Source organism: Hyphomicrobium sp. (genome assembly GCF_019753045.1).
In the GTDB taxonomy this organism is placed as follows: Bacteria; Pseudomonadota; Alphaproteobacteria; order Rhizobiales; family Hyphomicrobiaceae; genus Hyphomicrobium_B.
In genome coordinates, this window is record NZ_JAIELN010000007.1 from 1 (window position 1) to 103935 (window position 103935).

A 103935-nucleotide genomic window follows, 5' to 3' on the forward strand; every position below is an offset into this window, starting at 1 on the left:
CTCGGCGGCGTCACCAAGACGGTCACGCTGACCTAACCGCTTACGCGCTGTAAGCGGCTCGTTCTCTCTCGCACTCGCAACACCCGATCTCTGAGCCGGCCACCCTCGTCAAGCGCGATGCTTTGCGAGGCCGCCGGCTTTTCCGTGCTCCGACGCGCGATGCGTCGCGGGCTTGCCCCTTTCTTTTTCAACGGGACAAAGCCTCATGGCCAACGTCAAAGGCGCGATGCCTCTTGCCTATCAGTATTCCGTTCCCGTCCAATCCGACGCCGGCCGCATCCCCGACGTTCAGGATCAACCGCCGCAACCCGACTACGACAACCCGTCGCTGACATCCTCGGCGCACGAGTTCATGAAGCACGACTGGCATCTCTGCCGCACGCTCTACGAGGGCACCCGCATGATGCGGCGTGCGAAAACCGAATTCCTGCCGCAGTATGAGCGCGAGACCGACAAGGAATACGAGCGCCGCCTCAACGCCACCACGCTGCTCAATATGTTTCGCCTGGCGGTGATGAACGCCGTCGGCCGGCCGTTCTCCAAGCCGATCGTCATTGCCAACACCTCGTCCCAGGTCGTCTTCGACTGGGTCAAGGACTTCGACATGGAAGGCCACGACATCAACGTCTGGGCGAGGCGGGCGATGCGCGAGGGCCTGATCGACGGCATGGTGCATTGCCTGATCGATCACGTGGCGCTCCCCGATGGCCTCAACGCCAAGGAGTTCATGGAGCTCGGCGGTGGCCGTCCCTACGCCTGCCTCGTCCCGGCGCAGATGCTGCTCGCCGCTTACACCGACTTTGTCGGCGGGCTGAAACGCTGCGTCCACGCCCGCATCCGCGAGTGGCACACGTATTTGAACGGCTTCCGCGAGGAAAAGCGCGAGCGCGTCCGCGTCCTGGAGCCCGGCTACTATCAGCTCTGGGAAGCCGGCCCCGGCGGCTGGGGCATCATCGAAGAGGGCCAGCTCCTCAAGGCCGACGGCACGCCCTGGCAATGGGTGCCGCTCGAGACCTGGTATGCCGGCACCTCCGACATCGACTACGTCGTGACGCCGCCGTTCCTCGATCTCGCCTACAAGAACGTCGAGCACTGGCAGTCGACCTCGGATCAGAGGAACATCCTGACCAAGGGCCGCTTCCCGATGCTGGCTGCGTCCGGCGTCGATCCCAACTCGGTCAAGGACGAAAGCGGCAATCTCGTCGTTGGTCCGCACACGGCATTGGTCAGCGAAGATCCGGCCGGCAAGTGGTACTATGTCGAACCCGGCGGCGCGGCGATTGCAGCCGGTGAAAAAGATCTCGAGCACCTCGAGCAGGCGATGAGCCGCTTGGCGATGGACCCGGTGCAGACCCAGCACGGCCGGGCGCAGACCGCGACGGGACAGACACTCGAAGATGCGAAAGCCCGTGCGCCGCTTGAAATCTGGGCGCGCGACTTTTCCAACTTCCTCGAGCGCGTGGTGAATAACTTTTTCATGTGGCTCGCCATTCCGGACGGCAAGGTCGACATGGAGGTCAATACCGACTTCGGCCTGGATCTCGCCAACATCCAGGAACTGACCACGCTCACCACCTTGCGCGGCATGCGCGAGCTCACCCGCTCGACGCTCTACTCCGAACTCAAACGCCGTCAGGTGCTGGGCGACGCCTTCGATCCGGATCTGGAAGAAGCGCTGCTCGAAATCGAGGCCTCGCAGATGCCGGGCTTCGGGGCGCCAGACGGCAACTTGCCGCCGGAAGGCACCGATCCGTCTCTCGGCCTTGGCGCTCAGGGCCCCGACCCGAGTGCCGTCGATCCGATGGCCTCCGGCGCCAACCCCTCGGCGCCGGCAGCAACGAAGTCGAAAGCGAAGAAGAAATAACGGTTTGCGTCTCTGCCGCCACGAGCTCTCGCGTTTTACGCGGGGGCGTTCGAGTGGAGGTGGGGGCGCAACTCTTTCCATATTGGAAATAGTTCAAAGGACCCCCGATGGCCAAAAAGTTCAAAGGCTCGATCGAGGACGATGTGAAGAGCCGCATGCGCGCCTACGCCGCCATGCACAACGGCGTCGTCAAGGCCCAGAAGGCGCTCGACGCCGTCATCAAATCCGACGCCATCGCCACCAACGGCACCGTCAAGCTCGACGCCATGAAACTTGGGGCGGCGCGCCTCGATACGGCGCGCAACAAACTGGCGATGGCGAAATTCACCGGCGAAAGGAAGTACGCGGAGGAGGGCCTCCACGATCTGGCGCTGGCGAAGAAGCACTTCGCCAAGATCGCCAAGGAGGCGGCCGAGATCGCGGCATCGCAATCGATGGACGCGGTGCAGAAGCTTTACCTTGAAACGCACGGAAACCCGCAGGCCGGCGTTCGCGGGCATCCCTATTCCGACGGCCTGCCGAAGGTAACGCCGCTCAAGAGTGCGTGGTCGCGGACCGAGCATGAGAGTGGCCACATCTCGATCGTGACGCGGAAGAAGTTCTGGCGTTGAGAAGTTTACGCGCCGCACGACGATACTGTGCGGCTGTGGCAAGCGTCGCCGCATTGGCGGCCTTATAGCGCGAGCGTTTCGTGCTCGCCTCCAGAGCTTCAGCCATGCGGATCAGATAACGTGCGGTTTTCTCCGTGTACGGCATTTCAGTTGACCGAGACATAGGGCATCCCGCCAGGAAGAACGTCCCACATGTCGCGCGGCATCAACCAGCGGGCCTTGCCGGCGGCGATGCCGAGCATGAAGAGCTTCTCCATGGTGGCGTGCAGGCTCGTCCATTGCTGGCCGTCGCGGCGATCGCAGGCATTGAGAAACGTCCAGCCACCGCCGCCGGAAGCTTGGAATTCATCTGGCAGCTCGGCAAGCATGCCGGCGATCTCGGTCTCGCGGCCGGTCGTATCAAGCACTGCTTTACTGATGACGCCTTCGACTTGCGCGCCATCCGGCTTGCTGCATTCAGCAAAGAGCTTTTCGACGTTGTCGGCAGTCAGGTTCATTTCGTTCGCCTCCCGTTACCTCTTTCATCATATCACGCCCACCCGTGGAGTTAGCCCGATGGCCGTAAGTGGTTTGTTCAAGAAACTCGCCGTTGGCGGCGGCAAGGCGACCGGCAATCTCGTCAAGACCGGCGTCGCCATGCAGGCCTACCAGAGCGTCCAGGACAAGGTGTTCGACGCCGTCGGCGCCGACAAGGAGAGCAAGGCAGCGTCGTTTCTCGGTGGCGCCGTTCCGGAATGGCTGCTGACGGCGGCGAGCGGCGCTTCGAAGTTGTCGCGCATGCGCTCGGCCCTGGTCTGGGGCGGTCTCAACGTCCTCTATGATCAACTGATGGGCTCGAGCGATGCGCAGGCCGAAGAGGCGCGTCAGAACACCGACCAATCCTTCATGCCGCAGACGCAGCGGGTCGTCGATGCGCATCAGCGGTTCGCAACCCTCATGCAGCACGCCGAGGACGAGCGGGCGATGGCGGCATCGACGCGACCGACCATCGACATGAACGGTCACTATAATCTGACCGAGCACGGCGAGCGCATCGTCGCCCTCCTGAACAAGTCGTCATCGCTCCGGACGGAAGCCGAAAAGCAGCATCAGACTGCGCTGGCCGATGCCTGGGAGTCAAAGAACCTCACCGGCATGTCGGCAAGCGAGATCTCGGTGGCGAAAATGGCTTGGCAGCGGCGGCATCGCCAGCAGATGGAGGCGCAGAACGCCAGGACAGCAGCAGCGCGGCACGTCGCCAACGTCGAAAGGATCAAGGATGCGATTGTCGGTGCCAAGAACCCGCGCCAGCAGACGCTGAGCGGCGCCTACAAGAAGAGCGCGGCACTGAACAAGGCCACCGCAGCCAAGCGCATGAACGCGCAGCTGATGAAGAAGGGCAAGAAAGCCAAGGCCCAGGACAGCGGCCGCACCACCGGCTTTGCCGGCATGCCGAACGGCGCCGATCGCAAAATGATGTGGACGGACAAAAACGGCAAGGTTTATCACCGCCAGATGACGCTACCGAATTTCGAGTCACGCGCTCGGGATAAAATGCGCTCCGAGCGCAAAGGCGGTTGACAAATAAAGTCGCAGGAGGCTAGACGATAGCCATCGCGAGAGGGGCGCCCAATCGGTCTCCATGGAGCTGATTGCCCTTTTCGTAGGTACATAATTTCGACGCGGCTTCGGCCGCATCAAGGACAACTGCCTTCAATGTTTCGACCAACCCCAATGACGCATCACCTCTGGCGCCGCTAATTGCGCGGCGACTGGGTGATGCTGTCTATCGGGGTGTAGCTCAGCATGGAAGAGCATCCGCGTCGGAAGCGGAGGGCCGTTGGTTCAAATCCAGCCGCCCCGACCAATTTCTCAACCCCCAGACTTTGAGCGCTGCGCTGTCGCGCGCCGCTGTGCGGGTGAGGTGTAACGGTTCTGCATTACGGTCTCCAAAACCGTCGGATTGGGTTCAATTCCCAGCACCCGTGCCAATTCAGTTTAGCAGAGTAGAGCAGCGGCCCAGCTCGACGCGCTCATAACGCGTAGGTCGTGGGTTCAAATCCCACCTCTGCAACCATCATCGAAAGGATCGCCTCGCATGAGCCTTGACGAAATAATCGCCCCCTTCATCGGCAAGGGCATCACCGACGCGGAGCTCGTTGATGACGAGATCCGGCTGACTTTTCTCACAGGTGAAACGCTGGAGCTGCGGGATGCCGGCCCCGCCGAGAGCGTAGGCCGCTACATCACGGCCAACGACGATATGAAGGATCTCAACGGCTACAACCTCGCGGCCATCACCCTTACGCGGGGCGATGACACGCCGGGCCCTGGCGAGGCGCACGAGATCTGCTTTCTCGAGATCCGCACCGACTGCAGCTTCGTGACGCTCGTCAAATGCAATGGCCACCTCGGTGGCTTCGGGCTCGCAGCGAACGTCCGCCACTAGCCCGGTCCACGGCCCCATTCTCAGCCGAACCTCCGCATGAAGGCCGCCGCTTCGGCGTGGTTCGGGAAATCATAGATCACCCGCACCCGCCCACCACTCACCACCGGCACCGGCCGCAACGACGACGCGACTGGCGTTGGCGCCGGAGAGGGATCGTTCGTCCGCGTCACCAGCGAGACGACCTTCGGCACTGGCGCGGCGGTCGCCGTCTCGATCTCGCCAGCGGCGCGGCGGCGCGCGATCGTCTCTTCGCACCAGAGCTCGGCGCGGCGCTGATCGTCCTTGGCGTAACTGCCGTCAGGTTGGGCGAACTTCTTTGTCGCCTTCGCAATCAGGGCGTGGTCATAGCCGAGCCGCCCGCGCTTGGCGGTCAGCTTCAGGATCATCTTCGATTGTCCTCGCATAGAGGCTCTCCTTTTACTCGAACGCATCCGCGTCATCAGCGGACGGACGAATAAGGACACGGGGCCGGGTAGCTGTCAAATCATAGCTTATTAAAACGAAGCGACGACCAGACTAAAATAAAAGCCTGCCAAATCAGTGGCATGAGGAACGTCGAAAGTTTTCTTCATAAAAACTTTCGCCGAACTGCGGCAACATTGCGATGACATCTTCAGCTTTCGAGAGGATCAGGATGAGTGACAGCACCGAACCTGTGAAAACCGTTATCGCCGTCAACATTGCGCACCGCTATGTGCTGCTCGACGACGACACCGTGCATGAGATCCGCGCTTTGCTGGACGACGAAAAGGAAGAGACCAGCGACCTCGAGGAGGCCGAAACCTGCGTCGTGTTCTGGCAGACCGGCGGCTGGTCGGAGCTACCGATCCGCGATCTCGACCTCGACCAGGTCCTGCACTAGGATCAGCTTGGGAACGGCCGCACTGCCAAAGGGCGACGGCCAATGAAGATCAAGGACTTTCTTATTCGCGGCCGAGAGCTTTATGCCGTCTGCCACGGCAACCACGGCTTTCTCGGCGGCGCGCGGCGCATCCCGATCGACCTGTCGGACCTTGATCCCGAGATGGATCATGAGGAGCTTCGCGGCAAACTGCGCTGCACTGTGTGCGGGACGAAGGACCCGCGCACGATCCTGCTGATCAAGCAGACCGACCGGCAGATGCGCCAAGGGCGGCAGCGCTAGGCGCTATTCCTTTTGCAGGATCTCCTCGACCTGCTTGCGAGAAAGCAGCGATTGCTTGCCAGCAAGGATCGCCTCGGCGTCCAAGATCACATCCCAGAGAGCGTGCATTGGACCGACGGCACTTGCTTTGGCGCGGGCACATTTTGTTGCGGTTCGAAGTTCTTCATCCGTCATCGCAGCCCTCTCAGTGCACTTGCTTGGGGTCCGCTTTGATCGGGCGCCACTGGCCGTCGACGATGCCAATCTCGCCATGGCCGACGCATATCCCGCACCTGTCGCCGGGGAGCAGCTTTACCTCTTCCTTCTCGCCGCCATCGACAGGCGCGTGCGTGAAGGAGATGGGACGGGCGAGGATGCCCGTGCCGTCGCAGTGCGGGCAAGGTTTCGACGGCATCTCGATCTCATCGCTGCCCGGTAGAGGGATCTTCATTCCAAGTTGCCTTTCCAGACATAGTCAAAGGAGGTTGCATGGCCCCGCATGCGTTCGGATCGCTTCTCGCAATCCTGTTTGTCGTCGGTATCGGCGTCTTTCTGATAGCCTGCATTCACGGCATTCACAGGCGATGAGTCAATTCCTGCGCTGGCGCTTCATCCCGGTATTCGCCTCAATCTCCGCCAGCTGCGTCGTCGTTACGTTGAGGGTAATGCTTTCGCCTTTTTCCTCTTCAGCCCGCATCCGGATTTGCATGCAGCGCTGGCAGACCTTGATGGCGTTTTTCGGCGACGTCGGCCGATAGATCAGGCGCTCGCCACAGCCATCGGCGCAATCGGTTTCAAGGTTATCGTCGAACGGCGTCACCAGGTCGGCTGGCGCGCACATCATGTAGAGGGGCTCATCTGTCTTGGCCTCGAGCTTCTCGGTCGTCGTCTCTTCGATTTTGAATTTCGGCTCCGCCATCAATTTCTCCCCTTCTGCGTCCGCGCGATCTGGTCGTTCAACAGGTCGCGCCAGTGCACAACTCCAATAGGGTCCAAAAGCAATGTCGCACCAACTCCATTCACGTCCTGAAAGCGGACCTCGCAAATGCCGGGTGTCCGTACGTTTTTCGGGTCAACTGGTTCACTCAGCTCAATGCGTGCTACGGGGACCATTTCCGGCACGTCTTCATCAAGCTGAACCGTTGGTCGAAGAGGCGGGATCTCCATTCTTTCTTGAGGAGATTGATCTCGTTCCGCTTGCAGCAGCTCGAGAAACTCCAGAAGCTGTTCACGCGGCAGAATAACGCCGCCCTCTTCGCCGTTCGAGAGCTCTACGGCGACGACGAAGTCCCCGCCCTTGGTCCGTCGCGGACCGATCACGCCGACAACCTTGACTGCGCGCATTCAGACTGACTCCATTTCGTCGCTTGGACGCTCCGACCACCCGAGAGGGCGGAGGGTATTGGTCGTGAAGATCTTAGGGTCGCCCGTCCACTGTAGCCACTCATGTTGGCCGACGGAATTTGCGGCCCAGCGACCCTCGATCCACTGGTCGCCGGTCGGCTCCATGCGATTGTTGAGGTGATTATAACCGTACGTCACGGTCTTGATCAGGATGCGCGAGCCGTCCTTCGGCGCGGTGTCCATCGGTCTCATCGCATCAACTCCCGCACCACCTTCATGACGCGCTTGCGCAGCGCTTCGTCGCTCTCGCCGTCTTCGGCGACGACGCCGTAGTGGAGCGCAATCCGCCGTAGACTCTCGCCTCTGGCCAGACTGTCATCGATGAACTTTTGCAATTTAGCCGATCGCATTTCCTAATCCTCAGCCCGCGCCGGCGGGCCGACATGGATCATGTGAATGAGTTCGCCGGGCTTCATCTCGAGCGCGTGCATGGCGATGATGACGGCACCAGCGCTACCGGAGTCTTCCGGCACGGAAACCTTCATCTCCTCGTTGCGACCGTCCGCCGTGCCGTCCTCGATCATCACATCGATTTGGTAGACCTGATTGTTCATATCGACTTCCTCTCGATCCGCTCCTTGAGCCACGCCGCGATGGCGTCTAGGCTCAGGTGGTCTTCGACGACATGGACCACGAAATCCTCGAGCGCGTCGTTCAGGTGTTCGCGGCCGAAGGGCTGCAGCCTGTAGCCGCTCTTCTCGATCAGCAGGTTGGTCAGGATCAGCGCCGTGCGCTTATTGCCGTCGATGAAGGCGTGATTGCTGGCGATTGCCTGCAACAGCGCCGCTGCCTTGCGGTGGATCGGACGGTGATAGCCGCTGTAGGGACGGCCGAGCGCCGAGAGCAGATCGCTTTCGCTTCTGAGCCCAGGCCGTCCACCACTTTCCGCCAGCGCCGTGTCGTGCGCTTCGAGGGCATCAGCGAGGGTGACTGTATAATGGCGCACGGGCCCTACCGTTTCGCCAGGCCCTTGAGGGCCGAAGAGAAGCGCTTTGCCGTCGCCTGAATGATGCGGCTCGAGTCCGCGCGGCCGCTGCTTTGCTTCAAAGCGCTACTGGCGCCTGCCTTCTGGACCACGCCCACGACGGCTTTCCCCTTGACCGCACTGCCAACCTTTTTCGATCCCACGCCCTTGCTTCCCGTCTTGCTTGTCTTTGCCATTGTCATCTCCCGGCGCTGCCTCCCTCTTGGAGCGGCTGCGCGTGCTCTTCCTCGAGGTCGATCATAACCTCGTGTCCAGACCCTTCATCGACGACCTTGAAGACGTTGGCAATCGAGTCCGGCCGGCGCATGTGCCCCCAAGCCTGTTCGGCGGCATCGACGGGATCGTCCGCGACGTCAATGTCGATTTCCCAATAGACCTTATAGCTCGGCATCGGGGTCCGGCCTTTCTGTCGTATCGGTTTCCACTTCGTAGAGCTTCCCGCGCCTGGCGATCTGCGTGCCCGGTGGCGATTTCCAACCGCTCGGAAATATTGTCTCACCGAATGTCGCGCCCTCGGCAATCTGCAGCAGCCCCGCGTCATTGGTGTCGACCGGGGTCCAGAACCTGAGGCCCTTTCGCGTGACGCCTTCGATCATGGTCGCCAAAGCTCCATTTCCGGGTCCAAAATTGCGTCGAAGTCGTGGTCGACCCGCCGCCGTCGCGCACGGCCACGGTTATTCCGATGGAATGGCGGCGGCACAGCAGGTCATGCTGGATGTCGCGCAGCGTCACCCTTGGGACGCCGTTGACGGCGAGGCCCCGCTCATTGGCCTCAGCAATGCACTGCATCAGGTCGTCATCACTCAGGTTGGCGAGGTCGACGGCCTCGTCGTAGCAGGTCTCGCCCGACACCGTGATGGTGCGACCCGACCGACGCCTTTGCGCAAACCCCATCCCTGAGCTCCGTTTTGCACCGGAAGTTAAAGTAAGCTAGATTTAAAGAGTATCACCTTCCGAGACTTTATCATAGACAGGCAGCGCGCATGGCGACACCCGCTCAACAGAATGCTTTGATCTCGCACCGCGTCGGCCTGGAGCATTTCTCCAACGGCGTCGTGAGGAAGGTCCTACGCCATCTCTCCGAGGTCGAGGCCGACGTCACCAACGCGCTCCATCGGGGCGGCGACATCCGCACCAAGGCCAAGCTGCAGAAGCAACTCCAGGTCATTCACGACCTGCAGAAGGAAGGCGAGCAGGTGCTGCGCGGCATCGCCGAGGAGGGCCTGTCGTCAGCGGTGCTGGCGGAGGCGCATTTTCTCGATGACTTCTACACCGAGGGCAAGGGCCCGTCGCAGCTCTTCGACTATCCCTCGGCTTCGACACTGGTCGCCGGCGCCCTCGCCGAGCCGCTCGCCAACAAGCATCTCGAAGCCTGGATCCGCAAACTCACCAACGACCAGATTCGCGAGGTCAACCGCCAGATCCGCATCGGCGTCACCCTCGGCGAGGGCATCGACACCGTGGTCAAAAGGCTGGGCGGCTCCATCGGCGCTTTCGGCGCCGACAGCGTCTGGGCCCGCTCTAAGCGCTCGGCCGAAACATTCGTGCGCACCGGCGTGTCCCACGTCTCCAACCAGGCGCACAAGATCTTCATCGACAATAACGCCGATGTCTTCGCTGAATGGGTTCACGTCTCGGTGCTGGACAGCCGCACCTCCGACATTTGCCAATCGCTCGCCGGCCACGTCTACGATCGCGCCGAGGACGTCGAGTGGCCACCGCTGCACCCGGCGTGCCGCTCGACAATCATCGGCGTGCCCAAGGGCACTAGCGCCAAGAGCTTGAAGTTCGACACCTTCGAGGATTGGCTGAAGCGGCAGTCGCCGGCCAAGATCCATCAGATTTTGGGCCCGGCTCGTTCGCGGCTTTATCTCGAGGGTAAAATCAAAGCCGACCGCTTCTTCAATAACAAGAACCACATGCTGACGCTGGAGGAGCTCAAGGCGCAGAACAAGGGCGTGTGGACGAGGGCCTTCGGGAACGACAACTGATGCCTACCGGGACGAAGGTGCTGTCTCTGCGCGCACACGCGGCGGGCGAGACGCCGGAAGGGAGCGACCCTTCTCCGGACTGAGTACCGGCGGACGCCTCGCGTCTCAGTAATATCAGTGGGCTTGCTGCGCTTCAACTTCGGCGCGGTGATGCTCTTGCCAGCGATGCTGGGCGATCTCGAGCTGCACCGCCGTCATGCCGGGACGCTTCTCTTCCCAGTCCTTCCAGGTGATCGACGCGTTGTCGATCGCCGAGCTCGCGGGCGTTGCCGGCTGAGCGGTGACAGGCGGCGACGATGGCGCTGACCCGACCTGCGTCAGCGAGTAGCCGACGCTGCCGATGCCGTACATCAGAACGAGAAACAGGCAGAGGCCGAGCAATGCAAACGGCAGCTTGACGAAAAACCAGGCCCAATCGTTGCCGGACATCTGGAGTTTGGGGCGAGAAGAAAAGAGCGAGCGGTCCATGCGCAAGCGAGCCCTGGGTGGAATTCTGGGTATCGCCAATGCACCGAACATTCGTCGTCTCCGCTAGTAGGGCAAAAAGTGAACGTGTCACTTTCATTCACATCGCATCGCGGGACCGGTCTTCAAGACGGGGTCAAGCGGCAAAGTTAAGCGTTGCTTAACCGCCACAGGCCAGAAAATGTCATTTTTGCGAAAATTTCCCTGTTGACGAAACCCGGGTTTTTCGGCATTTATGAGCTACACTGACGCTTTACGTGGCTTCGCCAAACCCGCCCCTTTTCCGGCGGGTTTTTTTGTGGCCCGCGCCAGGGTTCGGTACAGTCAAATAGTCCAGTCGTATCAGCAGCTTACGGCTTAGCCCAAGCACGCGATGTGTTTGGCGGTCTCCTGTGCATAACTCGAAGGCGCTAAACCATGGGCATGTACAATGTCGGTCAGGAACGGTGGGGGTCGCCTGCAATGGCCGGAGCCGCGCAAGGCTTCGCCGGAGTATCAGAGGCTGAGCCGAACGGACGAGGACCATCTCGTCGACACGATGAACCGCGTGGCCGTCCTGGAGACGGACCACGTCGAGCTGAAATCCCGGGTCGAGGACCTGGAGCAAATTCGCGAGACGGCGACGGACGCGGTCAAGTGGCTATGGAACGAGGTGCTGCGCTTCGTCCTGGGCGTCCTGTTCATCTGGCTGCTGGTCAGGTTCGGAAAGATGACGGCCGAACAAGCGGCCGAGTTCGTCAAAGCCATTTTAAGCGGTGGGTGAGCAAGCGCACGCCTGGCCAGATGTTTCTGGAACCCGTTCTCTTCGTGTGCGCGGTGTTCCTGATCTCCTGCTTCACCGTCAAGCTGATGTCGAAAGTCGAGCCGGCAATGGTGTTCCGCAACCTCGTTTTTGTCGAGGCCGGACCGCTCAAAGCCCGGCAGACGGTGCATCTGTCGTTCGACTACGACAAGCGCGCCGACTGCGCCCCGCCGCACGGTTCGGGTGACTTTTATTTTCGCATCTACTCCCGCGACCCCGATGGCAGCTATCGTCATTTCATCAGAGTCGACGTCGGCAATGCCGCGCTCGAGGCCGCCGGCCAGGATCTGCACGCCACCATCGACATCGATCTACCGGATCTCGTATCCGGCGTTTATGCGTTGGCGGTGCGTGGCGTCTTCCAGTGCGAAGGCGAGTGGACATCGCAGACCATCAACCCCGAAGCGCTGCCGTTCCGCATTGGCGTCTGAGGTCGTTGCTTTCGCGGCACGCTGACGATCCGGCGGCGTGGCACCGAAAAGTCAAGGTTGACGAGACTTTTGCACTTGGCTACCAAGAACCAACCGTTGCCGTCGCGCCGTAGGACAACGTCCCGTGCCTACGCGTTCGTTTTTGGCCCCCCTAGAAACGAAAATCCGCTGACGGCAACGGTGCTTATTTGGCTTAAGGCAGCATGGCCAAGGACGTCGATCGTTTCCGCGTGATAAGGGGTGGCGAGCCTACCCCGAAACTCCACGCCGTCAACATCAAGACCGGTCGCACGGAGCAGTGGGAAAGTTACCGCTGCCATCCGTGCTCGGACGATCTGGGGTTTTCGTTCACGCAACTGCATGAAGTGCGCATCGGCGCCTTCGTCACCACTGCCCGAGGCGAGGCCGGTAAGCTCACCGGCGGTCAGCACTGGCTCGCTTGCCCACGCTGCTTCCGGCTCGTCTTCATGCTGAGGGATGCATCGCCCGCCAACGAGGACGCCGATGGCCAACCCGCCGATCAAGAATTCCCTTCTGGCAGCGGCGATGGCCGCGAGGAAGGCTGAGAAACTCTCTGCCGGCACATTGCAGCTGGCGCATTTGAAGCCCGCCGCCAAGACCGCTGCCGAACTCGCCGGCGTCGCCAAGGATCATCGCGAGCTGCCGACAACCTACGCCCGCGATCGCTTCACGCCGCAGGAAGGGCAGGGGGCGGACGAAAATCGCTCCGTCGCCGACGTCGTCGATCGCCTCGCCAATCGCGCCCACGCCATGGACCAAGTGTCGGTCGAAACCAAATTGCCACCCGATGCCGAGCCCTTGGTCGATGAAGGCCAAGAGGCGCCGTCGAAATTCAATCCAGCCAAGGCTGGACCGAAAAGGATCAAGGCCTCGGCACTTGCCAACGCGGCGACGCCACAACACGTCGCCGACCGCATGCCGAACCTGATCAACGGTCACATCGAACGCTTGGCGCAGACCTTTGGCACGTCGCGTTTTGCCGGCGCCGTCGAAATGCTGCGCACCGACAAAATGGTCAAGGCGTCCGACTTCCGCGACATCGTCGCTAAGTTCACCGGCCAGAAGCCGCCGTCGCGCGAGGAGGGCTTGAAGAGCCTCGGCGTCACCGGCGAGCTTTTGAAAACGCAGAAGCCGAAGCGCGATATCGAGAACCGCAAGAAGTGGGACTACGTCATCGCTGTCAGAAAGCATCAGATCAAGGAACATAAGCGCGCGCTGAAGCAGCAGGCCGAGACCGAGCGCAAATCGGGCTCTTCCGGCTCGCGGGGATCTTCGTCCTCCGGCGGATCGAGCGGCAGCAACAGCGCCCGCCTTATCTTGAAGGTCGAATGATCGCGGCGCGGAATGTTTCACGCCAAACATTTTGGGAAGATCGCTTGACCAGCTATGGCGGCATGATCGGTCACTATTCGGAACGCTTTGGTCACGCCGAGCGCATTCATTCGATCGACTACACGCTGGCGCTCCGCGCCGGCGACATGCACCGCGAGAGCTGGGACAGCCCCGGCATCGTCCGCGATCGCGATGGTCGCGCCTGGATTGTCGACGACCGTGCACCGATGCGGCGCGGTTCGTGGGCGGCTTATCCCGAGCTGCACGCAAGGCCCTTTTAGTAACGGCAAAATCCGCCCCTCGCTCCCGGCAATCTTGAGGTCGCAGAACGCGACGTCAAGATGATCGCGGACGAGCGGGCCGATGCTGCCGCCAGTCACGACCCCACCCAAAACTCAAACCCGCGCCAGTGAGCGCTTTCACCCTCAGGGATCATGCCTCGAGGAGGAGAGTGGCTTTGCTGGAGCACCTCAACTCACTCGCTGGCGCGATGCCTGTCGAGAACCCCTGGGCGCGATGCCCTGGAAAGGACGACGATGTTCACCTTCCCCGCCACTGTCACGTCACTCGCAGACGTTCCTAGCGAATTTCAATCCCTCTACGAACTCACCGCCGACGGTCGCGCCGCCATTCTCACCGAAGGGCTGCGCAAAAAAATCGAAGTCGGCGAAGGCCTCCAAAACGCTCTGAAAACCGAGCGCCGCCGGGCCGACGATGGCGAGAGGGCTCTGAAAGCTTGGAAGGATCTGTCGGGCGTCGAGACGCCAGAGCAGCTCCAGACTCGTCTCACCGAGATCGAGGAGAAATTCAAGCAGCAGCTTGCCGATGTCGACAAGGCATACGCCGGCAAGGTCGACAGCGCCGAGATGATTAAGCAAGTCAATAACATCAAGGAAGAGCTGACGCGCAATCACCAGCGTGAAGTCGCCAAGCTCACTGCCGATCTGACCCAGGCCAATACCCAGGCCACGGTGTTGCAAGCCGATATCGAGAAAATGCTCAAGCAGTCCGCAGCCACAACTGCGATTGCCGAGCACAAAGGCAATGCCAACCTCTTGAAGCTCTTGGTCGAGAGCGCCTTGAAGCCCGTCAAGAACGAGTACGGCGAATACGTCGTGCGCGTCATTGACGTCGATGGCGACGAGCGCATCGACACGGATGGGAAGCCGATGACGCCGTCGGCCTACGTCGCAAAGCTTAAGCAAGACGACCGTTACGCCGGTGCCTTCGAGGGCGATGGCGCGACGGGTTCCGGGGCCCGAGGCGGAAACCTCCGTCCATCAGGCTCGAAGGTCAAGAACCCCTGGAAGAAAGACTCACCCGACTTCAACCTGACCGAACAGATGCGGATCGAGAAGACGGACAAACGTCTTGCCGATCAGCTCAAAGCGGCGGCTGGCGTTGCGTGACGTCTCCATTCCTTTTTCCCAGCAAGCAGCCATCTTGGAGACGATAAATGGTTGATGTACCGACCCGGATTAGCGACCTCTTGGTCGCCGACGCGTGGAATAGCTACACGCTGCAATTGACGACACAACTCTCGCGCTTCCGGCGCTCGGGGATCGTCGCCGACCTCTCGGCCGAGCTCGAGAACCAGATGAACGGCGTGTCTGTGCACATGCCGTTCTTCCAGGATCTCGGCGGCTCTGACGAGGTCGTGGACGACACCCAGGACCTGACGATCAGCTCGATGACGACGTCGCAAGACTTCGCCGTCAAACTGTATCGCGCCAAGGTCTTCGGTGCATCCGACCTCGCCGCCGATCTGTCGAAGACCGACCCGATGGCTGCGATCGCCACGCGCTTCGCCGACTGGTGGGTGCGCGCCGAGCAGACGATCCTGCTCTCGGTCTGCACCGGCGCCATGGGTTCCATGGCAGCAGAGTCGGGTTCGCCCAACGTCCTCGACATCACCGGCCTTTCTGGTGCAGCCGCCAACTTCGACCCGCACTCGTTCATCGACGCGCAGTCGAAACTCGGCGATCACCAGGACTTGCTCTCGGGCGTCGCCGTGCACTCGATGGTCTACACGGCCATGAAGAAGATGGACCTCATCGACTTCATCAAGCCGTCGGAAGCCGAAGACGCCATCCCGACCTATATGGGCAAGGTCCTGATCGTCGACGACGGCATGCCGTACAACTCCGGCACGGGCGTGTTCTCCACCTACATCTTCGGACCTGGCGCCATCGGCTACGTGTCGAGCAATCCTCGTCACCCGGTCGACGCATGGCGCGATCCGCTGAAGAACGGTGGCCAGGAATATATCGTCCAGCGCCGTCACATCTGCATGCATCCGCGCGGTATCCGTTGGAACCCCGCCAACGGCGTGCCGGTGAAGCAGACGCCGTCGAATGCCGAGCTGTCCGATGCCGGCAACTGGAGCCGCGTCTACGATCCGAAGAACATTCGTATCGTCCTTTTCAAGCACAAGATTGGCTAAGGAGTATAGCCAGCCTTACCTCCGCACGGGGCAAGCCGCCCTTGACTCGTGCGGACGAGGAGTTTTCTGTCCGCGCTTCCCCGCTCCCGGATCGAAATGCTCCCGCTCGAGAGCGTCTGCTGCGTTCCCCTCTGGCTCGGCAGGCGCTTTCGAACCGGATCATTTTTGGCCCAACGCTTGGCTCAGTCCCCGAGGTGATCATGAGTAAATTCGAGATGCTGACGCGGCTCGCCCGGCGCAGCGTCACCGTCGCCGAGCACAAGGCGTCTGGTGCTTTCGGTCACGTCGAACCTGGTTACAAGGACAGCTGGCTCGTCGGCGGTCTGCATCCCCACATGGCCAACCGGCGCAACTTCTCGATCCGCAAAGGCGTCAAGGTCGCGGCAGCGAGCGGCGTTGCCGCCGCCTCGATGTTGGCAGCGAGCGCGGCCGAAGCGCGCTCGAAGAAAAACGGTAACGGCGCCAAGCCGCATCGCCCCGCATCCGAAGAGCGTCTCGCCACTCAGGCCGGCGCACCGACGCCCGGCTCCCCCGAGGCGGCACCCGAATTGCCGGTCTCGGATGAGGAGCGCAACGATCCCATTCTCGCCGGCCTTGAGAACCAGGTGCGCGCCGCCACGCGCGCCATGAATATCGAAGCCAGCCGAGGCGGCTTCGGCGATAAGTCGAAGAAGGCCTCCGACGCCGTCAACGACGCCCAGAACCGCGTCATCGCCTACAAAAAGCAGAAGGAGGCCGATAAGCGCGCCGCCGATGCGCAGGCATCCGCGCAGAAGGCCAAGGACGCCCAGGACGCTTACGACAAGTCCTTTGTCGGCATGGGCGTTGCCGTCGCCAAGGAATACGGACCCTACGCCGTCGGCGCCATTCTCGGCGGCTTGATGGCAAAGGGGTTGACAAAAAAGCTGACCCAGGGCGTCGCCAAGAAGGTCGAACGCTTCGAGGCGATCTCGAAAGAGGTCGCCAAACTCAACGAGACGACAGCCGGCCGCGATATCGTCAATTCATCGAAGGGCGATAAGATGGCGGCGCTTCTGAAAGAGGCGTTTCGCACCGCCGGCGTCACCAAAGCGCCGAAAGGCACGCTCGATCCATTGTCGATGAAAGCGCGGCAGATTTTGAACCCCGGTTCGAAAGCTGCAGCGCAGCGCTCCAAGACCATCGCCGTTGGCGACCTTCTGCACCCCGAGGCGCAGACGGCGAAGGCGGCCCGGGTCATGAAGGGCCAGCAGCTGGCACAGTCGATCGGCGAAAAGTCCGTCGTCGCCGAAGCCAGCGCCACGCATGCCGCCGTCGAAGCCGATCGCGCTACCATGGATGCGATCGCCAAGCACGCCGATCACGTCGACGCCAAGATCTTCAACAAGGGCGATTGGGGTGATGTCGTTCTCGGTGGCGCCCTCATCGCTGAAGGCGCCGGCACGCGCTACCTCGCCAGCCAGACCGACGACCCAAGTCAGAAGCAGTTGCTCAACATCGTCGGCATGTCGTCGATGGCGGCGGGCGCCACCTTCATGACCGGCCGCAAGATTGCCAAGCGCAATCCGACAGCCAAGCCGTCGTTCCATTCGGTCGCCAACGTCACGGCGGCCCGCGATCGCTTGGCGCGCGAATTGATGCGGGCCGGCAAGCCCGAGACTCGCGTCATCGAGCAGGCGATCGAGCGCGACAGCGCGGTGTCGACGGTCAAGCGGGCGATGGAAACCCGCAAGGCCGAAAAGCTCAAAGACGCCGTCGTCAGGCAGGCGAAGAAGGACGAAGCCAAGGAGGCCCGCAAAGCCGCCGAGCAGGTCTTCAAAAAACCTGGTCCCGGATCCACCGGCTCGCGTCAGCAAGCATCAACGCCGACTGGCCACATCGAAGCGCCGAAGAGTTCGAAGTTTCTCGGTCTCTTCCGCTGAGGCTCACCAGCGGATGGTGCCGGGGGGCACCCAGGCGTCATGTTCAAAAAGGCTCACGCCTTGAACATGACGCCTCCCATCTGTGCACGCCGTGCACATGAGGACGAGGGGCCTGAAACGGATGATCCTGCCGCCACGCATCATCGTTTTGTCGCCACCGCTCCGGCGGTCGACCTACCGCCGTAAAAAACAAAAACAGCCGCAACTCCCGTCAGGAGAGAATGACATGACCACGATTGGCCGCGTTCGCGGCTGGCAAGGGCGTATGGCCCATAGCCGTTACAAGCAGGCAGAGGCGCGCCAGCAGGACTATGTCCGCGTCGTCCGCGCCTTCAACCTCGAAGCCGGCAATATCGGCATGTCGAAGGATGCCATCGCCCTCGGCGTTCACGGCATCGAGCAGTCGATCATGGCTGGCTTGCCGTATGACGCCGTCCGCGCCATCGGCTGGCATCTCGCCAAGGGCGAGATGGATAAAGCCGAAGAGGTTTTGAAAAACACGGTGCCGGAATTCGACCCCGTGGACATCGACGAGAACGGCGAGCTCCAGCAGACCGACACGCCTTTGACGGCCGCAGAAATCGCGGCAAATCTGGCGGAAAAACATCCGGTCACCGAAGTCGCCACCGAAGCCCAAGCGATTGCAAAAAAGCCTGCTAAAGCAGTGGCTTCCAAACCCCCCAAAGCTGACAAAAAGGCGGACAAAGACGCGGCAAAACTGCCCGCAAAAGAGCCCGCAAAACCCGTGGCCTCAAAGGCTCCGGAGAGCGATCCGACCGAGGACGATCAATACGGCTACGAGGCGTGAGACATGGCCAGATCCATCTCCAACACCAAGGGCACGATCAAGATCTTTCCGGCGCCGAAGCCCGCCTCCAACGTGCACAGCCTGGAGGCCGCGCCCGGCGGTCAATTCGTCAAGCGTCATCCGCAACGCGGTCCGGGCGCTGGTTCGCAGCGCACGTTGAAGCCGATGCCACCCAAGGGATCCAAAGGTAGCTCACGCGGGAGGTAGGGATGGCGAATTATTGCACGCGTGACGACATCGAGGCTCTCTACGGCCGAGATCTCGTGGCCTTGCTCGTCGACCAGGACGATGATTTTCCCAACGATGCGAATGCCCGCATCGGCGCGGCGATCCAGTCGGCGTCCGACGAGATCGACAGCTACATCATGGCGTCCTACCAGCTGCCGCTGTCGCCGGCGCCACCGCAACTGAAAAACGCCTGTCGCGATATGGCGGTCTATCGCCTGGCCCTGAACCCAGGTCCAAGAACGGACGAGATGCGCAAGCGCTACGAGGACTGGGTCAAGTGGCTCTTGAACGTTTCGACCGGCAAGGTGCACCTGGTGCCACCGGCACCAGCGCCACCCGACCCGAATGCGCCGCCGGACCCGAATACGACGGGGCCCGATGGCAATCCGTTGCCGAGGCGCGGCTTTAATTCGCTGACAACGATGCGAGGCTGAAATGGTTTCGATCAACGTCAAGGTCTCCGGTCTCGAGACGGCGGTGCATGTCATGCATCGCTTCGTCTTGCTGGCGGCGCAGGAGCACAAGCTCATCGTCGCCTTGACGGCGATCGTCAGGGCGCAAGCCCGCCGGCGTTTTCAGACCAAGCTCGATCCCGACGGCAAGGCGTGGCCGCCTCTGGCCTCGTCGACTGTCGATGGCGGCCGCGAGCAGGGCACCATGCTCGTCGATACCGGCACGCTCGCCAACTCGATCACCATGCAGGTGTCGGGCACCGTCGGCATCGTCAAGACCGTCGTCGAATACGCCAAGTATCACCACACCGGTTCGTTCAAGGTTCCCAATCATCCACCCAAGCGGCAGTTCTTGGGCGTCGGCAAGGCCGACATGCCCGAGCTCGAAGCCGCAGCTGAGGCCTGGTTGCTCGCCAACGTCGGCCTTTAGAGGCACCCACATGACCATTCGAATGCTCCGCGACGCGGCGATCGCCGACGTCAAACTCGGCATGGCCAAGACGTTCAAAACCGTCGACACCGCGCCGCGCACCATCTCGCCGCAATGGATCGAGCGCACCAGCGCGCGCTGCCCAGCCTGCCTGATTGGTTTCACGACCATTCGCCAACTGAAGCGCACCAACGCCGGCACCTTCGTTGGCCCGATCGAACTCTGTGCCAACATCGTCGCCACCGACAAGGCCGGCAACCTGGCGCAGGACGCGCTGCTCGATCTGATGACCGACTTCGCCACTTACATCGAGATGCGCAAGTTCGGTGTCGAGAAGGCCAACGGCGCCTACGTCACCGGCATCGAGAACATTTTCTCACTCGACCAGGACAAGGGCGGCATGGCGATCGGCACCGTCACCTGGCGGCAGCAGTACGAATTCGGCCGCGACTTCCTGCAGGAAGAGGTGGACCAGATGAACCGCCAGTACGGCGGCGGCACGCTCCGCGACCTCGTCATCAACGGCGAGTCGGCCGACTTCTCGACGGTTACATGAGGTTCCGATGGATGCGCGCGATCATCTGCGGCTGCTCGAGGATCTGATCGACCGGGTCATCACCGTGCAGCAGGAGCAGGCGAACCTCAATCGCCGCGTCTCCAACATCATTCGCCCCGCCCGTGTCACCAAGGTCGACGCCGACAAGTACACCCACCGCGTCGCCTATACGGTCGACGAGAACGGCCAGGACGTCGAGACGACCGATATCAAGTGGGCCGCCCGCGCCGGCAAGATCAAGGACTGGTCGCCGCCGACGGTTGGCGAGCAGGTATTTTTGATCTCGCCGTCCGGCGACATCAACGAGAACTCGTTCACGATGGCCGGCGGCTTCACCGACACCTTCAAGCCGAACCACGACAAGGAAGGCGAGCAGAAGATGACGGTCGACACCGGCCAGCAAGGCGGCAAGCAATCGATCGTGCTGACCAAGGCCGATAGCCAGACGACGTCGACACAAACGCTGAACTCGAATGCCGAGACGATGAACGACACCGCCGGCCGCATCAACCACTTGAAGGGCGGGGAGGTCGCCGTATGACGGCTATGAGCTCTGATCTCTTGGCAGCCTTCAAGGCCTCGCTTGCCGATCCCGATGCGGCCTGGGTGCTGCAGGGCGCGATGATCACGCCTCGGAAGGAGACGCTGTTTTCCGGGACGGGCATCACGCTTGCAACCTCGACGATTGTCGTCACGAACGCTTCGTTTCGTTTGGCATCCGCGCCGCTCAACCTGATGCTGGTTGTGCTGGCCGAATATACCTCGTCCGAGATCCGCTCGATCTCGGCGACCTTCCAGGGCATTACGCTGACAACAACCGACAGCGCGCTGCTCGATACACTTCAAGCCATGGCTGCTGCGGCAGCCCTCGCTGCCGATACCGCCTTCATGTCCGCGTTGACGTTGCCATCTCCTTGAGGAGGCCTCTGCTATGGATGTCACGGCTTTCGCGTTCGTCCTTGATGGACTTTATCTCGTTGCCGTCCTGGTGCTGCTTGCCGCCTACGGCGTGCTGCACTGATGAGTGAGAGCTACCACGACTTCATCCGTAAGGAACTCGACGCATGCCAGGCGCCGCCCGCCGATCCAACGACACCGCTGCTGGACCCCAAATCGGCGCCAACCAAACCTTCGTCTACGTCGAGGGCGAGCTCTGGATGGTTCTTGGCGACGTTAACGCCGCCCATGGACCGGCCCCGCATGTCCCGGGTCCGGATTTGATGGTCGAGGGCTCGTCCTTCGTCTTCATCGATGGAATTCCGATTTGCCGCGAAGGGCACCTTGCCGGTTGCGGGCACCCGACGACCGGATCGAGCGTCGTCTTCTCGGAAGACTGAAAAACGGTAGAGACCGGCAAAGCCGGCGATCAGGAAACGTCCGCGTTTGTGTTGTGCAGTTCAACCCAAGCCGAAAGGATCTTTCATGATCGAGCTCGTTGTCGCCGTCTGCATGGTCGACCAGCCGTCGCGCTGCCGCGACGTGACTTTGAATTTCGAAGGCAACAGCGTCAGCGCTGAGCAGTGCATGACGAACGGCCAGATCGAAATGGCGAAGTGGATCGGCGATCACCCAAACTGGACCATCAAGGACTGGCACTGCGGGATCGCCGGTCAGTTCGCAAAAATGTAACCGCGCAAAGGAGTCTCAGATGACGATCGCCTTCCCGTATTCCTCGACCATCGGCGCCAAGGCGCGGATGGATCGCGCCCGGTTTCAGGACGGCTTCGCGAAGGGCACTATCGCCTTCGCCGCCCAGCCCTCCAACAACGATACCATGGCCATCGCCGGCTCGACCTTCACCTTCAAGTCGTCGGCAGCGTCGGGACTGCAGTCCAACATCGGCGCCTCCATCGACGCCTCCATCGACGCGGCGATCGCGGTTCTCAACGCCTCCGCCGACGCCAACATCGTCAAGTGCAAATATCGGCGCAAGGGCGGCGCGGTCGCGACCGGCAACATCGCCTTCGCCGCCAACCCGGCGAATAACGATACGGTCACGATCAACGGCGTCGCCATCACCTTCAAGTCGGCGAACCCGACCGGCAATCAGGTACTGATCGGCGCCAGCCTCGATGCTACGCTCGACAGGCTCGCCGACTTCCTCAATGCCTCAGCCAACGCGTCGCTGACGCCGGCGCTCTACGGCATTGGGACGCCGGTTGCCGCGACCGGTTCGTTCACGTTCTCGCAGAACCCGGCGAACAACGACACGATCACCATCGGCGGCACAGTCGTGACATTCAAGACGTCCGGCGCCACCGGCAACCAGCTCAACATCGGAGCGGATCTCGCCACCACGCTGACGGCGCTGAAAAACTTCCTCAATGCCTCGGCCGATGCCAACGTGTCGAAGTGCACGTATGGGTCCGATGCCACGCACCTCTCCATCACGGCGAAAACCGGAGGCATCTCCGGCAACGCCATCACGCTCGACTATGCATCTACCGCCGTATCGGCTCGCTCGGCCGCGACACTGACCGGCGGCAAGAGCAAGCTTTCGGTTCAGGCTCTTGTTCCCGGCGCTGCCGGCAACGCCTTCACGCTGGCGGCCTCGGCCGCGACCGCATCGGGGTCGACCCTGGCCGGCGGCACGTCTCTGCTCGAGGTGATCGCCAAGGTGGCCGGTTCGGCTGCCAACGCGCTGACCTTGGCGGCGTCCGTCGCAACGGTGTCGGCGGCAACGCTGGTCGGCGGCGACAGTCGCCGCACGCGCTGGGGCAGCCGCACGGCAGGCAATCGCTTCGAGCCCGTCGATCGCTCGCGCTGGGCAACCCGCATGGGTTCGGCGCGCTGGGTGTGGACGCCTGGCGCCTACTACCCTTGACGCTCCCCGCTGCCGGCTTGCCGGCAGTCCCCCGAGGGCTCGGTCCCTCGGGCATCCCATTCCGCGACAAGTCCCTGCTTCGCGGTTTAACGGCCTCGGATCGATCCCCTCCCGGTCCGGGGCCGTTCGCGTTTCTTGAACCTCAAGAGGATTGCCATGCCGCTCCCGAGCAACGAACCCAAGCCCATTCGGCAGACCTATGTCGTGACCGAGGACGGCTTCGTCTATGGCTCCTGGGCCAAACGGGGAAAGACGTTCGCGCTCTATCCCATCCAGGCCGAACACTTCGTGCAGAGCGGCCGCATGGCGCTCGCCACGAGCGCCGACGTTCCGTCGAAGCCGGTCAAGCCCGCCACCAACATCGCCGCACCCGATGCCGATAAAAAGCGGTCGATCTCGTCGGCGAATGATCCCGGTTGATCCCTGATGGAGGCCCGATGCCATGGCAGACTCGCGCGGCCTCAATCGTCTGACCGGACACGTCATCTCCGACTGGGATGACGTTTCGCAATCGATCAAGGACATTCTGACGACGCCGGTTGGAACGCGGGTTCTGCGCCGTGACTACGGCAGCCGCGTTCCCGATCTTCTCGATCACCCGGCCAATCCCGACACCATCTTGGACTTCACGTTCGCGGTTGCCGAAGCGCTGGCGTGGGAGCCACGCGTCAAATTTCTGTCCCTCGATTTCTCGGCCGGAGCCGACGGACATATCACCTTCGTCGTGGAGGTCATCTACCTCCGCACCGGCCTGACCAACTACGTCTACGTCGTTGTCTAAGCCTCTCTGATCCGCCCACGCGGACCTTCCCCCTCAACAGCGAAACGGCAGAACTCGAGAGCCCACGAGGGCTTTGGGGCGCGCCGTCGCGCGTCCCCGAAACCTTGATCGTGGAGACCAGCCAATGGTTGCTAACGACACTTACTTGCACGGTATTGACATCGTCGAAATCGACGATGGCATCCGGCCCATCCAGACGGCCACCTCTTCGATCATCGGTCTGATCGGCACCGCGCCCGATGCCGATGAAGATGTTTTTCCGCTGAACGAGCCCGTGCTCATCATCGGCGATCGCACCAAGGCGGCGCTGCTCGGCGCCACCGGCACGCTGCCGGCAGCGATGCGCGATATCCTGTCGGTGTTCGGCGCACCCGTCGTGCTGGTGCGCGTCGATGCAGGCCAGACGACGCCGCAAACCTGGTCCAACCTGATCGGCGATCCGACCACCAAGACCGGCGTCTACGCCTTCCTAACCGCCTGGCACAAGGTCAAGGCCAAGCCGCGCATGATCATCGCGCCGGGTTGGACGGGACTGCGTCCGTCGAACGGCATCAAACAGATCAACGTCGGCACCGCCGGTCAGTACGACAAGGTGCCGACGATCTCCTTCACCAACGCGCAAGGCGATACGGGCGCTGGTGCAGCGGCTGTCGCGCATGTCGTTGCGGGCGCACTGTCCTCGATCACGGTCACCAATCCCGGCTCCGGCTACACCTCGCCGCCGACGGTGGTGATCACCCGTGCCGCCGGCGACGGCAAGAGCTCGAGCGGCGCGGCGACGGCGGTTCTCGGCAAAGCCAAGAACCCGGTCGCGGCGGCCATCGAAGGCATCCTGCCGAACTTGCGCGCCATCGCTCTGATCGAAGGTCCGAACATCTCCAACACCGAGGCGATCGACTTCCGTCAGGATTTCGGCACCTCGCGGACGATGATCATCGATCCCAACGTCCTCGTCTGGGATATTACGGTCTCCGATTACGTCTCGCGCTCGGGCGTTGCCTTGGCGGCTGCGATGCAGTCGTACATGGATAACACCTACGGCTTCTGGTGGAGCTTCTCGAACCAGGCGGTTCCCAATATCGGCGGCATCGACCGGCCAGTGACGTGGGATCTCGAAGATCCGACGACGGACGCCAACTTCCTGAACCAAAACCAGGTGGCGACGATCGTTCGCGTCGACAGCCAGAGCCAGGGCGGCTTCCGCTTCTGGGGCTTGCGCACGACATCGGCCGATCCGCTGTGGGCCTTTCTCTCGGTCCGGCGCACCGCCGACATGATCTACGACTCGATCGTCCAGGGCTTCCTTTGGATGCTCGACCGGCCGTTCTCGGCGCAGCTCATTATCGATGGCGTCGAGACGGTGAATTACTACCTGCGCTCGCTGAAAGCGCGCGGCGCCACCATCGACGGCTCGGCGTGGATCGATCCGAACTTGAACTCCATCGACCAGTTGGTCGCGGGCAAGCTTCGCATTGAATTCGACTTCGAGCCGCCGGCCCCGATCGAGCGCATCACCTTCGGCGCTCGCCGGAACCCGAACTACTACGACGTCATGATCTCCGACGTGCTGCGCGACCTCCCGACGCTCTGATGATGGTCGCTGCCGACACGCCAGCGCGAGCCGGCCGGCAGTGACGCTCCACCAACTCAAAACCCCAGGCCGCCACTCGTGAGAGGGCGGCCTTTTTCATTGGAGAAGCCCGCATGGCACGCATGGATAATATGCTGCGGTACTTCGCGATCTGGTTGAACGGTCGCGACTACCTCGGCGAAGGCATCGAACTCAAGATGCCCGACTTGAAGATCAAGACCGATGACGTTCGCGGCGGCGGCATGGATGCTCCGATCGAAGTCGACCTCGGCATGGACAAGCTCTCCGCCGAATGGAAAGTCACGTCCTACGACGAGGCGCTCTTTTCGCAATGGGGCTTGCGCCGCAGCCAAGTTTCGCGCCTGACCTTCCGAGGCCATTTGGAAGGTCAGAACCCGCAGGGCTCCAACGGTCAGGCCAACATCGCTCGCGTCATGGCGGTGATGGATGCCCGCATCATGGAACTCAACAAGGAAACGTGGGCGCCCGGCAAGCATGCCGTCATCAACGTCCGCGCCGCTGTCGACTACTTCAAGCTGATCTTCAACGACCGGCCCGTCATTGAGATCGACGTCTTGGGGTTCAAGCGCTCGATCGGCGGCATCGATCAGCTGGCGGACGCTCGCGTCTCGCTCGGCATCACCAACTCCACCGGCTAAGTCGCACTTCCCGTCACACGCTTGCGACTTTGACTGCGGCCTCAGGACTTCCCGCCTGAGGCCGCTTCTTTTCCAAAAAACAAAAACGCCAAGAGGCCCGACATGTCACATCCGCACCAGCCCGGTTCGGGACGGCAGCCCGCACCCCATCAAGGGGGCTTTGTGCCGTCTCCTCCGCAACCCGCGCAGGGTTTTATTCCGCAGGCGCAACCGCCCAAGATGCCGCCTCCGCCGTTGTCCGCGACGCACGCTCCCGTCGCGCACGAACAGGTTTCCGACTTCGGTGAAAAGCGCGATTTCAAGCCTGGCAGTGCCGCCGACCAGCTGGCACGCGCTGCGGCCTCGAAAGCCGCCATCGACGCCACCCAGGGCAATCCCGCACCCGCTCAAAGTCCCTTCGCCCAAGCCGATCCGTCGAAGCCCTATGTCTTCACGTTCTCCTATCCGATCGACAACGGCGGCAAGGACCCGATCACGACGGTGACGTTCAAGCGGCCGAAATGGTCGGACTTCCAGAAGGCCATGCGCCATCGCTTGGTCCTCTCCGGCGAGATGACCGACAACGACGCGCTGATCTCGGCTGTCACCGGTCTCTCCATGGAGCTCCTGCCCGACATCGACGGCTTCGATGGCGCGAGGTTGCTGATTGAAGTCCAAAATTTTTTCCTCACGGACCCGATGGTCAAACTGTCCGCCACATAAAGACGTGCGTCGCCGACATCGCCGAGCGCTTCAATTGGCAACCCGAGGCCGATTGGGAATGGGAGGACATCCTGTTCTGGCATGTCGAAGTGGTCAAGCGCCACAACGCCGAACAGGAGGCCTATGACGCAGCCGCCGGTTCCGGCTCATCCGGCGGCGACAATAGCCTTCTCGACCGGGTCCTTCCCATCCTCTCAACATGAGGTGACACAGTGGCCGACGTAGAAGTCCGAGTCACAGCAAGCGGCGCTGGCTTTGATGCCATCGCCGCCGGCGCCGAGCGCGCCGAAGTTGCACTCAAAAACATGGGCGCCGCCGCACGCGGCGCCACCTCCACCAATTCTGCGGCTGCAACCGAAGAAGCCGCAAAAATCAACGCACTCGCCAATGCCACACGCAATGGTCTCGTGACGCGTGCCAACGAGATTGGTACGCAGATGCGCCAAGGCATCGCCAAGGCGCTCACCGATAATTCATTCTGGAATAGAACCTTCAACGACCTGAAGGGACGCTTCAAGGCGCTCGGCCAGCAGCTCAACAAAGAGCTGACGACGGCGATGAACATCAACAAGAAGATCGACGACAAGGTCTATGGCGAAGGCAAGCATGCCTCGCACACTGATCTGATGTACGGCGCCGCCGTTGGCTATGGCGCCTTCGAGGTCGTCAACAAGGCCGTGCGTTCCGCCGCCGATCGCGAGTCGGCGAAATTTCAAATGAACTCCATCGGCACCTTGTCGCCCGATCAGCAGGCAGCCCTTGCTGCAACCGCTCAAAGACTTTCTGGCGAAAAAGGCAACATCACCACCGCCGAAGGCATCCGCTTTCTGGCGAGCGCCATCCGAATTTTCGGCGGCCCCGAACACGTCTTCACCAATGAGGGCAAGGGATCGACGCTGACGCCGGAAGCCATCGAGGGTTTCAATAAAATCTTCTCGTCGATGTCCTACGCCAAGACGTATGAGGAGGCGAGCGGTCACCATCAGGACCCCGAGGCCATTCGCAATCGCTTCGAGTCCGCCATCCGTTCCGGCGAAATCAAGGGCCTCGGCACCGACCCGGTCTCGATTGCCAACTGGGTCGATAAACTGCTGCGCATCCAGATGGCGACCGGCGTCGATCCCGACCGTTTCCTGCAGGCGCAACAGCAAGCCGGCGTGTCGTTCCTCACGATGGACGACGACGCGATCTACGGCTTTGCCGCCATGGTGCAGGAAAACCGGCAGCGCGCCGGTACCATGCTGCGCACCTCGTTCATGCACCAGATCGCTGGCAACAGTCAGACGGTGCGTGGCAACAATCAGATGCGCGACCTGGGTCTCTTTGGTGACAAGGCCAACCAGGAACGACTGATCAAGGAAGGCAAAATCGAAGTCGGCAAGGAGGGTGGGTACACACACATCGACCCAACCATCATCCCCGGCTATTATGAGAACGCCAGGAACCCCTATAAGTGGGACGCCGAAACCTTCTACCCGCTGATCCGCAACAAGATCATGGAGGACACCGGCGAAGATATCGGCGATGCCACCAAGAAGCCGTCCGAGCGCAGCCTCAAAGAGATGACCGATATTCTCCGTAACGTCGGCGCCGCCTTCAAGAACCCGCAGGAGGCGCTACAGACGGCAGAAGCGATCATTCAGTATGCGCAGATGCAACGGCGCGGCGAAAACGCCAAGAAGGCCCTCATCGACGAGAAGCAGGCCGGTGATCTCTTCATCCGCCAGCTGCAAAATTTCTCGACACAGATGACGGAACTGGGCGCCAATCTCGGTGAAGGCGTACTGCCGAAGCTCACAAATTTCCTGAAGGGCCTGAATAACGTCATCAAGTCCACGGGCCAGACCCTGAAAGAGCATCCGATGCTGGCCAAGGGGCTCGGCTTGGGATTGATGGGTCTTGCCGGAATGGGCGCCTGGTCGGGCCTGCGTCTTGTCGGCGGCATGTTCAAGACGCCGGTTGCCGATATCCTGAAGGTCGTCACCTGGGGCTATCGCTTTGCCAAGGGCTTGATCACCGGCATTGGCGCCGCCGGCGCCATGAGCTTCGGCGATCAGATGGCCGGTTTGAACCTTGCCAAGACCGAGGGTTCGCTTGCTAAGCTTGCCAGCAACGCCGGCCGCTTCAAAAGCATCTTTGGTTTGCTCGGCAAGATCACCGGTCTCTTGGGCGCCGGTGCGTTGGCCTACGATGCTTCGCAGACCGAAGCCGGCCAAGCCTTCACGCACTCGATCGCCGCCGGCATGCGGGCCAGCCTCGACCCGCACAACAAGTACAAGCAGCGCGCTTACGAACTCGCTCACACCGATGCCAACAATGCGCTCCGGAGTGTTGCCGGTTATGGCCCGCTGCCACCGCCACCATCGAGCCTCGAAAGTCCGTGGATGCGGCGCATGCGGAGCCAGTTCGCTCACGACCAGGAATGGCTGCAGGATCTGCGTCCGCCGCGTGCGACGTTCGCTGCCGGACGTGTCGGCGGCAAAGGTCTACCGTCCGGGCCCTTGCCGGTGATCATCACCAACCCGCAGCCGCAGCAACCCGTACCGCCGCCTCAGGTCAACGTCGGCGGCGTCACGGTGACCGTCAACGGCGACAAGAACAACGCGGCGATCGCCGGCGCCACGGGTGCTGCCGTGCAGTCAAAGGTCGGCAGCGCGCTCTCCGATCAGCATCACTGACGTTTCTTTTAACCCACGGCGACACGCGTTCCGCGCGCCGGCCGCCGTGGGGTCCTCTTTCAAAATCTGAGGCAGTCGATGACCGATACCATCATGGGTCTCGGGCCGCCGGTCGGCGTGCGCCGGAACTCAACGCTCGCGACGAACGGCATCAACATCTATTCGACGCCGGGCTCGTTTCGGTTCCGCGTCAACCACGGCTTGTTGAACACCCACATCCGCCGCAAGCTTCCCATTCGTTGGGAGGCCGTCAACCGTATCGGCCGCGCGCCCGCGATGCAGTTCATGGGCGCGGGCGAAGAAACCGTCTCGATCCCGGGCTTTCTCTACCCGGAAGATTTCGGCGGCTGGGACATGTTGAACCGCATGCGCGATGAGGCGACCCAGGGCATCCCGCGCCCGTTCGCCTCCGCCTCCGGCATCTATCACGGCATCTGGTGCATCAAGGAGATCTCCGATGAGCAGGAATATTTTCTGCCCAACGGCAACCCGCGCAAGGTGACGTTCACGATCGAGTTGTCCGCCTACGGGCCCGACGGTGCGTCTGGCTTCTCGATCTACATTTGAAATCCAAAACAAGGTGCAGGAGTTCGACCATGGCTCTCTTGAAGGCGCTGATGAAAACCGTCGCTATGGCCGAACGCAAAGGCGCGCAGGAGGCTGCCGGCACCACTGGTCACGTGCGGGGCCACTTCGCCAAGAACAAGAACGGCGGCACGCATTTCGTGCAGGAACACATGCGCGCCGTGAAAGGTCCGAGCCACGTCGCGGTTGGCCCAGCACCGGAAATCAGGAACGTCGAAGGCTGGAGAGAAAAGCACGTCAGTCTGGCGAAGCCCGGCGAACACAAGGCTGAGGCGCCGTTCGTGTCTCTCGATGCCCGCTCCGGCAGTGCCGCCGTGCATCGCCGTGATACCATCGGCGGCCGCACCGAGACGACCTACCTGTCGAAGTCCGAAGTCAACAAGCTGGTTGCCGCCCAGCGTCAGGTTCGCTCCGAGTCCGCCGCGCAGCTCCGCGCCGCCCGCGCCGCCGATCGCCAGGTCTCGCCGCTGTCCAAACACGAAGAGCTTGGCGCCAAATTGAAGAATGGCATTTCATCCACCAAGCAGCGGCTGAAGGAGCTGGAACGTGAACGTTATCGCGATAACAGCCAAACGATTGCCAGGTATCAGGCGAGCCTTGCCAGCGCCAACGACCTTTTGAAGACGCACAACGCCAACAAAAAATTCGCCACCGCTGCGACGGCGGGACCGCAGAACGCCAAGGCCCGCGCTCAGTACTTCGCCGCCCACAACGCCACGCGCAAGGCGGCGCGCAAGCTCATGTTTCCCGGTGGCCAGCAATTTTAATCCGAACAGAGTAGCGAGAGGGCCGTCATGACCAACACGCCGACGGACTTTCTCTACACCACTCAGGACGGCGACATGCTCGATGCCATTTGCTGGAAGCACTATGGCACCTCGCATTTGACGACCGAGCTCGTTCTCAAAGCCAACTATCGCCTGTCCGATCAACCGCCGGTGCTCCCGCGTGGGCTGAAGATCCTGTTGCCCGCGTATCAGGCGCCAGGCCCCACCCAGAGAATTCAGATCTGGGACTGATCCGTTCCAATTGAGCGGCGACACGGTGAAATTCTGCCTGCCGTAGGACGGTCAGTAACTCCGGATCAGCATGCCGGGGTGAATGCCGGACCGCTTTGTGGGGTTCACGTGGCAGGCCCCACCCGCTCGAACCAATCCGCTCGGCGGAGGCCACTTCATGAAACCGACACCCATCGTCTCCGGCCTCACCGCCGGAGCGAACGACCGTCTCATCTCTGTCGAGGTCACCGACCACGAAGGCACGCACTCCGATACCGCCACCATCGTTCTCGATGACCGCGACGGCATCTTGGCGTTGCCGCAGAAGGGCCAGGTCTTCACCGTGTCGCTCGGCTACCGCGAGACCGGCGTCGAGCTGATGGGGGAATACACCGTCAACGACGTCACGCTCGAGGGCTACCCGCAAAAGATCAAGGTGCAAGGCAAGTCGGCCGACATGGGCAAGTCCAAACTCAAGGAGCCGAGATCGAAGCACCACGAGAAAAAGACCATCGGACAAATCGTCGGCGAAGCTGCAGCGCGCGCCGGTGTCGTGCCCATGGTCGGGCCGGAGCTCGGCAACTTCGTCTACAATTCGCTGCATCAGACCGACGAGAGCGACATGAGCTTGCTGTCGCGCCTGGCGCACGATCACGACGCCACTTTCACCGTTAAGAACGGCCGCATGATCTTCATGCCGAAGGAAGGCGGCTTCTCGGTGACGGGCTTAGCGATGGGCGCCGCCTTCATCCGTGGTCCCGGCTCGTTCATCGGTGTTCTGCCGGCAGCAAACATTCCCGGCGACGTCATCAAGTACGATTGCACGCTACCCGACCGCCCGAAGCACAGCCAGATCAAGGTCGGCTGGTGGGATACCGCCAAGGCCAAGCTGATGGTCGAACAGGCGCAGTCGGGATCAGATGGACCGACCTTCTTCGATCGCCATCACGCGCCGAACCAGAAGGAGGCGCAGGCGCGCGCCAAGGGCCGTGGCAAGCGCATGAAGCGCGAGCAGGGGCACTTGCGCGTCGAAGTCGTCGGCGATCCCTCGCTCCGCGCCGAGATGCTCGCCATCGTCACCGGCATTCGCGCCGGCGTCGACGGTCCGTGGCGCGTGAAGAGCGCCACGCATCACGTCGAAGAGAAGGGCTACACCTGCTCGCTTGACTGCGAGCTTCCCGGTTCCGGTGCCGCGTCCCAGTAACCCGTTCCCAAAAAATCAGCCGCAACACCCAATGAGGTGACCCAATGAAATCCACGACCAAGTCGCGGACGATCAAGCCGCGCAAACTCAAGACTGGCGAGGTCGGCATTGTTCATGCAGCCCCGCATCGCCGTCCCATCGTCATCGACTTCCCGCTGTTTCTCTGCTCCGAGGTCGTGACACTCGGCCGCTTTCTTGGCCGCATCGTGCATCGCATCTTTTTGCTCGATGTAGCGACCTCGGCGGGTCGAAAAGTGCGCCAGCGCCATCGCAACCGCCGCGCCGTCAAGGCTATCAATCGTTCGCGCCGCGTGCGTCTCAACCCCATTGAAATTCTGCCTGAACCGGAGGCTCCGCGCGGACGCGGCCGCCCGTCGGGCTCGCGCGATAAGTTCCCGCGCAAGAAACGCGCTTGAGGAGGGTGCCATGGCTGTCATTCTGACCCACGACATCCTGCAGAGGATCTTCCCCAGGCCGCCGGCGGCGCACGCGCACCAAGCCGCGATCTGGGACATGTATGCCGACATGCTGGCGTCGCCTGAGGCCGGCAAACTGCTGGCCCAGGCGGGGATCGTGACGCAGACGATCTTCAAGCAGTTCTGCGCCATGATCCAGGCCGAGACTGGCGGTCTGACCGTAATTCAGGAGAGCGGCGCCTATCGCGCTTCGACGATCCTGAGGATCTTCGGGGCCGGCCATCACTCCGACCCGGTTTCGCCCGCCGAAGCCAACAGGATCGCGGCGCTCCCCGTCTACGACGACGGTTCGGGCCCGCGCTGCAACGCGCTGTTCGAGCGCGTTTATGGCTACCTGACCCACATCGGCAAGCAGCTCGGCAACAAGTTTGCCGGCGATGGGCCGCTGTTTCGCGGTCTTGGCCTCAACCAGCTCACGGGGCGCGATGCGCACACCAAGATGGCGAAGGCCATCGGCTGCTCGGTCGAGGACTTGAAACAGCCGATCAATCTTTTGAAGATCGCGCTCCTCGAGTGGACGCAGAAGAACTGCAACAAGTACGCCGCCAAGGGCGATTACCTTTCCGTTCGCAAGCTGATCAATGGCGGTTCGCTGAAAGTCTCGGAAAGCCAGCTCAACGGTCTGCCGGAAGTGCGCAACTTCCTTGCCGGGTCCGACAGCCGCTTTGCCGGCATCGCCTATAACGCCCCCGATCCGGTCGTTGCCGCGACCGCTATCGCGGATGCAACCGTGCCGCCGGCGGTGACCCCGCAGATGAGCCTGGCGAAGGCCACGCAAAGTCTCGGCTTCGTCACGACGGCAGCCGGCGCCTTGGGCGAGGTCGGCCAGAACCTGTCGGACACCGTCTCGTTGTTCCAGCCGATCAAGTCCAACATCGACGCCCTGCATCAGATGCTGCCCAACACCCCGACCTTGTTCGCCATGGTCGTCGGCGGCGTCGTCGTGCTCGTCATTGGCCGCTACCTCGAGAAGATCATCGTCGACTCGATCAAGGCCGGACACCTGGTCTTCACCACGCCGGAACCCATTGCCGGACCGGCATAAGGAGGGCCCATGCTCGGTTTGATCAAGAAAGGCTTTGGGCTGCTGACGGCGCCGGAATGGACGCTGGCGTCGATTGCAGTCCGGCTGGTGGCATTTCTCGCCGCTACCGGCGGCGCCTGGTACGCCATCGACACGGCGTGGACGAACTGGACGGCCAGCCTCTGCGATGCGCGCGTCAGCGATATCACCAGCGCGGTGAAGGACAAGACGATCGCCACCCTCGAGGCCGAGCTCAAGGCCAAGGCCGCCACGCTCGACAATCTTGAAAAACGCCGTGTCGACGACATGGCGGCGGTCGAGATGGCGTCGAGCCAGGCCAAAGCCGCAATGGATGAACTCAAGGCGCTGTCCGAAACCGAGAAGCCGGTGCTCATCCCCGACAGCCACGTCGACATCATCAACGGCGTGCTGTCGGGCAAATCCTCGGGCTCGACGGCCAAATCGAAGCTCGGAGGCTCCTGATGCCCAAGATCCTGAAATGGGCGCCGGTGACTCTTCTATTGAGTCTGACGGCCTGCGCGCAAGATCCGGCTCCGGCGCCGCTGCCCTTTGTGGTGGCGACGCCGCCCGCGCCGATCGCCGCCGAGTGCAACCCGAGGGGCCGCGCCAACATGAGCCCGATCCCGAAGGCCGCCGGCAACAAGACGCCGCTCGGCAATCTCGAGAACGGCTTGATCGACGCCGGCACTGTCGACGCCCGCAACAAGATCCGCGAGACCCGTTGCTACTGTGCCCAGGTCGCAGAGCGGGGCAGCGAGGACGAGAAGTCGAAGTCGCAAAAACTTTGCGGCCTCAAGGCGCCGGCAGCTCCCGCCCCGACGGGCTGGAAAGCACTGGTGCAGAAGGTGACATTGTAATTCAAAACTAATGGAGAGCCCACGATGGTTGGGAAGACCCCGCACGCGCCGCCAGGACCCGGCAAGTCGAAGCACAAGGTCGACAAGACGCCGATCGACAACCCGTTGCCGGCGCCGCGCTCGGTTGCGCACCTGTTCGAAGATGGGGCGCCGCCGCCACCGTTGGCCGAGACGCCTATTTCCGATCCGGTCGGCCCGGCGATGGGTGTCGAGGAAGCGGCTGGCGTGCCGATCGTCGCCCCGGCTGCCCCGGCACCGGCAGCCAAGGGCTACGTGCTCCCCGAGGAGCAGCCGGCGGCAGCGCCCGCACCGAAGCCAAAGGCCAAACCCAAAGCCGATGCGGCGCCTGAGGTCGAACCTGCATCAGCTTCGTAATCCGAACCCTATCGGCGAGCTGACCGCGATGGCAGCCCGTCTTTGTCTCGCGTACCCCCTGCAGGCATGGAGATGCTCTCATGTTGAAAGCACCGTTTGCAACGAGCCGCGCACACCTCGGCCTTCCGAAGGCCCAGACCTGGTGGCTCATTCATACCGCACATTGTCCAAGGCGGAGGTGACTGACGCAGGGTCGATGCGATCATCGGCTACGACTTTCAAAGCGCCGTTGGGAGAAATCCCAACGGCGCTTTTTTTGTTTCAGGGGCTATCGAGGAGGACAACATGACGGACGCGCCCAACAAAGTCACGCTGCTGGCCGAAAAGATGTTCGTCATCCGGTCGCTGACCGACAGCCGCATCAATTTCTACGAAGCGCGCCGCGTTTGGAACACGTCGCCGGCACACGCCACCATCTTCCAAAGCCGGGAAGCCGCCGAGCATGTCGTCTATGACCTCGAGCATGGTCGTGACCGCATCACGCTCGAGGGCGAGGAGCTTGCAATCGTGCCGTTCGTCGACGCGATCATGGCGCACGGCACGATCATTCAGGTCCGCAAGCCCTAGGTCTCGGCGTCATTGTCGACGCGAACGCCGGGATCGGTGAGGAAGCGCGATGCCAGGAGATGCGCGCCCGAATTCATGTAATGGAAGTTGCCGTCATCGGTATCGGCATAGGCGGTGCGTACGCTGCCGCCACGACCGACCTCGAAATAGCCGACCGCGACGCTACTCCCGTTTTTAAGTCTCTCGAGCAACGTTTCCACCAACTCGACCGCGCGCTGATTGACGGCGTGATCAATCGTTCTGAGTGTCTGAACTTTTTCCGCTGCCATCGGCGGCACCTCCTCGGTTTCGATTTCCATCAGGCTTCGGCCGGCTTGTTGTGAAGGGCGAGCTCTTCGACCGTGAAGTGCGCATCTGACCAGAGCGCTCCTTGGATGAAGCCGAGCCAGCGGAAGGCTTTCTCCATCCGCCCCTCGGCAACGAATTTGCGGATCTCGGCGCACATGTAGAGCAGGTGGCCGATACGCTCCTTGTAGATGACGCCCTTGCCGGTCAGTCGCTTCGGCTCGAGCTTCTTGGGCGCCAGAAATTTCTCGTAGCGGTCGATGACCTCGAGGACCTTCTCCGGCGTCATGGCTTAAATCCTCCTGACCAGAGTTCTTCGACCTTGCCTGGCACTGGCCACGCTTTGCGGCCGGCGAGGATCTCTTCCAGAAGCCACAGGCAATTGGCCATGCGCTCGGGAAGTTCCTCCGCCTTCACCGGATCGCGCCAGATGACGCAGAGCCCGGTGTTGGTGCGGGTATCTTCACGGCAGGCGATGAGGCCGTGCAATTCAGGCATCTGGCGCTTCCGATGCAGGACATAGCGCATCGCCAGGTCTTTCGACGAGAACGCAATCATCGTATTGCCCTCGTAGGCATCGCAGGCGGCGAACTGTTCTTCTTCGGTCATGTCGACTCTTTCAGTGCAGCTCGTGCCGCCCGGTGGATATCGCCGTTGAGCTTCGTCAGTATGCGCGCCTGCACCATGATCTCGTTGTGCCGGCGCCGTGGACCGCCCCAGACGTTCGGACGCAAGCGGAGATGTTCGGCCTCGAGACGATCATGCTCGGCCATGAGCATCGCAGCAGCGGCCACCATGCCTTTGGCAAAATCTGCTGACGCCATCACTCCTCCTCTGGTCTCAGACACTCGCCCTGGCGCACGATCGTGAAGCCGTTGCGCGTGAGCTCCTTTTCGATGGCGATGGCCAGCACAGCCGCGAAGGTACGCGTCACTGCCGGCGACACGCCTTGCAGGGTTTCGGCGATGATCCGCTGCGCTTCCTTCATCCGCGCTCGCAGTGATTGAGCAGGCCGAGAACGGCAGCCTCGCGGTTGGTGATCAGGCAGCGCGAGCACATGGCATCGCCGTGACCGAGAGTCGACTTCACCCAGTCGTGAAGCTGCGGCGCCGGCTTCTTATCGGGCGCGTCGGCTTTTTCGCTTGTCTCTTGTTCCATTCAGTCGCGACCTCCTATGTCTTGGGTCCTCTCCTGCGCATCAGTTCTTTTTCTCCGGCCTGAAATCCTCTTCCGGGTCGAATTGAACGAGGCCCGGCGTGATATCGAAATGCTGCGACAGCATCTTGAAGACAGACTCCATCGCCTGGAAGCCCTGCGCACAGAGATCCCGCATCGCCACGATCGTGTGGACGGAGAGCTCGGTTGCCTTGTGCTGCGCCTCCCGGCTCGGAAAATCCTCGCGCTTGGAGCGGAAGCGGATGCCGGTATCGGTCGGGCGAATGACGCCCCACGTCGGCCATTCAAAGCGGAACATCGTCCGCTCCTTGTCGACAACGATGACATAGCCGCCCATGTCGTACTTGTTCAGCACGGCGACGATCTCGGCCATGCAGTCCTGGTAGCGCTTGTCTTTCAATGTTTCGGCCTTTCATTGTGAACCGTACGGAACGCCTCAACCGCTGCTCGCACCTGCGGTGAGGCGTTGAGCTCGGCTTGCTCTGCTTCCGTCGGCGGCCGGATCGTCAGGTCGGCATTGAAGATGCTGAGCGTGCCGCAGGAGAAGCATAGGCTGAGGTCGCCCTCAGCCGGCCTCGCGGCGCCAACACCAGTGGTGAGTTCGTTGACTTCGCCGCAGACAGGGCAGCGATTGGGCGGCGTTTCAATGCTGACGGCGTCGGAAATGGTGTGCATTATCTTTCGCGCTCCCTGCTAAAGCTCTCGATTGTTTCGAGCATGTTCGATCCCGGTAGAGGAATGAAGTTGCCGGCCCGCGTCATGGCGTCGATCCAGAGGAACATCGCGGTCTCCACCTCCTTGATGGCCTCGAGCCGGTTCTCGCCCCAGGCGCTGCAACCAGGCAGGTCGGGTGCAATGGCGATGAAACCCTTGTCCTCTTCTCTCCAAGCAACGAGCACGGGATAGGCATTATTCATGGGTCGCCTCCTCGGCTGCAAAGCGACCCGCCTTGATGTCGGCAGAGGAGAGATCGCGCAGCCGTATAGCTTCGCGCGTGTCGCGGCGCGCCAGGGCTTGCGAGATCAACGTCTTCCAGATCTCGACATTGGTTTTTTCGCGCCTCATCGCACGCCCGATGCTGCGCGTGAAAATAACGACGACGATCGTCATGACTATAATTGCGGAGGCCTCGACGATATAGACAGCGACCATCACCATAGGTCCTCCGAGTAAAGCTCGCAGGGCAGGCGTCGTGGCATGAACTGTTCGGCCTCGAAGGCGATCAGGGCAGCGCGCTCGCGATCGACGAACGTACCCTTGTCCGTCAGAAAACCCTGAATGCAGCCTGCGATCTCAAGCGGCGACGTGCCGCCGAAATGCATTGCGCTGATGATGTCCGAATGCCGGGCTGGCGCCGGCATCGACAAGATCAGGCCCTGGCTCTTCAGCGCGGCGGCGACGATTTTCATTGTGGGGCAAACACCATGATGTTGGAGAGGTCGATCAGCGCAAAGCCGCCGACGACCATGGCATTGAGCGTAAAGATGACGGACAGCGGCAGCGACATCAGCCAGTTGAGGACGTTCTCTTCGTCAGGGGCTTCGTTTCGCAGCCAATAGAGCACCGCCGGCGACACCACGCTCAGCATGCCGAGCACAAGCATCATTTGCCTCAAGGAAGGCGCGGTTATCATGGACGCTTCGCCTCCTCTTTCAGCATGTCGAGGAGCTCTTGGTTCTGGCGAACGATCTGCTGCATGACGGCCAAGCGATCGGCTGTCGGCGCGACAGCGGCCGGGGATGCGGCCGCGCCTTGCGAGACCTGCGCCTCTGGTTTGCCGATCGACTCGATGGAGTCGAGGAAATCGCCGCCCGAGTCGGAGCGGCAGGGGCTGTAGAAAGTTTCGGTGTGAAAGTGGATTTTGACTTCTTGCTGGCTTTCCATCACCTGACGCAGGCGCTCGGCGGTGGCATCGTCCTCGATGGTGAAATCGAAGGCGGCGCCATTGACGCCGGAGCCAGAGGTGAAGCCACCCCGAATAATCTCGGCCTCCCAGGTCGGGCAGATCGGGCCCGATCGGTAGAGCTTGGTGATCCTGCCGATTTTTTCGCCGGTCCGGCTGGTGTAACAGCCGCCGACGGCAACGCTCAACGCCACCGCACTAACGATCGTCAGGATCTTTTTCATACCGGTCTCCAGCCGTGAATGTTCTTCATCGCAAAGTCACGCTCCTCGCCCTTGGCGACATCAAGCGCCCGCAACAGCCACTGCTTTTCCGGATGCCATTCGGTGGACCCCCAATAGATCGCCGCTTGCGGGACGATCGTGCGCCAGGCCCGTTCACCTCGCCAATTGGTGTAGTCGATTGCGACTGCGCGCTCGTTCATTGCGTCTTCCACCCCGACAGCAGCTTGCCGTCGCCCTTGCACTTGCAGTCGCGCTTGGAAATATCGGCGCCGCAACTCGAGCAGAGCACGGCGGTGACGGGCTCAGGCTTTGGCGGCGCGTCTTCGGCTTCGCGCTCTTTGACGGCGGCTTTGCTCACTGCATCATCCTTTCGATCCGAACCTGTTCGACTTCGGCCTTACCTTTAAGTTCGCGCCAGCAGAGCTCGATCTCGACATCTTCGATGTCGTTCGTCGCTAAGAAGCGCCGCTCAGTGCACATGAAATTCAGAATGGCGCCCCGCCGCGTCGGCGACACCGAGCGGACGTTGATCTCGCCGTTTTCAACGATGGCGTAGGCAAGCGGCATCGTGCTCCATCCTCTCGCATTCCATTTCGAGTTCCCTGGCAAACTTGTCTTTCGCGGCGGCGATTAAGAGCTCGCGTGCTGGCTCGTCGGCGTATCTGGCCTCGATATTCGCGTGCACGCTCTCGACGTAACGCTTGGCAATCGCCTGCATGACTTCCTCGAGATTGTCGACGCGCTCACTCACGGCGCCACCTTGATGATCGTGTCCGGCTTCAGACAGACGAGATCGCTCTTGAGTTGGGCCGGGATGCCGCCCGCAACTGCGCACCGCTTGTTGAACCGGCCCTGCAGATAGAGCCCGGTGAACATCAGCGAGAGCGAGACAGCGAAGAACACGCCCATGATCAGTTTGAACTCGCGCATCTCGCGGCGATAGCGCTCCCAGGGTGTCTCGATTTTTTGGGTCATGACTTCTCTTCTTGTTTCGCAGCTCGCTTCTGGCGACGCTTTAGCGCCCACTCTTCATCGCCTGCCATGATCGAGCCGAACGGGACTACTTCGTCAGCCATCCTCGACCTCCAAGATGTCTTCAGCCGTGAGGCCATTCTTGAGCGGAAAGCTGTTCCAGCAGATCTTCTTGGCCATCACGCCTTTGCGATGGATGCGCGGCCAGTGATCTTCATAAGTCTCGTCGAGGAGATCGGCAGCGCGTGCGTTCGTCAGAACTATGTTGCGCACGCCGTCTCGTTTGTTCGGATTGACACGTGGGCGGCGCCCGGTGACGGCAGCGACGTAGTCGCAATAGGCATCTGCCAGAGCGTCGCTCTTGGTCACAAAAGAGACGAACGCCAATCCCTTGGCCGTGATACCAAGGGAGCCGTCGCCGTCGATCACGCCACGCCAAAAATCCGGCGCGGAAAAAGGAACAATTGGCGGCGTCGCAGCCCGAGACTTGCCTTTCGTCGGGAATCCTGCTGCCTTCATCTCTTCGCGGATGCCCGCGCCGAAAAAGAGTAAACTGGAGCTTGCGTGCTCGGTCGCGAAGTTCGTTGTCCGTTTTCGGTGCGTGATTGTCGACTTCCACGGCAATAAATCCCGAAGGGTCAAGAGGACGCCGTTGTCGCCCATCGAGAGCTCGACACAAACGCGGCCACGGCCTCGCTCCATCTCGATGAGATAGCCGTCGGCGATGCAGAGCCCATAGAAGTAGGCGTGCACGGGGTTCTTGAGGTTCAGCCCTTCCACGGATCCGTAGGGATCAGGTCTACGATCCATTGCTTTAAAGGTCTCCGGACGACCCGCCGCCGCCAAAATCGCCGCCGCCAGCCGAGAACGTGTCATTGGATGACACGTCAATCGCGGACGAGGCGGCAGCGTCCGACGTCACGGCATCGAGAATGGTCTCGAGCAGCAGTGCGGTTCCAAGGGCGTCGAAACCATCGTCGGTGCCCTGGGCCGGTCGATCGCTCGGGCTCGGCGGCTGAATGCTGACGCCATGCCTCTTAAGCATCTGCGTGGCGGCGGAGCGTGTCAGGGGCGGCAAGCCCTTTCTGCGCCGTGCGGTATTGAGGCGGTCGAGGTCCTGATGCGAAATCATGGTCTAGGTCTCCCCATGAAAGTCTAGCATGGCTTAACTTTAAACGAGGACAACTGGGAGACAAAGAGCCTCGCCATTGTTGTCCTCAACGCTTATTCCACCGTGAGCGGACGCTTACGGGCTTGCAGGTCGCTGAGATAGACCTCTGAGGACCAGCGCGGATATGCCGTCGGCAGCCCCATGTTGAGAGCTGGGCGTTCATCGAGGAGGCGCTGCAATCGTCCCTTCTCTTCAATCAGCCAGGACATCGTCGGCTTGAGGAGGGCTTTGCAGCGCGGACATTCCCCACAGGCCGTCCCGAGTAGCCAGTCGCCTTTGCAAAGAGACAGAGGCTCAGACATGCTGTGGGTCCTCCGGTTGAAAAACGACCCACTGATGGGTTTCGGTCCGGACGATCGTTTCGATTGCGGCCTCGCCGTTCGCAAGCGGGCGACCCGCATCACCCGAGAGCACCGCTACGATGTCGATGAGCGCATTCATTGCCTCGGTGGACAAGATGAGTTTGGTCGACTCGTCGCCGACATTTTCGCCATTCATGAAGTTGACGTAAAAGCGGCCATCGCCTTCGACGCGGCCGGCGAAGACGGAGCGCTTGTCGTCTAGCGTGATGCAGTAGCCCTTGATGGGCGTGATGATTTCGGTCAATAGGTCCCCCCACAGTCAACGTATTTTCCGTCCCTGTCGTAGATGTACATTTTCAGCATCTGCGCTCCCTTCGTCTGCTTGGCGACAAAAACCTGCGCTTCCGCGAGCGTGTCGAATTCGTCGGCGATCCAGTCGTCTTGACTGAAGGTGTCAACACCGACGACGCGAAAATTCTTGTGGTTGGGCGCGCGCGTGAAACTACGATCAATATCCGCCATGCCTAGCGTTCCCAGCACGTGAGGCTCGTGCGCTGGTGCGTTGCCATCGCTGCACGCGCATCCTCGCATTCGAGGCTGGTCGAGAACGGCCCGACGCTGATAGCATGCGAGTTGAGGTCGTACTGGTAATAGGTGAAGAACCAGCCGAGAATAACGATGGCGTGCTTCATGACGATGGCCCTGGTAGCGGAGAGTGTTTCGGTTTTGCGGCTTGCTTGGCGCGGATTTTCTCGAGGTTCGCCCAACAACGAGCGAGTTCATCCCCCGCTGCGCTCGCAACGTCGAAGTCATGAGCATTGGCGAGCGCGCACAGCGTCGTCATCGTGCCGCCAAGCTCCTGCATCGGCTCGCCGACGGGACGATCGTAGACGTAATCCACCAGCGCTTTTGCTTCGGCGCGGGTGCAGCCAAGCGACTGCACGAGCTCAAGCGCCTCTTCGAGAAAGCGATGATTGCGCTCGATGGTGTCAGCCGAGATCGTTTCGCCAAAGCAGGCTGCGGTCCAACGCTTGACGGCGAGTTGAAAATCTCTAAGGAACATCAACGCACCTCCGGCTCGGATGGACTCAGCCGCTAGACATCGGCGATCGGCATTTTCGTTATAAGCGTTGGCCCGGTCGAAGCGTCCCTTGGCCCGCTCTTTCGCCGCTCTGTGCTTCCATCGCGCTGCAGCCGCCTCGTGCTCAGCGATAAGCATCTCCGGGAATATGGTTTTGTAGTCCATCACGCGCTGAGCTCCTCCCGCCAGCCGCCGAGCGCCAGCGCGGTCAAAGCGATTGCGAGTTTCTTCATTCGTTTCCTTCCTGGAAGCCCGGGACATCCCGTCCCTGAATGCTCTCTGGAATGGTGCGATACGGCTGCGACTTCTTCCACTTCTGGTAAAACTCGTAGGCCTCGCGGAGCTTCGGGGTGACGCCATACTTCTCGTAGAGCCTGCGCACCAGCTCGTAGGCTTCATCCGCCGAGAGGTCGTCCGGTTTCGCTTCATCCCTGACGGCGTCGCGAAAGGTGCAGATGATCGCGTCGAGCAGCACATCCATGCCGCGCGACGAATTGAGAACCGTTCCCGGATCGCTCAAGGCTTCGTTCAAAATACGCTCGATCTCCCTCCGGACGTCGCCGCTTTCGATGACTTCTTCCGCCGTCTTCACTTCTTCACCTCATTCGGGAATGTGCAATCACCGCTGGCCATCGAGCCGTGCTGCTTGGCACACTCGATTTCAACGTCGTTGCGGCCTTTCATGTTCTGAGCGCAGCCGGTCACGGAATTGACCGCCCAGCCACAGGCAAGCGCGACGGCGGCCCAGACGATCGCCTGGGGCATGGTCAGGTCGCTCATCAGTTCAACACCATCGATGGGCTGTCGCGGCTTTCGAGGGCGACGCAGTTGTCGCCATAGAGCGTCAGCCATTGCCGGATGTCGTCAGTATCGGGCGACAAGGTGCCAGCGCAGATACGCGCTACCGCATCGTCGAGCACCGCGATCGCAGCCTCATGACTGGGCTTGATCAACTGGGCGGCAAAATTCATCGGCGAAAGGAATGCGCCCTGTTCCGCGCCACGGATCATGGGCTCGCGTGGAAATCTCGGATCGAGCGCCTGGAGCTGCATTTCGTGGGTGGCGCCCCTGAGGTAGCGGATTGGGTTGAGGATGAGATCGAGCCGCATCATGGCGAGGCTATAGCTGTGCCACACCGGATGCGCATCGGGGGCTTCGATCACCCAGCAGGCGATGACATCCCGACAGTCTTCCGGGACGTCGTAGCTGGTGTAACCGGTCGCCAGATCCTGGCGCCAGGCTCGTATGTTCCGCCCTGTCATCTGCGGCACAAGCGAAATCGGATCGATCTCTTGCGGGGTCATGACGCCCATCCCTCGTTGATCAAAAGTATCATATACCGAGACTTTAGGGAGATCAAAGTCCCACTTTCAACAGCTCTTCTAGGGGAGTGCCGGAACGCTCGGCTCGTCGTCAGGCCAGACGTTGAGGCGCCGGCATTTCCCACACACCCAGAAGCGAAAGCGCACCGCCAAGATGTGCAGCACGTACACCGTCTTGCAGTGCTTGCAGGCCGGTCCTGGCTTGTGAAATTCGTCCATCTCTTTCCCCGAGATCCGGCCTAGGCCTCTTGGCCGGTACGCCCTGACTGCTTTGCGGCCATCAGTGCGTTAACTGCCCCGCTGGGTTCTGGCGCTCTGGCGCTGGACCTGGCGGGGCTTTTTTTGCGTTTCAGAGCCTTTTTTCGCCTTGCTGCGCCGAATGGGCGACGGCGTGCGATCGAGTATTTTGCTGAGACCGCCCGCCATGGGCATGTATTCAGTCACCACGATGCCGGCCTCATCGAACAGGAATTTTGCTTCCGCAAAACTTTCCGCCCACTTGGGACCAAGCGCATCGTCGAATGTTTCGATCACCGAGACCCGCGTAATGCCCGCCTGGATGACATGACAGGCGCAGCGATCGCAGATGGGCATCGAGCAATAGAGCTCATAGCCACGGACCGACACTGCGCTTGACAGGATGGCGTTGAGCTCGGCGTGGATGGTGCGCGAATGTTTGGAGCCATTTTGAAAGGCCGAGCGATCGGAAACGCCGCGCGGCGGGCCATTGAAGCCCATCGAGGCAACGGTCCGATCCGGCCTGACGATCACCGCCCCGACCTTGCAGGTTGGGTGCTTGGACCACTGCGCCACATGCAGCGAGAGATCCAGAAACCGGCTTGCCCATTTGGCGTCGGTTGCGAAACTCCCCATCACGACCCTTTTAGTGCTGTTGCGGCAGGTGTTCCTGGTGGAACGCAGCCAGCCCCTCGGAAAAACCGGCAAGCGGATCTTGCGCCTCGGCACGCGGCATCGGCGGCGGCTGCGATACGCGGTAGTAGTTGTCGTATCGCTGTTTCTCCGCCTGGGCTGCGGCTTGCGCATCTTCGATGCGACGGGCGATCTTCAGCAGCATCAGGTAGCCGACCAGATCGTCGATCGTCGACTCGCTGGCGAGTTCTGAGCCCTTCATGATGCGCGTGATTTGGTCGTCAATCCGGACCTTGAGGCCCTCGAGGCGATCGGCGCGCGAAAAAATGCGCACCGGTTCCAAGGCTGAATTGCCGTAGGTTTGGTTTTTCTCAATGAGCAGTGCGCGGATTTCCTCGCACGCTTCATTGATCAGCTCGATGATCATGCCACTTTTCCCTTCTTGGAATGCACCTTGCGTTCGAAATACGTGTCAAGGACCTGGCGGCCGCTCGTCGTGATGAAGGCATTGGCGAAGAGCTTGGCGCCGTCGCGGGGCTTCAATTCAATGAAGCCGCCGCTGACCATCCCCTCGACCTCTTCGTCCATGACGTCCGGGTTGGTCGGCACCGGCACGCCGCAACCTGTGTCGGTGGCGTAGCGAATGAGCTCGAGGATGTGGGCGCCGGTGCGCGTCATCTCCATCAGTCCGCATTCCCCTTGATGTGATTGCGCACGTCGTTCAAGTCGTCGATGTAGCTGCTGCAGATGGCGGCGATCAGGCCGACGAGCAGCGTGTCGCAATCGCGTTCGACGGTGCCGCAAAAGGTGCAGTACTGCACCGGCATATTCATCGGTCGATCTGGCGCCGAGCCTTGCGACGGCGTTTCAGTCTTGTTGAGGTTCAGCATTGAGCGCCTCTGCTTGAAGTTTCGCCTTGAAGGCCTCGCGCTCGGCGAGGAGCGCTTCGATACGATTGCCAAACAGCTGCAAATCGAAATTGGGGGACGCGATCAGGCGCTTTCTGGCGCGGAAGGCGATGTAGTTCTCCGGCAGGCGCGGATCGAAGACAAGACCGATGGCTTCGCGCTCGTTGGGGAACTGCTCGAGGAAGGCATCGATGACGGCGACACCGAAATCTTCCTTCGTATGTTTGGGTGTCTCGCCCGCCATGTAGAACGGCATCGTAATGTCGACGTGCTGGTAGTGGTCGAGCACGTCGTCAACCGAAAAGCCGGTATTGAGTTGGGGCAGGCCGCTCTCGGCGGTATCGGTCATTGCAGGGTCGCCTCCACAAAACCGACGTCGGAGAGGGCTTCGCGCGCTTCTTCCTTGAGGCCGGCGTTCCATAGCGCCATGAACCGCTGCATGGCCTTCAGCTTCACGACGAAGTCGGCAGTGTTGGCTTGCGCCTCGCGCTGCAGATCGTTCTTCATCGTCTCAATTTCATCGCGCGTCTGATTGAGGAGGGCCTGGCCGGCGTCGATTTCGGCGCAGCCCCGTTCGATGGCGACCTGGATCTCGGCCAGCGCCCGCATATTGGCGACAGCGGCCTCTTGCGTGCGCAGCATCGCCGCGCCGTTGAGAACGAGCAGGACAACGAGCAGGATGGCAAGCGCCGTCATGGGTCAAACCCTCGCGGTTGAACGCAGAGACTGACTGGAACCGACGCTTACAAGAACTCAGGCGGCAAAAAACTCAGGTGCCGAGACCGGTCGAACCAAACCCGCCGGCGCCCCGCTCGGTCGCCTCGAAATCGTCGACGGCCTCGACGACCTCGATCTCGGGAATGCGCTGGATGACAAGCTGCGCAATTCGATCGCCGCGCTTGACGGGGAAGGGATCGGCGCCGTGGTTGATCAGAATGACCCCCACGGCGCCTGTAAATCCCTCGTCGATCGTTCCCGGAGAATTAAGTACGCTGATACCGTGCTTCAGCGCAAGACCGGAACGCGGACGGATCTGGGCCTCGTGTCCCGGCGGCAACTTCATCGAAAATCCGATCGGCACGAGGACACGGCCGCCCTTCGGAAAAATGAGCATGTCCGCTTCGCAGGCCGCTCTGAGATCCAAACCGGCGTCGCCCGGATGCGCCTTCGCCGGCAGCGGCAGATCGTGGCCGTTGGGGAGGCGCTTGAAGGAGACTACGGGCCCTAGTCGCGCCAGCGCGGCCGGGGTCTGCATTGCCATTGTCGTCATGTCCAGTCTCCGTTGCTCGTGCCTCAGCAAAAGGCCATTGCGGTCGCGGATTTTCAATCTGTTGGCGGTGGCCTCGCTATCGTCGGCGTAGGGCGCAATAACTTCCGACGTTATCGCTTCGGCAAGCGGCATCGCCGACTGTTGCGCCAACTTGTGGGCGTACATCAGCGCGCGGGCATCCGAGAGGGCGTTGTGTGGGATCTCGGGATGCGTCTCGAGGCCGTACACGAGCTGCATGTTGAGCTCGACGTGGAGACAGATACCATTGGGCTCGGTGATCATCTGCAGGAGGTAACGAAAGTCGCACGGGAAGTCGGCAATGATCGTTTCGTCCTCATGCTTGACCAGAAAGTCGGCGAGGCGCGTGCGAAAGAGAGCGACGGGAATTTTCGGCTTATTCAGGATCGGCAGCACATTCTCCTTGACCCACGCGTCGTCGGCGGTGTCCCGCAGCACCTCGTAGAATTCATCGCCATCGGTGGCGACCAACGCCAGCGAGATCAGGAGCCCGTTGAAGCCATTGAATTCGGTGTCGAGATAGAGCGTCATCCGATCCTCGCGAAAGCAAAGACGTTATCGGGGAGGGGGCCACGCGCAAAGGCGACGGCGCCGATCCAATCACGCCCGGCATAGTTTTCACCAACCTTCCGCATGCTGGAGCCGGTCGTCCAAACGTCGTCGACGACGAGGAGCGTGTCCAGCCGCACGGTTGCGAAGTCCATGAGGCGGGTCATCAGCTTGGCGCCGCCGGTCGGGACGTACGTCAGCCCGGAAAACGGCGGCAGCTTCGGTCCGAGGACCTGAGCAATGCACGCCCAGTCTTCGTCCGACAGCGCATCGCACTCGATTTTCCAATCGAGTTCGCGGCCCGAGGCGCCGATGAATTTCCCCCACTGAAAGAGATTGTTCACGCGGCGATCTCCAGGAACTTCTTATATGCAGCGTACGGATCATCGGCGCGTGTGATCGGGCGGCCGATGACGAGAAAGTCGGCTTCTTCGCAGCTGGCCGCTGGAACCGCATGATCGTCGCTGATGTTGCCCGGGAGCCTGATCCCGGGAACGATGAGGGTCTTATCGAGGATGCCAAAATCATGCCGGTAATTCCGCGCCAAATGCGCCGAGCAGACAAGGGCTGGTGCCGGCGTGGCGATGCAGTACTGCTCGCGATCGCTGGTGAGATATGGCACGTGCGCAATACGCGTAATGCCGGAGGCACCTTTGAGTGCGGCTTCGACATTATTTCGAACCGATAGAAATTCGGGCTCGATCTCGCGGCAGATGGCGGCGGTCGCTCGCTCGACGGTCGTTGGCACGTCCGAGAGCTTGGCATCCAGAAAAAGCTTCACGCCTGCCATCTTGAGTTGGCGAGCGAAGCGAAGGCCATCCTTGGAATAGATCAACTCAAGACCTACTTTGTACCATGAGGCGCGGATAACTCCCGCGAGTCCCGCCGCCTCTCTGACGCTCGGCACGTCGAGCGCGACAATCACTTGCTGGCTCATTGCTTCACCTTGGCGAGAAACGTCGCTGCGATATCGGCGAGCGCTGCCGTGCAGCGCTTCAGGTATTCATCGTGCGTGATGCCGATTTCGCGCGCCGCCGCGAAACGCGCCTCGATTTCATTCTGCAACGCAATCCTGTCGGGCAGAGGCGGCGCTTCAATCGGGCTGACTTTGATCTTTAGAAACTTCCGCCACGGCGTCAGCCTTGGTCGCCATCCGCGCCACCAGTAGGTCTTGATGCCAATCGTGTCGCGCTCGGCTCCAACCTCCCAATGATCGACGTAGTAACCATCGACCTCGATCTCATATTCGCCGCTCGGGATCTGGACCTTCATTCCGCCGCCTCGAGCTTGGGTTGATCCTGATACATGACGGCGTTGAGGAGGAGGCCCTTGTGCTCCTCGCGTTTTCGCTCGAGGCGGGCCTTCAGGTATTCGAGGCGGCAAGCGCTGATCACGTGCGTTTTGGCCTTGTCACGGAGGTCGGCCTGCTTTCTGGCCATGCGGAGCTGCTTCATGGGATGTTTCACGCCAAACAATTTCGACGCCAAAGTCTAGCTAGATGAGACTTTGCTGGACGCCTGACAAGCCCGCAATTTGTGACGGCTGTGGGTAATCGGTCAAGCACAGCTTAACTGTTACTCCGTGGACTCATCATCCGGATCCCAGCACACAACCTCCGTCAGGTTGGCGGTCTGCACGGCATGCCAGCCGGAGATCGGAAAGGGACCTTGATCGATGACCTTCTGCCGCCAGCGCCGGCACTCCGAGTCGGGCTCGGAGACGACGACCGCCGGCCCCGCATCGAAATTATAGCGCGCCCAATGGTAGGGCTCGTACGTCAACTGAAAGTTGGTCCAGGCAAACGCAAGCAGGAGGACACCGCCGAGAAGCCAATCGCAGGCGCGTCCGGCCCAGCAGCGCTGACGCACGGAGGTGCGGGTGAGCCAGAAAGTGCGCAGCCGCTCCATCAGATTTTGTCCACGTCGAGACCGTCAATTTCCATTGTTTCTTGGACCGACTTGCGTCGCGCTACCGGCGACTTCGTTGCGAAGTTGTTCCAACCCCAAACGAGCATTTGAAAAGACCGTGCGCGGCCATTTCGCTCGCTTGTCCCTTTTTTCGCAATCCACTCCCGCGCAAAATGAGCCGCGTCGCCGGGATAGTTCGGAACCCCGGTTCTCAGGACCTCGGCAAATTCATCAGCGCGTTGGCGCTGACCAACGAGTTCAGCGGCGCAATAGTGCACTGCTGCAGCCATCGAGCGGCTAACCGCTCCACACGAAAGGCAGGTGGTAATCGAGTCATCCAGTCGCGGATGGCGACTGGACATCGCCTCCTGATCCAATGCCGTAATCTTCAGATACGAGGTGATGTTGGCGTTGCGGCTTTTGATTGCATAAAGCGCCCGGACCGTGGCTGCGAATACAGCGGCATTGCGATGTCCAGCGAGGTGGGCATGATCGGCGTTGCTGCGCGTAATTCCAGTGTCGATCACGGCCATCACCTTCTTGCGATCGAGCCCCCAAATAACCGGCGCCCGGATCGGCATTCTAGCTATGACGCACGCAGACAATCGATGCTGACCGTCGAGAAGCACTGGTGGGGTTTCATTGGAGAAGAGAATTGGACCGCCGATATCCTGCCATTCGCCGGCTTGGATCGCTCGTGCGATCGCGGCTGCGTGGTGTGGTCTAAACAAGCGATTGACGGTGTTGAAGTTCAACCACTCCGCCGCCATCTCCGGCGTGATGGTCTGATAATTTCCTGCGGCGTGTGGATGAAAAAGGTCGACGAGTTGTTGGTTCATTGGAGGCTCCTGCTCGGATGACGGTTCATGCAAAAAGTATCAGCAGGCTTGACTTTGCACTTAACCCGCTTTCGTTTTATCCACGTAACAATGAACTCTAGATCCAGTGAGACAGTTACGCCGCCACCTCATCATCAAGGTGATCGAGTGCCGAGACGACCAGGTTGAGCTTGTGCTCGACGTGGCCGACATGGAGGCCCTTACGCTGCAGGCGTTCGATCTCCGCCTGCATCAGAGCGCCGGCACGCACGAGATCGCGGCGCTTGTTCTTCGGCTTCCACCACATCGGGTCCCACGGCCAGCAGATCGGGCAACCGTCGGCGCGCAAGGATGGTTCGCGATCGGTGCCGCGCAGGAAGTAGCACATGGCGGCATCCAACATCTCGCCGTCCGCATGCGTGTCGTCGTGTTCCGGCGTCCAACCTTCGACGGTTTTCTGCCGGGCTCTCTCGTCACAGATTTGGGCGATCGCGCTCAAGGTTGAACAAAGCCTCCGGTGTGTCGATACGGTCAGCGCCCGGCCGCTCGCCGAGACGGAGCTGCCGCGTGGTGGAGTTGCGCGCTGAAACGAGCAGACAGATGTGTTGGGTATAACTCGCGCGCGGGCTCGGCCTACGGATCGAGTCGGTAACGATGAGGCGAATGCCGCGAAATGTCGGAAACGTCCGGTCTTCGAACTTGCGCCAAATCACCTCGTCAAACATGCGGAACCACGCGTAGGTTTCGCTGTGGACGATCACCATGTCGACGTCCCACTTCCAGCGTTCGTCGCCGAGACCGTCCTTATGCATCCAGACATCGTCGCGGTGCTTCGGAGTGAGGTGCGCATCCGTCATGCGGGATCGGCCTCCGGCAGTTTTTCATCGGGGTCGATGTTCGACACCTCGCTCATCGCTATGAAGTGCCCGTTGAGCGCATCCCACACTCCCCAGTGATCGGAGGGCCTCACAATCGGTTTCTCGGTCAAGGAGCGCGCCTGATAGCGGAAACTCATGCCGCCCGGCTCGTCGTAGCGGTGATAGACGCGCATCAGGTTGGCGGTCGAAAAGGTCACGGATTGATCTCGCGATTGAAGGCCTGGCACTTGGCGAAGAACTTCTGGTGCGTCGGAATGTCGATGGCGCCGTCGCGCACGGCTTCCGGATAGAGCTTACGGCAGGCCTTGTCTTTCCATTCGCCCGGCAGGCGGTCGAAGTTGGAAAACACGGCGCGCACGAACTCGCCTTGTGGTGGACGTCCCTCGGCCGGCATTTTGCTGTTCTGATCGAAGGCGGTGAAATAGTCGGCGATCGATGGCTCGATCTTGGCAGCCACTTTTGGCTTTGATGGCTGAGCCGGAACCTCGGCGAACGCTTCGCAGGCGAAGTCGCCGGGGAGGCAAGCCTTCGCCGGCAGTGGCGTCAGGAAAGCGGCGGCGAGCGCGACCAGGGGAAGGGCCAGGGGACGCCGGACGCGCAACTGCACCGGCGTCTTTGACTGGACAAGGACGGGGTGAGCAACAGCACGGACAAGCACTAACATCTCTCCTATCGGTTATGGCGACTCGGGCTGCAAGTCATTTTTCGCAGCTGCCGGTTTTCGAGTTTTGGCGTTGCGTTGAAAGCGCAAAATGTCGTCCGGCGAACCGCCGGCGATGATGACGAAAATGTTGCGGCGACGCGCTTGCTCGATCATGCCGCGCGTGCCGCGTCCACCCTCGAAAGCGACGACGGCATCGGGCTTGAAGATCTGCAGGAGCTCGACATTGCGACGCATGCCGGCGGCCTTGCCCCATTGCTTCCAGTCGGCCACGAACGGCCTGAGCAATTCATGCCCACGCTTGGCGGCCCACACGCGCGCCAGCGTGTCGGCGCCTCTAGCATCGCCGGTCGCGACCGTGATCAGGCGCTTGTCCTTGACGATCTCATCCAGCGCCGCGTCGAGGTAATCCTGGTTGGTGAAATCGCGACCACCACAGACGGCGAGCCGATAGGGCCGGTCGGGTTCGACTGTCGGAAAGAGATCGTCTTGCATCATTCACCCGCCATCTGGTTGATGATGGCGGTAGCGCGCTCAAGCCCTTCATTGGTCCGCTGCATGGCGTCGGCGAGAGCAAAGCGGTTGTTGGCGATCTGCACCAGTCTTCCGCGCCACACGAGCCGGAGCAGGCAATCCCGCGCCGAGCCTTCCTTGGTCCAACCCACGTGATCGGCGATCGCCCGAAATGACGGAAAGGGTCGCGCGGCGGCGAGCTCGTCGACAACGAAGGCCAGCACCACGGCCTGCTGTGCCGGCAGTGGGCCCGGACGATATTTGGGTTTGGTGAATGCCCGGCTCATTCGGCGGCATCCTGCTGCTCAGGAGGGCGGCGCACATAGCCGTCGGCCTCGCCTTCGTGGACGTAAATCTTGACGGTCAGCTGGCCTGGATTGCCGGCGCGGCGGAGGCCGTATTCGAAGACGACCATCTCGGGCGGGAAGGCGGTCTCGCGCACCAGCTTGTCGACCCAGGCGAGGGCGGTCAGCGCCACCTGCGTATCCATATTCGCCGGCACCTCGAGGTCGACGGTCACCCGGTCGCCCCGGCGGTAGTCACGGACCTTTTCAATGCTCGTCGCGCGCCGGCAATCATCGCGCCAGGCGTCATACATGCCCTGGCCCACCCGGACGGGCGCCGGGATTTCTATCAACTTGTAGGTGTGAAAGGCCACCGCGTCCGAACCCCCCGTCTTTGCTGGGAAGTTAAGCGCTGTTTGACTTTTAAAGTCTAGCCTTGCTTGACCTTTGTGCACAGCCGTTTCGGCGTGCCGTTAACCCTCGATTGGCCCAGAATGTCGCACCCCTCCCGCATCGAGGGAGGGGTTGGAGGTTGTGTGGCGCCCTTGCGACTGTGTCTCGGGCGGTCAGGCGGTGTGGTCCGGATGCCTACACGATGTCGGACAAATTGTAGGACACCGTGTCTCGCTTCGTTCGCGCTTTGCACCAATTGTGGCAGCCGGCGAGAACGTCCGAGCGTTTACCTTATCGACTGATTTTACTGGATTTTTTAGGGGGGTTTTGCTGGAGGCCACGCCCGGAATTGAACCGGGGTACGCGGATTTGCAGTCCGCTACGTAACCACTCCGCCACGTGGCCTCTCTGCGATCGTGCGGCCGTCTTTATCGGGTCTGAAATGGAACGCGGCTCCGAAAGTTTCGGAAAAGCTTCCACTGGACCAAGACGAGACGCACGTCGACCGATCGGGCATCTACCATACACCGGTCTCTCCTTACAAGCCGTTACGGCCACGAATGAATTTTCCACATGCGACGGCGTTCCCGTCGCACTCGTGAGGCGCGTCGTCTATAGAGGTGTCCTCGACGGCAAATCTCGGGGGCGGGGAGATAGGCGATGGCAGACGTGGCTTTGCAGCGCAAGAACATGGTCGAAAGCCAGATCCGTCCAAGCGACGTGACGGACCGGCGTATCACGGCAGCCATGACGGCCATCCCGCGCGAAAAATTCCTTCCCGCGCGCCTCGCAAGCCTCGCTTATAGCGACGAGAGCTTAACGATCGCGCCGGGGCGGGAAACGTTGCCTCCTGTGGTGCTCGCTAAGCTGATCCAGCTTGCCGAGTTCGACGCTGGCGACAATGTTCTCGTGATTAGCGAGTCGGGCTATGCCGCGGCCGTTGTGGCTGAGATGGCAAAGAAGGTCGTCGCCCTTTTCGCTGACGACCAAGCGGCAAGGGCTGCCGCTGAAGCCCTCGCGTCGCTTGCGATCGGAAATGTCGTTGCTGTCTCGGGTGCCGCCGCATCGGGTTGGGCGGCGAGGGCCCCCTATGACGTCGTGTTGATCGAAGGCGGCATCGAAAAGATACCCGACACAATCAAGGATCAGATACGCGAAAACGGCCGGTTGGTCTCGATTGCGATAAATGACAAGATTGGTCGCGCGGTAGTCCTGCATAAGCGCGCCAGCATTTTCGCGAGGCGAGACGCGTTCCAGGCTGCCGCACCTTTGATTTCCGGCTTTGCGGAGGCGCGGCCGGCTTTCGTCTTCTGAGACGCTTGTTGAGTGCGGCAAACCAGACACAGGTTGCCGCATACGGGGCCGTCGCAGACGGGATTTGCAAGTTCAGACGTTTACGGGGGAGCTTCGGGGGAAGCGCGAAAAAAGCAACTCTTTCGAAGAAATTAGCAAAGAGCTCTGGCGTGGCGCGAATACCGCCATAAGTTAGAAGCCGGGCTCAGGGGAAGTGAAACCGCTTAGTCGATCGAGATCGAATCGGCTAGACGGGGATAATTGGGGGGACCTCTCTGTTCAGGCTGGGCAGAGTGGTGTGCAGGTGAATTCCATTGGCTAGAACCAAGAGCAAAGTATCGTCACACAATGGCGCGACCTCGGTCGGCCATTACGCGTCTAAAACTTTCCTCGCTTTGGCAGTTGGCGTCGCAATGACTGCGACGGCGCATGCGGAAACGCTGCTCGACGCGCTGACGGCGACTTATCAGTATAGCCCAACACTCGATTCCGCCCGCGCGACGCAAAGGGCGCGCGACGAGGATATCTCGAGAGCAAATGCTGGCTACCGGCCGGACATCAACGCATCGGCCAATGTCGGCCGCCAGAAGAGCAACACCATCTCACCGCTGATCGGACAATCCAATCGCGCAATAACTTCTCCGCGCGGCTATGCGCTCGACCTTGTGCAGCCCATCTTTACCGGCTTTCAAGTCACGAACGCTGTCAACGCCGCCGAAGCCAACGATCGCGCCGGGCGCGAGACGCTGAGACAGACGGAACAGCAGGTTTTGCTCGATGCGGTGACCTCGTTCGGCGACGTGACCCGTGACCTGGCCATCGTCAAGTTGAACGAAAACAACTTGAAGTTTCTCGATGCCGAACTGAAAGCGCAGCGGGACCGCTTCAGCGTCGGCGAAGTGACGAGAACCGACGTTGCGCAGTCGGAAGCCCGGCGCGCCCTCGGCCAGTCGAATCTCGATCAGGCCAAAGCCAATCTGAAGTCGAGCCGCGCCATCTTCGACCAGGTCGTCGGCCATCAGCCGACGGGGCTGATCGAAGCAAATCCGAATACGAAGCTCGTCCCGCGGTCGCTCGAAGACGCAATAGCGATCGGCGTGAAAGAAAATCCCCAGGTCGTGCAGGCTCTCTATCTGGAGCAGGCTCAGCGGTTCACTGTTGATCAGATTCGGGGCGCCTTGCTTCCTCAGGCACAACTTGAAGCAAATTACACCAATCAGTTCGATCCGTCGGACGGCATTGACGAGGCGACATCCGCTTCGATCGTCGGGCGTGTGACCGTTCCGATCTATCCGGCAGGCGGCGAAGTCTACGCCCGCGTGCGGCAGGCCAAGCACAACCACATCGCAGCACTACAGCAGATCGAAGTAGCGCGCGCAGCCTCTCAATCCCAAGTTGTTCAGGCCTGGGCGCAGCTGCAAGGCTTCAAGGCTCAGCAGGAATCCGATAAGGCCTCGATCGTCGCCAACACGACCGCTCTCAACGGCGTTCGTGAAGAAGAGCGGGTTGGCCAGCGTACCGTTCTCGACGTGTTGAACGCCCAGCAGGAACTGCTTCAGTCCCAGGTGAACCTGGAAACAACGAAGCGGAACATCTTGGTTGCGTCCTATACGGTGGTCTCTGCCATCGGACGCCTGAGCGTTTCCGAGGTCGGCGCCGCCACCGCAGTTTACAATCCGGAAGTGCATTACCTCGAAGTCCGGAACAAGTGGTTCGGCTTGGACATCACCCACGACGACGGGCGCCAGGAGCATTTGGACGTCGCGCCGATCAAGTGATCGGCCGCAACTTATGCTTTGCCAGGGCTGGATTTTTCGCCCGAAAGATTTAAATTTCATTGTGCCCCGTCGCCTTGAGAGTGCCTCTCTCCGGGGATAACTGCTCGTGGGATCGTTGCGGTTTTTCCGCAACCTGCCACCATGCTGGATCTCCGAGGGCCTTCAATGAGTCCTACGGAAGGCAAGAGCGGTTGGGTGCGGTGAGTTCGCTACGCTTTCGGTGAAAGCGGCCTGTTTGCGAAAAAGGTAGGGTATGTCGAGACTGGAATCCACAGCCGAGCCGAGCATGGAGGAAATCCTCGCCTCGATCCGCAAGATTATCGCGGAGGATTCGTCCGGCCTGAGATCACCGTCGACGCCGCCGAGACCCGGTGCTCCGTTTTCCCCGGCCATGAAGGCGTCGCCCGCGCCGTCGCCGTCCGCACCCACGCCGCAGCGTGGTTTCATGTCGCGTGAAGCTTTTCTGAAATCCTCGCACCCGGTTGATCCCGAGCCTGAGATCAAGCCGGCGCACAGTTTCTCGAATCCGGCCCCGTCCATCGATGCGGAAAAGCTGTCGTCTTTGAGGTCGCGCCCTGCTGATGATAGCCGGGAAGCCGGAACTGCCGCGGCCAAAGCCGAGCAGCGGGTGCCGTCGTTCACGCCGATCGAGAAAAATGATTTCCCGGCCGCGGAGCCCGCGCCGAAACAGCGAAATGGATCCGCGTCGCCGGAAGCATCGCCAAAATCGGTGACGGTTGAATCGATCACGATAGAGTCGATTTCGATCGAGACGGTCGCGGCACAAGCTGAACCCGTCGAACCGGCCGTGGTCGTTGATGCGACGCCCGTCGATGTTCATCCGGTCATCGAAAGCGATACTGCACGGATCGAGGCGCAGCTTGCTGAGCTGCTCAATGATGATCTGAATGCTCTGCGCCAGGGCCGCAGCGCGCCGGCTCACGATACGGCCAGTCAGCCGGCCATTGGCGAGGCGGGAGTGCCCCCAGTGTCGTCCGGCGAGACGCCTTCAAAGGTTGCCTCCAGCGAGCCGGCCGACAGCGTCGATCCGTTCGCCTTCGATCTTGGACCGTCGCCGTTCGCGAAGAGTGCGCCAAAGGTCGAGCTGCAACCGGAAGTCAAGGCCGACCCGAAGGTCGAGCCAAAGTTCGAAGCCAAGATCGAGCCGAAACTCGAACCCAAGATCGAACCGAAATTTGAAGTCAGGGCTGAACCGAAATTCGAGGCTAAATTCGAACCGAAGGTCGAACCGGCCCGGCCGATCGAAACGGCACCTGCGCCCCAGTCGGCGATGGCGCCATTCGAACCGCCGTTCACCAACGCTCGGCCAGCCTATTCAGGCACTAACGAAACGCCCGTGAACGGCGCGGTCAACGGATCGCATGCAAGCCACGCCTTCGAGGTCTCGAAGAGCGCCGGTTTCGGAAGCTCGGAAGCTCCGGCATCCGCACAGAAACCGCGTCAGACCTTCGTCGTCCCAAGCGTTTCCGCGACGCTCGGACCATCGCGCAAGCTCGAGCCGCTGTCGGAAGCGTTCCGGCCGTCGTTCGGATTGAGCGTGCCGGAAAGAACGATCCCGACAGCGGAACTCGCGCCAGAGCCTCAGCAACCTGTTCGCTCAGCTGAGTCCGATCGCACCCGTCACGAGTCGTCGGCTGCGCCGACCCTCCGCTGCGAGCACAGCGACACCAACCTGCCAGCCACTTCGCTTCCGTCATCGAACGAACTGACCAGCGGCGATCGGCCGATGGAAGATGCGGTCGCCGATCTGCTGCGGCCACTGCTCAAAACTTGGCTCGCCGAAAACATGCCGAAGATTCTCGAGCGCGCGCTCCGCCGCGAAATGTCCGAGCGGCTGTTGCCAGGTCAGAAGAACCCCCGCGACTAGGATCTTGATTAGCGCCGGAAAACACAACTCCACGACGTTAGTCTTGGAGATCGATGACGGCTGCGCATCCACACGCCAAGCCGCTACAACAAATTTTTTTCTTGCGCGTGGCTTTCGCCACACGGCTGCCTCGACCTGCTCCTAGTTTGGTGTCTGCGGGGGGACGCATCGATCATCGCGTGAATGATCGGGACGCCCGCTACGTCACTGGGGTGATGGGGGCGCGTTGAAACACTTCCTCATCTGTCCAGAAGCGACGAACCGGAGGGGCAACACGGGGCTGCCGACGCGGTTCTGCGAATTTGAAGTTCGTACGCAGAAGAGGAAGCGTCATGACAATGATGAATGGTGCGAAGCACGACGTCGAAGACATTCTGGCATCGATCCGAACCAGCATCGCCGATCGATCCCCGATGTTTGAAAGTGAAAAGCGCGAGGTCCGCATCACAACTCTGCGCGGCCGTAGCACGATTGCAGATGAAGCCGCGGAGTTCGAACTGCCGGCAATATTCAAGACGGCAGCGCAACAGACCTCCGAGCGGCCGAATTTACTTGGGAGGCTGAGTGAAGCATTGGCATCAAGTGGACACCAGGAGCGCGATCGCTCCCGCACGGTAATACCGTTCGAGCCGGCGCACGGCCGTATGATCGAGCCGCCGCCAGTCACCCTGGTCGCGGTCGAGGAAGACTCGGCGGCCGCCGCCGAGAAGATTGCCGCCGAAAACGACGGCCTGAAGCGGAACATGCCGACCTTCTTCGACACCCGCCTCAACCGCATGAGCGCGATGTCGCGGCCAGCCGAGGCGCCGCAACCCGCGCCGGCACCGGCGCCCGCCCCAAAAGCCGAGCTTCCGCAGCGCCCGCAACCGCCGCGCTTGCCGGAACTCTACGCCTCCACTGAACCGGTCGATGGGGCCGAGGACGCGGCTGCCCAGCTTCTGCGGCCGATCCTGAGACAGTGGCTAACCGAGAATATGCCCAAAATCGTCGAGAAAGCCCTCTTGAACGAGGCCGGCGCCGGGCTCAATGGACCTTCGCGTCGTTGACGCGAAGGTTGCCTGCCAACGGAGAATATCCGGACATTAGGGAGCGAAGGTTGACAGCCGGCGAAGGTCGGCCGTACGACCGGGGGTCCAAAACCCCGGCCAGATAGCTGATAAGCGACGCTCCCTCAGATGCTTGAAAAGACATTTCGACCGGCCGAAATCGAGCCGCGTATCAATTCCGAATGGGAGAAGGCCAACGCCTTCCAGGCCGGACGGAGCGCGTCCGGCGGTAAGAACGCCGCATATTCGATCGTCATCCCGCCGCCCAACGTCACGGGCTCGCTCCACATGGGGCATGCTCTGAACAATACGCTGCAGGACATTCTTGTCCGCTTCGAGCGTATGCGCGGCCGGGATGTGCTCTGGCAACCCGGCACCGACCACGCCGGCATCGCGACTCAGATGGTCGTCGAACGCCAGCTCGCAGCCGAGAAGCAGCCGTCGCGCCGCGAACTCGGCCGCGAGGAATTCTTGAAGCGCGTTTGGACGTGGAAGGAAGAATCAGGCGGCACCATCGTCACGCAGCTGAAGCGCCTCGGCGCGTCCTGCGACTGGAGCCGCGAACGGTTCACGATGGACGAAGGCCTGTCGAAGGCCGTCGTGAAGGTCTTCGTGCAGCTCTACAACGAAGGGCTGATCTACAAGGACAAGCGCCTCGTCAACTGGGACCCGAAGTTCCAGACCGCGATCTCCGATCTCGAAGTCGTGCAGGTCGAGGCGCGCGGAAAATTCACGTGGTCGAAGGAGAGTGCCGAGCCGTTCGATGCAGCGGCGCTTGCGAAGGTGCTCGCGAAAGATCCGAGCGGCCACATGTACCACTTCCGCTATCCGCTGGTGGCGAAGGTTCCGGGCTATGACAAGGATTACATCGTCGTCGCGACGACCCGGCCCGAGACGATGCTGGGCGATACCGGCGTCGCCGTGCACCCCGATGATGAACGCTACGCGGCGCTGATCAAAGCCGGCGCGAAGGTGAAGCTGCCGCTCGTCGGCCGCGAGATCCCGATCGTTGCGGATGAATATTCCGATCCCGAGAAGGGTACGGGCGCCGTGAAGATCACGCCCGCGCACGACTTCAACGACTTCGAAGTCGGCAAACGGCATAATCTCGCGCAGATCAACATTCTCGACGCCTACGGCAAGATCAACGACGAAGCGCCGGAAGCCTATCGTGGACGCGATCGCTTCGACGCGCGCAAGCAGGTCGTCTCCGACATCGACGCGCTGGGTCTTCTCGAAAAGATCGAGCCGACCGGCCATACCGTTCCGCACGGCGATCGTTCCGGCGTCGTCATCGAGCCGTGGCTGACGGACCAGTGGTACGTCAACGCCGAAGAGCTGGCGAAACCCGCGATCGCCGCTGTCGAAAGCGGCAAGACCGATTTCGTCCCGAAGAACTGGGAGAAGACGTACTTCGAATGGATGCGCAACATTCAGCCCTGGTGCATCTCGCGCCAGCTCTGGTGGGGCCACCAGATCCCGGCATGGTACGGACCCGACGGCAAATACTTCGTCGCCGCGGACGAGGCCGAAGCGACGGTTTTGGCCAGGACGCACTACGGCAATGACGTGCCGTTGACGCGCGACGAGGACGTTCTCGACACGTGGTTCTCGTCCGCCCTCTGGCCGTTCTCGACGCTCGGCTGGCCCGAAGATACGCCGGAACTCGAGCGCTATTACCCGACGAGCGTTCTCGTCACCGGCTTCGACATCATCTTCTTCTGGGTCGCCCGCATGATGATGATGGGCCTCCACTTCATGAAGGAAGTGCCCTTCAAGGACGTCTACATCCACGCCCTCGTCCGTGACGAGAAGGGGCAGAAGATGTCGAAGTCGAAGGGCAACGTCATGGACCCGCTCGTCCTGATCGACGAGTTCGGCGCCGACGCACTGCGCTTCACGCTCGCCGCGATGGCGGCACAGGGCCGCGACATCAAGCTCGCGAAATCGCGTGTCGAAGGCTATCGCAACTTCGCAACGAAGCTCTGGAACGCAGCTCGCTTCTCGGAGATGAACGAGTGCGTGCGTCAGCGCGATTTCAATCCGAAGTCGGCCTCGCAAACGTTTAACAAATGGATCATCGGCGAAACGGAGTTGACGGCAAAGGCTGTCACCGCCGCGCTCGAAGCCTATAAGTTCAACGAAGCGGCTGCAGCTATCTACGATTTCGTATGGGGTCAGTTCTGCGACTGGTACCTCGAACTGATCAAGCCGCTGCTCGCCGGAGACGATGAAGCCGCGAAGTCCGAAACGCGCGCTGTTACGGCTTGGACGCTCGATCAGATTCTGAAAATGCTGCACCCGTTCATGCCCTTCATCACCGAAGAGCTTTGGACGCATATGGTCGAATACGGCGTGAAGCGCGACACGATCCTCGCAGTCAGCCAGTGGCCGCAGCTCGACGGCCTCGTCGAGATGGACGCAGTCGAAGAAGTGAATTGGCTGGTGAACCTCATCTCCGAGATCCGCTCGGTGCGCACGGAAATGAGCGTGCCGGCGGGAGCGAAAATCCCGCTCGTCTTCGTCGGCGCTGATGATGTGATCCGCGAGCGCGTCCGCCGCAACGAGGAGACGCTGAAGCGCGTCGCGCGCATCGACGAGATCGACTTCGCGGATTCGGCACCCAAAGGCGCGGCCCTCGTCGTCGCGGGCGAAACCACGGCCGCGTTGCCGCTCGCCGGCATCATCGACATGGCGGCCGAGAAGCGTCGTCTCGCCAAGGCCATCGAAGGCGCTGAAGGCGACCTGAAGAAAATGGACGCCAAACTCTCGAACCCGCAGTTCATCGAGCGCGCCAAAGAGGAAGCGATCGAGGAAGCCAAGGAGCGCAAGGCCGAATTGGAAGCTGAGATCGTCCGCTTCTCGGCGGCACTGAAACGCCTGAGCGACGCGGCCTAGTCTTCGTTTCGATGTGTGCCGTGGCCGACAATCGAAACGCGGTCATTCAGAGTGTTGTGGTCGGTAGAACAATGTCCTCGGTCTTGACCCTCGAACCGGGAAGCCAAAGCGAAGGTTTTTGCGACTGCTGTGGCTATGCCAGTCGAACAGTCTGGGGCTATGTTTACTCCGATGGGCGGCCTCGCGCGGCATACTTTGTCCAATGGACACCAGGACGCGTCCGTTCGTGCGGAGCGAATATCGATGTGATCATTGGAGAGTGGGGCGAAGGGATGTTGGCAAACAACAGAAATGCGGTTGCCCTAGAATATCGTGTTCTCGACACCGGACCGGCAATGATGTTGATCGACGCTAGCTCGCGTACCTTTTCTGTAAGCCCTCTTGTGGGCAAAGTTCTCGATCGGAACCAAGTCTTTAAATTGGAACTTGCGAGCGAGACGTTTGCGCTCGCGGATGTAATACTACTAAACGATGGTCGCGTTTCGGAACTGATGGATAGGTCCCGGCCCTAAACTCGACCCGGGCTACATATTTGTATCGGTGAACTTCTGCACCGCGTTCTTGGCCGTCGTCAGAAATTTCACGCGCAGCTCCGTGAGCTTCCATCCGACCGATCGAAGCTCGAGCTTGCCGAGATAAATCCGCGTCGGATCGTACTTGTCTTCCATGTCGATCTCGAAGCTCGTCGGACTTGTGAACTCCGCGCGCTTCACGCGAGCCCATGCGCGTTGGATCCGGTCGAGAATGGGCATGGTCTTCGCTTCGTCGGCGTCGCTGCCGACCAGATCGCGATACTTACCGCGAAGCGTGAAAAGCTGCGGAAGCCCCTCTGGCGTTACATACGTCTCGACAACGCTGTCGACGGCGCTTTGGCCCCAATAGGCCTTGAAACGCGTCCAGAGCCCATTGCTGGCGGCCGGATCGGCATTTGGATCGGGAAGATTGAGCGCGATCCTCGCGATCGAGGGCTTCAGCGTTTCGCGAACCGTCGGCCATTCGATGGCGCTGGCAAGGTACTCCGAATCGCCGTTGCGGACCGCTTCGCGAATGCCCCAGGCCGTCGCGAAGGGCGAGCCGATATAAATCGCTGCGGCAACAAGAAAAAATCCGAATACGATTGAAACCGGCTTCATGCAGAGTTCCGTTGAAACGCGCGATCATCTCGCGCTGTCATTGTCCTCTTACGAACAAAATCTGACGAACTTCGGGCCAAGCATGCCGCGTTCCGTGCCGCTATTCAGCCTGATCCGGGTCGCGCGTTTTCTTGCACACCGATTTCAGACTTTGCCAGGCTTCCGCAGTGAGGGCCGGGCTCGACTGATAGTCCTTCTGCTCGCTGACGAGGCGCGCACGTTCGGCGGCCGGAGGGTGCGTGCGAAACCAGCTGAAAGCGCCGGGCCCTTCATCGCCGTCTTCAGCTTCCATCTTCGTGACGCGGGTGAAGAAGTTTCCGAGACCTTTGGGCGAAATATCGGCCGCCTTCAGAAGCTCCAGCGCATGCTTGTCGGCCTCGCGTTCGGCGCTCCGGGAATATCCGAGCTGCGCCAGCATAAGCCCGACGTTGGCAAGCCCGCCCCCCGTCGTATTGCCAAGCATGACCTCGAGCGTCGCCCCAAGACCGACGCCGCGAATGATCGCAGACTCCGGATGGAGTTCGATCCCGTGTCCCATTTCGTGGGCGAGCACACCGGCGGCTTCGTCTGGGCTTTCCGATTTGTCGAGCAACCCGCTGGTCAAGACGATCTGGCCGCCCGGCACGGCAAAGGCGTTCATCAGAGGCCAGTCGTAAACGTGGATATGGAATGGGACGCTTCCCGACGCGCCTTTCGAAAGCCGTTCGGTCAACCGCGTGAGAGCCGCGAGACCTGCAGGGTCGACGCACTCCTTATGCCCCTTGGTCATCGATGACCGGGTGGCATCGCCGAGCCGTTCGCGCCAGCTGTTGGGCAGGTGTCGCGCGATCGATTTCGACGGACTGACGTCGAGCAGGTAGACCGCAAAGATCAGCCCCGCGATGAGCGCGAGAATTAAAAACCACATGCGCTTCTCGCGAAGCCATGCCGCGCGCACGGACAGGCGCGGCGCGCGCTCTCTGAGTGCTGCGGCAAAGCCCGCTCCCTGGACGAACAGCGATGCGCCGGGCTCATCGCCCGAGGTCAGAAGAACGTCGATGGCGTTTGGCCGGATGGGCTCCTCGGAGCGGAGTTTGCCGTACGTCCAGATATGCCGTGAACCCCCAGGGAGGTCGATCTCGATACCGGACGCGCCAAGGGACACGGTGCCGTCGACGGGGATAGCCCCACGGCGGGCGATAAAGCGGCAATAACTCGGGAATGCCGGATTGGCAGCCGGGGCTGAAGTCATCGAACGATTCCGAGCAGGTTGGAGCGCGACCGCCTACATTTAAGCATGGCTGCCCATAAAGAAATGTCTCCCGGTCGACAAACTCGGGCCCTTGTCGCGTCGAATTCTCAGCCCAAATGGCAAGGCCAGCGGCCGTCGTCGATGAGACCCGCAGAGCCAGGATTTTCGACACAGTCAGCGCACCCGTTAACGATGATCGGTGGGTTGCATAGCTGATGTGGCGGTTAAGCAACTTTCTGGAGCCACCGCGCCACTTTCGAGCCACAATGACCGCGCACCAGCTGACTTCCGACGTCGGCTTATGCAGCGTCATTTTTTATCAGGCAGAGCACTTTCGCCGAGCCCACGCGACTGGCATCCCTGCGCCATCCGAATTCGGGTGGTTTGACAAGGGCAAGGATGCCCAAAGAGGAATAAATGGACGCCAAGACGTTCGATAAATCGAAGCTTCCGAGCCGTCACGTGACTGAGGGTCCCTCGAGGGCGCCGCACCGTTCGTATTATTATGCGATGGGCCTGACCGAGGAGGAGATCAACCGTCCGTTCGTCGGCGTCGCCTCGTGCTGGAACGAAGCCGCGCCATGCAACATCTCGCTGATGCGCCAGGCGCAAGCGGTCAAGACCGGCGTCAAGGAAGCAGGCGGCACGCCGCGCGAATTCTGCACCATCACCGTCACCGACGGCATCGCCATGGGCCACCAGGGCATGAAGTCGAGCCTCGTCTCGCGCGAAGTCATCGCCGACTCGATTGAGCTGACGATGCGTGGCCATTCCTATGACGCTCTCGTCGGCATCGCCGGCTGCGATAAGAGCTTGCCCGGCATGATGATGTCGATGCTGCGGCTCAACGTGCCGAGCGTCTTCATGTACGGCGGCTCGATCCTGCCCGGCCGCTTCAAGGACCGCGACGTTACCGTCGTCGACGTTTTCGAGGGCGTGGGCATGCATAACGCCGGCAAAATGTCTGCGGCAGAGCTCCACGAGCTTGAATGCGTCGCCTGCCCGTCGGCCGGCTCTTGCGGTGGGCAGTTTACCGCGAACACGATGGCCTGCGTTTCGGAAGCCATCGGCTTGGCGCTTCCGGGTTCGGCCGGCGCGCCGGCTCCGTTCGAAAGCCGCGATGCCTACGCACACGAAAGCGGCAAGGCCGTCATGCGTCTCATCGCCGATGGCCTGCGTCCGCGCGAAATCTGCACGCGCAAGGCCTTCGAGAACGCCGCCATCGTCGTTGCGGCAACCGGCGGCTCGACCAACGGCGCGCTGCATTTGCCCGCCATGGCGCACGAGGTCGGCATTGACTTCGATCTGTTCGACGTCGCCGAGATCTTCAAGCGCACGCCCTACATCGCCGACTTGAAGCCGGGTGGAAAATACGTCGCCAAGGACGTCTACGACATCGGTGGTGTTCAGCAGATCCTGAAGGCTTTGCTCGAAGGCGGAATTTTGCACGGCGACTGCATCACCGTGACCGGTAAGACACTCGCGCAAAATCTCGAGAGCGTGAAATTCAATCACGATCAGAAAGTCGTATTTCCGGTTTCCAATCCGATCACGCCGACGGGCGGCGTCGTAGGCCTCAAGGGCACGCTCGCACCAGACGGTGCGATTGTGAAAGTCGCGGGTCTGAAGACGCAGAAGTTCCGCGGCACAGCATTGTGCTTCGACTGTGAGGAAGATGCGTTCCAGGCGGTTGAAGATCGGAAGTACAAGGCGGGCGACGTGATCATCATCCGTTACGAGGGGCCGAAGGGCGGTCCGGGCATGCGCGAAATGCTGTCGACGACGGCCGCACTTTACGGCCAAGGCGCTGGCGATAACGTAGCACTTATAACGGACGGACGCTTCTCAGGCGGCACGCGCGGACTCTGCATCGGCCACGTTGGACCCGAAGCAGCCGTCGGTGGTCCGATTGCGCTGGTTCAGGATGGCGACATCATCTCGATCGACGCTGAAAACGGCACACTCGACCTCGAGGTCAGTGAGGAAGAGCTTGAACGGCGTCGCAAGACCTGGAAGGCGCCGCCGAACATGTACCAGTCGGGGGCACTGAGAAAATTTGCGGACCAAGTGGGACCGGCGCGCTATGGCGCTGTTACCCATGCGGGAGGAAAGGCGGAAGTTCTCTGCTATGCGGACATTTAGGCTTGCACTTGCGGGAAGTGTTGCAACCCTGCTGATGCTGGGTTCGGCGATGGCGGGAGACATTGTCTTCCGCTCGCCGGACGATGCGATGAAGCAAGGAATATCGGCGTTCAACGGCGGTTACTACGAACTGGCGTTGCCCGCATTCGAAGCTCTCGAGACTTCGAAACCGCAGATCGCGCGCTTTTACATGGCGCGCATCTACGGCGATAACGAAGGTGCCTACACCGATCACGGCAAAGCTTTCCGCTTGTACAAGTCGCTTGCGGACGATCTGCAAGACGTCGATCCGGACGACGACAATCTCGCGCCGATCGCCGCGAAATCCCTCACGGCCGTTTCGACATATCTGCGAAATGGCGTTGCAAATGCCGGCGTGAAACCGGACGTCGAGGCAGCGAATCGCGCATTGCAACGCGCCGCGCTGACCTTCAACGACGAGGACGCGCAGTTTGAACTCGCGAAGGTGTTTCTGAGAGGCGAGGGGCCGGACATTTCGGTCGCCGGCTTCGAAGACCCGTCGAGCAAGATTGCGAACGGCCGCCATTGGCTGTCGCGCCTGTCGCAAGCCGGTCATCCTGGCGCCCAGGCGTTCCTCGCGGATTTGATGTGGCGCGGAAAGTTCGTCGAGAAGAACCCGACCGCCGCGCTGAACCTCATCGACGTCGCCGTCGCCAACGCGCCGCCGAGCGAGCGCGTGTGGATCGAGGACATCTATCAGAACATTTTCTGCAATGCGGGCGAGGGCGTCCGCCGGCAGGCGACGGGGCGCGTCGCCGAGTGGCATAACCTCTATGGCCGCAGTCCCGCGGCGCGCGACGATAAGGACGGCCTGGATAACTTGGCGGCCGAACCGGTGAGAACGTGCGCTAACGGCGAACTCGTGCGTCCGATGGGCGTCGCGACGCCGACACCCGCGGCGCAGCAGGTGATCACGTCGGCGCCGTCTGTTTCGCCTCAACGAAACGCGGTTATTCCGGCGGCGACTTCATTGCAGCCAGCAGCGGCGTCGCCGTCGGCACCTGCATTGTCGTCCTCTGCCCCAATGCTCGGCTTTGGAGCAAGCGAGTCCACCGCTCGCTAAGAGTTTTCGATTGTCGTTTGGCGGCAGGCTCCCCGAAGGGAAGTCGCCAAACCCATTAAGTATCCAGTTTGATCCAGACCGGCACGTGATCGGAGGGCTTTTCTTGCGCCCGGGTATCGCGGTCGATGCCTGACGAGCGCAAGAGATCGGCGGCTTGGCTCGACAGCAGCATGTGGTCGATCCGGATGCCGTCGTCTTTCTGAAACGCACCGGCCTGATAATCCCAGAACGTGTAGACGCCGGGACCCGGATGGCAGGCGCGAGTCGCATCCGTAAAACCGAGATTGACGAGCGTGCGCCAAGCGGCACGGCTCTCAGGCTGAAACAGCGCGTCGTTCACCCAGGCCTGCGGACGCTTCGCATCTTCACTTTCCGGAATGACGTTGAAGTCGCCCGCGAGCACGAGCGGCATCTCGTCTTTGAGCAGAACAGCTGCCCGTGCCTGCATCCGCTTCATCCATGCGAGCTTGTAGGCGAACTTCTCGGTGCCGATCGGATTGCCGTTCGGCAGATATAGCGAAACGACGCGAGCCATGCGGTCGCCGAGCGCGACCGACGCTTCGATCCACCGCGCATGCTGATCGAGTTCGTCGCCGGGCAAACCGCGCGTCACATCCTCGAGCGGAGACTTCGAGAGAATCGCAACCCCATTGAACCCCTTCTGCCCAAGTGTCGCGACGTTGTAGCCGAGATCCTGAAACGCCGAAGTCGGGAAGCCTTCGTCGACCGACTTGATTTCCTGAAGACAGACGACGTCGGGGGAATGCTGGCGCAGATATCCGAGCGCCGACTCAAGCCGCGCCTTGACGCCGTTTATATTCCAAGTTGCGATGATCATGGCGTGGCAGGTTTCTCAGACGAAGGGGTCGCCGGTTCGCGCGAAGACGACGCGACAAACCGAGAGGCGAGATGTGCCACTCAATCCGCGACAAATCAAATCCGGAAGGATCAGATCGAAAAACTGGTCCCGCAGCCGCATGAGGCGGTGGCGACCGGGTTGGTGATCTTGAAAGCAGCGCCGATGAGATCATCGACGAAATCGATCTGGGCGCCCTCCATGTACTGCGCCGAAACCGGGTCGATGACGACGACTGCGCCGTTTCGTTCGATGACGATATCGTCATCGGTGCGGGCGCCGACCAGATCGAACTTATATTGAAAACCAGAGCAACCGCCGCCCTCGACCGAAACGCGCAAAATCGGTGATTCCGTTTCGGTCGCGGTTATTTCGGAAATTCGGTTCGCGGCGCGCTCTGTGACGGTAATGGTCATTTGTGTCATCGGTTGCAGACAGTTATCCGGCCATAGTCGCTAGGGCCTACTAGCGGTGGCGGTACGCAAGAGATAGGAAAGCGGCTGACGAAGTCAAATACTAAGCGCATCGAACAATGACAGCGAGCCTTAAACCGGTCTCCGAGACCCTGGATTACGGGCTGAGCCTAAGGCCTGGGGAGCGCTCGCCGGCCCCCTATGCCGCAAGCGGAGTTCCATCCCGAGGCCGCTACCATGCCGAATCGGAATGCGGCGCACGCGGTCCATTCCAGCGCGATCGCGACCGGGTGCTCCATTCGACCGCTTTCCGGCGCTTGACCTATAAGACGCAAGTCTTCTTGCCGCACGAGGGCGATCACTTTCGAACGCGCCTGACCCATTCATTGGAAGTGGCGCAGATCGCTCGCACGATTGCACGGCAGCTTCGCCTCGACGAAGACCTCGCCGAAACGATCGCACTCGCCCACGATCTCGGACACTCTCCGTTCGGACATGCGGGCGAGCGCGCGCTCGATACCGAGATGCGTCCCTTCGGCGGCTTCGATCACAACGCGCAGTCGCTTCGCGTCGTGACGACGCTCGAACGCAAGTATCTATCGTTCGATGGTCTGAACCTCACCTGGGAAACGCTCGAAGGGCTTGCAAAGCACAATGGCCCCGTGCGGAGCGCGTCCGCCGTCGCCAAAGTCGCGCGCAACATCGAGGCATGGTGTTCCCTGAAGCTCGAGCAATGGCCCTCCGCCGAAGCGCAAGTCGCGAGCCTCGCCGACGATATCGCCTACCTCTCGCACGATGTCGACGACGGGCTTCGCGCCGGACTGATCACGTTCGATACGCTCCATGGCGCACCGCTCGCCGGACCGATCGCGAGTGAGGTGAAGGCCCTCGCACGCGGCGCCGAGAGTGGCCGTGCCATCTACGAAGTGACCCGGCGCATGATCACCGCGATGGTCGGTGACGTCGTGACCGAAAGTCGGCGGCGGCTTGCGGGCTTGGCTCCGGGCTCGCCCGACGACATCCGCGCCGCGGGCCACGCGGCAATCGCTTTTTCGGATGCCATGACGCTCGACCTCGCGCACCTGAAGAACTTTCTGTTCGGGGCCGTCTATCACCACCGGCGGGTTCTCGACGTCATGGAAAAGGCCGAAAACGTGGTTCGCGACCTGTTTAGGAAATACTATTCCGATGCCGCTGCGCTGCCCGCTGGCTGGCGCGAGGCGCTGCGGGGCCTGGATGACCGTCACCGGGCGCGCGTCGCTTGCGACTTTCTGGCTGGACAGACCGACCGCTACGCCCTCGCGGAGCACCGCCGCCTGTTTGACGCCACCCCGGAACTGGGCTAGGCGCGAAGCTCAAGTTTAATCGCAAAATGGGCCCTGGGCCCGCAAAGACCAAAGGCATCTAGCTTTTATGAATGTTTTCGCTGACGTCGCAGCCCGGGTCCGCACTGCGCTGACGGATCTTCAATCCGAGGGCTTCCTTCCCGCGGACCTCGTTCTCCCGGCGTTCGATGCCGAGCCTCCACGCGATCCGAGCCACGGCGATGTCGCCGTCAACGCCGCGATGGTTCTCGCGAAGTCAGCAAAGATGAAGCCGCGCGACATCGCCGAAGCATTGAAGGCCAAGCTCGAAGCCGCGCCAAATATCGCCAAGATCGACGTCGCGGGTCCGGGCTTCTTGAACATCACATTCAAAAGCAGCGTCTGGCACGACTTGGTGCGCACGATCCTCCAGCAAGGATTGGCTTACGGCGCGGGCGGAACGGGCAGAGGCGAGAAGCTCAACGTCGAATACGTTTCGGCAAACCCAACGGGTCCGATGCACGTCGGACATTGCCGCGGCGCCGTCTTCGGCGATGCGCTAGCAAACTTGCTCGTCTTCTCAGGCTTCGACGTGACGCGCGAATACTACATCAACGACGCGGGAGGCCAGGTGAACGTGCTCGCACGTTCCGCATTCCTCCGTTACCGCGAGGCGCTGGGCGAGAACATCGGCGCCATCCCAGAGGGGCTTTATCCGGGCGAATATCTGAAGCCGGTCGGCGAAGCGCTCGCGGCCGAGCACGGCTCCTCGCTGCTCGACATGCCCGAAGACCGCTGGCTACCGCTCGTTCGGTCGTTCGCCATCGCGAAAATGATGGAGATGATCAAGGACGATCTGGCGGCCCTCAACATTCGCCATGACGTCTTTTTCTCGGAAGCGTCGCTCACGTCGAACGGCCGCGATCAGGTCAAAGCCGCGATCGAAGTACTGCGCGGGAAAGGGCTGATCTACGAGGGCACGCTCGAGAAGCCCAAGGGACACGACGATGCCGAGTGGGAAGATCGCGTCCAGACGCTCTTCAAGTCGACCGCCTTCGGCGACGACGAGGACCGCGCGCTGCAGAAATCGGATGGAAGCTACACGTACTTCGCCGGTGACGTCGCCTACCACTACGACAAGTTGCAACGCGGCTTCCGCCACCTGATCAACGTCTTCGGTGCGGATCACGTCGGCTACATCCCGAGAATGAAGGCGGCGGTCGCGGCGCTTTCCGATGGGAAGGCAGACCTCGACGTGAAGGTCGTGCAACTTGTGCGGCTCTTCAAAGCGGGCGAGCCGTACAAGATGTCGAAGCGGGCAGGCACCTTCGTCACGCTGCGCGATGTTGTCGACGAGGTCGGCCGCGATCCCGTTCGCTTCATGATGCTCTATCGGAAAAATCAGGAAACGCTGGACTTCGACTTCGCCAAAGTGACGGAGCAGTCGAAGGACAATCCTGTCTTCTACGTGCAATACGCGCATGCTAGGGCGGCGAGCGTTCTACGGAACGCAGTCGAGCAGGTTGCCGGACTAGACGTATCTGTTGAAGCTCTCGAGAAGGCTGACCTCTCGATCCTGACGGATCCGGGGGAGCTCGACCTGATCCGGCGCCTCGCGAGTTTCCCTCGCCTGATCGAGGGAGCGGCGACGGCGCACGAGCCGCACCGGGTTGCCTTCTATCTCTACGACCTCGCGAGCGCTCTCCACACCCAATGGACGCGAGGCAATGATTCGCCACATTTACGTTTTATTCAGGCAAATGACGGGGTTGCGACTTCGGCGAGGTTGGGGCTGATTTTCGCGACAAAGACGGTGATAAGATCGGGGCTTCAAATCCTCGGCGTCGAGGCGCCCGAAGCGATGCGCTAAAGTCTCGAATCGACGATTAGGCGCAACCACTGCTTGCGCCCCACTCTAAGGGGGTTTCCGCGATGTCCTCGCAGAACGCATTTCCCGGGCCGAACGCCGCCAGGCCGGCTGCCCGCCCCAACGCGCAAACGCATAACTCTCAGCCGCCGTGGGTCAATCCGCAGCCGCAGGCACACCGTGCGCCGCAATCGGACAACGGCTGGCCAAGCCAGCACCAGCAAGGCCAGCACCAGCAGCCCGCACCGAACTATCCAACCTTTCCCCAGCCCGGTTTTGGCGCCCAGGCCCCCGAGCCGCAGCCTTATGGCGGCGGTGGCCAGTGGAGCGAGCTGCAGCCGTCTGCCGCCCCGAGCCGCGGAGGCTACGGCGGTTATCAGCAGCCGGCCCGCGCCGAGCAGTCTGACCCTTATGCACCGCAATTCGAGCCCTATGTACCGCCGTCGCGGCCAAGCTTCGCCCCCCAGCAGGCGCAGCCGGCGCAGGGTTACGGTGCCCAGAGCCAACCGGCGCCCCAGTGGCCTTCGAGGAACGCAGACCCGCACGGTTTTGATAACGGCAGCTACGCCGCCCCGTCGTTCGCCCCGCAGCCTGCACCGCAGCCGATGCAGCCGACCTACGGTCAGCAGCAGTATCACGACAACGAGTTGAGCGCGGCCGACTGGGCGGGCCCTCACGACAGTTTTGGGCACGACCCGTATCAGCAGAATCACGGGGATGCACAACTCGGCTTCGGCCAAGCCGAAGGCGGCGACTTGGAGCCCGTCTACGGCGAGGAAGACGTTGAATACGAGGACGAGGAAGAGGCGCCGCGCGGCCGCCGCCCGTTGATGATCGTGGCGGCTCTCGTTGGCGCCATCGTGATCGGCGGCACCATGGCCTACGGGTACAAAAAGCTTACCGGCCCCACCAATCCGCAGGGCGATCCGCCGGTCATCAAGAGCGCAGAATTGCCCTCGAAGACGAAGCCCGCCGACGCTGGCGGAAAGCAGTTTCCCTATTCCGATACGAAGATCATGGGCCGCCTGGGCGACGGTACATCGTCGGCGCAAGCGGATGAGTCGAACAATTCCGGCCAAGGCGTGCCGTCCGACAGCTCCGGCGACTCAGCGAATGCATCGCCCGCCGACGATGGCGGCGCGCGCAAAGTCTCGACTTTGGTTGTCGGCCGCGACGGGTCGATCCAGTCGTCCACCCCACCTGAACAGCGGCCCCAGCCGGGTGATACAGGCGTTCCCGGCACTGCGTTGGTCGACTTCGGGCAGCACCCGAGTGTGGGCATGGGCGGTCCGGCGACCGCCCCCACGATGAATAGCCCGCCCGTACGGCCGCAACCGATGAATGCCGAGGCTGCAACGCCCGCGCCGGTCAAGAAGGTGGTGAAACCCGTCAAGGTCGCGAAGATCAATTCCGTCGATGCGACCGGCAGCGCCGACGACAGCGCCGAAGCTCCAGCCGCGCCGCCGAAGAAACTCAAGAAGGTCGCGCGCGCCGAGCCGACGGTCGAAACGGACGCCACCGCGGATGCGCCGCCGGTCATCGCATCTTCGGCAGGAAGCGCAGGCTTCGTCGCCGTGCTCGCATCCGTGCCCCGCTCCGATACAAGCCGCATTGACGCTTTGAAGCGCTTTGCCGACATGCAGCAGAAATACGGTAGCGCACTTGCAGGAAAAACGCCGGACATCGCGTCGGCGACCCTTGCCAAGGGCCCGTACGACCGCCTTGTCGTCGGCCCGCCGGGATCGCGGGAAGAGGCGAACAACGTGTGTTCGCAGCTCAAGGCCCAAGGCTACAAAGATTGCTGGGTTACCTCTTACTGATATCCTGAACGTCCGTGATATTTATCCGGCTGGTGCACTCGCACCGGCCGGTTGCATTTGAGCGGCGTTCGAAACGCCAAGACATCGGCCCCGGAGGGCCAAGTTGCGATGACCGCAAGCCTGATTGCCGGCCTCTCCGGCGTCGCCATGACCGACGACGAACGCCGCTTTTATCGCGACGTCCAGCCCGCAGGATTGATCCTGTTCGCCCGCAATGTCGCCGACCGGGACCAGCTGAAGCGATTGGTCGAGGAAGCGCGTGACGCCGTCGGCCGCAATGATTTCCTGGTTCTGATCGATCAGGAGGGCGGCCGCGTCCAGCGCCTGCGGCCCCCGATTGCGCGATCGCTTCCGCCCGCAGCCGTCTATGCCCAATGCTACGCTCAGGATCCGGAACGGGCGAAGCGTGCAGCCTTTGCGGTGGCGAGGCTCACGGGCGAGGAACTCCGGGCGTTCGGCATTACGATGAACTGCGCGCCCGTCGCCGACCTTCCCGTCGACGGGTCGCACGAGATCATCAGCGACCGCGCCTATGGCTCGACCGTCGCGGAGGTCGTGGCGTTGGCTAAGGCCGTTGCCGAGGGCTACCTCGCAAGTGGCGTCGTTCCGGTCGTAAAGCACATTCCCGGTCACGGCCGGGCGACGGCCGACAGCCATCTCGCGTTGCCCGTCGTCCCGACCTCGCGCCAGACCCTGTCGGAAACGGACTTCGCCCCCTTCAAGGCGCTCGCAGGCCTCCCGGCGGCAATGACGGCCCACGTCGTCTATTCGGCAATCGATGCCGCGAATCCGGCGAGCACGTCGGCAATCGTGACGCGTGAGGTCATCCGCGGCGAAATCGGCTTCGATAACCTTCTGATGAGTGACGATCTCAGCATGAAAGCGCTGAGCGGGCCGATGCGAGCCCGGGCCGAAGCGGTTATTGCCGCAGGGTCGGACCTCGCGCTCCATTGCAACGGCGATCTCGACGAAATGCGCGCTGCGGCGGAAGGCGTGCCGGCCCTCGACGGGCGGGCCGCCGAAAGATTCGCAGCCGCTTGCTCTTGCATCGCTCGTATCGAACCCTACGATAAAGAGGAGGCTCTGCAACTCTTGGCAGGCCTCCAGGGCCAGCAGACTCCCGCTGTCTGAATCAGTGTAGAGTCAACGCCGCGCCTTCGATCGCGAGCGGCGCGAAGCAGGAACAAAATCGAGATCCGATGGACGAGACGGCAGCGCAAGGCGAAAGCGGTGACTCGGGCTGGGACGCTTCCGGCCTTGAGAACATGCCGGCCGAGGGCGAAGCCTTCGTCGTCGATATCGAGGGCTTCGAAGGTCCGCTTGACCTGTTGCTGGCTCTTGCCCGGACTCAAAAAGTCGACCTGACGAAGATTTCGATCCTTGCCTTGGTCGAGCAGTACCTCGGCTTCATCGCCGAAGCGCAGCGCATGAAGCTTGAACTCGCCGCCGATTACCTCGTCATGGCGGCATGGCTGGCTTACCTCAAATCGCGCCTTCTGCTGCCGAAGGAAAAGGACAACGCCGAGACCGCGTCCGCCGAAGAGATGGCGCAGCGTCTGTCGTTCCGCCTGATGCGGCTCGAAGCGATGCGCGACAAGGCTGCGATATTGCTGACGCGCCGTCGCCTCGATCAGGATGTGTTTGCGCGCGGCCTGCCCGAGCACGTCAAGGTCACGCGCGACACGACCTACACCGCGACCGTCTACGATCTGCTGAAGGCCTATGCCGACCAGAGAAAACGCACCATTCGCGTCGTCCACGTCGTGAAGGCGCGGCGCGTGTGGTCGATCAAGGAGGCGAGGCAACGCCTCGAAAGTCTGGTGGGAGCAAGCGCCGGCGACTGGGCTCAGCTCGATCTGTTCCTCGAGCAATATCTGCCGAGGAACGAGGAAGAACGCTCCGCACTCGCAAGCTCTTTCGGCGCGACGCTCGAGATGGCGCGCGAAGGGTTGATCGAGCTTCGCCAGGATGAACCTTTCGCGCCGATCTATATGCGCAAACGCGAAGCAGGGGCGACGTGGGAAAAGATCGGCTAGCAACGCCGAAAACACGGTTATAAGGGGGCTCGAAGAAGCCATGGTTCCGCCGAGACTGACACTGGTGTCGGATAACACGCGCGAGAAAAGTGAAACGGCTCCCGGCGAGGACGTGGAAGCGACGCGCGCCGGTGGAACAACGAGCCGGCCAACCGCCGCTCTGAGCGACCCCGACTCCGCAATCGACCACCTCTCGAAGAGTGTCGAGCGTGAGAAGCTGCGCCGGCTCGAAGCCATGCTTTTCGCTTCATCCCAACCCCTCGACGCCAAGTCGCTCGCGCGCTGCCTTGATGCCAACGACGATGTCCATAGCCTGCTGATCGCCCTGCAGGCCGAATATAAGGATCGCGGCGTGACGCTCGTTCGCGTCGCGGGTCGCTGGCAGTTCCGCACGGCTGACGACCTCTCGTTTCTGCTCGAACGTCAGCAGAAGGAAGAGCGCAAGCTTTCCAAAGCGGCGCTCGAGACGCTCGCCATCATCGCCTATCATCAGCCGGTGACCCGGGCCGAGATCGAAGAGATCAGGGGCGTATCGACGTCCCCCGGAACGCTGGACGTTTTGATGGAGGCGGGCTGGATCCGTCCGCGCGGACGCCGCAGGGCGCCGGGACGGCCGCTCACCTACGGCACGACGGAAGATTTCCTCATCCATTTCGGGCTCGACAACATCAAGGATCTTCCGGGCCTCGCCGATCTCAAGGCGGCAGGCCTTCTGGATGCCAACTTGCCGCCGGGGTTCACCGTACCGTCACCGACGGACGTCGCAGCGCTGATGCCGGATGAACTCCCGCTGACCGACGATGGCGACGAGGAGGAAGAAGAGCAGTCGGTGTTGCCCCTCGAGGACGATGGCGAAGAGCGAAGCGGGCCCCAAGGGCCCGACGAGAGCGGAGAGCCCGAGAAATAAGAGGGCGAGAACTGACCGCTTCCGGGTTCGCCGGTCGTTGGCAGGGGGCAATATTACTTATCATTAATTTGAGCGCCCTCTGTCTGCTCACCCCGTGAAGCGGGCCTAAACCACCACTCCGAATAGGAATTTTGCGGCCTCTGCCGATCCGCCACGCGTTCGCAAACCTTGCCGCGCACTGGTGGTTCTGCGATAAGGGCTTAGATACGAGGAAGCGGTTCAGCCGATGGCCGACGCCGTGCTGCCGCCGAGAGGTTTTCCAATGGGTTTTAGCGCACAACACATTCTTCTGCTCCTGGTCATCGCCCTGCTGCTTTTCGGCCGCGGCAAGATTTCGGAGTTGATGGGCGATGTCGCCAAGGGCATCAAGAGCTTCAAGAAGGGCATGGCCGACGACGAAGAGCCGGTTAAGCCTGCGCCGCGTACGATCGAGAACGAGGCCGTGAATCCTGACCGCACCAAGGTTGGATGATCCCTTAACGCTCATAGGTTCGCGGCTGATTCCGACAAGGTTGCTGGATGTTTGATATCAGCTGGAGCGAGCTTCTGATCCTCGGGATCGTGACGCTGGTTTTCGTCGGCCCGAAGGAACTGCCGGTGTTCATGCGGACGCTCGGCCGCTACGCTGGGGTCGCGCGTCGCCACGCCAACGAGTTCAAGGCACAATTCGATGCCGCCATGCGCGAAGCCGAGCTCGACTCGATGCGCAAGGAAGTCGAGCAGATGCAGAACTCGATCAATTCGGAAGTCATGAAGGCGAAGTCCTCGATCGACGAAGCGAGCACTGCGACGAAAATAGAAACGAACGCGAGCGCGCCGCAGCCTTCGCCCGCGATTTCGCCTCAGCCGCCACTGCCGTCGCTGGAGGTGGCGCCATCTCCGCCAATAGCTGCAGCTCCGTCGCCGGAGCCGCCTCTACCGGCGTCGCCAGAGAAATATTCATCTCCCGCAGAGCGGACGGAGTCCTAACGCGATGCAGGAGCGGTTACCGCCGACGGCAGCAGCCCCGGGTATCGAACCCGTGCGCGAAGGCCAAGATGAGATCGACGCCAGCAAGGCACCGTTGCTCGATCACCTGATCGAGCTGCGCCAGCGGCTGATCTGGGCTCTCGGCGCTTTCGTCGTGATGTTCTTCCTGTGCTTCTCGGTTGCCGGTCACATCTATAACGTGCTCGTGTGGCCCTACATGTGGGCGTCCGGCAGCGACCACGTGAAGTTGATCGCGACCCACTTTCTTGAGCAGATCATGACGCAAGTGAAGCTCGCCATGTTTGGCGCGGCCTTCCTGTCGTTCCCGGTCGCCGCAACGCAGATCTATAAGTTCGTCGCGCCCGGGCTCTACAAAAACGAACGCCGCGCCTTCCTGCCGTATTTGCTCGCAACGCCCGTGCTTTTCGTTATCGGCGCAATGATGGTCTACTTCATCGCGATGCCGGTGCTGATCCGCTTTTCGATCGGCCTGACGCATATGTCGGGCGAGGGCGTGCCCGAGATCGAGCTGCTGCCGAAGGTGTCCGAATACCTGTCGCTGATCATGACGCTGATCTTCGGCTTTGGCATCGTCTTCCAGTTGCCCGTCATCCTGACGCTTCTTGCGCGGACGGGGATCGTGACGTCGGAAGCCTTGGCCAAAGGCCGTCGCTACGCCATCGTCGGAATCTTTGCTGCCGCCGCGCTTCTCACGCCGCCGGATGCCTTGAGCATGTGCATTATGGCGATCCCGACCGTCGGGCTCTATGAACTGTCGATCCTTGCCGTCCGCTTCGTTGAGAGACAGCAGGCCAAGGCCCGGGCGGAGCAAACATAGCAGCCATTCGTTTCTGCGCTGACAAAACACGCGCATTCCACAAATGCCGCAGTAACGCATCCCAATCATCAAACATACTTCCAACGACGAGCGTCGCTTCGGTGGGCGGCGCTCGTTACGTTCCAATTGTCACTAGGAGATTTTTGATGAGCAGATTTTTGAAAGTCTTTTTGGCCTCCATCGCACTGTCTTCTGCCGCCGGCACCTTGGCGATAGCCTCGCCAATCGATGAGGGGATAGTCGATGCCTGCCAGGCTCACGATTTGACTAGGTTTGGCATGTGGGACTGCCGTTAAAGGCCCCGCTGGGATGGCGTCCGCTGTTGCGGGCGTCATCCTTTTTTTCGCAGCCCTGGACCGGGGGAAAAGCATCGTATAGGACGGCCTCAACACACCCGTACGCGAAGAGGCTCCCGTGTTCGACATCAAATGGATCAGAGACAACGCCGCGACTTTCGATGAAGGTCTGCGCCGGCGCGGACTCGAGCCGCAGTCGGCGAGCCTTATCGCCCTCGACGAAAAGCGGCGCGCGCTCCTGACCGAGCTGCAGGAAGCGCAATCCCAGCGGAACGCGGCATCGAAGGAAATCGGCAAGGCGAAGGCCGCGAAAGACGAAGCGACGGCAACGCGGCTGATGACCGAGGTCGCCGAGCTCAAGCAGGCGATCGCGAAAGGCGAAGAGGACGAGCGCAGGCTCGACGCCGAAATTCGCGACGCGCTGTCCGTCATACCCAATACGCCGCGCGAGGACGTGCCGTTTGGAACGGACGAAACGGGCAACGTCGAAGTTCGCAAAATTGGGACGCCGAAATCATTCGACTTTGCTCCCAAGCAGCATTTCGAAATCGGCGAAGCGCTGGGCCTGATGGACTTCGAAGCGGCGCAGAAAATTTCGGGCGCGCGCTTCGTCGTCACCAAAGGCGCTATCGCGCGCCTCGAACGCGCCATCGGCAACTTCATGCTCGATCTGCACACGGGCGAGTTCGGCTACACCGAAGTCAACCCGCCACTGCTCGTCAAAGATCAGGCGGCCTACGGCACGGGCAATCTTCCGAAGTTCGCCGAGGATCTTTTCAAGACCACGAATGATTTCTGGCTCATCCCGACCGCCGAAATCCCGCTGACGAACCTCGTGCGGGAACAGATCCTCGATGAAGCGCAGCTTCCGAAGCGCATGACCGCCTGGACGCAGTGCTTCCGTTCCGAAGCGGGCGCTGCAGGGCGCGACACGCGCGGCATGATCCGCCAGCATCAATTCACGAAGGTCGAACTCGTCTCCGTCGTCGCGCCCGAAAAAGCGCTCGAAGAGCACGAGCGCATGACGTCGTGCGCCGAAGAAGTCCTGAAGCGTCTCGGCCTGCCATTCCGCACGATGCTTCTGTGCACCGGCGACATGGGCTTTGCCTCGCAGAAAACCTACGACATCGAAGTCTGGCTGCCCGGGCAGAACACCTATCGCGAGATTTCGTCCTGTTCGGTATGCGGCGATTTCCAGGCTCGCCGCATGGACGCGCGCTATCGCCCGAAGGACGGCGGCAAGCCCGTTTATGTCCACACGCTGAACGGTTCGGGCCTCGCAGTCGGACGCACGCTGATCGCAGTTCTCGAGAACTATCAGCAGGCCGACGGCAGTGTCGTCATACCGGATGCACTTCGCCCTTATATGGGCGGTCTCGCGCAAATACAGAAAGCCTGAAATTCCCTCTCCCCATGCCCTGCACTTCGCATGGGGAGAGGGTTAGGGTGAGGGGCGGCCGCTTGCCGTGTCGCTGTTGCGGCCCCTCACCCCGACCCTCTCCCCGTAAGGACGGGGCGAGGGAGACAATGCGGCGGAAAAACAAATGCGAATCCTGATCACCAACGACGACGGCATCAACGCGCGGGGATTGGAAATCCTGAAAGCGATTGCGCTCGGCATTTCGCCTGACGTCTGGACGGTCGCGCCGGAGACGAACCAATCGGGCACGTCGCATTCGATGACGCTGCACACACCGCTCCGCCTGCGAAAGCTCGATGAACGCACGTACGCAATCGCGGGTACCCCGACGGACTGCGTAATCATGGCGGTGCGCCACATCCTCAAACAGCAGCCGCCGGATCTCATTTTATCGGGCGTCAATCACGGCTCTAACCTTGCCGAGGACACCACCTATTCCGGTACCGTCGCAGCAGCGATGGAAGGCACGCTTCTCGGCATCCGCTCGATCGCGCTGTCGCTGATGATGGGCTTCGAGGAAGGCGCAAAGCGCGCGCTCTGGGAAACGCCGCTCGCGCATGCGCCATCGCTCATCAAGAAATTACTCGAACAGGAATGGGAACCGAAAACTCTCATCAACATCAATTTCCCCGACGCCGATCCACATGATGTGAAAGGTATTGCCGTCACATCGCAGGGTGTCAGAGATCAAGCGCTGCTCGATATCGACAGCCGGATCGATCCGTGGGGTACGCCGTATTTCTGGTTTGGATTCGAACGGCGTAAATCGACGCTCGTCCCCGGAAGCGATCTTGCGGCAATTGCGGAAAACAAAATTTCCGTCACGCCGCTAAGCGTCGATCTTACCAATCACGGCTCGTTGAAAATGCTCAAAGCCAAGCTGAGCTGAACGGCGACTGCTCCGCCGGCTGACGTGTGCGAAAGTCGTCATAAAGACGAAATCCGTCCGCGAATAGAGCGCAATTCTCATCTAATTCGAAAAAACTCCGGCGGTGTGCAAAGCACCGTCGAAGGTCACTCACGTTCCTATTCGGGTCGTATTTCTTGTGACGGCGGGGAAGCCACCTCAATCGCAGGCAAATGCAACTCGAGACTTCTACATAAAAACACAGCTGAACGTTTACTCTCCGTTAACCGGTTAAAGGTTAATGGATGGTGCGAGTAGAGGTGCGTACCATGATGAGTTGTTTTGGCGTTAGCCAATGCGGGCGCTTGAGCCTCAAGTCCGCGACGGCTGTTTCTCTAATAATTGCAAGCCTTGGCCTCAGCGGCTGCAGCGCGGATGTTACGCGCTTCGACAGCACGTCCTTCAATTTTAACGATAGTCCGGGCGCGACGCCGATCCCGTCCGAACCCGTGCGCACAAGTTCACTGGGCGATAACCAAACCGTCGGCGGCTCAACCCCGCGCGGCCCCTACGGCGCCGGCGCTTCGTCTGTGCAAGTAGCAGCGCTTCCCGAGGCGACCGGCGATCACGGCTCAACATCCTATGATGCGCCGCCGCCGCCACCGCAGCAGCCTTCACCGTCGGCGTCCTATCGCCCGGCGAAGCCCTTCGCGCGCACGCCGAGCGAGCCGAGCTACGGCCGTGATACAGCAGCAGCTCGATCGACGCCGCCGGTCACGCCAGTCGCCGCCAAGGGTGAGATGATCGAGGTGCAGCCGGGCGATACGCTCTATGGGCTTTCGCGGCGTCACCAGGTCTCGCTTACCGAATTGACCTCGCTGAACGGCCTGAGCAACCCGAACTTGAAGCCTGGGCAGAAGCTTTATCTCCCGGCCGCAGGCGCTTCATCCGATCGTAGCAGCGTTGCTGCGGCGAAGGCCATCGAGGCCGCAACGCCGTTGCCTGCGCCGCTTGCGCCAGCTGCTCCTGACGTCGTGGCGAACTACAACGGCTCCTACACAGTGAAGCCCGGCGATTCCCTTTACGGCATCGCGCGGTCGAATAATGTCAAATTGGCCGAGCTGCAGCAGGTCAATGGCATCAGCGATCCGCGTCGCGTGAAGCCCGGTACGGTGCTGAAGGTGCCAGGCGAAAGCGCAAGCGAAGCGCCGTCTCGCATGGCCGAGAGCACATCCGCGCCTCAGCCACCGCATACTCCGCCGCCGCTCCCCGCGGCGTCGGCCCCGGCAGCTCCGCTCCCGCCGGCTCAATCGACTGCGGCCGTGGTCCCCCCGATCACGCCCTCGGAACCCGCGCGCTACGGCGACGCGACGACGGCCCAGCCGACCGTGATCAACGGCGAGAAGCGCGTTGCATCGCTTTCGGATAACAAGGTGACGGACGCATCGCCGGATTCTTCGCCGGCCGTTGCACCTGTGCAGCCCACGCAGCCGGCCGCTCCGGCGCAGAAGATCTCGCCGCCAGAGGAAAAGGTCGCGGTTGCAGTTCCCTCCGCAGTCGCGGAAGGGGCGGCAAGCTCTGCGAACAATTCCGGCAAGCTCCGTTGGCCGACGATCGGCAAGATCGTAGCAGGCTTCGGCGGTCGCTCCGACGGCACCCATAACGACGGCATCAATCTGCAGGTGCCGCTCGGAACGGAAGTCCACGCCGCAGAGTCAGGCATCGTCGCCTACGCAGGCAGCGAGCTGAAGGGCTATGGCAACCTCGTGCTGCTTCGCCACGATAACGGCTGGGTCACCGCCTACGCGCACAACGACGAACTGCTCGTGAAGCGCGGCGACAAGATCAAGCGCGGGCAGGTCATCGCGAAGGCCGGTAAAACGGGCTCTGTTGATCAGCCGCAAGTCCACTTCGAATTGCGTCAAGGCTCGAAACCGGTCGATCCGATGCCGTATCTCGAGAAGCTCTGACGCTTTCATCTAGCGCGGGGGAAAACGCGCTGGCACTGAGGGAAAACTGGGGGCCGGATCGAACGATCCGGCTCTCTTTTTGTTTGTCGCTTGGCGTTCAAGGTTTCCGCGCTTGCGGCCGGCTCCGCGAAGCGGAGTCGCAAGCGCCCAAAAAGACTCAAATCGAAGTTCCCGTCCGGCCTGCGAGATCCTGCACGTATTGCCACGCGACACGGCCCGAGCGTGCGCCGCGCGTCGTCGCCCATTCGAGTGCGTCCCGCTGCAATTCGTCGTCCGCGACCTTGATGCCGAAGTGCTCGACATAGGCTCTGACCATCGCGAGATAGTCGTCCTGGCTCGCGTTGTGAAAGCCGAGCCAGAGGCCGAAACGATCCGAAAGCGATACTTTTTCTTCGGTCGCTTCGCCGGGATTGATGGCCGTCGCCCGCTCGTTGTCGATCATGTCGCGCGGCATGAGGTGACGGCGGTTGGATGTCGCGTAGAAGATCACGTTCTTCGGGCGCCCCTCGATCCCGCCGTCGAGAACTGCCTTGAGCGATTTGTAGCTCGTATCGTCATGATCGAAGGAAAGATCGTCGCTGAAGACGATGAATCGATGCGGCGCAGATTTAAGGATGGCGAGGCATTTGGGCAGCGAGCCGATATCCTCGCGATGGATCTCGATGAGCTTCAGGCCGCCGTCTGTCCCGAGCGCGTCGGCGTGCGCCGCTTTTACGAGGCTCGATTTGCCCATGCCGCGCGCGCCCCAGAGCAGGGCGTTGTTGGCGGGCAGGCCCGCTGCGAAGCGCCGCGTATTGTCGAGCAGAATGCCGGCGGTCCGGTCGATACCTTTGAGAAGCCTCAAAGGAACGCGGCTGACCTCCAAGACCGGCTCGAAGGTCGCTGCATCAGCCTGCCACACGAAGGCGTCGGCTGCGGTGAAGTCGGCAGTCCGGGGCGGGGAAGGGCTCAAGCGCTCAAGAGCGTCTGCGATCCGCTCCAGAATCGGGCGATAGGTGTTTGCGTCGGTCATTAAGGAATTCCAGGGGGCCAAAAGCCCGGCGCGCTACATGCCGGGAAAAAGCGTGTTTAATCGCTGCGGAAGGCAGTGCCAACGGCCTTTCACAACCCTATGCGAGGTTGCAAAAGAGCATCGGACCACTATAGTCCGCCCGAATTTGAGGGGCTCATCCCTCCGGCCCATTGGGATCCGGGGCGGTAGTGCTTATTTCAATCGCATCCAGAGGACTATCTTTCCCAATGTTTACGACTTCCGCCTTCGCGCAGACCGCCGCAGCCAGCCCGATGGACCCCTTGGGCGGCCTTCTGATTCCGATGCTGGCGATGCTGGCGATCTTCTATTTCCTCCTGATCCGTCCGCAATCGCAGCGCGCGAAGCAACTCCGGGAGCGTTTGAACGCCGTCCGCCGCGGCGACACGGTTGTCACGGCAGGAGGCATGCTCGGCAAGGTTACGAAGGCTTCCGACACGAGCGACGAAATCGAGGTCGAGCTTGCCGACAATCTGAAGGTCCGCATCGTGAAGGGCACCCTTTTGGATGTGCGCGCCAAGGGCGAACCTGTCAAAGACGCAACGTGATTGACCGACGCCCGCGTGCGAGAACGTAGCTGCGCCAGATGCGCAAGTTTTGATCCGCGCATCTCCTAACGCCCGAGACCCTATTCCGATGCTGCAATTCACCCGCACGAAAATCATCCTGATCCTGCTGACCTGCTTCGCAGGTATCGCAGTCGCGATGCCGAACTTCTTCTCGAAGGAGACGGTCGCATCCTGGCCATCATTCGTACCGAAGAAACAGCTGCCTCTGGGGCTCGACCTCCAGGGCGGCGCGCATCTTCTGCTCGCGATGGACCAGGACGAGATCAAGAAGGATTGGATGAACAACCTTCGCGATGAATCGCGCAAGGTTCTTCGCGATGCGAAAATTGGATTCACCGGCATCGGCATCCAGGGCTCGCAACTTGTCGTCAAGCTCGCAAAGCCGGAAGAGCGCGACGAGGCGATCAAGCAACTCCATAAGGTCAGGCAAACGATCGGCAGCGCCGTGCTCGGCACCGGCGGCTACGATGTCGACGTCTCGGCCGGAACCGACCCCGGCACGGTGATCGTGAAGCCGACAGAGGCGGGTCTCCGCGCGCGTATTTCCAATGCCGCGGCCGCCTCCATCGAGACGATCAACCGCCGCGTCAATAATTTGGGCACGTCGGAATCGACGATCGTGCGCCAGGGCGCCGACCGCATTCTGATTCAGTTTCCTGGCCTGAAAGACACCAAGGAGCTGAAGGCGCTCATCGGCGAAACCGCCAAGCTGACGTTCCACGAAGTGCATCCCTCGCTCAGTGCCGAAGAGGCCAAGCAGACGAGCATTCCCGCAGGCTACAAGATCTATCCGGGCGACAAGAGCGAGGGACCGTCCGAGTATCTGCTGCGTGAGCAGCCGGTCGTGCAGGGCGATGACCTCGCCGACGCGCAGCCGGGCTTTGACAGCCGCACGAACGAGGCGGTGATCAACTTCCGCTTCAATCAAAGCGGCGCGCGCAAGTTCGGCAACTTCACCAAAGATAACGTAGGCAAACCTTTTGCGATCGTGCTCGATAATAAGGTGCTTTCGGCGCCGGTTATCCGCGAGCCGATCCTCGGAGGTTCCGGCCAGATTTCCGGCAGCTTCGACGTCGACAGCTCGAACCGGCTTGCCGTTCAGCTGCGGTCCGGCTCGCTGCCGGCAAAGCTGACGATTGTCGAGGAGCGAACCGTCGGTCCATCCCTTGGCGCTGACTCGATTGCCGACGGTAAGCGCGCCGGCATCATCGGCGGCATCGCGGTCGTCATTCTGACGGTCCTCGCCTATGGCACGTTCGGCATTTTCGCGTGCGTAGGCCTCGTCGTGCACTTGATCTTGACGCTCGCCCTCATGACGCTCATCGGCTCCACGTTGACGCTGCCCGGCATCGCGGGCTTGGTCCTGGGTGTCGCGATGGCCGTCGACGCGAACGTGCTGATCTACGAGCGTATTCGTGAAGAATTGCGGGCGGGCAAAACGGCGATCTCCGCTATCGATGCTGGGTTCCAGCGTGCCTTCGTGACGATCGCCGACAGCCAGCTGACGACACTGGCCTGCGCCATCATCATGTTCTGGCTGGGTTCAGGCCCTATCCGCGGCTTCGCCGTAACGCTGACAATCGGCATTCTGACGTCGATCTTCGCATCCGTGACGGTCGTCAGGCTGCTCATCTCGTTCTGGCTCAAGGCTCAGCCGAAGGGCCGTATCCAAATCGTGCCGGTCTAGGAGACCACTTCCGTGTTGATGAAATACATTCCGGTCTTCAAGGGGTTCGACTTCTTCCCGCACGACCTGAACTTGCCCTTTATGAAGTTCAAAGGGCCGGCGCTTGCCGCATCCATCATCGCGATGCTGCTATCCATCGCGCTCTGCATGACCCTCGGTCTGAACTACGGTGTCGACTTCAAGGGCGGGTCTCTGATCGAGTTACAGACGAAGAGCGGTAACGCTGACATCTCGTCGCTGCGTGAAAAGCTCAACGCTCTCGGGCTCGGCAACGTCCAGATTCAGGAGTTCGGCACGCCGAACGACGTGCTCGTGCGGCTCGAGGAGCAGCCAGGCGGCGAAACCGCTCAACAGCCCGCCGTTCAGAAGGTAATTGATGCAACGAGCGCCGACTTTGTTCAGCGTCGTGTCGAAGTGGTCGGCCCGGCCGTATCGAGCGAATTGCGCATGACCGGTTTTATCGCGGTCGCCGCCGGTATCTTGGCGATCGTGGCCTACGTCTGGTTCCGTTTCGAATGGCAGTTCGCCCTCGGCGCCGTCGTCGCGTTGACCCACGACGTCCTTCTCACCGCGGGCATCTTTTCGCTGTTTCAGCTGGAATTCGATCTCTCGACCGTGGCCGCGCTGCTGACCATTCTCGGCTATTCGGTGAACGACACCGTCGTTGTGTCTGACCGAATTCGCGAGAATTTGCGCAAGTTCAAGAAAATGGAGCTCAACCAGCTCTTGAACTTGTCGATCAACGAGACGCTGTCGCGCACGATCCTGACCGGCGTGACGGCGATCGCGGTGCTGGTCTCGCTCTACATTTTCGGCGGCGAAGTCATCCGCAGCTTCAACCTCGCGATGCTCTTGGGCGTGGTGATCGGCACCTACTCGTCGATCTTCATCGCGGCCCCGCTGCTGGGCTACCTCGGCGTCAAGCGCGACTGGAGCGACGCGGCTGCAAAAGCGGTTGCCGAGACCAAGGCGAGCCGCGCCAAGGCCTGACGCTCGGCGCGAACGAGGAACGCCGCCGTAATGACACCCGAGGTCGCCAGCTACCCTTATGAAACGGCGATCACGGCCTACGGCAACGGCGGCTTCCGTTTCGCCGAGATGAGTCATCGCGGCTCGATTATCTGCTTGCCGAGCGGCGTCTACGCCTGGGGCGCGACCAACGCCGAAGAACTCGATGCCGAGGACATCGACTTTCTTCTGAGCCGCCTCGATCCACCGATCACGGTGCTGCTCGGCACGGGCGAGAAGCAACTCTGGCCTTCAGCCGAAGTCTATTCCGCATTCGCGAAAGCCGGCATCGGCCTCGAACCGATGTCGACAGGAGCCGCGGCGCGCACGTACAACATCCTGATCGCCGAAAAGCGAACGATCGCAGCGGCGCTGATCGCAGTGCCGTGACCCCTGCGAGGAACCGCCTTCAATCCACGAGTGACGTGTGAGCAACTCCGGCACGCGAGCGATCGATTACGATGCGGTACGGTCGGCCGCTCGCGCGTCAGCGCCGGATCGTTACTACGCTGCGCTCTTCGCCCCCGTCGAAGCCCGTGACGATCTCATCGCGCTCGCGGCATTTACCGGCGAGATCGAACGGATATCGCGCCAAGTCAGCGAGGCGGCTCTCGGCGAAATTCGCGTAGCATGGTGGCGGGACGCGTTTTTGAGCCGCGGCGAAAGCGGCCGCTCCGGCAATCCGACGCTCGATGCTTTTGCCGAAGTCATCCGGCGCCGCGCTCTCTCGCTCGGTGTCATCGAAGATTATCTCGCGGCCCACGCACACGCGCTCTACGGCGAACCGCCGGCGGATGATGCGGAACTCCGCGAAACATTGCGCAACATCGACGGCACGCCGTTCGCATTTGCAGGCTCGATCCTGGGGCTCGAATTGGATGAGCAAACCATCGACGCGGCAGCCCGCGCATCGGGCTTCGCCCGCATCGGGATCGAGCTGCCATATGCTCTGATGCGCGGGCGTGCGCTGCTGCCGAAGGCGAGGTCTCCAAACCCCTTTGCAGCGGACGAAGCGGAAGATTGGCGCCCGCAAATGGCGTGGCTCGCGAGCGAAGGGCTCGCCGCTCTCGCCGAACTGCGGCGTCATCTCAGGGGCAAACCCAGAACGTTCACAACGGCTTTGTTGCCGCTTGCCCTCGTTGAGCCCTATTTTCGCGCTTTGCAGAACCCTCGGCACGAGCCGGCGCGCGACATATTGGAAATCGCGCCTATCGCTCGATTGTGGCGTATTGCACGCGCGCATTGGTCAGGTCGCGTCTGACGACCAGGCGAAGAGGGCAGATGGCATCAATTTCAAGACGGGGGCTGAAAGGCGTACGTTTGCGCCCGGCGGCTGGTGTTCCGCGAACCGGCTGCAAAGCCTGGTCACGCATAGGGGCGCTGTTCCTTTCGCTTGCCTTCGTCGCGACGAGCTTGATCGCGCCGAACCACGCTGAAGCTGCTTCGCCTGTCATTACCTGGAAGCTCGAAAACCCGTTCCGCTTCTTCATTGACCCTCACGATACGGAAGCGCACCGCGCGACGTATCGGGCGCTCGGGCCGACAGAACGGGCAACGCCGGTCTTAGCAGCAGAGCACGCGCTCCAGAGCGGCGACCGCGACGGCTGGGCCGCATCCATGTTCCGCAAGACGTGCTGGAACAACAACCGCTTCAAGTGCGATGCCTACGATGACTACATCAACCCCTCGAACCACGCCGTCATCGTTGAGGTCACGGGCGTTGAAGATGCGTCGACGCTGACGTGCACGTGGCTCACGGCGCCGCGCGGCGATTCCAAGAATCCGCGTGGCGACGCGATCACGCAACCGTGCAGCGAGTCGGCGCGCTTCGTCGTGCCCTATCCGGGCGGAGCAATGGTCACCGTCCAAATCGGCGGCCGGGAAGTTTCCAAGACGCTAATCAAGGTTCGCGACGTCCTGATCGCCGGAATGGGAGACAGCTTTGCGTCGGGCGAAGGCAACCCCGACCGGGCTGTCCGTTTTTCGCGCGAGCGGACGTCCGACTACAGCACCATCGGACTTTATAGCGGTCTCACCGGATATCCCGCGCGCATCGGGCCATGGCGGGATCTCGGCGATAAAACCTTCATCAAGGAGAATGCGCGCTGGCTCGACCAAGCCTGCCATCGTTCGCTCTATTCCGAACAATTGCGCACGGCATTGCAGCTCGCCGTCGAAGACCCGCATCGCGCCGTCACATTCGTCGGCGTCTCGTGCGCAGGCGCCGAGATCACCGACGGACTTTTTCTGAGGTACAAGGGCAACGAATGGGTTCCGAACCCGCCGCGCCTTTCGCAAATCTCGGCGGTCGCTGAAGCGCAGTGCGGAAACAATAAAACGCAGCCGCTCGATCTGCCCGAGGCCTTTCACATGAACGGCCAAATCCCTCAACTGCAGAATATCGTCCTTCGTAAATGCCCGCAGGACGACGCGCGCAAGATCGACCTCGTGCTGCTCTCCATTGGCGGCAACGATATCGGCTTCTCGCGGCTTCTGGCGAATGCGGTCCTCTCGAATGTATCCCTGTTGCGTGAACTCGGCGGCTGGCTGGGTCAGGTCCACGGCGAGGCAGAAGCTTCCGCCGAACTCGCCACATTGGGCGCACGCTATAAGTCGCTCAACCGCGCCATTCACAGCATCCTCTACGTGCCCTGGCAGGAAAGCGATCGCATTCTGCTCGTCGCCTATCCGGGTCTCGCCCTCGAAGGCGACGGCAGCCAGATGTGCGGTGACGGCAACTCCGGCATGGAAGTCGTGCCCGACTTCCAATTGGACCGAACCAAGCTGAAGCTCGGCACATGGTTCGCCGACAAGCTGCATCGTCTCATGCGTGATGCCTCTTACGAATTCGGCTGGACGTTCGTTGAAACGCACAGGCGTGCCTTCATCGGACGCGGAATATGCGCGGGCCTGAGTGTCGAAGGTGTGAGCGAGGTCGATGACCTCCGGCTTCCCCGCAAGATCGATGGCGTATGGACCCCGTATAACCCGGCCGATTATCAGGCCTACGCGGCGCGTCAGCGATGGTTCAGAACGCCGAACGATGCCTTCATGACGGGCAATTTCCACGTTGAGGCCGGGTTGTTGACGAAGGTTCTGCGCATCGAGCCGTTCGCGCCGTTCCAGCTCATACTGGCGTCGACGTACTCCGGCGCGTTCCATCCGACCGCGGAAGGCCAAGCGGCCATCGCCGATGCCGTCGTCGATAAGGCACGATCGGTCCTGGCGAAATATGGTGCAGGCCCCGATGCCGATCCCACGGGCTATACGGTGCCTTCTCCTGAGGATACGCCGGCACCCGCAGCGGACGAACCCAATGCGCAAATCCCAGACATCAATTCGGTGTTGTCGAAGTCGGGTGGCGAAAAAGGTGTAACCGGCGCATTGCCAGCAGCGAACGCTTCGCCAGCTGCCGCCGTGCCGGCGACGGATGACGACGGGAAGTCCGGCGCGACGGTCGGAGTTACGTCTGGTGATCCTTCCGACGAGCCGCCGCCGGAAGCCGTTGTCGGACCGCCTCCGACCGAGACGGCAGTCGTTCCGTCGCCATCTCCGCCTGCAGAGCCTTCGGCGACGCCCATAGAAATCCGCCCGCTCAACCGGGGACCACAGCAGACGCAGACGTCGACGGAACCCGCGCCAGCACCGGCTTCGCCGCCTCCCGATCAGGAGCAGTTCACGCCGCAACGTTTCGCTCCGGCTTCCGGTGGAACGACGAACGCGGCGCCCTAGCGATCCAGCCGCTTCAAGCAGATTGCTTCACAGGCGCCGTCTCGCCGAGCCAACCCGCGAGATCGGCAAGCGCGCGGCGCGACATCGCCCGCTTCTTTTCGCGGCCGCGCTCCGGGCCTTTGAGTTTCTTGCCGCTCTGATCGTGGGTCGGATTAGAGTCGAGATCAGGAAGCAGACCGTAATTAATGTTCATCGGCTGGAATGAACGGGCAGCGCCGCGTTCGCTGTCGTCGCTGACGAGATGGCCGCCCGTGATATGGTCAAGCAGCGCTCCGAGTGCAGTCGTAGCGGGCGGCGCGTCGCTCACAACACCCATCGCATCCGCGGCGGCAAAGCGACCTGCAAGCAAGCCGATGGCGGCGCTCTCGATATAGCCTTCGACACCGGTAATTTGTCCTGCGAAGCGCAGCCGCGGCATCGCTTTGAGCCGCAGCGAGCGATCCAGGAGCTTCGGCGAATTGAGATACGTGTTGCGATGGAGGCCGCCAAGACGCGCGAATTCGGCGTTCTGCAACCCGGGGATCATCCGGAAAATGCGCACCTGTTCGGCATGCTTCAGCTTCGTCTGGAAGCCGACCATGTTCCATAGCGTCCCGAGCGCGTTGTCCTGGCGGAGCTGAACGACAGCATATGGCCAACGTCCCGTACGCGGATCATCGAGACCAACCGGCTTCATCGGCCCAAACCGAAGTGTTTCGCGGCCGCGTTCCGCCATCACCTCGACCGGCAGGCAGCCGTCGAAGTAGGGCGTGGACGCTTCCCATTCCTTGAAAGACGTCTTATCGCCCGCGAGAAGCGCATCGATGAACGCCTCGTATTCGTCTTTCGACATCGGGCAGTTGAGATAGTCCGCGCCCGTTCCCGCAGGACCGGCTTTGTCATAACGTGACTGGAACCACGCTATCTCGGTATCGATTGAATCGCGATGAATGACGGGCGCGATCGCATCGAAGAACGCGAGGGAATCTTCTCCAGTCAGCGTCGCGAGCGCACTGCTCAGCGCCGGAGACGTCAGCGGTCCCGTCGCAATGATCACGTTACTCCAGTCTTCTGGCGGAAGGCCTTCTAGCTCGCCGCGTACGATCGTGATCAGCGGGTTTGCCGATATCCGCGCAGTCACTTCCGCAGAGAACGCGTCGCGATCGACGGCGAGAGCGCCGCCCGCCGGCAACTTGTGCTCATCGGCAGCCGCCATGATGAGTGACCCCGCGCGGCGAAGTTCCTCATGCAGGAGACCGACGGCGTTATTCTCCCAATCGTCGGAACGAAACGAATTCGAGCAGACGAGTTCGGCAAAACCGTCAGTCTTGTGAGCTTCGGTCGAGCGCATCGGCCGCATCTCGTGCAGCACGACGGGCGTCCCACTGGCCGCGATTTGATGTGCTGCTTCTGAGCCTGCGAGCCCTGCACCAATGACGTGGACGGAGGATGATTTAGCGATATGCACAGCGGCTCCACAGCGGAGGAACGAAGTTCCATTGAGTCATTTTGAAGCGAATCGGCCGAGTGCTAAGCGACGTTGCGCAGGAAGCACCAGAGCGGCCTGTCGCAGTTACTTAAGCGGGGCGGCATGGGCTTGCAACGTGTTGTGTGGTCTGCGCTGCTTTCGATAGCGATCGCGGGATGTACGCATGACCGTTTGGGCCCCGTCGAGGGCCATTATCAGGATTTCCAGGTCGATCCGCCAAACAAAAACACGGTTACCGTCTGTCACGCCTACACGTGCAAGATGATGACGAAGTTCCGCTTCACCGACGCGGACATCGACGAGCTTCGAGCAATTTTCAAGAAGATCAAGAAGGCCGATACGGCGGAGGAAGAGCGCCGCGCGGTCGCCTATTCGATCGGCTGGATCGAAACGCGCGTCGGCGCCGCAATCGGCACATCGACGGACCGCGCCGGCATGGACTTCGCGGCGTCGGGCGATCCGACGCAAATGGACTGCGTCGATGAATCGACGAATACGACGAGCTATATGCTCGTCATGCAGAACAACGGCCTTCTCAAATATCACACTGTCGGCACGCCGTTCTCGAAAGATCAGCTCTGGAAAGGCGTCTCCGGGTGGACGCATTGGACCGCGGTGCTGAAGGAAAATTCGAACGGCCAGCGCTGGGCCATCGACAGCTGGATCTACGCCAACGGCGTGAACCCGGCAGTCGTCGAGGTCGAGAAATGGTACATCGAAGATCTAGGAAGCCTTCCGGTCGCGCAGAAGTAGCTGCCGTTAGCCCGCGAAGTAATCCCACGTCAGCTTCGCGTTGAGCGCGATGATCAACAGCGCAATGATCGCGGCGATGACGGTCAACCAGCGGGGCGACACGAGCTCGCCGAGCTTGCTGCGGCTCGCCGTGAACTGCACGAGCGGCACGACCGCGAAAGGAAGCTGCAAGCTCAGCACCACTTGCGACAGGATCAACAGCTTGGCCGTTTCCGCTTCACCATAGAGAAGGGTCACGCCCGCTGCCGGTATGAGCGCAACGGAACGCGTAATGAGCCGCCGCAACCAAGGCGCCAGCCCGATTTGCAGGAAGCCCTCCATAACGGTCTGGCCCGCGAGCGTCGCGGTAACGGTCGAGTTCAAGCCGCAGCAAAGCAGCGCGATGCCGAAGAGCGTCGGCGCGATGGCCGACCCGAGCAGCGGATGCAGCAACGATTGCGCTTGGCCAAGTTCCACGACTTCGGTGTTTCCGGATTTGTAGAACGCAGCAGCGGCGAGGATCAGGATCGATGCGTTGACGAGCAGCGCCAGGCACAACGCAATCGTCGAGTCGATTGTCGCGAATTTCAGCGCCTCGCGCTTCTCTTTGGTCGATGTGCCGAACGCGCGCGTCTGCACGATTGCCGAATGCAGATAGAGATTATGCGGCATCACGGTCGCGCCGATGATCCCGAGGGCCAGATAGAGCATTTCGGGATTCCGCACGAGCTCCGTCGTGGGCGCGAAGCCGCGGATGACGGCGCCCCATTCTGGATCTGCAAGCGCGATCTGAACGGCGAAGCAAATCGCGATGACGATGAGCATCGTGATGATGAAGGCTTCGAGGTACCGGAAGCCCGCCCGCTGCAAAAGCAGAACGACGAACACGTCGAGCGCGGTCAGCAAGACGCCGATCTCGAGCGGGATGCCGAAGAGAAGATTGAGGCCGATGGCCGTGCCGATCACTTCCGCGACGTCGGTTGCGATGATCGCAAGCTCAGCGAGGAGCCATAAAGGAAAGGAAGCCCACTGCGGATAACCGTCGCGGCACGCCTGCGCGAGATCGCGCCCCGATCCGATGGCGAGGCGCGCGCACAGCGACTGCAGGATGATCGCCATGATGTTCGAAAGAAGCGCGACGAACAGCAGGGCGTAGCCGAATTTCGCTCCCCCCGCGATCGACGTCGCCCAGTTGCCCGGGTCCATGTAGCCGACAGCCACCAGGTAGCCAGGGCCGAAAAATGCAGCGAGACGTCGCCATGTACTCGCGTGCCCCGCGACCTTCACGGTGCGGAAAACGTCGCCCAGAGAACGCTCCGAAATGGGCTTCCGCCAGCTGCTGCCTGCCTGCTCGGCGGTTTCGGCTGGGGGAGCGGCAATTTCCGTACGGGCGTCCATGGATCACTTTTCGCAAATGACAATCATTCGCAACTAGAGTGGTCGAGAAGCGGCCAGCCGTCAAGAACCGGTGCGAACAGGGCTGCTGTGACAAATACGGTAGGGGAGAATTGAGGATAAATATCGCGAGTGGGGGGAATTCGCCGGCATCACACGGCCGCCGCCATCTAGCCAAGGCACCGCCGTCGTGGTCTGCAATTGTCACAGAAAAAGCAACAATACAGGCGGTGAAGCCTCGAGATGTGGTCCCCCTATAAAAACCGTATCAAGCGCGACCTCGAGCGCTGGCATTCGAACGGCTGGGTCAGCGCCGAAGGGCGGGCAGCGATTGCCGCCGACGTCGACAGCAGCGGACGCGAATTCGGCCTCGCACCGGCGCTCGGAATTCTAGCGAGCGTCCTGTTCGGGTTCGCCGCGATTTCATTCGTTGCCGCGCACTGGGAAGACATGCCGCGATTGGGCCGCCTCGCCCTGCTGCTCGCCTGCGTTTGGTCGGGTTACGGAGCGGCCGGTTGGCTTGTTACGCGCGGTCATACGCTGCTGGCCGATGCGGCGGTGCTGTTCGCTTGCGGAATGTTCGGCGCCAGCATCATGCTGATCAGCCAGATGTACAACATCGCCGGCAATCCGTCGGACGGCGTACTGATGTGGTGGGTCGGGACGCTCCTTGCAGGAACTGCCCTGCGGTCGAACCCGGCACTCGCTTTGGCGATGATCCTCGTCTGCGTTTGGTCGTGCATGCAAACATTGGATCGCAACGAAGTCCACTGGCCGTTTCTTATCGGCTGGGCGCTAGTCACCGCGGCCTTCATCTGGCAGCGCTGGCGCCCGGGCCTCCATCTTTCGGCTTTGGCGTTGTCGGCGTTCGTGGTCTCGCTTGGGTACCAGTTGGACGGAGGCCACCAGCATGGTCTCGTCGCCATGATCGGGATCCTTGCCGCCGTCGCCGCGATCGCGGCGGAAAAGCTGCGGCCGGACATTGATGCCGCTAACGATCACATCGCGGCCCCGCTTTTTGCTTACGCGCTCGCCGTCGCATTCGCGGGCCTGTTTGCACTGCAATTCTTGGAGGTACCGCGGATGGCCACGCTGATCGTCCTCGCTGCGGCGTCTCTCGTTTCGATCCTCGGAGCCATCGCCTACGCCTTGTCGACGGGGAACCGCGGCGCGCTTTGGATCGGCTATTTGGCCTTCTCGGCCGAAATACTCACGCTCTACGGGGTCACGGTCGGCACCATCCTCGGAACGTCTCTGTTCTTCCTGATAGCCGCGATCATCGTCTCGCTTCTCGCCTACGCGGCTTTGCGATTGGCGCGTCGATCGGCGAGTGGAGGGGGCTTCGCATGATTACCAGGCGGACTTTGATCTGGCCGCTGCTGGGCGCAGTGGCGTTGGCCCAGTCGGCGGCGCTCTTCAATATGGTCTACGCGCGTGACCGGCTGCTGAAAAAGGGACGCGAAATTACGCTGGCCGTACGGCCGCTCGATCCGCGAGACATCTTCCGCGGCGATTACGTGACGCTCGGCTACGACATCAGCACGCTCAAGAAGTCGTCGACCGAAACAGACCCGGATTTCAATGGCGTCTCACCGGGCTCGGCCGCTTACGTCACCCTGAAGGGGGCGGCGGGAGGCGACTGGACGGTAACCCACGTTGGCAGTCGATATCCATCTGAGGTTGCACCGGACGAGGTCGTTCTCAAGGGCCGCGTAAAGTATGTCTGGAGTGCCGGCAACGACGCGGAATCGACCATCCAAGTGCTCTACGGCATCGAAAACTACTTCGTCCCGGAGGGCACGGGCCGCGCGCTCGAAGATAAGGTGCGCTCCCACAAGATCGAGGCGGTCGTAGCGGTTGCGGCCGACGGAACGGCGGCCCTCAAGGGTCTTATCGTCGATGGTGAGCGGCACGAGGACCCACCGCTTCTTTGAGGCTTCAGGCGCGCCCGGCCACCTGCTATGAGGCGGCCGCAGAACTCGAAATGGCAAAGCCGGAAATGGAGACCTCAAGTGACCGTCACCCGCTATGAAACATCACCCGTCTATTCGAAGGTCACGGAGGCAAACGGCTTCGTATTTACCGCAGGCGTTATCCCGACAGACCTTTCCAAGGACGTCGAAGGCCAGACCGCCGAAGTACTGACCGAGATCGACCGCCTGCTGGCGCTGGCCGGTACCGACAAGTCGAAAGTCGTCCAGGCAACCGTCTGGCTCAACGACATCCGCCATCGCGATGGAATGAACAAAGCATGGGGCGTTTGGCTTGATGGCAAGGGCGCACCCGCCCGCGCGTGCGTCGAAGCCAAGGTCATCGATCCGAGAATGCTCGTCGAGATCTCGGTCGTCGCCGTCAAGTAGGACGCTCGCGTCCACAGAGTCGGATGACCAACATTTGCCGAAGCGCGATCGAAGGGTTTGCGCTTCGACAACAATCTGTGCCCCGATTGCCTCTCATGTAGAAATTCTTTCAACGCCGCTCGAAAAGGCCAGCGAGAGCATCGCTGAATCTGCGAAATACGCGATGGGGGATCTGGCCCTCGATTGTCTTCGGAGACGGTAAGAAAATGATTCGCTTCGGATTGATGAGGCCGGCATTTGCCGTGGCCGCGCTCTTTGCCTGCGCCGCCCCTGCGCTCGCTGACGACACGGGCGTTGCTGCAATTCACGAACAGCGCCGCGAAGGCGGCCGCCTCTGCTTCGTGGATCATTACCACTATGGATCGAGCGCGGGGCTCCCGTCGAAGAAGACGGCTCTTGCTGCCGGAATTAAATCCTGGGCCGATTTCACCGACTTCGAATATGGTTCGGACTGGGCGCGCTGGGGCCGGGCGGCGGAGAAGAGCGCGAAGTGCTCGCAAGCCGGTATCGGTGGTTCCTGGAGCTGCGATATCAGCGCCAGACCCTGCCGCTAGAGACGTGTGATCTCCGGGATCCAGAAAGGCCGCGCTTTCGAGCCGGTCTTTTTCTTTGGCGCTAGGTGGCGAACGCCGCTCGCAACGTTAGCGGCGCACCAGCACTTGCGACAGCACCCGGCGCACGATCGAAGCGATCCAGCGGATCAGGAACAGCTTTATCATCGTGCCGACGATGCCGCTGTTCGAGCCGAGAAGATTCCCGAGGATCGAGCGGATGACATTTTCCAGCGAGCCGCCGTCGGGTCCCGGAACCTGCTCACCGCCACGGCGGACGATATCGGGAAGCCGGCTGTAGGGATTGTCTTCGGGCTCGGACGCGGGACCTTGATAGCGGCCACGCCGCCCAAGACCCGGAATGTCGTCGCCCGGAATGGGAAGAGGACTGCCGCCATCCATCGGGCGCGATGGTCCGGGCGTTTTATCCGGCCCATTCCCTTCGAAAGGCGGCCGGTCATCGGGCTGCGTGTAGACGTCTCGTCCGGTTGGCGGAAACGTGTCGCCCGGCATCGGCAACGGGCTTCCGCCGGCGCCCGAAAACCCCGGAATGGTGCTCGCAACCTTCGCTATCGCGGGGCCCGATTGTTTTTGCAGTTCGCCGATCACCAAGGTAGCGACCACGGGCAGAAGCTTTTGGACGGTCGAAGCATCGACACCAGAGCTCGATGCCGTTCGCGCAGCGATTCCGCGGCTCACATGCTTGTTGCCGATCAGCACATCGAGGATCTGATCGCCGTTCGCGACAAACTCCGGCGAGGCGAAGCCGGCACCGTCGGCCGGTGTCCGGGTCGCGCCTGGAGCCGTAACGAGAGAAACCACATCGGCCACGCCACCGCGCGAGAGCATGGAGCGCTGAATGCGCGCCTGCAGTTCATCGGCGAGTAATTGAACGGCACGTTGCGCGCTTTGCTCGTCGATGTCGTAGGCGTCGGCAATTTTTCCAACAAGTTCTTGTCCCGACGCACTCCGGAAGCTGTCATCAATGGTCACGCCGGTCTCCGGTGATTGTCGAAGTCAGACCTGAACTAATTAGCACGGCGGTAAGCGGCCGCCAGCCATCCGGATACGTATCCGCCATACAATGCTGCTGTTTCCGTTCATCGAGAGTTCAGGTGCTCGCGATTTTACTGGTGCAAAGAGGGTACAGTGATACATGCGAAACCGTACCGGCACGATCCGCATTCGGAATGCGCCGGGTCTACGTCCGGAGAAGACGTCCGGGGCCGAATGACCTTTCTGGGAGAGACCAATGCGAAAGCTTGTAATATCCATATCCGTGCTCGCCGGACTTCTGTTAGCGGGAGCAGGCCCAGCATCTGCCAATGCAGCTGCTGGCTTAACCACTATGCAAGTGCAGGTTGACAAGTCTCCGGGCCTGGTCACCAAGGCCCGTTGGCGTCATGGGGGGCATCACCGCGGATGGCGCCATCACCGCCGCTGGGGTCGCGGTATCTATTTCGGATTCGGGTCGCCTTACTACTACGGCTACTATCCTCGCCATCACCGTTGGGGCCACCGTGGCTGGGGCCACCGTGGCTGGGGTCATGGCGGCTGGGGCGGCCGTCACCACGGTGGTGGCCACGGCGGACATCGTGGTGGCCATGGTGGTGGACACGGCGGACATGGTGGTGGCCACCACTAGAATCGGCCTAAATTCAAACAAGCGACTTTCGAGCGATCCGCGTGGTCCATCCGCCGGGTCGCTTTATTTTTTCCGCGTATTCTCCGACTGTCCGAGTTGCAACACTGCGACACTTTTGGCATGGTCCGCCCCGACTCTCAGCCGACGACAAAAATGAGAGAGAGCGAGAAATGCCGGGGGCGGGATAGCTGTTTCGGCGGCGCCTGAAAGCACCTGGAATACAGGTCCGGTCAACGGGCCTCGATGGAAGCGTGCCAAAAGGGACCACTCAATGAGCAATATACTTTGGGGGATCATCGCCTGTGGGGCGTTGTCGATCCTCTACGCATTCGTAACGTCCAATGCTGTGATGGGCGCCGACCAGGGCAATGCCCGGATGCAGGAAATCGCTGCAGCCGTGCGCGAAGGTGCGCAAGCCTATCTCAACAGACAGTACCGCACGATTGGCATCGTCGGCGTGGTCATCTTCGTATTGGCGTGGCTGCTTCTCGGGCCGCTTCAGGCATTTGGATTTTTGATTGGCGCGGTCCTGTCGGGCCTTGCTGGCTTCATCGGCATGAACGTGTCGGTGCGGGCCAACCTTCGAACCGCTCAGGCGGCGACGGTTTCGCTCGCCAAGGGCCTGGACATCGCATTCAAGGCCGGTGCGATCACCGGCATGCTGGTTGCGGGCTTGGCGCTGCTCGGCGTCGCCGTCTACTACGCGTTCCTCACAGCCGGTCTCGGCAAGGAGCCGGGTAGCCGCGACGTCGTCGACGCGCTTGTCTCGCTGGGCTTCGGCGCATCGCTCATTTCGATCTTCGCTCGTCTCGGCGGCGGCATCTTTACAAAAGGTGCGGACGTCGGCGGCGATCTCGTCGGCAAGGTCGAGGCAGGCATTCCGGAAGACGACCCGCGCAATCCCGCAACCATTGCCGACAACGTCGGTGACAACGTGGGTGACTGCGCAGGCATGGCGGCGGATCTCTTCGAGACCTACGCCGTGACCGTCGTCGCCACGATGGTGTTGGCTGCCATCTTCTTTGCAGGCCAGCAGAATCTCGCGGCCTTGATGCTTTACCCGCTCGCTATTTGCGCGGCCTGCATCGTGACTTCGATCGTCGGTACATACTTCGTGAAGCTCGGCACCAATGGCTCGATCATGGGTGCCCTCTATCGCGGCGTGATCGCCTCGGCGGTCTTGTCGATCGCGGGTCTCTGGGCGGCGACCGAATATGTGCTTGGCGGCTTTGGAGACGTCGGCACCGCGGCCGGCCAGACGATCTCCGGCTGGAACCTGTTCCTCTGCGGCCTCGTCGGTTTGGGTCTTACTGGCCTCATCGTCTGGATCACCGAATACTACACGGGCATCGGTTATCGCCCGGTTCGGTCCATCAGCCAGGCGTCCGTCACAGGGCACGGCACGAACGTGATCCAGGGTCTCGCTGTCTCGCTCGAAGCCTGCGCGCTGCCGACGATCGCCATCGTGGCCGCCATCATCGCGACCTACAAACTCGGCGGCCTGTTCGGGACGGCGATCGCGACGACGACGATGCTCGGCCTCGCCGGCATGATCGTGGCTCTCGATGCTTTCGGGCCCGTCACGGACAACGCTGGCGGCATCGCCGAGATGGCCGGACTGCCGAAGGAAGTGCGCCGTTCGACCGACGCGCTCGACGCCGTCGGCAACACTACCAAGGCCGTCACGAAAGGCTACGCGATCGGCTCGGCCGGTCTCGGCGCTCTCGTGCTCTTCGCAGCCTACAACTACGACCTGCAGCACTTCATCGCCGAGGGTAACGCTCCAGGCGCGACGGGCTATCAGTTCTTCAAGGACGTGCAGGTGAACTTCGGCCTCGACAATCCCTACGTCGTCGCAGGCCTTCTGCTTGGCGGTCTCATCCCCTTCCTGTTCGGCGGCCTCGCCATGACGGCCGTCGGCCGCGCAGCGGGCTCGATCGTCGAAGAGGTGCGCCGCCAGTTCAAGGCGAACCCGGGGATCATGAAAGGTACCTCGAAGCCTGATTACGCACGCGCCGTTGACTTGCTGACCCGTGCAGCGATCAAGGAAATGGTCGTGCCGTCGTTGCTGCCGGTGCTCTCGCCGATCGTGCTGTTCATCGTCGTCAACGCGATTGCCGGCAAAGGCGCGGCGTTCTCCGCGGTCGGTGCGATGTTGCTCGGTGTCATCGTCACCGGCATCTTCGTCGCCATCTCGATGACGTCGGGCGGCGGCGCCTGGGACAACGCGAAGAAGAGCTTCGAAGACGGCTTCGTCGACAAGGACGGCGTCAAGCACGTGAAAGGTTCGGAAGCCCACAAGGCATCCGTGACCGGCGATACGGTCGGCGATCCCTACAAGGATACGGCCGGCCCAGCCGTCAACCCGGCGATCAAGATCACCAACATCGTGGCGCTCCTGCTGCTCGCCGTGCTTGCGCACTGGTAATCGGCAATACGCTTTGAAATGACGAAGGCCCCGGAGTTCGCTTCGGGGCCTTTTTTGTATCCGTTCGCCTGCCGTCGTCTAAGCCGAGATCAGCCGACCAGCTTCGGGTCTTCGCTGTCGTGCACGTGCCCGATGGCTTTGAGAAAGCGCTTGTCGAGAAGCGAAGGCCTCAGAAGCACCTTTTCCGAGTGGACATCCTTCACGGCCGAGCGCGGTATGACGAACTCGCCTGCGTTCTCCACGTAGATGACGAGTGAGGTGGGGGTGACTTCGCGGACGGCGCCGATGCCGTCCTTGCCGTCAACCAGGAAAGCCATGAAGCCAACTTCTATGTGTTCGGTCATGTGTTATCCCTGCGCTGTTGCGTAGAGGGCCGACCATGGAACGGGCCGCCCGAACCAAGGTTGATCTGCGTCTTTCGCGGTGCCGTTGCAAGCGCAGCGCCGCTGTGAGGAAAGAATATAGCAGTCGCCGCGCCCGAAACGATAGGCAACGATAGGCGAGATCATGCGATTGCGAGATCAGGTAAAGTAAATATCCGGTTAGCCGCCGCCGAAGAGCTGTTGCTTGCCGAGGTTCCGGAACAATTGCTTCAGGATGCCTTCGTCTTTGCCGCCAGGGGCCGGTGTTTTGCGGCTGGCGAAATCGAAGATCTTTCCGTCCTTCAGGCCGTAATTCGCAATACTGTCGACGGTGCCGCCCTGGTTGAAATAGACCGCGACGACTTGCCGGTCGGTCTCGGTCGGAAGGAAAAACGACTTTTGACTGTCGGTGCTCGATATATAGTAGAAGGCGCGTCCGTCGCCGACGACCGCCGTGGTCGCCGGAGTGCCGAGCGATGTGCGCACTTGGTCCTGGCTCATTCCGGGCTGAATGGACTGCAAGTCGGTCGCCCTGAACTGCTGGCCGTGCTTGGTGATCGTCGGACTGCCGCACGCCGCCAGGAAGACGGTTGACGCCAGTAAGCCTGAGCGAAGGATCGCCTTGAGTAGCTCACTTGAATGGCCGTGCTTTTTCATTTGAACTTTCATTCTGGCGCGAATCTCTTCGCCCTATCGCCGCCGTGTGTTTAGATTGTGCGTCAAAAGCCGGCAACTGCGCGCCCCCGTGGCCGCACGGCATGATCCCCAGACATTTGCTCTGCTCGTGCTGCTAACCAAGGAATCCGATTATGTTGCGATGGCTAAGGCAACGGGCCGAAACCAGCCGCAAAGCAGAAGAGCTTTATGGCAGCGTCGTGGCCGCGGCGCGGCAGCCGGATTTTTACGGTGCCCTCGGTGTTCCGGACACACCGGAAGGCCGGTTCGAGCTGGTTGCACTCCATCTTTTTCTCGCGCTCGAAGGCTTGCGGGGGCAAGGGACCGCCGCCGAAGCGCTCGCGCGGCGCACGATCGAAACTTTCGTCATTGATATGGACGACTGCATGCGCGAGATGGGGGTTGGGGACCTAACGGTGCCGAAGAAGGTTAAGCGGGCGGCGGCGGCCTTCTACGAGCGCGCTTCGATCTATCGCCAAGATCTGATTGAGGATCGGGCCGGCGCAGGCGCTCCGCGCCTAACCAAAAGCGTCCGCGGCTATGTCTTTGCGGATTCCGTTGAGCGGGAAGGCGGCGCAGCCGGACTTGCGCACTACATGCAAGCCGCTTCATCCGCCCTCGCGGATCACGCATTCGGTGAATTCGTAGATGCCGGAATGGCGAGCCGGCTGCTTGCCACTGCCACATCAAAACACAAGGTATCAATGACGTGACCGACCAACTGAATTGGATCGAAAAGGCGGCGGAAATTCCGGCCAGCGGATTGGAACGCGACCGCGCGGCGACGTCCGCTGAGCTTCAAGCCATTGCCCAGGCTCTCGATATCCTGAAAGTCGCCAGCCTTTCCACGAACTATCGCATCAATGCGATAGCCGGAAACGGCTACCGGCTGCGCGGCACGATCACGGCGAACGTCGAGCAGGCATGCGTTGTGTCGCTCGAGCCCGTGAGCGGCAAGGTGGAAGCTCCTTACGAGGTCGAGTTCTTTCCGACCGTCGACGTCAAGGATGACGAAGAGGAAGCCTCGATCCTCGAAGGCACCGATATCGAGGTCCTTGAACACGGCATCATTCCGGTCGGCCGGATCGTCTACGAGACGCTGTCTGCGTCCCTCGACCCATATCCGCGCCGTCCG

Annotated in this window: 149 protein-coding genes and 4 tRNA genes (1 of these 153 only partly in view); 79 read left to right on the plus strand and 74 right to left on the minus strand. The window is 61.5% G+C overall.

Annotated elements, in window-relative coordinates; all coding sequences use genetic code 11:
* Positions 1-205 precede the first annotated feature (205 nt).
* A complete protein-coding gene (locus K2Q04_RS08255) occupies positions 206-1864 on the plus strand; it encodes a DUF4055 domain-containing protein (RefSeq protein WP_291161773.1) in 1659 nt (552 codons plus the stop codon).
* Between the two features lie 107 nt (positions 1865-1971).
* On the plus strand, positions 1972-2475 hold the full coding sequence (locus K2Q04_RS08260; protein WP_291161776.1) for a hypothetical protein: 504 nt from the start codon (positions 1972-1974) through the stop codon (positions 2473-2475).
* 146 nt (positions 2476-2621) lie between these two features.
* Here K2Q04_RS08260 and K2Q04_RS08265 read toward each other — a convergent pair whose 3' ends face one another.
* Positions 2622-2972 (minus strand): hypothetical protein, encoded by a 351-nt coding sequence (locus K2Q04_RS08265; protein WP_291161779.1) that lies wholly within the window; start codon positions 2970-2972, stop codon positions 2622-2624.
* Between the two features lie 58 nt (positions 2973-3030).
* Between K2Q04_RS08265 and K2Q04_RS08270 the strand changes: the two genes are divergently transcribed.
* The 5 genes from K2Q04_RS08270 to K2Q04_RS08290 all read left to right on the plus strand — a co-directional run bounded on the left by K2Q04_RS08270 (position 3031) and on the right by K2Q04_RS08290 (position 4903).
* Positions 3031-4035, plus strand: a complete 1005-nt coding sequence (locus tag K2Q04_RS08270) for a hypothetical protein (RefSeq protein WP_291161782.1) — start codon at positions 3031-3033, stop codon at positions 4033-4035.
* Positions 4036-4244: 209 nt separating this feature from the next.
* Positions 4245-4321 (plus strand) — tRNA-Pro (locus K2Q04_RS08275).
* Positions 4322-4369: 48 nt separating this feature from the next.
* Positions 4370-4445: transfer RNA gene (locus K2Q04_RS08280), tRNA-Trp, on the plus strand.
* Positions 4446-4454: 9 nt separating this feature from the next.
* A tRNA-Met gene (locus tag K2Q04_RS08285) sits at positions 4455-4531 on the plus strand.
* 21 nt (positions 4532-4552) lie between these two features.
* On the plus strand, positions 4553-4903 hold the full coding sequence (locus tag K2Q04_RS08290; protein WP_291161785.1) for a hypothetical protein: 351 nt from the start codon (positions 4553-4555) through the stop codon (positions 4901-4903).
* Between the two features lie 20 nt (positions 4904-4923).
* Here K2Q04_RS08290 and K2Q04_RS08295 read toward each other — a convergent pair whose 3' ends face one another.
* Positions 4924-5307, minus strand: coding sequence for a hypothetical protein (locus tag K2Q04_RS08295; RefSeq protein WP_291161787.1), 384 nt, complete (start codon positions 5305-5307; stop codon positions 4924-4926).
* A 230-nt stretch (positions 5308-5537) separates the two neighbouring features.
* On the opposite strand from K2Q04_RS08295, the gene K2Q04_RS08300 reads away from it, so the two are divergent.
* Together K2Q04_RS08300 and K2Q04_RS08305 are read left to right on the plus strand one after the other, a co-directional pair.
* Positions 5538-5765: a hypothetical protein gene (locus tag K2Q04_RS08300; protein ID WP_291161789.1), complete on the plus strand. Its 228-nt coding sequence runs from the start codon at positions 5538-5540 to the stop codon at positions 5763-5765.
* 42 nt (positions 5766-5807) lie between these two features.
* Entirely contained in the window at positions 5808-6047 is a 240-nt protein-coding gene (locus K2Q04_RS08305) for a hypothetical protein (protein WP_291161791.1), read from the plus strand.
* 3 nt (positions 6048-6050) lie between these two features.
* Here K2Q04_RS08305 and K2Q04_RS08310 read toward each other — a convergent pair whose 3' ends face one another.
* The 11 genes from K2Q04_RS08310 to K2Q04_RS08360 form a co-directional block, all read right to left on the minus strand.
* Positions 6051-6221 carry a hypothetical protein gene (locus K2Q04_RS08310; RefSeq protein WP_291161793.1) on the minus strand — a complete coding sequence of 57 codons (171 nt, stop codon included), beginning with the start codon at positions 6219-6221 and terminating at the stop codon, positions 6051-6053.
* A 10-nt stretch (positions 6222-6231) separates the two neighbouring features.
* The gene (locus K2Q04_RS08315; RefSeq protein WP_291161796.1) at positions 6232-6477 is read right to left on the minus strand and encodes a hypothetical protein; all 246 of its coding nucleotides are present in this window, start codon (positions 6475-6477) and stop codon (positions 6232-6234) included.
* Between the two features lie 138 nt (positions 6478-6615).
* On the minus strand, positions 6616-6945 hold the full coding sequence (locus K2Q04_RS08320) for a hypothetical protein (RefSeq protein ID WP_291161799.1): 330 nt from the start codon (positions 6943-6945) through the stop codon (positions 6616-6618).
* Positions 6945-7370: a hypothetical protein gene (locus K2Q04_RS08325; protein ID WP_291161802.1), complete on the minus strand. Its 426-nt coding sequence runs from the start codon at positions 7368-7370 to the stop codon at positions 6945-6947. The genes K2Q04_RS08320 and K2Q04_RS08325 overlap by 1 nt, the downstream gene beginning before the upstream one ends.
* On the minus strand, positions 7371-7622 hold the full coding sequence (locus K2Q04_RS08330; protein WP_291161805.1) for a hypothetical protein: 252 nt from the start codon (positions 7620-7622) through the stop codon (positions 7371-7373).
* Positions 7619-7780: a hypothetical protein gene (locus tag K2Q04_RS08335; RefSeq protein WP_291161808.1), complete on the minus strand. Its 162-nt coding sequence runs from the start codon at positions 7778-7780 to the stop codon at positions 7619-7621. The genes K2Q04_RS08330 and K2Q04_RS08335 overlap by 4 nt, the downstream gene beginning before the upstream one ends.
* A gap of 3 nt (positions 7781-7783) precedes the next feature.
* A complete protein-coding gene (locus K2Q04_RS08340) occupies positions 7784-7984 on the minus strand; it encodes a hypothetical protein (RefSeq protein ID WP_291161811.1) in 201 nt (66 codons plus the stop codon).
* A complete protein-coding gene (locus tag K2Q04_RS08345) occupies positions 7981-8376 on the minus strand; it encodes a type II toxin-antitoxin system death-on-curing family toxin (protein ID WP_291161814.1) in 396 nt (131 codons plus the stop codon). Before K2Q04_RS08345 ends, K2Q04_RS08340 begins: the two co-directional genes overlap by 4 nt.
* Before the next feature lie 5 nt (positions 8377-8381).
* On the minus strand, positions 8382-8591 hold the full coding sequence (locus K2Q04_RS08350) for a hypothetical protein (protein WP_291161817.1): 210 nt from the start codon (positions 8589-8591) through the stop codon (positions 8382-8384).
* 2 nt (positions 8592-8593) lie between these two features.
* Positions 8594-8806, minus strand: coding sequence for a hypothetical protein (locus K2Q04_RS08355; RefSeq protein ID WP_291161820.1), 213 nt, complete (start codon positions 8804-8806; stop codon positions 8594-8596).
* Complete coding sequence (locus K2Q04_RS08360) at positions 8793-9011, minus strand: hypothetical protein (protein ID WP_291161823.1); 219 nt, start codon at positions 9009-9011, stop codon at positions 8793-8795. Before K2Q04_RS08360 ends, K2Q04_RS08355 begins: the two co-directional genes overlap by 14 nt.
* Here K2Q04_RS08360 and K2Q04_RS08365 point away from each other — a divergent pair.
* Together K2Q04_RS08365 and K2Q04_RS08370 are read left to right on the plus strand one after the other, a co-directional pair.
* Positions 8995-9315, plus strand: a complete 321-nt coding sequence (locus tag K2Q04_RS08365; protein WP_291161826.1) for a hypothetical protein — start codon at positions 8995-8997, stop codon at positions 9313-9315. The two genes, K2Q04_RS08360 and K2Q04_RS08365, sit on opposite strands and share 17 nt — an antisense overlap.
* An 83-nt stretch (positions 9316-9398) precedes the next feature.
* Positions 9399-10406, plus strand: a complete 1008-nt coding sequence (locus tag K2Q04_RS08370) for a minor capsid protein (RefSeq protein WP_291161828.1) — start codon at positions 9399-9401, stop codon at positions 10404-10406.
* Between the two features lie 114 nt (positions 10407-10520).
* On the opposite strand, the gene K2Q04_RS08375 is transcribed toward K2Q04_RS08370, so the two are convergent.
* Positions 10521-10925 (minus strand): hypothetical protein, encoded by a 405-nt coding sequence (locus K2Q04_RS08375; protein WP_291161830.1) that lies wholly within the window; start codon positions 10923-10925, stop codon positions 10521-10523.
* 376 nt (positions 10926-11301) lie between these two features.
* Here K2Q04_RS08375 and K2Q04_RS08380 point away from each other — a divergent pair, with 376 nt between their 5' ends.
* The 34 genes from K2Q04_RS08380 to K2Q04_RS08545 all read left to right on the plus strand — a co-directional run bounded on the left by K2Q04_RS08380 (position 11302) and on the right by K2Q04_RS08545 (position 35617).
* On the plus strand, positions 11302-11634 hold the full coding sequence (locus K2Q04_RS08380) for a hypothetical protein (RefSeq protein ID WP_291161833.1): 333 nt from the start codon (positions 11302-11304) through the stop codon (positions 11632-11634).
* A complete protein-coding gene (locus K2Q04_RS08385) occupies positions 11631-12104 on the plus strand; it encodes a hypothetical protein (RefSeq protein ID WP_291161835.1) in 474 nt (157 codons plus the stop codon). The genes K2Q04_RS08380 and K2Q04_RS08385 overlap by 4 nt, the downstream gene beginning before the upstream one ends.
* A 203-nt stretch (positions 12105-12307) precedes the next feature.
* Entirely contained in the window at positions 12308-12670 is a 363-nt protein-coding gene (locus K2Q04_RS08390; protein ID WP_291161838.1) for a hypothetical protein, read from the plus strand.
* On the plus strand, positions 12609-13457 hold the full coding sequence (locus K2Q04_RS08395) for a hypothetical protein (protein ID WP_291161841.1): 849 nt from the start codon (positions 12609-12611) through the stop codon (positions 13455-13457). Before K2Q04_RS08390 ends, K2Q04_RS08395 begins: the two co-directional genes overlap by 62 nt.
* Positions 13458-13501: 44 nt before the next feature.
* Positions 13502-13738 (plus strand): hypothetical protein, encoded by a 237-nt coding sequence (locus K2Q04_RS08400; RefSeq protein WP_291161844.1) that lies wholly within the window; start codon positions 13502-13504, stop codon positions 13736-13738.
* A 255-nt stretch (positions 13739-13993) separates the two neighbouring features.
* The gene (locus tag K2Q04_RS08405; RefSeq protein WP_291161846.1) at positions 13994-14866 is read left to right on the plus strand and encodes a hypothetical protein; all 873 of its coding nucleotides are present in this window, start codon (positions 13994-13996) and stop codon (positions 14864-14866) included.
* A 47-nt stretch (positions 14867-14913) separates the two neighbouring features.
* A complete protein-coding gene (locus K2Q04_RS08410) occupies positions 14914-15900 on the plus strand; it encodes a hypothetical protein (protein WP_291161849.1) in 987 nt (328 codons plus the stop codon).
* 200 nt (positions 15901-16100) lie between these two features.
* Complete coding sequence (locus tag K2Q04_RS08415) at positions 16101-17801, plus strand: hypothetical protein (protein ID WP_291161851.1); 1701 nt, start codon at positions 16101-16103, stop codon at positions 17799-17801.
* A 226-nt stretch (positions 17802-18027) separates the two neighbouring features.
* Positions 18028-18609, plus strand: coding sequence for a hypothetical protein (locus tag K2Q04_RS08420; RefSeq protein WP_291161854.1), 582 nt, complete (start codon positions 18028-18030; stop codon positions 18607-18609).
* Positions 18610-18612: 3 nt separating this feature from the next.
* Positions 18613-18816, plus strand: a complete 204-nt coding sequence (locus K2Q04_RS08425; protein WP_291161857.1) for a hypothetical protein — start codon at positions 18613-18615, stop codon at positions 18814-18816.
* Between the two features lie 2 nt (positions 18817-18818).
* The gene (locus K2Q04_RS08430) at positions 18819-19271 is read left to right on the plus strand and encodes a DUF1320 domain-containing protein (protein ID WP_291161859.1); all 453 of its coding nucleotides are present in this window, start codon (positions 18819-18821) and stop codon (positions 19269-19271) included.
* A gap of 1 nt (position 19272) precedes the next feature.
* Positions 19273-19719, plus strand: coding sequence for a phage virion morphogenesis protein (locus K2Q04_RS08435; protein ID WP_291161862.1), 447 nt, complete (start codon positions 19273-19275; stop codon positions 19717-19719).
* Between the two features lie 10 nt (positions 19720-19729).
* Positions 19730-20275, plus strand: a complete 546-nt coding sequence (locus tag K2Q04_RS08440) for a hypothetical protein (protein ID WP_291161865.1) — start codon at positions 19730-19732, stop codon at positions 20273-20275.
* Positions 20276-20282: 7 nt separating this feature from the next.
* Positions 20283-20816, plus strand: a complete 534-nt coding sequence (locus K2Q04_RS08445; RefSeq protein WP_291161868.1) for a phage baseplate assembly protein V — start codon at positions 20283-20285, stop codon at positions 20814-20816.
* Positions 20813-21193, plus strand: a complete 381-nt coding sequence (locus K2Q04_RS08450) for a hypothetical protein (protein WP_291161871.1) — start codon at positions 20813-20815, stop codon at positions 21191-21193. The genes K2Q04_RS08445 and K2Q04_RS08450 overlap by 4 nt, the downstream gene beginning before the upstream one ends.
* A gap of 146 nt (positions 21194-21339) precedes the next feature.
* Positions 21340-21612: a hypothetical protein gene (locus K2Q04_RS08455; RefSeq protein WP_291161874.1), complete on the plus strand. Its 273-nt coding sequence runs from the start codon at positions 21340-21342 to the stop codon at positions 21610-21612.
* A gap of 85 nt (positions 21613-21697) precedes the next feature.
* Positions 21698-21904, plus strand: a complete 207-nt coding sequence (locus K2Q04_RS08460; RefSeq protein WP_291161877.1) for a hypothetical protein — start codon at positions 21698-21700, stop codon at positions 21902-21904.
* Positions 21905-21923: 19 nt separating this feature from the next.
* The gene (locus K2Q04_RS08465) at positions 21924-23099 is read left to right on the plus strand and encodes a hypothetical protein (RefSeq protein WP_291161880.1); all 1176 of its coding nucleotides are present in this window, start codon (positions 21924-21926) and stop codon (positions 23097-23099) included.
* 156 nt (positions 23100-23255) lie between these two features.
* Positions 23256-23519 (plus strand): hypothetical protein, encoded by a 264-nt coding sequence (locus K2Q04_RS08470; protein WP_291161883.1) that lies wholly within the window; start codon positions 23256-23258, stop codon positions 23517-23519.
* Positions 23520-23541: 22 nt separating this feature from the next.
* On the plus strand, positions 23542-23880 hold the full coding sequence (locus tag K2Q04_RS08475) for a GPW/gp25 family protein (protein WP_291161886.1): 339 nt from the start codon (positions 23542-23544) through the stop codon (positions 23878-23880).
* Positions 23881-24004: 124 nt separating this feature from the next.
* Positions 24005-25471 (plus strand): phage tail sheath C-terminal domain-containing protein, encoded by a 1467-nt coding sequence (locus tag K2Q04_RS08480; protein WP_291161889.1) that lies wholly within the window; start codon positions 24005-24007, stop codon positions 25469-25471.
* 113 nt (positions 25472-25584) lie between these two features.
* Positions 25585-26130: a phage major tail tube protein gene (locus tag K2Q04_RS08485; protein ID WP_291161891.1), complete on the plus strand. Its 546-nt coding sequence runs from the start codon at positions 25585-25587 to the stop codon at positions 26128-26130.
* Positions 26131-26232: 102 nt separating this feature from the next.
* Positions 26233-26832, plus strand: a complete 600-nt coding sequence (locus K2Q04_RS08490; RefSeq protein WP_291161894.1) for a phage tail assembly protein — start codon at positions 26233-26235, stop codon at positions 26830-26832.
* Between the two features lie 212 nt (positions 26833-27044).
* Positions 27045-29510 carry a hypothetical protein gene (locus K2Q04_RS08495; RefSeq protein WP_291161896.1) on the plus strand — a complete coding sequence of 822 codons (2466 nt, stop codon included), beginning with the start codon at positions 27045-27047 and terminating at the stop codon, positions 29508-29510.
* Positions 29511-29588: 78 nt separating this feature from the next.
* Positions 29589-30077 (plus strand): phage tail protein, encoded by a 489-nt coding sequence (locus K2Q04_RS08500; RefSeq protein WP_291161899.1) that lies wholly within the window; start codon positions 29589-29591, stop codon positions 30075-30077.
* 29 nt (positions 30078-30106) lie between these two features.
* Positions 30107-30862, plus strand: coding sequence for a hypothetical protein (locus K2Q04_RS08505; RefSeq protein WP_291161901.1), 756 nt, complete (start codon positions 30107-30109; stop codon positions 30860-30862).
* A 27-nt stretch (positions 30863-30889) separates the two neighbouring features.
* On the plus strand, positions 30890-31114 hold the full coding sequence (locus K2Q04_RS08510; RefSeq protein WP_291161904.1) for a tail protein X: 225 nt from the start codon (positions 30890-30892) through the stop codon (positions 31112-31114).
* Between the two features lie 157 nt (positions 31115-31271).
* The gene (locus K2Q04_RS08515) at positions 31272-32297 is read left to right on the plus strand and encodes a hypothetical protein (RefSeq protein ID WP_291161907.1); all 1026 of its coding nucleotides are present in this window, start codon (positions 31272-31274) and stop codon (positions 32295-32297) included.
* Between the two features lie 44 nt (positions 32298-32341).
* Positions 32342-32713: a hypothetical protein gene (locus K2Q04_RS08520; protein ID WP_291161910.1), complete on the plus strand. Its 372-nt coding sequence runs from the start codon at positions 32342-32344 to the stop codon at positions 32711-32713.
* A 10-nt stretch (positions 32714-32723) separates the two neighbouring features.
* Positions 32724-33818, plus strand: coding sequence for a hypothetical protein (locus K2Q04_RS08525; protein WP_291161912.1), 1095 nt, complete (start codon positions 32724-32726; stop codon positions 33816-33818).
* 9 nt (positions 33819-33827) lie between these two features.
* The gene (locus tag K2Q04_RS08530) at positions 33828-34280 is read left to right on the plus strand and encodes a hypothetical protein (RefSeq protein ID WP_291161915.1); all 453 of its coding nucleotides are present in this window, start codon (positions 33828-33830) and stop codon (positions 34278-34280) included.
* The gene (locus tag K2Q04_RS08535) at positions 34280-34675 is read left to right on the plus strand and encodes a hypothetical protein (protein WP_291161918.1); all 396 of its coding nucleotides are present in this window, start codon (positions 34280-34282) and stop codon (positions 34673-34675) included. Before K2Q04_RS08530 ends, K2Q04_RS08535 begins: the two co-directional genes overlap by 1 nt.
* 24 nt (positions 34676-34699) lie before the next feature.
* Positions 34700-35050 carry a hypothetical protein gene (locus K2Q04_RS08540; RefSeq protein ID WP_291161920.1) on the plus strand — a complete coding sequence of 117 codons (351 nt, stop codon included), beginning with the start codon at positions 34700-34702 and terminating at the stop codon, positions 35048-35050.
* 285 nt (positions 35051-35335) lie between these two features.
* Positions 35336-35617, plus strand: coding sequence for a hypothetical protein (locus K2Q04_RS08545; RefSeq protein WP_291161922.1), 282 nt, complete (start codon positions 35336-35338; stop codon positions 35615-35617).
* Here K2Q04_RS08545 and K2Q04_RS08550 read toward each other — a convergent pair.
* The 50 genes from K2Q04_RS08550 to K2Q04_RS08795 form a co-directional block, all read right to left on the minus strand.
* Positions 35614-35916: a hypothetical protein gene (locus K2Q04_RS08550; RefSeq protein WP_291161924.1), complete on the minus strand. Its 303-nt coding sequence runs from the start codon at positions 35914-35916 to the stop codon at positions 35614-35616. The genes K2Q04_RS08545 and K2Q04_RS08550 overlap by 4 nt on opposite strands.
* Positions 35916-36191 carry a hypothetical protein gene (locus tag K2Q04_RS08555; protein WP_291161926.1) on the minus strand — a complete coding sequence of 92 codons (276 nt, stop codon included), beginning with the start codon at positions 36189-36191 and terminating at the stop codon, positions 35916-35918. Before K2Q04_RS08555 ends, K2Q04_RS08550 begins: the two co-directional genes overlap by 1 nt.
* Positions 36188-36511, minus strand: a complete 324-nt coding sequence (locus tag K2Q04_RS08560) for a hypothetical protein (protein WP_291161929.1) — start codon at positions 36509-36511, stop codon at positions 36188-36190. Before K2Q04_RS08560 ends, K2Q04_RS08555 begins: the two co-directional genes overlap by 4 nt.
* Entirely contained in the window at positions 36508-36726 is a 219-nt protein-coding gene (locus K2Q04_RS08565; protein WP_291161931.1) for a hypothetical protein, read from the minus strand. The genes K2Q04_RS08560 and K2Q04_RS08565 overlap by 4 nt, the downstream gene beginning before the upstream one ends.
* Entirely contained in the window at positions 36726-36890 is a 165-nt protein-coding gene (locus K2Q04_RS08570; protein WP_291161934.1) for a hypothetical protein, read from the minus strand. The genes K2Q04_RS08565 and K2Q04_RS08570 overlap by 1 nt, the downstream gene beginning before the upstream one ends.
* Positions 36887-37060 carry a hypothetical protein gene (locus K2Q04_RS08575; protein WP_291161936.1) on the minus strand — a complete coding sequence of 58 codons (174 nt, stop codon included), beginning with the start codon at positions 37058-37060 and terminating at the stop codon, positions 36887-36889. Before K2Q04_RS08575 ends, K2Q04_RS08570 begins: the two co-directional genes overlap by 4 nt.
* Before the next feature lie 40 nt (positions 37061-37100).
* Entirely contained in the window at positions 37101-37478 is a 378-nt protein-coding gene (locus K2Q04_RS08580; RefSeq protein ID WP_291161939.1) for a hypothetical protein, read from the minus strand.
* Positions 37475-37753 (minus strand): hypothetical protein, encoded by a 279-nt coding sequence (locus tag K2Q04_RS08585; protein ID WP_291161942.1) that lies wholly within the window; start codon positions 37751-37753, stop codon positions 37475-37477. Before K2Q04_RS08585 ends, K2Q04_RS08580 begins: the two co-directional genes overlap by 4 nt.
* A complete protein-coding gene (locus tag K2Q04_RS08590) occupies positions 37753-37995 on the minus strand; it encodes a type II toxin-antitoxin system HicB family antitoxin (protein WP_291161945.1) in 243 nt (80 codons plus the stop codon). Before K2Q04_RS08590 ends, K2Q04_RS08585 begins: the two co-directional genes overlap by 1 nt.
* Positions 37988-38236: a hypothetical protein gene (locus K2Q04_RS08595; protein ID WP_291161947.1), complete on the minus strand. Its 249-nt coding sequence runs from the start codon at positions 38234-38236 to the stop codon at positions 37988-37990. Before K2Q04_RS08595 ends, K2Q04_RS08590 begins: the two co-directional genes overlap by 8 nt.
* Entirely contained in the window at positions 38230-38487 is a 258-nt protein-coding gene (locus K2Q04_RS08600; RefSeq protein ID WP_291161950.1) for a hypothetical protein, read from the minus strand. Before K2Q04_RS08600 ends, K2Q04_RS08595 begins: the two co-directional genes overlap by 7 nt.
* Positions 38484-38711: a hypothetical protein gene (locus K2Q04_RS08605; protein ID WP_291161953.1), complete on the minus strand. Its 228-nt coding sequence runs from the start codon at positions 38709-38711 to the stop codon at positions 38484-38486. Before K2Q04_RS08605 ends, K2Q04_RS08600 begins: the two co-directional genes overlap by 4 nt.
* Positions 38708-39205, minus strand: coding sequence for a hypothetical protein (locus K2Q04_RS08610; protein ID WP_291161956.1), 498 nt, complete (start codon positions 39203-39205; stop codon positions 38708-38710). The genes K2Q04_RS08605 and K2Q04_RS08610 overlap by 4 nt, the downstream gene beginning before the upstream one ends.
* The gene (locus K2Q04_RS08615) at positions 39202-39405 is read right to left on the minus strand and encodes a hypothetical protein (protein ID WP_291161959.1); all 204 of its coding nucleotides are present in this window, start codon (positions 39403-39405) and stop codon (positions 39202-39204) included. Before K2Q04_RS08615 ends, K2Q04_RS08610 begins: the two co-directional genes overlap by 4 nt.
* Positions 39402-39563 (minus strand): hypothetical protein, encoded by a 162-nt coding sequence (locus K2Q04_RS08620; protein ID WP_291161962.1) that lies wholly within the window; start codon positions 39561-39563, stop codon positions 39402-39404. Before K2Q04_RS08620 ends, K2Q04_RS08615 begins: the two co-directional genes overlap by 4 nt.
* Positions 39560-39772: a hypothetical protein gene (locus tag K2Q04_RS08625; RefSeq protein ID WP_291161965.1), complete on the minus strand. Its 213-nt coding sequence runs from the start codon at positions 39770-39772 to the stop codon at positions 39560-39562. Before K2Q04_RS08625 ends, K2Q04_RS08620 begins: the two co-directional genes overlap by 4 nt.
* The gene (locus K2Q04_RS08630) at positions 39747-39956 is read right to left on the minus strand and encodes a hypothetical protein (RefSeq protein ID WP_291161967.1); all 210 of its coding nucleotides are present in this window, start codon (positions 39954-39956) and stop codon (positions 39747-39749) included. The genes K2Q04_RS08625 and K2Q04_RS08630 overlap by 26 nt, the downstream gene beginning before the upstream one ends.
* Positions 39953-40180 carry a hypothetical protein gene (locus K2Q04_RS08635; protein ID WP_291161970.1) on the minus strand — a complete coding sequence of 76 codons (228 nt, stop codon included), beginning with the start codon at positions 40178-40180 and terminating at the stop codon, positions 39953-39955. Before K2Q04_RS08635 ends, K2Q04_RS08630 begins: the two co-directional genes overlap by 4 nt.
* A 93-nt stretch (positions 40181-40273) precedes the next feature.
* Positions 40274-40987 (minus strand): hypothetical protein, encoded by a 714-nt coding sequence (locus K2Q04_RS08640; RefSeq protein ID WP_291161972.1) that lies wholly within the window; start codon positions 40985-40987, stop codon positions 40274-40276.
* 4 nt (positions 40988-40991) lie between these two features.
* Positions 40992-41309, minus strand: a complete 318-nt coding sequence (locus K2Q04_RS08645) for a hypothetical protein (RefSeq protein ID WP_291161974.1) — start codon at positions 41307-41309, stop codon at positions 40992-40994.
* Positions 41310-41401: 92 nt separating this feature from the next.
* The gene (locus K2Q04_RS08650; RefSeq protein WP_291161977.1) at positions 41402-41650 is read right to left on the minus strand and encodes a hypothetical protein; all 249 of its coding nucleotides are present in this window, start codon (positions 41648-41650) and stop codon (positions 41402-41404) included.
* The gene (locus K2Q04_RS08655; RefSeq protein ID WP_291161980.1) at positions 41643-41954 is read right to left on the minus strand and encodes a hypothetical protein; all 312 of its coding nucleotides are present in this window, start codon (positions 41952-41954) and stop codon (positions 41643-41645) included. The genes K2Q04_RS08650 and K2Q04_RS08655 overlap by 8 nt, the downstream gene beginning before the upstream one ends.
* A complete protein-coding gene (locus tag K2Q04_RS08660) occupies positions 41951-42172 on the minus strand; it encodes a hypothetical protein (protein WP_291161983.1) in 222 nt (73 codons plus the stop codon). The genes K2Q04_RS08655 and K2Q04_RS08660 overlap by 4 nt, the downstream gene beginning before the upstream one ends.
* 2 nt (positions 42173-42174) lie before the next feature.
* Complete coding sequence (locus K2Q04_RS08665) at positions 42175-42342, minus strand: hypothetical protein (protein ID WP_291161986.1); 168 nt, start codon at positions 42340-42342, stop codon at positions 42175-42177.
* Entirely contained in the window at positions 42339-42896 is a 558-nt protein-coding gene (locus K2Q04_RS08670) for a hypothetical protein (protein ID WP_291161989.1), read from the minus strand. Before K2Q04_RS08670 ends, K2Q04_RS08665 begins: the two co-directional genes overlap by 4 nt.
* 64 nt (positions 42897-42960) lie before the next feature.
* Positions 42961-43323, minus strand: a complete 363-nt coding sequence (locus K2Q04_RS08675; RefSeq protein WP_291161992.1) for a hypothetical protein — start codon at positions 43321-43323, stop codon at positions 42961-42963.
* The gene (locus K2Q04_RS08680) at positions 43320-43511 is read right to left on the minus strand and encodes a hypothetical protein (RefSeq protein WP_291161995.1); all 192 of its coding nucleotides are present in this window, start codon (positions 43509-43511) and stop codon (positions 43320-43322) included. Before K2Q04_RS08680 ends, K2Q04_RS08675 begins: the two co-directional genes overlap by 4 nt.
* A complete protein-coding gene (locus tag K2Q04_RS08685; protein WP_291161998.1) occupies positions 43511-44035 on the minus strand; it encodes a hypothetical protein in 525 nt (174 codons plus the stop codon). Before K2Q04_RS08685 ends, K2Q04_RS08680 begins: the two co-directional genes overlap by 1 nt.
* A 78-nt stretch (positions 44036-44113) precedes the next feature.
* On the minus strand, positions 44114-44272 hold the full coding sequence (locus tag K2Q04_RS08690; protein WP_291162001.1) for a hypothetical protein: 159 nt from the start codon (positions 44270-44272) through the stop codon (positions 44114-44116).
* Positions 44273-44341: 69 nt separating this feature from the next.
* Entirely contained in the window at positions 44342-44926 is a 585-nt protein-coding gene (locus K2Q04_RS08695; protein ID WP_291162003.1) for a deaminase, read from the minus strand.
* Positions 44927-44936: 10 nt separating this feature from the next.
* Positions 44937-45350, minus strand: coding sequence for a hypothetical protein (locus K2Q04_RS08700; RefSeq protein ID WP_291162006.1), 414 nt, complete (start codon positions 45348-45350; stop codon positions 44937-44939).
* Positions 45347-45607, minus strand: coding sequence for a hypothetical protein (locus K2Q04_RS08705; RefSeq protein WP_291162009.1), 261 nt, complete (start codon positions 45605-45607; stop codon positions 45347-45349). Before K2Q04_RS08705 ends, K2Q04_RS08700 begins: the two co-directional genes overlap by 4 nt.
* Positions 45607-45813: a hypothetical protein gene (locus K2Q04_RS08710; protein WP_291162012.1), complete on the minus strand. Its 207-nt coding sequence runs from the start codon at positions 45811-45813 to the stop codon at positions 45607-45609. Before K2Q04_RS08710 ends, K2Q04_RS08705 begins: the two co-directional genes overlap by 1 nt.
* A complete protein-coding gene (locus K2Q04_RS08715; RefSeq protein ID WP_291162014.1) occupies positions 45791-46180 on the minus strand; it encodes a hypothetical protein in 390 nt (129 codons plus the stop codon). Before K2Q04_RS08715 ends, K2Q04_RS08710 begins: the two co-directional genes overlap by 23 nt.
* Positions 46177-46527 (minus strand): hypothetical protein, encoded by a 351-nt coding sequence (locus tag K2Q04_RS08720; RefSeq protein ID WP_291162017.1) that lies wholly within the window; start codon positions 46525-46527, stop codon positions 46177-46179. The genes K2Q04_RS08715 and K2Q04_RS08720 overlap by 4 nt, the downstream gene beginning before the upstream one ends.
* A gap of 73 nt (positions 46528-46600) precedes the next feature.
* Entirely contained in the window at positions 46601-47650 is a 1050-nt protein-coding gene (gene dut, locus K2Q04_RS22195) for a dUTP diphosphatase (RefSeq protein ID WP_366935744.1), read from the minus strand.
* Positions 47647-48012, minus strand: a complete 366-nt coding sequence (locus K2Q04_RS08730; protein WP_291162019.1) for a hypothetical protein — start codon at positions 48010-48012, stop codon at positions 47647-47649. The genes dut and K2Q04_RS08730 overlap by 4 nt, the downstream gene beginning before the upstream one ends.
* Positions 48009-48605, minus strand: coding sequence for an orotidine 5'-phosphate decarboxylase / HUMPS family protein (locus K2Q04_RS08735; RefSeq protein WP_291162022.1), 597 nt, complete (start codon positions 48603-48605; stop codon positions 48009-48011). The genes K2Q04_RS08730 and K2Q04_RS08735 overlap by 4 nt, the downstream gene beginning before the upstream one ends.
* Positions 48602-48940, minus strand: coding sequence for a hypothetical protein (locus K2Q04_RS08740; RefSeq protein WP_291162025.1), 339 nt, complete (start codon positions 48938-48940; stop codon positions 48602-48604). Before K2Q04_RS08740 ends, K2Q04_RS08735 begins: the two co-directional genes overlap by 4 nt.
* The gene (locus K2Q04_RS08745) at positions 48937-49107 is read right to left on the minus strand and encodes a hypothetical protein (protein ID WP_291162028.1); all 171 of its coding nucleotides are present in this window, start codon (positions 49105-49107) and stop codon (positions 48937-48939) included. Before K2Q04_RS08745 ends, K2Q04_RS08740 begins: the two co-directional genes overlap by 4 nt.
* A gap of 135 nt (positions 49108-49242) precedes the next feature.
* Entirely contained in the window at positions 49243-49575 is a 333-nt protein-coding gene (locus tag K2Q04_RS08750; RefSeq protein ID WP_291162030.1) for a hypothetical protein, read from the minus strand.
* Entirely contained in the window at positions 49575-50414 is an 840-nt protein-coding gene (locus K2Q04_RS08755; RefSeq protein WP_291162033.1) for a hypothetical protein, read from the minus strand. Before K2Q04_RS08755 ends, K2Q04_RS08750 begins: the two co-directional genes overlap by 1 nt.
* Before the next feature lie 115 nt (positions 50415-50529).
* Complete coding sequence (locus tag K2Q04_RS08760) at positions 50530-50892, minus strand: hypothetical protein (protein WP_291162035.1); 363 nt, start codon at positions 50890-50892, stop codon at positions 50530-50532.
* Complete coding sequence (locus K2Q04_RS08765) at positions 50867-51250, minus strand: hypothetical protein (RefSeq protein WP_291162037.1); 384 nt, start codon at positions 51248-51250, stop codon at positions 50867-50869. Before K2Q04_RS08765 ends, K2Q04_RS08760 begins: the two co-directional genes overlap by 26 nt.
* Positions 51247-51468 (minus strand): hypothetical protein, encoded by a 222-nt coding sequence (locus K2Q04_RS08770; protein ID WP_291162039.1) that lies wholly within the window; start codon positions 51466-51468, stop codon positions 51247-51249. The genes K2Q04_RS08765 and K2Q04_RS08770 overlap by 4 nt, the downstream gene beginning before the upstream one ends.
* Positions 51465-51929: a hypothetical protein gene (locus tag K2Q04_RS08775; protein ID WP_291162041.1), complete on the minus strand. Its 465-nt coding sequence runs from the start codon at positions 51927-51929 to the stop codon at positions 51465-51467. The genes K2Q04_RS08770 and K2Q04_RS08775 overlap by 4 nt, the downstream gene beginning before the upstream one ends.
* An 18-nt stretch (positions 51930-51947) precedes the next feature.
* A complete protein-coding gene (locus tag K2Q04_RS08780) occupies positions 51948-52430 on the minus strand; it encodes a DUF2493 domain-containing protein (protein ID WP_291162043.1) in 483 nt (160 codons plus the stop codon).
* Positions 52427-52732: a hypothetical protein gene (locus tag K2Q04_RS08785; RefSeq protein ID WP_291162045.1), complete on the minus strand. Its 306-nt coding sequence runs from the start codon at positions 52730-52732 to the stop codon at positions 52427-52429. Before K2Q04_RS08785 ends, K2Q04_RS08780 begins: the two co-directional genes overlap by 4 nt.
* Complete coding sequence (locus K2Q04_RS08790) at positions 52729-53103, minus strand: hypothetical protein (RefSeq protein ID WP_291162048.1); 375 nt, start codon at positions 53101-53103, stop codon at positions 52729-52731. Before K2Q04_RS08790 ends, K2Q04_RS08785 begins: the two co-directional genes overlap by 4 nt.
* 350 nt (positions 53104-53453) lie before the next feature.
* Positions 53454-53527 (minus strand) — tRNA-Cys (locus tag K2Q04_RS08795).
* A 255-nt stretch (positions 53528-53782) separates the two neighbouring features.
* Between K2Q04_RS08795 and K2Q04_RS08800 the strand changes: the two genes are divergently transcribed.
* The 5 genes from K2Q04_RS08800 (at position 53783) to K2Q04_RS08820 (ending at position 62025) form a co-directional block, all read left to right on the plus strand.
* Positions 53783-54436, plus strand: coding sequence for a protein-L-isoaspartate O-methyltransferase (locus tag K2Q04_RS08800; protein WP_291162051.1), 654 nt, complete (start codon positions 53783-53785; stop codon positions 54434-54436).
* Positions 54437-54828: 392 nt separating this feature from the next.
* A complete protein-coding gene (locus K2Q04_RS08805) occupies positions 54829-56193 on the plus strand; it encodes a TolC family outer membrane protein (protein ID WP_291162054.1) in 1365 nt (454 codons plus the stop codon).
* Between the two features lie 253 nt (positions 56194-56446).
* On the plus strand, positions 56447-58081 hold the full coding sequence (locus K2Q04_RS08810) for a DUF2497 domain-containing protein (RefSeq protein ID WP_291162057.1): 1635 nt from the start codon (positions 56447-56449) through the stop codon (positions 58079-58081).
* 332 nt (positions 58082-58413) lie between these two features.
* The gene (locus tag K2Q04_RS08815; RefSeq protein ID WP_291162060.1) at positions 58414-59127 is read left to right on the plus strand and encodes a DUF2497 domain-containing protein; all 714 of its coding nucleotides are present in this window, start codon (positions 58414-58416) and stop codon (positions 59125-59127) included.
* A gap of 129 nt (positions 59128-59256) precedes the next feature.
* Positions 59257-62025 carry a valine--tRNA ligase gene (locus tag K2Q04_RS08820; RefSeq protein ID WP_291162063.1) on the plus strand — a complete coding sequence of 923 codons (2769 nt, stop codon included), beginning with the start codon at positions 59257-59259 and terminating at the stop codon, positions 62023-62025.
* A gap of 524 nt (positions 62026-62549) precedes the next feature.
* On the opposite strand, the gene K2Q04_RS08825 is transcribed toward K2Q04_RS08820, so the two are convergent.
* Together K2Q04_RS08825 and K2Q04_RS08830 are read right to left on the minus strand one after the other, a co-directional pair.
* The gene (locus K2Q04_RS08825) at positions 62550-63158 is read right to left on the minus strand and encodes a DUF2939 domain-containing protein (RefSeq protein WP_291162066.1); all 609 of its coding nucleotides are present in this window, start codon (positions 63156-63158) and stop codon (positions 62550-62552) included.
* A 100-nt stretch (positions 63159-63258) separates the two neighbouring features.
* Positions 63259-64389 carry a M48 family metallopeptidase gene (locus K2Q04_RS08830; protein ID WP_291162068.1) on the minus strand — a complete coding sequence of 377 codons (1131 nt, stop codon included), beginning with the start codon at positions 64387-64389 and terminating at the stop codon, positions 63259-63261.
* A gap of 417 nt (positions 64390-64806) precedes the next feature.
* On the opposite strand from K2Q04_RS08830, the gene ilvD reads away from it, so the two are divergent.
* Together ilvD and K2Q04_RS08840 are read left to right on the plus strand one after the other, a co-directional pair.
* Complete coding sequence (ilvD, locus tag K2Q04_RS08835; RefSeq protein WP_291162071.1) at positions 64807-66531, plus strand: dihydroxy-acid dehydratase; 1725 nt, start codon at positions 64807-64809, stop codon at positions 66529-66531.
* Positions 66518-67615: a sel1 repeat family protein gene (locus K2Q04_RS08840; RefSeq protein ID WP_291162074.1), complete on the plus strand. Its 1098-nt coding sequence runs from the start codon at positions 66518-66520 to the stop codon at positions 67613-67615. Before ilvD ends, K2Q04_RS08840 begins: the two co-directional genes overlap by 14 nt.
* A 55-nt stretch (positions 67616-67670) precedes the next feature.
* Here the strand turns inward: K2Q04_RS08840 and xth are convergent, their stop codons facing one another.
* Complete coding sequence (xth, locus tag K2Q04_RS08845; protein ID WP_291162077.1) at positions 67671-68453, minus strand: exodeoxyribonuclease III; 783 nt, start codon at positions 68451-68453, stop codon at positions 67671-67673.
* 110 nt (positions 68454-68563) lie between these two features.
* Positions 68564-68887 (minus strand): iron-sulfur cluster insertion protein ErpA, encoded by a 324-nt coding sequence (gene erpA, locus K2Q04_RS08850; RefSeq protein ID WP_291162080.1) that lies wholly within the window; start codon positions 68885-68887, stop codon positions 68564-68566.
* A gap of 116 nt (positions 68888-69003) precedes the next feature.
* Between erpA and K2Q04_RS08855 the strand changes: the two genes are divergently transcribed.
* The 12 genes from K2Q04_RS08855 (at position 69004) to K2Q04_RS08910 (ending at position 83158) form a co-directional block, all read left to right on the plus strand.
* On the plus strand, positions 69004-70230 hold the full coding sequence (locus K2Q04_RS08855; protein ID WP_291162083.1) for a deoxyguanosinetriphosphate triphosphohydrolase: 1227 nt from the start codon (positions 69004-69006) through the stop codon (positions 70228-70230).
* Positions 70231-70297: 67 nt separating this feature from the next.
* Positions 70298-72058, plus strand: a complete 1761-nt coding sequence (gene argS, locus K2Q04_RS08860; protein WP_291162086.1) for an arginine--tRNA ligase — start codon at positions 70298-70300, stop codon at positions 72056-72058.
* A gap of 62 nt (positions 72059-72120) precedes the next feature.
* A complete protein-coding gene (locus K2Q04_RS08865; protein WP_291162089.1) occupies positions 72121-73875 on the plus strand; it encodes an SPOR domain-containing protein in 1755 nt (584 codons plus the stop codon).
* A gap of 108 nt (positions 73876-73983) precedes the next feature.
* A complete protein-coding gene (nagZ, locus tag K2Q04_RS08870) occupies positions 73984-75006 on the plus strand; it encodes a beta-N-acetylhexosaminidase (RefSeq protein ID WP_291162092.1) in 1023 nt (340 codons plus the stop codon).
* A 68-nt stretch (positions 75007-75074) separates the two neighbouring features.
* Positions 75075-75911, plus strand: coding sequence for a ScpA family protein (locus K2Q04_RS08875; protein WP_291162096.1), 837 nt, complete (start codon positions 75075-75077; stop codon positions 75909-75911).
* A 40-nt stretch (positions 75912-75951) separates the two neighbouring features.
* Positions 75952-76818 carry an SMC-Scp complex subunit ScpB gene (gene scpB / locus K2Q04_RS08880; RefSeq protein WP_291162098.1) on the plus strand — a complete coding sequence of 289 codons (867 nt, stop codon included), beginning with the start codon at positions 75952-75954 and terminating at the stop codon, positions 76816-76818.
* Positions 76819-77080: 262 nt separating this feature from the next.
* Positions 77081-77290: a twin-arginine translocase TatA/TatE family subunit gene (locus K2Q04_RS08885; RefSeq protein WP_092868136.1), complete on the plus strand. Its 210-nt coding sequence runs from the start codon at positions 77081-77083 to the stop codon at positions 77288-77290.
* A 47-nt stretch (positions 77291-77337) separates the two neighbouring features.
* A complete protein-coding gene (gene tatB, locus K2Q04_RS08890; RefSeq protein ID WP_291162103.1) occupies positions 77338-77787 on the plus strand; it encodes a Sec-independent protein translocase protein TatB in 450 nt (149 codons plus the stop codon).
* A 4-nt stretch (positions 77788-77791) separates the two neighbouring features.
* Positions 77792-78625 (plus strand): twin-arginine translocase subunit TatC, encoded by an 834-nt coding sequence (gene tatC / locus K2Q04_RS08895; RefSeq protein WP_291162106.1) that lies wholly within the window; start codon positions 77792-77794, stop codon positions 78623-78625.
* Positions 78626-79039: 414 nt separating this feature from the next.
* Positions 79040-80320: a serine--tRNA ligase gene (gene serS, locus K2Q04_RS08900; protein WP_291162109.1), complete on the plus strand. Its 1281-nt coding sequence runs from the start codon at positions 79040-79042 to the stop codon at positions 80318-80320.
* A gap of 145 nt (positions 80321-80465) precedes the next feature.
* Positions 80466-81230, plus strand: coding sequence for a 5'/3'-nucleotidase SurE (gene surE, locus K2Q04_RS08905; RefSeq protein ID WP_291162111.1), 765 nt, complete (start codon positions 80466-80468; stop codon positions 81228-81230).
* A gap of 287 nt (positions 81231-81517) precedes the next feature.
* The gene (locus K2Q04_RS08910; protein WP_291162114.1) at positions 81518-83158 is read left to right on the plus strand and encodes a LysM peptidoglycan-binding domain-containing M23 family metallopeptidase; all 1641 of its coding nucleotides are present in this window, start codon (positions 81518-81520) and stop codon (positions 83156-83158) included.
* A gap of 157 nt (positions 83159-83315) precedes the next feature.
* On the opposite strand, the gene K2Q04_RS08915 is transcribed toward K2Q04_RS08910, so the two are convergent.
* Positions 83316-84170 (minus strand): ATP-binding protein, encoded by an 855-nt coding sequence (locus K2Q04_RS08915; protein ID WP_291162117.1) that lies wholly within the window; start codon positions 84168-84170, stop codon positions 83316-83318.
* 227 nt (positions 84171-84397) lie between these two features.
* Here K2Q04_RS08915 and yajC point away from each other — a divergent pair, with 227 nt between their 5' ends.
* The 6 genes from yajC to K2Q04_RS08945 all read left to right on the plus strand — a co-directional run bounded on the left by yajC (position 84398) and on the right by K2Q04_RS08945 (position 91184).
* The gene (gene yajC, locus K2Q04_RS08920) at positions 84398-84736 is read left to right on the plus strand and encodes a preprotein translocase subunit YajC (RefSeq protein WP_291162120.1); all 339 of its coding nucleotides are present in this window, start codon (positions 84398-84400) and stop codon (positions 84734-84736) included.
* Positions 84737-84824: 88 nt separating this feature from the next.
* Positions 84825-86444, plus strand: coding sequence for a protein translocase subunit SecD (gene secD / locus K2Q04_RS08925; protein WP_291162123.1), 1620 nt, complete (start codon positions 84825-84827; stop codon positions 86442-86444).
* 12 nt (positions 86445-86456) lie between these two features.
* Positions 86457-87434: a protein translocase subunit SecF gene (gene secF, locus K2Q04_RS08930; protein ID WP_291162126.1), complete on the plus strand. Its 978-nt coding sequence runs from the start codon at positions 86457-86459 to the stop codon at positions 87432-87434.
* 30 nt (positions 87435-87464) lie between these two features.
* A complete protein-coding gene (locus K2Q04_RS08935) occupies positions 87465-87842 on the plus strand; it encodes an Mth938-like domain-containing protein (protein ID WP_291162129.1) in 378 nt (125 codons plus the stop codon).
* Between the two features lie 37 nt (positions 87843-87879).
* On the plus strand, positions 87880-88713 hold the full coding sequence (locus tag K2Q04_RS08940) for a squalene/phytoene synthase family protein (RefSeq protein ID WP_291162132.1): 834 nt from the start codon (positions 87880-87882) through the stop codon (positions 88711-88713).
* 20 nt (positions 88714-88733) lie between these two features.
* The gene (locus K2Q04_RS08945; RefSeq protein WP_291162135.1) at positions 88734-91184 is read left to right on the plus strand and encodes a hypothetical protein; all 2451 of its coding nucleotides are present in this window, start codon (positions 88734-88736) and stop codon (positions 91182-91184) included.
* 13 nt (positions 91185-91197) lie between these two features.
* On the opposite strand, the gene trmFO is transcribed toward K2Q04_RS08945, so the two are convergent.
* Positions 91198-92625: a methylenetetrahydrofolate--tRNA-(uracil(54)-C(5))-methyltransferase (FADH(2)-oxidizing) TrmFO gene (gene trmFO, locus K2Q04_RS08950; RefSeq protein WP_291162784.1), complete on the minus strand. Its 1428-nt coding sequence runs from the start codon at positions 92623-92625 to the stop codon at positions 91198-91200.
* 129 nt (positions 92626-92754) lie between these two features.
* On the opposite strand from trmFO, the gene K2Q04_RS08955 reads away from it, so the two are divergent.
* Positions 92755-93405: a hypothetical protein gene (locus tag K2Q04_RS08955; RefSeq protein ID WP_291162137.1), complete on the plus strand. Its 651-nt coding sequence runs from the start codon at positions 92755-92757 to the stop codon at positions 93403-93405.
* A 6-nt stretch (positions 93406-93411) separates the two neighbouring features.
* Here the strand turns inward: K2Q04_RS08955 and K2Q04_RS08960 are convergent, their stop codons facing one another.
* Positions 93412-94782 carry an Nramp family divalent metal transporter gene (locus K2Q04_RS08960; RefSeq protein ID WP_291162140.1) on the minus strand — a complete coding sequence of 457 codons (1371 nt, stop codon included), beginning with the start codon at positions 94780-94782 and terminating at the stop codon, positions 93412-93414.
* Positions 94783-95022: 240 nt separating this feature from the next.
* Between K2Q04_RS08960 and K2Q04_RS08965 the strand changes: the two genes are divergently transcribed.
* The 4 genes from K2Q04_RS08965 (at position 95023) to K2Q04_RS08980 (ending at position 97693) form a co-directional block, all read left to right on the plus strand.
* On the plus strand, positions 95023-96129 hold the full coding sequence (locus K2Q04_RS08965; RefSeq protein ID WP_291162142.1) for a DUF2157 domain-containing protein: 1107 nt from the start codon (positions 95023-95025) through the stop codon (positions 96127-96129).
* Complete coding sequence (locus tag K2Q04_RS08970) at positions 96126-96713, plus strand: GDYXXLXY domain-containing protein (RefSeq protein ID WP_291162145.1); 588 nt, start codon at positions 96126-96128, stop codon at positions 96711-96713. The genes K2Q04_RS08965 and K2Q04_RS08970 overlap by 4 nt, the downstream gene beginning before the upstream one ends.
* A 78-nt stretch (positions 96714-96791) precedes the next feature.
* Complete coding sequence (locus tag K2Q04_RS08975) at positions 96792-97139, plus strand: RidA family protein (protein WP_291162147.1); 348 nt, start codon at positions 96792-96794, stop codon at positions 97137-97139.
* A 206-nt stretch (positions 97140-97345) separates the two neighbouring features.
* Positions 97346-97693 carry a hypothetical protein gene (locus K2Q04_RS08980; protein ID WP_291162149.1) on the plus strand — a complete coding sequence of 116 codons (348 nt, stop codon included), beginning with the start codon at positions 97346-97348 and terminating at the stop codon, positions 97691-97693.
* A gap of 87 nt (positions 97694-97780) precedes the next feature.
* Here the strand turns inward: K2Q04_RS08980 and K2Q04_RS08985 are convergent, their stop codons facing one another.
* Positions 97781-98683 carry a DUF937 domain-containing protein gene (locus K2Q04_RS08985; protein ID WP_291162152.1) on the minus strand — a complete coding sequence of 301 codons (903 nt, stop codon included), beginning with the start codon at positions 98681-98683 and terminating at the stop codon, positions 97781-97783.
* A gap of 259 nt (positions 98684-98942) precedes the next feature.
* Here K2Q04_RS08985 and K2Q04_RS08990 point away from each other — a divergent pair, with 259 nt between their 5' ends.
* Positions 98943-99335 (plus strand): VrrB protein, encoded by a 393-nt coding sequence (locus K2Q04_RS08990; protein ID WP_291162154.1) that lies wholly within the window; start codon positions 98943-98945, stop codon positions 99333-99335.
* A gap of 271 nt (positions 99336-99606) precedes the next feature.
* Positions 99607-101763 carry a sodium-translocating pyrophosphatase gene (locus tag K2Q04_RS08995; protein WP_291162157.1) on the plus strand — a complete coding sequence of 719 codons (2157 nt, stop codon included), beginning with the start codon at positions 99607-99609 and terminating at the stop codon, positions 101761-101763.
* An 89-nt stretch (positions 101764-101852) separates the two neighbouring features.
* Here the strand turns inward: K2Q04_RS08995 and K2Q04_RS09000 are convergent, their stop codons facing one another.
* Positions 101853-102107, minus strand: a complete 255-nt coding sequence (locus K2Q04_RS09000) for a hypothetical protein (RefSeq protein ID WP_291162160.1) — start codon at positions 102105-102107, stop codon at positions 101853-101855.
* A gap of 198 nt (positions 102108-102305) precedes the next feature.
* Positions 102306-102782, minus strand: coding sequence for an outer membrane protein assembly factor BamE (gene bamE / locus K2Q04_RS09005; protein ID WP_291162163.1), 477 nt, complete (start codon positions 102780-102782; stop codon positions 102306-102308).
* A 152-nt stretch (positions 102783-102934) separates the two neighbouring features.
* Here bamE and K2Q04_RS09010 point away from each other — a divergent pair, with 152 nt between their 5' ends.
* On the plus strand, positions 102935-103513 hold the full coding sequence (locus K2Q04_RS09010) for a ubiquinol-cytochrome C chaperone family protein (RefSeq protein ID WP_291162166.1): 579 nt from the start codon (positions 102935-102937) through the stop codon (positions 103511-103513).
* On the plus strand, positions 103510-103935 hold the 5' portion of the coding sequence (locus K2Q04_RS09015; RefSeq protein WP_291162168.1) for a DUF177 domain-containing protein. It continues 93 nt past the right edge of the window; the window shows 426 of its 519 coding nt (coding positions 1-426); the start codon lies at positions 103510-103512; the stop codon falls past the right edge of the window. The genes K2Q04_RS09010 and K2Q04_RS09015 overlap by 4 nt, the downstream gene beginning before the upstream one ends.

Excerpts from the sequence above, each read along its gene's own strand:
- K2Q04_RS08420 (WP_291161854.1), top strand. The coding sequence starts at position 18,028 with ATGACCACGATTGGCCGCGTTCGCGGCTGGCAAGGGCGTATGGCCCAT.
- K2Q04_RS08830 (WP_291162068.1), bottom strand. The coding sequence starts at position 64,389 with ATGACTTCAGCCCCGGCTGCCAATCCGGCATTCCCGAGTTATTGCCGC.
- K2Q04_RS08745 (WP_291162028.1), bottom strand. The coding sequence starts at position 49,107 with ATGGCCAGAAAGCAGGCCGACCTCCGTGACAAGGCCAAAACGCACGTG.
- K2Q04_RS08805 (WP_291162054.1), top strand. The coding sequence starts at position 54,829 with ATGACTGCGACGGCGCATGCGGAAACGCTGCTCGACGCGCTGACGGCG.
- K2Q04_RS08325 (WP_291161802.1), bottom strand. The coding sequence starts at position 7,370 with ATGCGCGCAGTCAAGGTTGTCGGCGTGATCGGTCCGCGACGGACCAAG.
- K2Q04_RS08335 (WP_291161808.1), bottom strand. The coding sequence starts at position 7,780 with ATGCGATCGGCTAAATTGCAAAAGTTCATCGATGACAGTCTGGCCAGA.
- K2Q04_RS08255 (WP_291161773.1), top strand. The coding sequence starts at position 206 with ATGGCCAACGTCAAAGGCGCGATGCCTCTTGCCTATCAGTATTCCGTT.
- K2Q04_RS08525 (WP_291161912.1), top strand. The coding sequence starts at position 32,724 with ATGGCTGTCATTCTGACCCACGACATCCTGCAGAGGATCTTCCCCAGG.
- K2Q04_RS08595 (WP_291161947.1), bottom strand. The coding sequence starts at position 38,236 with ATGGTGATGGTCGCTGTCTATATCGTCGAGGCCTCCGCAATTATAGTC.
- tatC (WP_291162106.1), top strand. The coding sequence starts at position 77,792 with ATGCAGGAGCGGTTACCGCCGACGGCAGCAGCCCCGGGTATCGAACCC.
- K2Q04_RS08980 (WP_291162149.1), top strand. The coding sequence starts at position 97,346 with ATGATTCGCTTCGGATTGATGAGGCCGGCATTTGCCGTGGCCGCGCTC.
- K2Q04_RS08290 (WP_291161785.1), top strand. The coding sequence starts at position 4,553 with ATGAGCCTTGACGAAATAATCGCCCCCTTCATCGGCAAGGGCATCACC.
- K2Q04_RS08430 (WP_291161859.1), top strand. The coding sequence starts at position 18,819 with ATGGCGAATTATTGCACGCGTGACGACATCGAGGCTCTCTACGGCCGA.
- K2Q04_RS08865 (WP_291162089.1), top strand. The coding sequence starts at position 72,121 with ATGTCCTCGCAGAACGCATTTCCCGGGCCGAACGCCGCCAGGCCGGCT.
- K2Q04_RS08390 (WP_291161838.1), top strand. The coding sequence starts at position 12,308 with ATGGCCAAGGACGTCGATCGTTTCCGCGTGATAAGGGGTGGCGAGCCT.
- K2Q04_RS08410 (WP_291161849.1), top strand. The coding sequence starts at position 14,914 with ATGGTTGATGTACCGACCCGGATTAGCGACCTCTTGGTCGCCGACGCG.
- tatB (WP_291162103.1), top strand. The coding sequence starts at position 77,338 with ATGTTTGATATCAGCTGGAGCGAGCTTCTGATCCTCGGGATCGTGACG.
- K2Q04_RS08800 (WP_291162051.1), top strand. The coding sequence starts at position 53,783 with ATGGCAGACGTGGCTTTGCAGCGCAAGAACATGGTCGAAAGCCAGATC.
- K2Q04_RS08965 (WP_291162142.1), top strand. The coding sequence starts at position 95,023 with ATGTGGTCCCCCTATAAAAACCGTATCAAGCGCGACCTCGAGCGCTGG.
- K2Q04_RS08475 (WP_291161886.1), top strand. The coding sequence starts at position 23,542 with ATGGCAGACTCGCGCGGCCTCAATCGTCTGACCGGACACGTCATCTCC.
- K2Q04_RS08960 (WP_291162140.1), bottom strand. The coding sequence starts at position 94,782 with ATGGACGCCCGTACGGAAATTGCCGCTCCCCCAGCCGAAACCGCCGAG.
- K2Q04_RS08360 (WP_291161823.1), bottom strand. The coding sequence starts at position 9,011 with ATGATCGAAGGCGTCACGCGAAAGGGCCTCAGGTTCTGGACCCCGGTC.
- K2Q04_RS08750 (WP_291162030.1), bottom strand. The coding sequence starts at position 49,575 with ATGGAGCGGCTGCGCACTTTCTGGCTCACCCGCACCTCCGTGCGTCAG.
- K2Q04_RS08565 (WP_291161931.1), bottom strand. The coding sequence starts at position 36,726 with ATGGCGTCAGCAGATTTTGCCAAAGGCATGGTGGCCGCTGCTGCGATG.
- K2Q04_RS08535 (WP_291161918.1), top strand. The coding sequence starts at position 34,280 with ATGCCCAAGATCCTGAAATGGGCGCCGGTGACTCTTCTATTGAGTCTG.
- K2Q04_RS08425 (WP_291161857.1), top strand. The coding sequence starts at position 18,613 with ATGGCCAGATCCATCTCCAACACCAAGGGCACGATCAAGATCTTTCCG.
- K2Q04_RS08690 (WP_291162001.1), bottom strand. The coding sequence starts at position 44,272 with ATGGACGAATTTCACAAGCCAGGACCGGCCTGCAAGCACTGCAAGACG.
- K2Q04_RS08530 (WP_291161915.1), top strand. The coding sequence starts at position 33,828 with ATGCTCGGTTTGATCAAGAAAGGCTTTGGGCTGCTGACGGCGCCGGAA.
- K2Q04_RS08915 (WP_291162117.1), bottom strand. The coding sequence starts at position 84,170 with ATGACCGACGCAAACACCTATCGCCCGATTCTGGAGCGGATCGCAGAC.
- K2Q04_RS08445 (WP_291161868.1), top strand. The coding sequence starts at position 20,283 with ATGGATGCGCGCGATCATCTGCGGCTGCTCGAGGATCTGATCGACCGG.
- K2Q04_RS08715 (WP_291162014.1), bottom strand. The coding sequence starts at position 46,180 with ATGACCGATACCGCCGAGAGCGGCCTGCCCCAACTCAATACCGGCTTT.
- K2Q04_RS08635 (WP_291161970.1), bottom strand. The coding sequence starts at position 40,180 with ATGACCCAAAAAATCGAGACACCCTGGGAGCGCTATCGCCGCGAGATG.
- K2Q04_RS08370 (WP_291161828.1), top strand. The coding sequence starts at position 9,399 with ATGGCGACACCCGCTCAACAGAATGCTTTGATCTCGCACCGCGTCGGC.
- K2Q04_RS08330 (WP_291161805.1), bottom strand. The coding sequence starts at position 7,622 with ATGAGACCGATGGACACCGCGCCGAAGGACGGCTCGCGCATCCTGATC.
- K2Q04_RS08955 (WP_291162137.1), top strand. The coding sequence starts at position 92,755 with ATGGGCTTGCAACGTGTTGTGTGGTCTGCGCTGCTTTCGATAGCGATC.
- K2Q04_RS08415 (WP_291161851.1), top strand. The coding sequence starts at position 16,101 with ATGAGTAAATTCGAGATGCTGACGCGGCTCGCCCGGCGCAGCGTCACC.
- K2Q04_RS08700 (WP_291162006.1), bottom strand. The coding sequence starts at position 45,350 with ATGATCATCGAGCTGATCAATGAAGCGTGCGAGGAAATCCGCGCACTG.
- K2Q04_RS08505 (WP_291161901.1), top strand. The coding sequence starts at position 30,107 with ATGGCTCTCTTGAAGGCGCTGATGAAAACCGTCGCTATGGCCGAACGC.
- K2Q04_RS08295 (WP_291161787.1), bottom strand. The coding sequence starts at position 5,307 with ATGCGAGGACAATCGAAGATGATCCTGAAGCTGACCGCCAAGCGCGGG.
- K2Q04_RS08735 (WP_291162022.1), bottom strand. The coding sequence starts at position 48,605 with ATGAGCCAGCAAGTGATTGTCGCGCTCGACGTGCCGAGCGTCAGAGAG.
- K2Q04_RS08575 (WP_291161936.1), bottom strand. The coding sequence starts at position 37,060 with ATGGAACAAGAGACAAGCGAAAAAGCCGACGCGCCCGATAAGAAGCCG.
- K2Q04_RS08765 (WP_291162037.1), bottom strand. The coding sequence starts at position 51,250 with ATGACGGATGCGCACCTCACTCCGAAGCACCGCGACGATGTCTGGATG.
- K2Q04_RS08540 (WP_291161920.1), top strand. The coding sequence starts at position 34,700 with ATGGTTGGGAAGACCCCGCACGCGCCGCCAGGACCCGGCAAGTCGAAG.
- K2Q04_RS08875 (WP_291162096.1), top strand. The coding sequence starts at position 75,075 with ATGGACGAGACGGCAGCGCAAGGCGAAAGCGGTGACTCGGGCTGGGAC.
- argS (WP_291162086.1), top strand. The coding sequence starts at position 70,298 with ATGAATGTTTTCGCTGACGTCGCAGCCCGGGTCCGCACTGCGCTGACG.
- K2Q04_RS08320 (WP_291161799.1), bottom strand. The coding sequence starts at position 6,945 with ATGGCGGAGCCGAAATTCAAAATCGAAGAGACGACGACCGAGAAGCTC.
- K2Q04_RS08455 (WP_291161874.1), top strand. The coding sequence starts at position 21,340 with ATGCCAGGCGCCGCCCGCCGATCCAACGACACCGCTGCTGGACCCCAA.
- K2Q04_RS08720 (WP_291162017.1), bottom strand. The coding sequence starts at position 46,527 with ATGACGGCGCTTGCCATCCTGCTCGTTGTCCTGCTCGTTCTCAACGGC.
- K2Q04_RS08780 (WP_291162043.1), bottom strand. The coding sequence starts at position 52,430 with ATGATGCAAGACGATCTCTTTCCGACAGTCGAACCCGACCGGCCCTAT.
- K2Q04_RS08450 (WP_291161871.1), top strand. The coding sequence starts at position 20,813 with ATGACGGCTATGAGCTCTGATCTCTTGGCAGCCTTCAAGGCCTCGCTT.
- K2Q04_RS08300 (WP_291161789.1), top strand. The coding sequence starts at position 5,538 with ATGAGTGACAGCACCGAACCTGTGAAAACCGTTATCGCCGTCAACATT.
- K2Q04_RS08705 (WP_291162009.1), bottom strand. The coding sequence starts at position 45,607 with ATGGAGATGACGCGCACCGGCGCCCACATCCTCGAGCTCATTCGCTAC.
- K2Q04_RS08740 (WP_291162025.1), bottom strand. The coding sequence starts at position 48,940 with ATGAAGGTCCAGATCCCGAGCGGCGAATATGAGATCGAGGTCGATGGT.
- K2Q04_RS08970 (WP_291162145.1), top strand. The coding sequence starts at position 96,126 with ATGATTACCAGGCGGACTTTGATCTGGCCGCTGCTGGGCGCAGTGGCG.
- K2Q04_RS08315 (WP_291161796.1), bottom strand. The coding sequence starts at position 6,477 with ATGAAGATCCCTCTACCGGGCAGCGATGAGATCGAGATGCCGTCGAAA.
- K2Q04_RS08355 (WP_291161820.1), bottom strand. The coding sequence starts at position 8,806 with ATGCCGAGCTATAAGGTCTATTGGGAAATCGACATTGACGTCGCGGAC.
- K2Q04_RS08490 (WP_291161894.1), top strand. The coding sequence starts at position 26,233 with ATGTCACATCCGCACCAGCCCGGTTCGGGACGGCAGCCCGCACCCCAT.
- K2Q04_RS08500 (WP_291161899.1), top strand. The coding sequence starts at position 29,589 with ATGACCGATACCATCATGGGTCTCGGGCCGCCGGTCGGCGTGCGCCGG.
- K2Q04_RS08825 (WP_291162066.1), bottom strand. The coding sequence starts at position 63,158 with ATGAAGCCGGTTTCAATCGTATTCGGATTTTTTCTTGTTGCCGCAGCG.
- K2Q04_RS08810 (WP_291162057.1), top strand. The coding sequence starts at position 56,447 with ATGTCGAGACTGGAATCCACAGCCGAGCCGAGCATGGAGGAAATCCTC.
- K2Q04_RS08990 (WP_291162154.1), top strand. The coding sequence starts at position 98,943 with ATGCGAAAGCTTGTAATATCCATATCCGTGCTCGCCGGACTTCTGTTA.
- secD (WP_291162123.1), top strand. The coding sequence starts at position 84,825 with ATGCTGCAATTCACCCGCACGAAAATCATCCTGATCCTGCTGACCTGC.
- K2Q04_RS08600 (WP_291161950.1), bottom strand. The coding sequence starts at position 38,487 with ATGAAAATCGTCGCCGCCGCGCTGAAGAGCCAGGGCCTGATCTTGTCG.
- erpA (WP_291162080.1), bottom strand. The coding sequence starts at position 68,887 with ATGACCATTACCGTCACAGAGCGCGCCGCGAACCGAATTTCCGAAATA.
- K2Q04_RS08270 (WP_291161782.1), top strand. The coding sequence starts at position 3,031 with ATGGCCGTAAGTGGTTTGTTCAAGAAACTCGCCGTTGGCGGCGGCAAG.
- K2Q04_RS08625 (WP_291161965.1), bottom strand. The coding sequence starts at position 39,772 with ATGCCGCTTGCCTACGCCATCGTTGAAAACGGCGAGATCAACGTCCGC.
- K2Q04_RS08380 (WP_291161833.1), top strand. The coding sequence starts at position 11,302 with ATGTCGGTCAGGAACGGTGGGGGTCGCCTGCAATGGCCGGAGCCGCGC.
- K2Q04_RS08570 (WP_291161934.1), bottom strand. The coding sequence starts at position 36,890 with ATGAAGGAAGCGCAGCGGATCATCGCCGAAACCCTGCAAGGCGTGTCG.
- K2Q04_RS08615 (WP_291161959.1), bottom strand. The coding sequence starts at position 39,405 with ATGAACGAGCGCGCAGTCGCAATCGACTACACCAATTGGCGAGGTGAA.
- K2Q04_RS08550 (WP_291161924.1), bottom strand. The coding sequence starts at position 35,916 with ATGGAAATCGAAACCGAGGAGGTGCCGCCGATGGCAGCGGAAAAAGTT.
- K2Q04_RS08855 (WP_291162083.1), top strand. The coding sequence starts at position 69,004 with ATGACAGCGAGCCTTAAACCGGTCTCCGAGACCCTGGATTACGGGCTG.
- K2Q04_RS08590 (WP_291161945.1), bottom strand. The coding sequence starts at position 37,995 with ATGAATAATGCCTATCCCGTGCTCGTTGCTTGGAGAGAAGAGGACAAG.
- yajC (WP_291162120.1), top strand. The coding sequence starts at position 84,398 with ATGTTTACGACTTCCGCCTTCGCGCAGACCGCCGCAGCCAGCCCGATG.
- K2Q04_RS09010 (WP_291162166.1), top strand. The coding sequence starts at position 102,935 with ATGTTGCGATGGCTAAGGCAACGGGCCGAAACCAGCCGCAAAGCAGAA.
- K2Q04_RS08520 (WP_291161910.1), top strand. The coding sequence starts at position 32,342 with ATGAAATCCACGACCAAGTCGCGGACGATCAAGCCGCGCAAACTCAAG.
- scpB (WP_291162098.1), top strand. The coding sequence starts at position 75,952 with ATGGTTCCGCCGAGACTGACACTGGTGTCGGATAACACGCGCGAGAAA.
- K2Q04_RS08260 (WP_291161776.1), top strand. The coding sequence starts at position 1,972 with ATGGCCAAAAAGTTCAAAGGCTCGATCGAGGACGATGTGAAGAGCCGC.
- bamE (WP_291162163.1), bottom strand. The coding sequence starts at position 102,782 with ATGAAAAAGCACGGCCATTCAAGTGAGCTACTCAAGGCGATCCTTCGC.
- xth (WP_291162077.1), bottom strand. The coding sequence starts at position 68,453 with ATGATCATCGCAACTTGGAATATAAACGGCGTCAAGGCGCGGCTTGAG.
- K2Q04_RS08510 (WP_291161904.1), top strand. The coding sequence starts at position 30,890 with ATGACCAACACGCCGACGGACTTTCTCTACACCACTCAGGACGGCGAC.
- K2Q04_RS08995 (WP_291162157.1), top strand. The coding sequence starts at position 99,607 with ATGAGCAATATACTTTGGGGGATCATCGCCTGTGGGGCGTTGTCGATC.
- K2Q04_RS08350 (WP_291161817.1), bottom strand. The coding sequence starts at position 8,591 with ATGGCAAAGACAAGCAAGACGGGAAGCAAGGGCGTGGGATCGAAAAAG.
- K2Q04_RS08680 (WP_291161995.1), bottom strand. The coding sequence starts at position 43,511 with ATGAGCGACCTGACCATGCCCCAGGCGATCGTCTGGGCCGCCGTCGCG.
- K2Q04_RS08605 (WP_291161953.1), bottom strand. The coding sequence starts at position 38,711 with ATGATAACCGCGCCTTCCTTGAGGCAAATGATGCTTGTGCTCGGCATG.
- K2Q04_RS08665 (WP_291161986.1), bottom strand. The coding sequence starts at position 42,342 with ATGAAGCACGCCATCGTTATTCTCGGCTGGTTCTTCACCTATTACCAG.
- K2Q04_RS08405 (WP_291161846.1), top strand. The coding sequence starts at position 13,994 with ATGTTCACCTTCCCCGCCACTGTCACGTCACTCGCAGACGTTCCTAGC.
- K2Q04_RS09000 (WP_291162160.1), bottom strand. The coding sequence starts at position 102,107 with ATGACCGAACACATAGAAGTTGGCTTCATGGCTTTCCTGGTTGACGGC.
- K2Q04_RS08685 (WP_291161998.1), bottom strand. The coding sequence starts at position 44,035 with ATGACCCCGCAAGAGATCGATCCGATTTCGCTTGTGCCGCAGATGACA.
- K2Q04_RS08440 (WP_291161865.1), top strand. The coding sequence starts at position 19,730 with ATGACCATTCGAATGCTCCGCGACGCGGCGATCGCCGACGTCAAACTC.
- dut (WP_366935744.1), bottom strand. The coding sequence starts at position 47,650 with ATGACGCTCTATCTCGACACCGAATTCAATGGCTTCAACGGGCTCCTG.
- K2Q04_RS08660 (WP_291161983.1), bottom strand. The coding sequence starts at position 42,172 with ATGGCGGATATTGATCGTAGTTTCACGCGCGCGCCCAACCACAAGAAT.
- K2Q04_RS08935 (WP_291162129.1), top strand. The coding sequence starts at position 87,465 with ATGACACCCGAGGTCGCCAGCTACCCTTATGAAACGGCGATCACGGCC.
- K2Q04_RS08710 (WP_291162012.1), bottom strand. The coding sequence starts at position 45,813 with ATGCTGAACCTCAACAAGACTGAAACGCCGTCGCAAGGCTCGGCGCCA.
- K2Q04_RS08645 (WP_291161974.1), bottom strand. The coding sequence starts at position 41,309 with ATGATTTCGCATCAGGACCTCGACCGCCTCAATACCGCACGGCGCAGA.
- K2Q04_RS08470 (WP_291161883.1), top strand. The coding sequence starts at position 23,256 with ATGCCGCTCCCGAGCAACGAACCCAAGCCCATTCGGCAGACCTATGTC.
- K2Q04_RS08885 (WP_092868136.1), top strand. The coding sequence starts at position 77,081 with ATGGGTTTTAGCGCACAACACATTCTTCTGCTCCTGGTCATCGCCCTG.
- K2Q04_RS08340 (WP_291161811.1), bottom strand. The coding sequence starts at position 7,984 with ATGAACAATCAGGTCTACCAAATCGATGTGATGATCGAGGACGGCACG.
- K2Q04_RS08585 (WP_291161942.1), bottom strand. The coding sequence starts at position 37,753 with ATGCACACCATTTCCGACGCCGTCAGCATTGAAACGCCGCCCAATCGC.
- K2Q04_RS08670 (WP_291161989.1), bottom strand. The coding sequence starts at position 42,896 with ATGGACTACAAAACCATATTCCCGGAGATGCTTATCGCTGAGCACGAG.
- K2Q04_RS08480 (WP_291161889.1), top strand. The coding sequence starts at position 24,005 with ATGGTTGCTAACGACACTTACTTGCACGGTATTGACATCGTCGAAATC.
- K2Q04_RS08435 (WP_291161862.1), top strand. The coding sequence starts at position 19,273 with ATGGTTTCGATCAACGTCAAGGTCTCCGGTCTCGAGACGGCGGTGCAT.
- K2Q04_RS08910 (WP_291162114.1), top strand. The coding sequence starts at position 81,518 with ATGATGAGTTGTTTTGGCGTTAGCCAATGCGGGCGCTTGAGCCTCAAG.
- K2Q04_RS08945 (WP_291162135.1), top strand. The coding sequence starts at position 88,734 with ATGGCATCAATTTCAAGACGGGGGCTGAAAGGCGTACGTTTGCGCCCG.
- K2Q04_RS08755 (WP_291162033.1), bottom strand. The coding sequence starts at position 50,414 with ATGAACCAACAACTCGTCGACCTTTTTCATCCACACGCCGCAGGAAAT.
- K2Q04_RS08465 (WP_291161880.1), top strand. The coding sequence starts at position 21,924 with ATGACGATCGCCTTCCCGTATTCCTCGACCATCGGCGCCAAGGCGCGG.
- K2Q04_RS08815 (WP_291162060.1), top strand. The coding sequence starts at position 58,414 with ATGACAATGATGAATGGTGCGAAGCACGACGTCGAAGACATTCTGGCA.
- K2Q04_RS08840 (WP_291162074.1), top strand. The coding sequence starts at position 66,518 with ATGCGGACATTTAGGCTTGCACTTGCGGGAAGTGTTGCAACCCTGCTG.
- K2Q04_RS08265 (WP_291161779.1), bottom strand. The coding sequence starts at position 2,972 with ATGAACCTGACTGCCGACAACGTCGAAAAGCTCTTTGCTGAATGCAGC.
- K2Q04_RS08460 (WP_291161877.1), top strand. The coding sequence starts at position 21,698 with ATGATCGAGCTCGTTGTCGCCGTCTGCATGGTCGACCAGCCGTCGCGC.
- K2Q04_RS08545 (WP_291161922.1), top strand. The coding sequence starts at position 35,336 with ATGACGGACGCGCCCAACAAAGTCACGCTGCTGGCCGAAAAGATGTTC.
- K2Q04_RS08610 (WP_291161956.1), bottom strand. The coding sequence starts at position 39,205 with ATGAAAAAGATCCTGACGATCGTTAGTGCGGTGGCGTTGAGCGTTGCC.
- K2Q04_RS08485 (WP_291161891.1), top strand. The coding sequence starts at position 25,585 with ATGGCACGCATGGATAATATGCTGCGGTACTTCGCGATCTGGTTGAAC.
- K2Q04_RS08820 (WP_291162063.1), top strand. The coding sequence starts at position 59,257 with ATGCTTGAAAAGACATTTCGACCGGCCGAAATCGAGCCGCGTATCAAT.
- K2Q04_RS08555 (WP_291161926.1), bottom strand. The coding sequence starts at position 36,191 with ATGACGCCGGAGAAGGTCCTCGAGGTCATCGACCGCTACGAGAAATTT.
- K2Q04_RS08695 (WP_291162003.1), bottom strand. The coding sequence starts at position 44,926 with ATGGGGAGTTTCGCAACCGACGCCAAATGGGCAAGCCGGTTTCTGGAT.
- K2Q04_RS08515 (WP_291161907.1), top strand. The coding sequence starts at position 31,272 with ATGAAACCGACACCCATCGTCTCCGGCCTCACCGCCGGAGCGAACGAC.
- surE (WP_291162111.1), top strand. The coding sequence starts at position 80,466 with ATGCGAATCCTGATCACCAACGACGACGGCATCAACGCGCGGGGATTG.
- K2Q04_RS08310 (WP_291161793.1), bottom strand. The coding sequence starts at position 6,221 with ATGACGGATGAAGAACTTCGAACCGCAACAAAATGTGCCCGCGCCAAA.
- K2Q04_RS08395 (WP_291161841.1), top strand. The coding sequence starts at position 12,609 with ATGGCCAACCCGCCGATCAAGAATTCCCTTCTGGCAGCGGCGATGGCC.
- K2Q04_RS08375 (WP_291161830.1), bottom strand. The coding sequence starts at position 10,925 with ATGTTCGGTGCATTGGCGATACCCAGAATTCCACCCAGGGCTCGCTTG.
- K2Q04_RS08640 (WP_291161972.1), bottom strand. The coding sequence starts at position 40,987 with ATGGATCGTAGACCTGATCCCTACGGATCCGTGGAAGGGCTGAACCTC.
- ilvD (WP_291162071.1), top strand. The coding sequence starts at position 64,807 with ATGGACGCCAAGACGTTCGATAAATCGAAGCTTCCGAGCCGTCACGTG.
- K2Q04_RS08785 (WP_291162045.1), bottom strand. The coding sequence starts at position 52,732 with ATGAGCCGGGCATTCACCAAACCCAAATATCGTCCGGGCCCACTGCCG.
- K2Q04_RS08560 (WP_291161929.1), bottom strand. The coding sequence starts at position 36,511 with ATGACCGAAGAAGAACAGTTCGCCGCCTGCGATGCCTACGAGGGCAAT.
- K2Q04_RS08650 (WP_291161977.1), bottom strand. The coding sequence starts at position 41,650 with ATGTCTGAGCCTCTGTCTCTTTGCAAAGGCGACTGGCTACTCGGGACG.
- K2Q04_RS08305 (WP_291161791.1), top strand. The coding sequence starts at position 5,808 with ATGAAGATCAAGGACTTTCTTATTCGCGGCCGAGAGCTTTATGCCGTC.
- nagZ (WP_291162092.1), top strand. The coding sequence starts at position 73,984 with ATGACCGCAAGCCTGATTGCCGGCCTCTCCGGCGTCGCCATGACCGAC.